This is a genomic window from Streptomyces griseus subsp. griseus (assembly GCF_003610995.1).
In the GTDB taxonomy this organism is placed as follows: Bacteria; Actinomycetota; Actinomycetes; order Streptomycetales; family Streptomycetaceae; genus Streptomyces.
This window is the reverse complement of sequence record NZ_CP032543.1, coordinates 2,466,669-2,579,044: the sequence shown is the minus strand read 5'-3', so window position 1 is coordinate 2,579,044 and position 112,376 is coordinate 2,466,669. Positions and strand designations below refer to the sequence as shown.

At 71.6% G+C, this 112,376-nt stretch carries 104 protein-coding genes, 4 tRNA genes, 4 pseudogenes and 2 riboswitches (2 of these 114 cut by a window edge); of the genes and pseudogenes, 62 read left to right on the top strand and 50 right to left on the bottom strand.

Going from position 1 to position 112,376, the window contains the following annotated elements:
* The 4 genes from D6270_RS11820 to D6270_RS11805 all read right to left on the bottom strand — a co-directional run.
* A protein-coding gene (locus tag D6270_RS11820; protein ID WP_109165437.1) for an ABC transporter permease crosses the window boundary here: on the bottom strand, positions 1-328 show its beginning. Its footprint begins 542 nt before the window's first position; 328 of the gene's 870 nt are visible here — the first part of the coding sequence; its start codon is at positions 326-328; its stop codon lies off the left edge, out of view.
* Positions 325-1,584 carry a betaine/proline/choline family ABC transporter ATP-binding protein gene (locus D6270_RS11815; RefSeq protein ID WP_109165438.1) on the bottom strand — a complete coding sequence of 420 codons (1,260 nt, stop codon included), beginning with the start codon at positions 1,582-1,584 and terminating at the stop codon, positions 325-327. The genes D6270_RS11820 and D6270_RS11815 overlap by 4 nt, the downstream gene beginning before the upstream one ends.
* The gene (locus tag D6270_RS11810) at positions 1,577-2,224 is read right to left on the bottom strand and encodes an ABC transporter permease (protein ID WP_109165439.1); all 648 of its coding nucleotides are present in this window, start codon (positions 2,222-2,224) and stop codon (positions 1,577-1,579) included. Before D6270_RS11810 ends, D6270_RS11815 begins: the two co-directional genes overlap by 8 nt.
* A gap of 66 nt (positions 2,225-2,290) precedes the next feature.
* A complete protein-coding gene (locus tag D6270_RS11805; protein WP_109165440.1) occupies positions 2,291-2,764 on the bottom strand; it encodes an Lrp/AsnC family transcriptional regulator in 474 nt (157 codons plus the stop codon).
* Between the two features lie 122 nt (positions 2,765-2,886).
* On the opposite strand from D6270_RS11805, the gene hppD reads away from it, so the two are divergent.
* Complete coding sequence (gene hppD / locus D6270_RS11800) at positions 2,887-4,032, top strand: 4-hydroxyphenylpyruvate dioxygenase (RefSeq protein WP_109165441.1); 1,146 nt, start codon at positions 2,887-2,889, stop codon at positions 4,030-4,032.
* A 92-nt stretch (positions 4,033-4,124) separates the two neighbouring features.
* On the opposite strand, the gene D6270_RS11795 is transcribed toward hppD, so the two are convergent.
* The gene (locus D6270_RS11795; RefSeq protein ID WP_109167486.1) at positions 4,125-5,804 is read right to left on the bottom strand and encodes a tetratricopeptide repeat protein; all 1,680 of its coding nucleotides are present in this window, start codon (positions 5,802-5,804) and stop codon (positions 4,125-4,127) included.
* A gap of 98 nt (positions 5,805-5,902) precedes the next feature.
* Between D6270_RS11795 and D6270_RS11790 the strand changes: the two genes are divergently transcribed.
* The gene (locus D6270_RS11790; protein ID WP_109165442.1) at positions 5,903-7,270 is read left to right on the top strand and encodes an FAD-binding oxidoreductase; all 1,368 of its coding nucleotides are present in this window, start codon (positions 5,903-5,905) and stop codon (positions 7,268-7,270) included.
* A gap of 22 nt (positions 7,271-7,292) precedes the next feature.
* On the opposite strand, the gene D6270_RS11785 is transcribed toward D6270_RS11790, so the two are convergent.
* The gene (locus D6270_RS11785) at positions 7,293-7,775 is read right to left on the bottom strand and encodes an SsgA family sporulation/cell division regulator (RefSeq protein ID WP_109165443.1); all 483 of its coding nucleotides are present in this window, start codon (positions 7,773-7,775) and stop codon (positions 7,293-7,295) included.
* A gap of 248 nt (positions 7,776-8,023) precedes the next feature.
* On the opposite strand from D6270_RS11785, the gene D6270_RS11780 reads away from it, so the two are divergent.
* Together D6270_RS11780 and D6270_RS11775 are read left to right on the top strand one after the other, a co-directional pair.
* A complete protein-coding gene (locus tag D6270_RS11780) occupies positions 8,024-9,514 on the top strand; it encodes an RDD family protein (protein WP_109165444.1) in 1,491 nt (496 codons plus the stop codon).
* 186 nt (positions 9,515-9,700) lie between these two features.
* Positions 9,701-10,369, top strand: coding sequence for an RDD family protein (locus tag D6270_RS11775; RefSeq protein ID WP_109165445.1), 669 nt, complete (start codon positions 9,701-9,703; stop codon positions 10,367-10,369).
* Positions 10,370-10,430: 61 nt separating this feature from the next.
* Here D6270_RS11775 and D6270_RS11770 read toward each other — a convergent pair whose 3' ends face one another.
* The gene (locus D6270_RS11770) at positions 10,431-10,757 is read right to left on the bottom strand and encodes a hypothetical protein (protein ID WP_109165446.1); all 327 of its coding nucleotides are present in this window, start codon (positions 10,755-10,757) and stop codon (positions 10,431-10,433) included.
* Between the two features lie 369 nt (positions 10,758-11,126).
* Between D6270_RS11770 and D6270_RS11765 the strand changes: the two genes are divergently transcribed.
* Positions 11,127-13,529: an immune inhibitor A domain-containing protein gene (locus D6270_RS11765; protein ID WP_109165447.1), complete on the top strand. Its 2,403-nt coding sequence runs from the start codon at positions 11,127-11,129 to the stop codon at positions 13,527-13,529.
* A gap of 124 nt (positions 13,530-13,653) precedes the next feature.
* On the top strand, positions 13,654-14,058 hold the full coding sequence (locus D6270_RS11760; RefSeq protein ID WP_109165448.1) for a hypothetical protein: 405 nt from the start codon (positions 13,654-13,656) through the stop codon (positions 14,056-14,058).
* A gap of 78 nt (positions 14,059-14,136) precedes the next feature.
* Here D6270_RS11760 and D6270_RS11755 read toward each other — a convergent pair whose 3' ends face one another.
* Both D6270_RS11755 and D6270_RS11750 read right to left on the bottom strand, forming a co-directional pair.
* The gene (locus D6270_RS11755; RefSeq protein ID WP_109165449.1) at positions 14,137-14,733 is read right to left on the bottom strand and encodes an isochorismatase family protein; all 597 of its coding nucleotides are present in this window, start codon (positions 14,731-14,733) and stop codon (positions 14,137-14,139) included.
* Positions 14,734-14,989: 256 nt separating this feature from the next.
* Positions 14,990-16,318 carry a nicotinate phosphoribosyltransferase gene (locus tag D6270_RS11750; RefSeq protein WP_109165450.1) on the bottom strand — a complete coding sequence of 443 codons (1,329 nt, stop codon included), beginning with the start codon at positions 16,316-16,318 and terminating at the stop codon, positions 14,990-14,992.
* A 79-nt stretch (positions 16,319-16,397) separates the two neighbouring features.
* Here D6270_RS11750 and clpS point away from each other — a divergent pair, with 79 nt between their 5' ends.
* From clpS to D6270_RS11700, 10 genes are all read left to right on the top strand, one after another.
* A complete protein-coding gene (gene clpS, locus D6270_RS11745; protein ID WP_026241551.1) occupies positions 16,398-16,715 on the top strand; it encodes an ATP-dependent Clp protease adapter ClpS in 318 nt (105 codons plus the stop codon).
* A 55-nt stretch (positions 16,716-16,770) separates the two neighbouring features.
* Entirely contained in the window at positions 16,771-17,385 is a 615-nt protein-coding gene (locus tag D6270_RS11740; protein ID WP_109165451.1) for a DUF2017 domain-containing protein, read from the top strand.
* Positions 17,386-17,713: 328 nt separating this feature from the next.
* Complete coding sequence (locus D6270_RS11735; RefSeq protein ID WP_109165452.1) at positions 17,714-19,159, top strand: amino acid permease; 1,446 nt, start codon at positions 17,714-17,716, stop codon at positions 19,157-19,159.
* Between the two features lie 169 nt (positions 19,160-19,328).
* Positions 19,329-19,751 carry a M67 family metallopeptidase gene (locus D6270_RS11730; RefSeq protein ID WP_109165453.1) on the top strand — a complete coding sequence of 141 codons (423 nt, stop codon included), beginning with the start codon at positions 19,329-19,331 and terminating at the stop codon, positions 19,749-19,751.
* A gap of 13 nt (positions 19,752-19,764) precedes the next feature.
* Positions 19,765-19,968, top strand: a riboswitch (cobalamin riboswitch).
* A 38-nt stretch (positions 19,969-20,006) separates the two neighbouring features.
* Complete coding sequence (locus D6270_RS11725) at positions 20,007-21,008, top strand: ABC transporter substrate-binding protein (RefSeq protein WP_109165454.1); 1,002 nt, start codon at positions 20,007-20,009, stop codon at positions 21,006-21,008.
* Positions 21,005-22,045, top strand: a complete 1,041-nt coding sequence (locus D6270_RS11720) for a FecCD family ABC transporter permease (RefSeq protein ID WP_109165455.1) — start codon at positions 21,005-21,007, stop codon at positions 22,043-22,045. The genes D6270_RS11725 and D6270_RS11720 overlap by 4 nt, the downstream gene beginning before the upstream one ends.
* Positions 22,046-22,076: 31 nt before the next feature.
* On the top strand, positions 22,077-22,874 hold the full coding sequence (locus tag D6270_RS11715; RefSeq protein ID WP_109165456.1) for an ABC transporter ATP-binding protein: 798 nt from the start codon (positions 22,077-22,079) through the stop codon (positions 22,872-22,874).
* Positions 22,875-22,943: 69 nt separating this feature from the next.
* On the top strand, positions 22,944-23,060 hold the full coding sequence (locus D6270_RS33795; RefSeq protein ID WP_318780017.1) for a putative leader peptide: 117 nt from the start codon (positions 22,944-22,946) through the stop codon (positions 23,058-23,060).
* A gap of 123 nt (positions 23,061-23,183) precedes the next feature.
* On the top strand, positions 23,184-23,462 hold the full coding sequence (locus D6270_RS11705) for a MoaD/ThiS family protein (protein ID WP_006124874.1): 279 nt from the start codon (positions 23,184-23,186) through the stop codon (positions 23,460-23,462).
* A complete protein-coding gene (locus D6270_RS11700; protein ID WP_109165458.1) occupies positions 23,462-24,412 on the top strand; it encodes a PLP-dependent cysteine synthase family protein in 951 nt (316 codons plus the stop codon). The genes D6270_RS11705 and D6270_RS11700 overlap by 1 nt, the downstream gene beginning before the upstream one ends.
* A 107-nt stretch (positions 24,413-24,519) precedes the next feature.
* Here D6270_RS11700 and D6270_RS11695 read toward each other — a convergent pair whose 3' ends face one another.
* Positions 24,520-25,023 (bottom strand): type II toxin-antitoxin system PemK/MazF family toxin, encoded by a 504-nt coding sequence (locus tag D6270_RS11695; RefSeq protein WP_109165459.1) that lies wholly within the window; start codon positions 25,021-25,023, stop codon positions 24,520-24,522.
* A 250-nt stretch (positions 25,024-25,273) separates the two neighbouring features.
* On the opposite strand from D6270_RS11695, the gene D6270_RS11690 reads away from it, so the two are divergent.
* Positions 25,274-26,026, top strand: a complete 753-nt coding sequence (locus D6270_RS11690; RefSeq protein ID WP_109165460.1) for an MBL fold metallo-hydrolase — start codon at positions 25,274-25,276, stop codon at positions 26,024-26,026.
* Positions 26,027-26,114: 88 nt separating this feature from the next.
* Here the strand turns inward: D6270_RS11690 and D6270_RS11685 are convergent, their stop codons facing one another.
* The gene (locus tag D6270_RS11685) at positions 26,115-27,380 is read right to left on the bottom strand and encodes a PTS transporter subunit EIIC (RefSeq protein ID WP_109165461.1); all 1,266 of its coding nucleotides are present in this window, start codon (positions 27,378-27,380) and stop codon (positions 26,115-26,117) included.
* Positions 27,381-27,641: 261 nt separating this feature from the next.
* Complete coding sequence (locus tag D6270_RS11680) at positions 27,642-28,901, bottom strand: PTS transporter subunit EIIC (protein WP_109165462.1); 1,260 nt, start codon at positions 28,899-28,901, stop codon at positions 27,642-27,644.
* Between the two features lie 221 nt (positions 28,902-29,122).
* Here D6270_RS11680 and D6270_RS11675 point away from each other — a divergent pair, with 221 nt between their 5' ends.
* The 4 genes from D6270_RS11675 to rdgB all read left to right on the top strand — a co-directional run bounded on the left by D6270_RS11675 (position 29,123) and on the right by rdgB (position 31,412).
* Entirely contained in the window at positions 29,123-29,356 is a 234-nt protein-coding gene (locus D6270_RS11675) for a PTS sugar transporter subunit IIB (RefSeq protein WP_109165463.1), read from the top strand.
* 169 nt (positions 29,357-29,525) lie between these two features.
* Positions 29,526-30,263 carry a ribonuclease PH gene (gene rph / locus D6270_RS11670; protein WP_109165464.1) on the top strand — a complete coding sequence of 246 codons (738 nt, stop codon included), beginning with the start codon at positions 29,526-29,528 and terminating at the stop codon, positions 30,261-30,263.
* Positions 30,264-30,386: 123 nt separating this feature from the next.
* Complete coding sequence (locus D6270_RS11665; RefSeq protein WP_109165465.1) at positions 30,387-30,776, top strand: hypothetical protein; 390 nt, start codon at positions 30,387-30,389, stop codon at positions 30,774-30,776.
* Positions 30,777-30,809: 33 nt separating this feature from the next.
* Complete coding sequence (gene rdgB, locus D6270_RS11660; protein WP_109165466.1) at positions 30,810-31,412, top strand: RdgB/HAM1 family non-canonical purine NTP pyrophosphatase; 603 nt, start codon at positions 30,810-30,812, stop codon at positions 31,410-31,412.
* A gap of 50 nt (positions 31,413-31,462) precedes the next feature.
* Here the strand turns inward: rdgB and D6270_RS11655 are convergent.
* The 3 genes from D6270_RS11655 to bcp all read right to left on the bottom strand — a co-directional run bounded on the left by D6270_RS11655 (position 31,463) and on the right by bcp (position 34,118).
* Positions 31,463-31,546, bottom strand: a tRNA-Leu gene (locus tag D6270_RS11655).
* Positions 31,547-31,930: 384 nt separating this feature from the next.
* Positions 31,931-33,427, bottom strand: a complete 1,497-nt coding sequence (gene proP, locus D6270_RS11645) for a glycine betaine/L-proline transporter ProP (protein WP_109165468.1) — start codon at positions 33,425-33,427, stop codon at positions 31,931-31,933.
* A gap of 223 nt (positions 33,428-33,650) precedes the next feature.
* Positions 33,651-34,118 (bottom strand): thioredoxin-dependent thiol peroxidase, encoded by a 468-nt coding sequence (gene bcp, locus D6270_RS11640; protein WP_109165469.1) that lies wholly within the window; start codon positions 34,116-34,118, stop codon positions 33,651-33,653.
* Positions 34,119-34,259: 141 nt separating this feature from the next.
* Here bcp and D6270_RS11635 point away from each other — a divergent pair, with 141 nt between their 5' ends.
* From D6270_RS11635 to D6270_RS11625, 3 genes are all read left to right on the top strand, one after another.
* The gene (locus D6270_RS11635; RefSeq protein WP_109165470.1) at positions 34,260-34,577 is read left to right on the top strand and encodes a DUF3618 domain-containing protein; all 318 of its coding nucleotides are present in this window, start codon (positions 34,260-34,262) and stop codon (positions 34,575-34,577) included.
* A gap of 130 nt (positions 34,578-34,707) precedes the next feature.
* Complete coding sequence (locus D6270_RS11630) at positions 34,708-35,010, top strand: GroES family chaperonin (protein ID WP_043974418.1); 303 nt, start codon at positions 34,708-34,710, stop codon at positions 35,008-35,010.
* Positions 35,011-35,070: 60 nt separating this feature from the next.
* Positions 35,071-35,129, top strand: a riboswitch (guanidine-III (ykkC-III) riboswitch).
* 42 nt (positions 35,130-35,171) lie between these two features.
* On the top strand, positions 35,172-35,492 hold the full coding sequence (locus D6270_RS11625; RefSeq protein ID WP_093688697.1) for a DMT family transporter: 321 nt from the start codon (positions 35,172-35,174) through the stop codon (positions 35,490-35,492).
* A 60-nt stretch (positions 35,493-35,552) separates the two neighbouring features.
* On the opposite strand, the gene D6270_RS11620 is transcribed toward D6270_RS11625, so the two are convergent.
* Entirely contained in the window at positions 35,553-37,946 is a 2,394-nt protein-coding gene (locus D6270_RS11620; RefSeq protein ID WP_109165472.1) for a transglycosylase domain-containing protein, read from the bottom strand.
* Positions 37,947-38,163: 217 nt separating this feature from the next.
* Here D6270_RS11620 and D6270_RS11615 point away from each other — a divergent pair, with 217 nt between their 5' ends.
* The 4 genes from D6270_RS11615 (at position 38,164) to D6270_RS11600 (ending at position 41,709) form a co-directional block, all read left to right on the top strand.
* Positions 38,164-38,964 carry an ABC transporter permease gene (locus tag D6270_RS11615; RefSeq protein WP_109165473.1) on the top strand — a complete coding sequence of 267 codons (801 nt, stop codon included), beginning with the start codon at positions 38,164-38,166 and terminating at the stop codon, positions 38,962-38,964.
* A complete protein-coding gene (locus D6270_RS11610) occupies positions 38,957-39,835 on the top strand; it encodes an ABC transporter permease (protein ID WP_109165474.1) in 879 nt (292 codons plus the stop codon). Before D6270_RS11615 ends, D6270_RS11610 begins: the two co-directional genes overlap by 8 nt.
* A gap of 11 nt (positions 39,836-39,846) precedes the next feature.
* The gene (locus tag D6270_RS11605) at positions 39,847-40,893 is read left to right on the top strand and encodes an ABC transporter ATP-binding protein (protein ID WP_109165475.1); all 1,047 of its coding nucleotides are present in this window, start codon (positions 39,847-39,849) and stop codon (positions 40,891-40,893) included.
* A gap of 105 nt (positions 40,894-40,998) precedes the next feature.
* Positions 40,999-41,709: a DUF1707 SHOCT-like domain-containing protein gene (locus D6270_RS11600; protein WP_109165476.1), complete on the top strand. Its 711-nt coding sequence runs from the start codon at positions 40,999-41,001 to the stop codon at positions 41,707-41,709.
* Positions 41,710-41,844: 135 nt separating this feature from the next.
* Here the strand turns inward: D6270_RS11600 and D6270_RS11595 are convergent, their stop codons facing one another.
* A complete protein-coding gene (locus tag D6270_RS11595; RefSeq protein ID WP_109165477.1) occupies positions 41,845-43,086 on the bottom strand; it encodes an SGNH/GDSL hydrolase family protein in 1,242 nt (413 codons plus the stop codon).
* A 66-nt stretch (positions 43,087-43,152) separates the two neighbouring features.
* On the opposite strand from D6270_RS11595, the gene D6270_RS11590 reads away from it, so the two are divergent.
* Complete coding sequence (locus D6270_RS11590; protein WP_413251917.1) at positions 43,153-44,712, top strand: DUF445 domain-containing protein; 1,560 nt, start codon at positions 43,153-43,155, stop codon at positions 44,710-44,712.
* Positions 44,713-44,866: 154 nt separating this feature from the next.
* Here the strand turns inward: D6270_RS11590 and D6270_RS11585 are convergent, their stop codons facing one another.
* The 6 genes and pseudogenes from D6270_RS11585 to D6270_RS11555 form a co-directional block, all read right to left on the bottom strand.
* Positions 44,867-45,172, bottom strand: a complete 306-nt coding sequence (locus tag D6270_RS11585; RefSeq protein WP_109167487.1) for a hypothetical protein — start codon at positions 45,170-45,172, stop codon at positions 44,867-44,869.
* 269 nt (positions 45,173-45,441) lie between these two features.
* Complete coding sequence (locus D6270_RS11580; RefSeq protein ID WP_109165479.1) at positions 45,442-46,614, bottom strand: alanine--tRNA ligase-related protein; 1,173 nt, start codon at positions 46,612-46,614, stop codon at positions 45,442-45,444.
* 238 nt (positions 46,615-46,852) lie between these two features.
* Complete coding sequence (locus D6270_RS11570) at positions 46,853-46,993, bottom strand: hypothetical protein (protein WP_225976827.1); 141 nt, start codon at positions 46,991-46,993, stop codon at positions 46,853-46,855.
* Positions 46,994-47,188: 195 nt separating this feature from the next.
* Positions 47,189-47,641 (bottom strand): carboxymuconolactone decarboxylase family protein, encoded by a 453-nt coding sequence (locus tag D6270_RS11565; RefSeq protein ID WP_225976826.1) that lies wholly within the window; start codon positions 47,639-47,641, stop codon positions 47,189-47,191.
* A gap of 110 nt (positions 47,642-47,751) precedes the next feature.
* A pseudogene (locus tag D6270_RS11560) lies at positions 47,752-48,361 on the bottom strand (MFS transporter).
* Between the two features lie 43 nt (positions 48,362-48,404).
* Positions 48,405-48,674, bottom strand: a pseudogene (locus D6270_RS11555) (transcriptional regulator); the annotation flags it as partial.
* A 181-nt stretch (positions 48,675-48,855) separates the two neighbouring features.
* On the opposite strand from D6270_RS11555, the gene D6270_RS11550 reads away from it, so the two are divergent.
* Both D6270_RS11550 and D6270_RS11545 read left to right on the top strand, forming a co-directional pair.
* Positions 48,856-51,081 carry a pectate lyase-like domain-containing protein gene (locus tag D6270_RS11550; protein ID WP_391039512.1) on the top strand — a complete coding sequence of 742 codons (2,226 nt, stop codon included), beginning with the start codon at positions 48,856-48,858 and terminating at the stop codon, positions 51,079-51,081.
* Positions 51,082-51,298: 217 nt separating this feature from the next.
* Positions 51,299-53,484 (top strand): annotated as a pseudogene (locus tag D6270_RS11545) (discoidin domain-containing protein).
* Positions 53,485-53,559: 75 nt separating this feature from the next.
* Here the strand turns inward: D6270_RS11545 and D6270_RS11540 are convergent.
* Positions 53,560-53,793: a hypothetical protein gene (locus D6270_RS11540; RefSeq protein WP_109165483.1), complete on the bottom strand. Its 234-nt coding sequence runs from the start codon at positions 53,791-53,793 to the stop codon at positions 53,560-53,562.
* A gap of 218 nt (positions 53,794-54,011) precedes the next feature.
* On the opposite strand from D6270_RS11540, the gene D6270_RS11535 reads away from it, so the two are divergent.
* Entirely contained in the window at positions 54,012-55,055 is a 1,044-nt protein-coding gene (locus D6270_RS11535) for a hypothetical protein (protein ID WP_109165484.1), read from the top strand.
* A 10-nt stretch (positions 55,056-55,065) separates the two neighbouring features.
* On the opposite strand, the gene D6270_RS11530 is transcribed toward D6270_RS11535, so the two are convergent.
* The gene (locus D6270_RS11530) at positions 55,066-55,977 is read right to left on the bottom strand and encodes an endonuclease/exonuclease/phosphatase family protein (protein ID WP_225976825.1); all 912 of its coding nucleotides are present in this window, start codon (positions 55,975-55,977) and stop codon (positions 55,066-55,068) included.
* Between the two features lie 305 nt (positions 55,978-56,282).
* Between D6270_RS11530 and D6270_RS11525 the strand changes: the two genes are divergently transcribed.
* Entirely contained in the window at positions 56,283-57,227 is a 945-nt protein-coding gene (locus D6270_RS11525; RefSeq protein WP_158650501.1) for a YDG/SRA domain-containing protein, read from the top strand.
* Between the two features lie 62 nt (positions 57,228-57,289).
* Here D6270_RS11525 and D6270_RS11520 read toward each other — a convergent pair whose 3' ends face one another.
* Positions 57,290-58,297, bottom strand: a complete 1,008-nt coding sequence (locus tag D6270_RS11520; RefSeq protein WP_109165487.1) for an SEC-C domain-containing protein — start codon at positions 58,295-58,297, stop codon at positions 57,290-57,292.
* 198 nt (positions 58,298-58,495) lie between these two features.
* Here D6270_RS11520 and D6270_RS11515 point away from each other — a divergent pair, with 198 nt between their 5' ends.
* The 4 genes from D6270_RS11515 (at position 58,496) to D6270_RS11500 (ending at position 61,568) form a co-directional block, all read left to right on the top strand.
* Positions 58,496-59,269 carry a class E sortase gene (locus tag D6270_RS11515; RefSeq protein WP_109165488.1) on the top strand — a complete coding sequence of 258 codons (774 nt, stop codon included), beginning with the start codon at positions 58,496-58,498 and terminating at the stop codon, positions 59,267-59,269.
* Between the two features lie 52 nt (positions 59,270-59,321).
* Positions 59,322-59,693 (top strand): DUF6412 domain-containing protein, encoded by a 372-nt coding sequence (locus D6270_RS11510; RefSeq protein ID WP_109165489.1) that lies wholly within the window; start codon positions 59,322-59,324, stop codon positions 59,691-59,693.
* Between the two features lie 107 nt (positions 59,694-59,800).
* Positions 59,801-60,571: a YidC/Oxa1 family membrane protein insertase gene (locus D6270_RS11505; RefSeq protein WP_109165490.1), complete on the top strand. Its 771-nt coding sequence runs from the start codon at positions 59,801-59,803 to the stop codon at positions 60,569-60,571.
* Positions 60,572-60,707: 136 nt separating this feature from the next.
* Positions 60,708-61,568, top strand: coding sequence for a fumarylacetoacetate hydrolase family protein (locus D6270_RS11500; protein WP_109165491.1), 861 nt, complete (start codon positions 60,708-60,710; stop codon positions 61,566-61,568).
* 140 nt (positions 61,569-61,708) lie between these two features.
* Here D6270_RS11500 and D6270_RS11495 read toward each other — a convergent pair whose 3' ends face one another.
* Both D6270_RS11495 and D6270_RS11490 read right to left on the bottom strand, forming a co-directional pair.
* Positions 61,709-62,212: a heme-degrading domain-containing protein gene (locus D6270_RS11495; RefSeq protein WP_151414667.1), complete on the bottom strand. Its 504-nt coding sequence runs from the start codon at positions 62,210-62,212 to the stop codon at positions 61,709-61,711.
* Positions 62,209-63,348: a Gfo/Idh/MocA family oxidoreductase gene (locus D6270_RS11490; protein ID WP_109165493.1), complete on the bottom strand. Its 1,140-nt coding sequence runs from the start codon at positions 63,346-63,348 to the stop codon at positions 62,209-62,211. The genes D6270_RS11495 and D6270_RS11490 overlap by 4 nt, the downstream gene beginning before the upstream one ends.
* Positions 63,349-63,422: 74 nt before the next feature.
* On the opposite strand from D6270_RS11490, the gene D6270_RS11485 reads away from it, so the two are divergent.
* The 4 genes from D6270_RS11485 to D6270_RS11470 all read left to right on the top strand — a co-directional run bounded on the left by D6270_RS11485 (position 63,423) and on the right by D6270_RS11470 (position 68,367).
* On the top strand, positions 63,423-64,538 hold the full coding sequence (locus D6270_RS11485; protein ID WP_109165494.1) for an ROK family transcriptional regulator: 1,116 nt from the start codon (positions 63,423-63,425) through the stop codon (positions 64,536-64,538).
* Between the two features lie 358 nt (positions 64,539-64,896).
* Complete coding sequence (locus tag D6270_RS11480) at positions 64,897-66,015, top strand: LAVTG motif-containing sortase-dependent surface protein (protein WP_109165495.1); 1,119 nt, start codon at positions 64,897-64,899, stop codon at positions 66,013-66,015.
* A gap of 118 nt (positions 66,016-66,133) precedes the next feature.
* Complete coding sequence (locus tag D6270_RS11475) at positions 66,134-66,913, top strand: GntR family transcriptional regulator (protein WP_109167488.1); 780 nt, start codon at positions 66,134-66,136, stop codon at positions 66,911-66,913.
* A gap of 725 nt (positions 66,914-67,638) precedes the next feature.
* Positions 67,639-68,367 (top strand): HAD family hydrolase, encoded by a 729-nt coding sequence (locus tag D6270_RS11470; protein ID WP_109165496.1) that lies wholly within the window; start codon positions 67,639-67,641, stop codon positions 68,365-68,367.
* A gap of 16 nt (positions 68,368-68,383) precedes the next feature.
* Here D6270_RS11470 and D6270_RS11465 read toward each other — a convergent pair whose 3' ends face one another.
* From D6270_RS11465 to D6270_RS11450, 4 genes are all read right to left on the bottom strand, one after another.
* Entirely contained in the window at positions 68,384-69,061 is a 678-nt protein-coding gene (locus D6270_RS11465) for a DAK2 domain-containing protein (protein ID WP_109165497.1), read from the bottom strand.
* 43 nt (positions 69,062-69,104) lie between these two features.
* Positions 69,105-70,097 (bottom strand): dihydroxyacetone kinase subunit DhaK, encoded by a 993-nt coding sequence (locus D6270_RS11460; RefSeq protein ID WP_109165498.1) that lies wholly within the window; start codon positions 70,095-70,097, stop codon positions 69,105-69,107.
* Between the two features lie 246 nt (positions 70,098-70,343).
* The gene (locus D6270_RS11455) at positions 70,344-71,417 is read right to left on the bottom strand and encodes an adenylate/guanylate cyclase domain-containing protein (RefSeq protein WP_109165499.1); all 1,074 of its coding nucleotides are present in this window, start codon (positions 71,415-71,417) and stop codon (positions 70,344-70,346) included.
* Positions 71,414-71,863 carry a universal stress protein gene (locus D6270_RS11450; RefSeq protein ID WP_109165500.1) on the bottom strand — a complete coding sequence of 150 codons (450 nt, stop codon included), beginning with the start codon at positions 71,861-71,863 and terminating at the stop codon, positions 71,414-71,416. Before D6270_RS11450 ends, D6270_RS11455 begins: the two co-directional genes overlap by 4 nt.
* Positions 71,864-72,132: 269 nt before the next feature.
* On the opposite strand from D6270_RS11450, the gene D6270_RS11445 reads away from it, so the two are divergent.
* The 11 genes and pseudogenes from D6270_RS11445 to D6270_RS11395 all read left to right on the top strand — a co-directional run bounded on the left by D6270_RS11445 (position 72,133) and on the right by D6270_RS11395 (position 83,207).
* Positions 72,133-73,257, top strand: coding sequence for a TIGR03364 family FAD-dependent oxidoreductase (locus D6270_RS11445; RefSeq protein WP_109165501.1), 1,125 nt, complete (start codon positions 72,133-72,135; stop codon positions 73,255-73,257).
* A 5-nt stretch (positions 73,258-73,262) separates the two neighbouring features.
* Positions 73,263-73,976 (top strand): phosphonatase-like hydrolase, encoded by a 714-nt coding sequence (locus D6270_RS11440; RefSeq protein WP_109165502.1) that lies wholly within the window; start codon positions 73,263-73,265, stop codon positions 73,974-73,976.
* Positions 73,973-75,085 (top strand): ABC transporter ATP-binding protein, encoded by a 1,113-nt coding sequence (locus D6270_RS11435; protein ID WP_109165503.1) that lies wholly within the window; start codon positions 73,973-73,975, stop codon positions 75,083-75,085. Before D6270_RS11440 ends, D6270_RS11435 begins: the two co-directional genes overlap by 4 nt.
* Positions 75,078-75,998, top strand: coding sequence for a 2-aminoethylphosphonate ABC transporter permease subunit (locus tag D6270_RS11430; RefSeq protein ID WP_109165504.1), 921 nt, complete (start codon positions 75,078-75,080; stop codon positions 75,996-75,998). The genes D6270_RS11435 and D6270_RS11430 overlap by 8 nt, the downstream gene beginning before the upstream one ends.
* The gene (locus D6270_RS11425; protein ID WP_109165505.1) at positions 75,985-76,782 is read left to right on the top strand and encodes an ABC transporter permease; all 798 of its coding nucleotides are present in this window, start codon (positions 75,985-75,987) and stop codon (positions 76,780-76,782) included. The genes D6270_RS11430 and D6270_RS11425 overlap by 14 nt, the downstream gene beginning before the upstream one ends.
* Before the next feature lie 44 nt (positions 76,783-76,826).
* Entirely contained in the window at positions 76,827-77,891 is a 1,065-nt protein-coding gene (locus tag D6270_RS11420) for a 2-aminoethylphosphonate ABC transporter substrate-binding protein (protein ID WP_109165506.1), read from the top strand.
* Between the two features lie 158 nt (positions 77,892-78,049).
* Entirely contained in the window at positions 78,050-79,594 is a 1,545-nt protein-coding gene (locus D6270_RS11415; protein ID WP_109165507.1) for an alkaline phosphatase family protein, read from the top strand.
* A gap of 74 nt (positions 79,595-79,668) precedes the next feature.
* Positions 79,669-80,475, top strand: a complete 807-nt coding sequence (locus D6270_RS11410; RefSeq protein WP_109165508.1) for an HAD-IIA family hydrolase — start codon at positions 79,669-79,671, stop codon at positions 80,473-80,475.
* A 108-nt stretch (positions 80,476-80,583) separates the two neighbouring features.
* Positions 80,584-81,149, top strand: a pseudogene (locus D6270_RS11405) (hypothetical protein).
* Between the two features lies 1 nt (position 81,150).
* Positions 81,151-81,810, top strand: a complete 660-nt coding sequence (locus tag D6270_RS11400) for a class F sortase (protein ID WP_109165510.1) — start codon at positions 81,151-81,153, stop codon at positions 81,808-81,810.
* A 338-nt stretch (positions 81,811-82,148) separates the two neighbouring features.
* Positions 82,149-83,207 carry a glycoside hydrolase family 6 protein gene (locus D6270_RS11395; protein WP_109165511.1) on the top strand — a complete coding sequence of 353 codons (1,059 nt, stop codon included), beginning with the start codon at positions 82,149-82,151 and terminating at the stop codon, positions 83,205-83,207.
* Between the two features lie 490 nt (positions 83,208-83,697).
* On the opposite strand, the gene D6270_RS11385 is transcribed toward D6270_RS11395, so the two are convergent.
* A tRNA-Lys gene (locus D6270_RS11385) sits at positions 83,698-83,771 on the bottom strand.
* Positions 83,772-83,963: 192 nt separating this feature from the next.
* Between D6270_RS11385 and D6270_RS11380 the strand changes: the two genes are divergently transcribed.
* From D6270_RS11380 to D6270_RS11365, 4 genes are all read left to right on the top strand, one after another.
* Positions 83,964-85,256 carry a peptidoglycan-binding protein gene (locus D6270_RS11380; RefSeq protein WP_109165512.1) on the top strand — a complete coding sequence of 431 codons (1,293 nt, stop codon included), beginning with the start codon at positions 83,964-83,966 and terminating at the stop codon, positions 85,254-85,256.
* A 97-nt stretch (positions 85,257-85,353) separates the two neighbouring features.
* Positions 85,354-87,189 (top strand): SPFH domain-containing protein, encoded by a 1,836-nt coding sequence (locus D6270_RS11375; RefSeq protein ID WP_204117132.1) that lies wholly within the window; start codon positions 85,354-85,356, stop codon positions 87,187-87,189.
* A gap of 209 nt (positions 87,190-87,398) precedes the next feature.
* A complete protein-coding gene (locus tag D6270_RS11370; RefSeq protein ID WP_109165513.1) occupies positions 87,399-87,989 on the top strand; it encodes a lytic polysaccharide monooxygenase auxiliary activity family 9 protein in 591 nt (196 codons plus the stop codon).
* A 45-nt stretch (positions 87,990-88,034) separates the two neighbouring features.
* The gene (locus D6270_RS11365) at positions 88,035-89,696 is read left to right on the top strand and encodes an AMP-binding protein (RefSeq protein ID WP_109165514.1); all 1,662 of its coding nucleotides are present in this window, start codon (positions 88,035-88,037) and stop codon (positions 89,694-89,696) included.
* 79 nt (positions 89,697-89,775) lie between these two features.
* On the opposite strand, the gene D6270_RS11360 is transcribed toward D6270_RS11365, so the two are convergent.
* From D6270_RS11360 to D6270_RS11330, 7 genes are all read right to left on the bottom strand, one after another.
* Positions 89,776-89,849, bottom strand: a tRNA-Lys gene (locus tag D6270_RS11360).
* Positions 89,850-89,921: 72 nt separating this feature from the next.
* Positions 89,922-90,680, bottom strand: coding sequence for an IclR family transcriptional regulator (locus D6270_RS11355; RefSeq protein WP_109165515.1), 759 nt, complete (start codon positions 90,678-90,680; stop codon positions 89,922-89,924).
* 167 nt (positions 90,681-90,847) lie between these two features.
* Positions 90,848-91,693 (bottom strand): ectoine/hydroxyectoine ABC transporter ATP-binding protein EhuA, encoded by an 846-nt coding sequence (gene ehuA / locus D6270_RS11350; RefSeq protein WP_109165516.1) that lies wholly within the window; start codon positions 91,691-91,693, stop codon positions 90,848-90,850.
* A complete protein-coding gene (gene ehuD, locus D6270_RS11345) occupies positions 91,683-92,327 on the bottom strand; it encodes an ectoine/hydroxyectoine ABC transporter permease subunit EhuD (protein ID WP_109165517.1) in 645 nt (214 codons plus the stop codon). The genes ehuA and ehuD overlap by 11 nt, the downstream gene beginning before the upstream one ends.
* Positions 92,324-93,055 (bottom strand): ectoine/hydroxyectoine ABC transporter permease subunit EhuC, encoded by a 732-nt coding sequence (gene ehuC, locus D6270_RS11340; protein ID WP_109165518.1) that lies wholly within the window; start codon positions 93,053-93,055, stop codon positions 92,324-92,326. The genes ehuD and ehuC overlap by 4 nt, the downstream gene beginning before the upstream one ends.
* A gap of 18 nt (positions 93,056-93,073) precedes the next feature.
* Complete coding sequence (ehuB, locus tag D6270_RS11335; RefSeq protein WP_109165519.1) at positions 93,074-93,976, bottom strand: ectoine/hydroxyectoine ABC transporter substrate-binding protein EhuB; 903 nt, start codon at positions 93,974-93,976, stop codon at positions 93,074-93,076.
* 184 nt (positions 93,977-94,160) lie between these two features.
* Entirely contained in the window at positions 94,161-95,135 is a 975-nt protein-coding gene (locus D6270_RS11330; RefSeq protein WP_109165520.1) for a D-2-hydroxyacid dehydrogenase, read from the bottom strand.
* A 226-nt stretch (positions 95,136-95,361) separates the two neighbouring features.
* Here D6270_RS11330 and D6270_RS11325 point away from each other — a divergent pair, with 226 nt between their 5' ends.
* Together D6270_RS11325 and D6270_RS11320 are read left to right on the top strand one after the other, a co-directional pair.
* The gene (locus D6270_RS11325; protein WP_109165521.1) at positions 95,362-96,126 is read left to right on the top strand and encodes a maleate cis-trans isomerase family protein; all 765 of its coding nucleotides are present in this window, start codon (positions 95,362-95,364) and stop codon (positions 96,124-96,126) included.
* A 147-nt stretch (positions 96,127-96,273) separates the two neighbouring features.
* Complete coding sequence (locus D6270_RS11320) at positions 96,274-97,413, top strand: LLM class flavin-dependent oxidoreductase (protein ID WP_109165522.1); 1,140 nt, start codon at positions 96,274-96,276, stop codon at positions 97,411-97,413.
* A gap of 53 nt (positions 97,414-97,466) precedes the next feature.
* Here D6270_RS11320 and D6270_RS11315 read toward each other — a convergent pair whose 3' ends face one another.
* Positions 97,467-99,416, bottom strand: coding sequence for a putative bifunctional diguanylate cyclase/phosphodiesterase (locus tag D6270_RS11315; protein WP_109165523.1), 1,950 nt, complete (start codon positions 99,414-99,416; stop codon positions 97,467-97,469).
* 341 nt (positions 99,417-99,757) lie between these two features.
* Between D6270_RS11315 and D6270_RS11310 the strand changes: the two genes are divergently transcribed.
* On the top strand, positions 99,758-101,053 hold the full coding sequence (locus D6270_RS11310) for a M6 family metalloprotease domain-containing protein (protein ID WP_225976823.1): 1,296 nt from the start codon (positions 99,758-99,760) through the stop codon (positions 101,051-101,053).
* Positions 101,054-101,108: 55 nt separating this feature from the next.
* Here the strand turns inward: D6270_RS11310 and D6270_RS11305 are convergent.
* The 7 genes from D6270_RS11305 to D6270_RS11275 all read right to left on the bottom strand — a co-directional run bounded on the left by D6270_RS11305 (position 101,109) and on the right by D6270_RS11275 (position 107,696).
* Positions 101,109-101,182, bottom strand: a tRNA-Lys gene (locus D6270_RS11305).
* The gene (locus D6270_RS11300; protein WP_109165524.1) at positions 101,173-101,856 is read right to left on the bottom strand and encodes a bifunctional DNA primase/polymerase; all 684 of its coding nucleotides are present in this window, start codon (positions 101,854-101,856) and stop codon (positions 101,173-101,175) included. Before D6270_RS11300 ends, D6270_RS11305 begins: the two co-directional genes overlap by 10 nt.
* Before the next feature lie 211 nt (positions 101,857-102,067).
* On the bottom strand, positions 102,068-102,412 hold the full coding sequence (locus tag D6270_RS11295) for a DUF8844 domain-containing protein (RefSeq protein WP_109165525.1): 345 nt from the start codon (positions 102,410-102,412) through the stop codon (positions 102,068-102,070).
* Positions 102,413-102,532: 120 nt separating this feature from the next.
* Positions 102,533-103,867 (bottom strand): AAA domain-containing protein, encoded by a 1,335-nt coding sequence (locus D6270_RS11290; RefSeq protein ID WP_109165526.1) that lies wholly within the window; start codon positions 103,865-103,867, stop codon positions 102,533-102,535.
* A 31-nt stretch (positions 103,868-103,898) separates the two neighbouring features.
* The gene (locus D6270_RS11285) at positions 103,899-105,515 is read right to left on the bottom strand and encodes a hypothetical protein (RefSeq protein ID WP_109165527.1); all 1,617 of its coding nucleotides are present in this window, start codon (positions 105,513-105,515) and stop codon (positions 103,899-103,901) included.
* Complete coding sequence (locus D6270_RS33965; protein WP_204117219.1) at positions 105,506-106,546, bottom strand: hypothetical protein; 1,041 nt, start codon at positions 106,544-106,546, stop codon at positions 105,506-105,508. Before D6270_RS33965 ends, D6270_RS11285 begins: the two co-directional genes overlap by 10 nt.
* Positions 106,547-106,664: 118 nt before the next feature.
* Positions 106,665-107,696 carry a phosphatase PAP2 family protein gene (locus tag D6270_RS11275; protein WP_109165528.1) on the bottom strand — a complete coding sequence of 344 codons (1,032 nt, stop codon included), beginning with the start codon at positions 107,694-107,696 and terminating at the stop codon, positions 106,665-106,667.
* 242 nt (positions 107,697-107,938) lie between these two features.
* Between D6270_RS11275 and D6270_RS11270 the strand changes: the two genes are divergently transcribed.
* Positions 107,939-108,538 carry a histidine phosphatase family protein gene (locus D6270_RS11270; RefSeq protein ID WP_109165529.1) on the top strand — a complete coding sequence of 200 codons (600 nt, stop codon included), beginning with the start codon at positions 107,939-107,941 and terminating at the stop codon, positions 108,536-108,538.
* A 249-nt stretch (positions 108,539-108,787) separates the two neighbouring features.
* Here D6270_RS11270 and D6270_RS11265 read toward each other — a convergent pair whose 3' ends face one another.
* Entirely contained in the window at positions 108,788-110,143 is a 1,356-nt protein-coding gene (locus tag D6270_RS11265; RefSeq protein WP_151414666.1) for an NsdA family TPR-like regulatory protein, read from the bottom strand.
* A gap of 252 nt (positions 110,144-110,395) precedes the next feature.
* Here D6270_RS11265 and D6270_RS11260 point away from each other — a divergent pair, with 252 nt between their 5' ends.
* Entirely contained in the window at positions 110,396-110,860 is a 465-nt protein-coding gene (locus tag D6270_RS11260; RefSeq protein ID WP_202418324.1) for a hypothetical protein, read from the top strand.
* 95 nt (positions 110,861-110,955) lie between these two features.
* Positions 110,956-111,852 (top strand): spermidine synthase, encoded by an 897-nt coding sequence (locus tag D6270_RS11255; protein ID WP_109165531.1) that lies wholly within the window; start codon positions 110,956-110,958, stop codon positions 111,850-111,852.
* An 8-nt stretch (positions 111,853-111,860) separates the two neighbouring features.
* Here the strand turns inward: D6270_RS11255 and D6270_RS11250 are convergent, their stop codons facing one another.
* On the bottom strand, positions 111,861-112,376 hold the 3' portion of the coding sequence (locus tag D6270_RS11250) for a hypothetical protein (RefSeq protein WP_109165532.1). Its footprint extends 57 nt past the window's final position; the window shows 516 of its 573 coding nt (coding positions 58-573); the start codon falls outside the window, past its right edge; it ends in the stop codon at positions 111,861-111,863.

Sequence of the window (112,376 nt, the reverse complement as noted above, 5' to 3'; positions counted from 1 at the left end):
TGATCAGCACCCAGAAGGTGGAGATCGCCGTCAGCCGCACGTGTTGCCACCAGCGCAGCTGCACGTTGCCGCCGGAGAGCGAGTTCTCCGCGATCGAGTCCAGGTGGATGTTGGTGATCCACACGTAGGTGATGGCCAGGACGACCAGCAGCACAGCCGGGAGGACCACCAGCTTGCGCCAGGTGATCCGGCGCGCCGGGGCCGCCGGGGCGGGGGAGGGGTCGCTCTCCTCGTCGTGGAAGGCGTGGCCCTTGACGTCGTGTTCGCCCGGTGGCCGGGTCGGGGTGGCCGGGCTCTTGCCGGAGCCGGACTGGTGGCTGGGGCTCATGCTCCGCCGCCACCTCCCTCCAGCTCCTGCTCGGTCTGGTGGCCGCGCTGCTCCTCCAGCTCGTGCTGGTGCTCCATCGCCGTCAGCCGGTCGGCCTCCAGCAGCTCCTGCACGTTGTCCATCAGCGTCTTCATGTCGACGACCCCGATGAACTCGCCGCGCCGCCCGGTCACCGCGACCCGGCCGCCGCTGTCGGTCAGCACCGCCTCCAGCGCGTCGTGCAGCGTGGCGTCGCGGGTCACCGTGTCGTGCACCAGCTGCCCGGCCCGCGCCAGCGAACCGCGCGCCCGCATCAGGTCGCCGCGCCGCAGCCACTTGTACGGGCGGTTGCGGCGGTCCAGCATCAGCAGCTCGTTGTGCGGGCCGTTGCGCAGCTTGTTGAAGATCGTCTGGAGCGGGTCCTCGACCGTCACCGTCGGGAACTCCGCGATGCCCACATCCCGCACCCGGGTGAGGTTGAGCCGCTTGAGGGCCGCGCCCGCCCCGACGAAGCCGGAGACGAAGTCGTCCGCCGGGTTGGTGAGGATCGCCTCGGGGGTGTCGAACTGGGCGATGTGCGAACGCTCCCGCAGGACCGCGATCCGGTCGCCGAGCTTGATCGCCTCGTCGAAGTCGTGGGTGACGAACACGATCGTCTTGTGCAGCTCGTGCTGGAGCCGGATCAGCTCGTCCTGGAGGTGGTCGCGGGTGATCGGGTCGACCGCCCCGAACGGCTCGTCCATCAGCAGGACGGGCGGGTCGGCGGCGAGCGCCCGCGCCACGCCCACCCGCTGCTGCTGGCCCCCGGAGAGCTGGCGCGGATAGCGGCCGTGGAACTCACGCGGGTCCAGCCCCACCAGGTCCAGCATCTCTTCCACCCGGTCCTTCACCCGGGACTTGGACCAGCCGACCATCTTCGGGACCAGCGCGATGTTGTCGGCGACCGTCATGTGCGGGAAGAGGCCGGACGACTGGATCGCGTACCCGATCTTCCGGCGCAGCTTCACCGGGTCGATGTCGGTGACGTCCTCGTCGCCGATCCTGATCCGGCCCGAGGTGGGCTCGATCAGCCGGTTGATCATCTTCAGCGTGGTGGACTTCCCGCAGCCGGACGGGCCGACGAAGATCACGGTCTCGCCGGCCTTGATCTCCATGGAGACGTTGTCGACGGCCGGGTTGGGGCTGCCCGGGTACTTCTTGGTGAGGTTCTCCAGCTGGATCGTGGCACCGGAGGCGGCGGCGCTCTCTCTCGCCGGAACGGTCTCGGTCTCAGGCACGGATCCCCCTCGGGATGGTCAGCCGTCCCAGCAGGACGTACGCGGCGTCGAAGAGCAGGGCGAGCACGACGATGCCGAGCGTGCCCGCCAGGACCTGGTTGATGGCGTTGGCGCTGCCGAGCGAGGCGATGCCCCGGAAGATCTCGTTGCCGAGACCGGGCCCGGAGGCGTACGCGGCGATGGCGGCGATCCCCATCAGCATCTGGGTGGAGACCCGGATCCCGGTCAGGATCGGGGGCCAGGCGAGCGGCAGCTCCACCCGGCAGAGCCGCGCCGTCCGGGACATCCCGATGCCCGTCGCCGCGTCCACCAGCGCGGGATCGACCCCCCGCAGCCCCACGATGGCGTTGCGGACGATGGGCAGCAGCCCGTACAGCGTCAGGGTGATCACCGTCGGCGCCACCCCGAGCCCCACCAGCGGGATCAGCAGACCGATCGCGGCCAGCGAGGGGATGGTGAGGATCGTCGCCGTGGAGCTGATGGCCAGTGAGCCGCCCCAGCCGCTGCGGTAGGCGACCACGGCGATGAGCACACCCAGCACGGTGGCGATGACCATGCACTGGAAGACGGCGCTGGCGTGCTGGAACGCGTCCGTGAGGAGCTGCTGGTGGCGGGTGTTCAGGTACTCCCAGAAGCTCACACGGCGCTCCTTCGGTTCGGTCGGCGATCAGGCTTCCGGATCATTCACTGCCCGGATTTCCCCGGCTCAGACGGTGTCCTCCGCCGCTTGTTCCACCAGCGGGATGATCCGCAGCGGAACCGGGTTCTCCATGACGATCGCCGTGGAGGCCCGGACGATGCCATCAAATCCGACAACCCGGTCGATCACCCGCTGGAGATCGGCGTTGGACCGGGCCACCAGCCGGCACAGCATGTCCCCGGTGCCGGTGGTGGTGTGCAGCTCCAGCACCTCCGGTACGCCGTCCAAATGGGCCCGTACGTCGGCGCCTTGGCCCTGCTTGATCTCCAGGGTCGCGAACGCGGTGACCGGATAGCCGAGCGCCGCCGGGTCCACGTCCGGGCCGAGCCCCCGGATGACGCCATTCGACTGAAGGCGGTCCAACCGTGCCTGCACGGTCCCGCGCGCCACGCCGAGCCGCCGGGATGCTTCGAGGACGCCGATGCGCGGCTCCCGTGCGAGCAGCACGATGAGCCGGCCGTCCAGATGATCGATCGCCATGAGCCCGCCTCCGGTGGTCACCCTGTACAGATAGCCCCGACATCATGGCTATCAGCTGCACATATTGACCAGTGAATACGCAAACTATTGCGCACCTTGCGGCGCGGGGAGAGCCTTCACCCATGACTGAGACTCTGCACACCAGCCCTGACACCGCCGCGCAGGCCGACCGCTTCCCGGTCAAGGGAATGGACGCGGTCGTCTTCGCCGTGGGCAACGCCAAGCAGGCCGCGCACTACTACTCGACCGCCTTCGGCATGAAGCTCGTGGCCTACTCCGGACCGGAGAACGGCAGCCGCGAGACCGCGAGCTACGTCCTCACCAACGGCGCCGCCCGCTTCGTCTTCACCTCCGTGATCAAGGCGTCCTCCGAGTGGGGCACCTTCCTCACCGACCATGTCGCCGAGCACGGTGACGGGGTCGTCGACCTCGCCATCGAGGTCCCCGACGCCCGCGCCGCCTACGCGTACGCCGTGGAGCACGGCGCCCGCGGCCTCACCGAGCCGCACGAGGTCAAGGACGAGCACGGCACCGTCGTCCTCGCCGCCATCGCCACGTACGGCAAGACCCGCCACACCCTGGTGGAGCGCTCCGGCTACGACGGCCCCTACCTCCCCGGTTTCGCCGCCGCCTCCCCGATCGTGGAGCCGCCGGCCAAGCGGACCTTCCAGGCCATCGACCACTGCGTCGGCAACGTGGAGCTCGGCCGGATGAACGAGTGGGTCGGCTTCTACAACGAGGTCATGGGCTTCACCAACATGAAGGAGTTCGTGGGCGACGACATCGCCACCGAATACTCCGCCCTGATGTCGAAGGTCGTCGCCGACGGCACGCTGAAGGTGAAGTTCCCGATCAACGAGCCGGCGATCGCGAAGAAGAAGTCGCAGATCGACGAGTACCTGGAGTTCTACGGCGGCGCCGGCGTCCAGCACATCGCGCTCGCCACCAACGACATCGTCTCCACGGTCCGGTCGATGCGCGCGGCCGGAGTGCAGTTCCTGGACACCCCCGACTCGTACTACGACACCCTCGGCGAGTGGGCCGGCGAGACCCGGGTGCCGGTCGAGACCCTGCGCGAGCTGAAGATCCTCGTCGACCGCGACGAGGACGGCTACCTGCTGCAGATCTTCACCAAGCCGGTCCAGGACCGTCCGACCGTCTTCTTCGAGATGATCGAGCGCCACGGCTCCATGGGCTTCGGCAAGGGCAACTTCAAGGCCCTCTTCGAGGCGATCGAGCGCGAGCAGGAGAAGCGCGGCAACCTCTGAGCCTCCCCGGCTCCTCAACCTCCCACATACGCCACCGCGGCCCGGGGCAGCACCCTGGACCGCGGTGGCGTATGCCGTTCTCCACAGCCGTGCTACGGAGACTTCGAGGCGTCGGCCTCCACCGCCGCCGGACTGCTCGGGGCCGCCTTGGACGGGGCCGGAGCCGTTTTCGAAGGAGCGGGCGCCGGGGCCTCTGGCTTGGGCGACTCCCGCTTCGGCTCCGGCTTCGGCTCAGGCTTCGGTTCCCGCTTCGGCTCCGGGGCCGGTGGCGGGGGAGGCGGCGGCTGCATGTCCTCCGGCCCGCCCGACGGCGGCTCACCGAGCGACTCCAGTGCCTCCCGGGCCTTCGGCGCGTCCAGCGGTGAGAACGCCGGGTTGGTGCGGAGCGCCTCCTCAAGGTGACGGCGGGCCGGACCGTACTGCGCGAGCCGCTCTTCGATCACACCCAGGTGGTACGCGTACGAGGCGTTCCGCACCCCCGTGTCCACCGCCTGCCGGGCGTACTTCAGCCCCTCCTCCGACTCGCCCGCCCGGTGCAGCGCCCAGCCCAGCGCGTCCGCCACCGCCGGGTTGCGGTGCTGCTTCCGCCACTGGCCGCGCAGCAGCTCCACCGCCACCGCCGGGTCCCCGTGGTCGCTCTCGTAGCGGGCCCGGATCAGCGACTCGTCGACCCCGGCCGCCTTCGCCTGCTCCAGCAGTTCGCCCAGCTTGTCGTACTGGCTCCGCGCGTCGCCGTCGAGGTCCAGGGAGGCGTACAGCTCGCCGAGTTCGAGGGCGTACGCCGGGCGCGGAAGCTTGGTGACCACGCTCTGGTACGCCGCCACCGCCTCGTCCGTGCGCTCCAGCGCCGCCAGGGCCCGGGCCTTGCCCGCCAGCGACGCGTGGTGGCCGGAGTCCGTGCGCAGCGCCGCGTCGAACTGTGCCACCGCCTCCTCCGGCTCGCCCCGCTCCCAGGCCAGCTCGCCCAGCCGGTGCAGCGCCTCGGCCTTCTCGGCGGGCGTCGTCGCCCGGTCCACGGCCTCCCGGGCGGTGGCCAGCGCGTCCTCACGCCAGCCCTGGCCCCGGTAGAGGTCGGCGGTGCGGGCCAGGGCGGGGACGCCCTTGCGCAGCTCGCCGAACTTCTCCGTCGCCTCGGTCGCCGCCTTGCGGTCCCCAAGACCGGTGTAGGCGTCGATGAGGACCGGGTACACGCGCCAGGCCTTCGGGTCCTGCTTCCGTACCGTCTCGCCCCACCGCTTCGCCGCCAGGAAATCCTGCCGCGCGTTGGCCAGCGCCGCCATCCCCACCCACGCCTCCCCGTTGCCGCGCTCGCCCGGCCGCTCCGCCAGCGACCGCTTCAGCGCCTCCTCCGCGCGCCCGAAGTACGCCGCGTCCGCCGAGCGCCGCCCCCACTCCACGTACGCCGAACCGAGCGTCGCCCACGACGGCGCGTCCTCCGGATGCGCCTCCACCCACTGCTGCCGGTCCCCGATCAGCGCGGTCAGGTCCGAGAGGGAGGCGGGGGAGCCCGCGGTCGCTGCCGCCTCGGCCCGCTCCACCGGGCCCGGCTCCTTCGCCCGGTCGTCCTTCCCGTCCGGTACGGCCACCAGCGCCCCTGCCAGCAGCACACCCGCCGCCACCGCCCCGAACGCGGCCCGGCGCAGGGTCGTCCGCAGGGTGGGCGGGGGAGGGGGCACGGCGGTGGCGCCTTCGGCGGGCATCGCGTAGGGGTCGTGCGGGGACGGCTCGGGCGGCCGGCGGGACTCGGGATCCTGCTGGGGCATGACATCCATGGCCATCACTGTGCGTCAGTCATACGAGCACACCGCGCCTTGGGATCGCCCCCGCCGACGGGTTCACACCATTGGCCCCCGGGTGCCAGGCTGGAACCATGAGCGATCTTCTCGAACGCCTGCGCACCGGGCTCCCCGCCGAGGCCCTGATCACCGATCCGGACGTCACCGCGTCCTACGCCCACGACATGGCGAGCTTCTGCGCGGCCGGCACCCCGGCCGTCGTCGTGCTCCCGCGCACGGTCGAGCAGGTCCAGCACGTCATGCGCACCGCCACCGAACTGCGGATCCCGGTCGTCCCGCAGGGCGCCCGTACCGGCCTGTCCGGCGCGGCCAACGCCTCGGACGGCTGCATCGTGCTCTCCCTGGTGCGGATGGACCGGATCCTGGAGATCAGCCCGGTCGACCGGATCGCCGTCGTGGAGCCCGGCGTCATCAACGCGGTGCTGTCACGCGCGGTGAACGAACACGGGCTCTACTACCCGCCGGACCCCTCCAGCTGGGAGACCTGCACCATCGGCGGCAACATCGGCACGGCCTCCGGCGGCCTGTGCTGTGTGAAGTACGGGGTCACCGCCGAGTACGTCCTCGGCCTCGACGTCGTCCTCGCCGACGGGCGGCTCCTGACCACCGGCCGCCGGACGGCGAAGGGGGTCGCGGGATACGACCTCACCCGGCTCTTCGTCGGCTCCGAGGGCAGCCTCGGGATCGTCGTCAAGGCCGTCCTCGCGCTCAAACCGCAGCCGCCGCAGCAGCTCGTCCTCGCCGCCGAGTTCCCCTCGGCAGCCGCCGCCTGTGACGCTGTGTGCCGGATCATGGAGCGCGGTCACACCCCGTCACTCCTCGAACTGATGGACCGGACGACCGTGCGTGCCGTCAACCGACTGGCCTCCATGGGGCTGCCCGAGACCACCGAGGCGCTCCTCCTCTGCGCCTTCGACACTCCCGACCCGGCGGCCGACCTCGCCGCCGTCGGAGCGCTCTGCACAGCGGCGGGGGCCACCGAAGTGGTCCCGGCGGATAACCCGGCCGAGTCCGAACTCCTCCTCCAGGCCCGCCGGATGTCGCTCACCGCACTGGAGGCCGTCACGTCCGCCACGATGATCGACGACGTCTGCGTACCGCGCTCCCGGCTCGGCGAGATGCTCGCGGGCACCGCGGCCATCGCCGAACGGTACGACCTCACCATCGGCGTCTGCTCGCACGCGGGCGACGGCAACACCCACCCCGTCGTCTGCTTCGACCACACCGACCCCGACGAGTCCCGCCGGGCCCGCGAGTCCTTCGACGCGATCATGGCGCTCGGTCTGGAGCTGGGCGGGACCATCACCGGCGAACACGGCGTCGGTGTCCTCAAGAAGGAGTGGCTCGCCCGCGAACTGGGCGAGACCGGCATCGAGTTGCAGCGCGGCATCAAGGCCGCCTTCGACCCGCTCGGCCTCCTCAACCCCGGCAAGCTCTTCTGATCCCCGCCTCTTTCGGGGGCCCTCACGCCTCACCGTCCTGGGACGGCGACTCGTCCGCCGACCACGGGTCGCTCAGCCACAGGTCGTCCGCCGGCAGCGGGGCCAGCAGCTCCGCCAGCGCCTCGTCGAGCCCGAGCCGCTCGCTCTCCGTGCCCGGCGGCACCACGAGCAGGGTCCGCTCCACCCAGGCGGCCACGGCGACCGACGGCACCTCCAGGAGGGCGTTGCCGTCCGGCGAGGTGAGGGCCACGCAGATCACGCTGCGGTTGTCGACCTTCGTCGGCCAGATCCGCACGTCCCCGTGCCCGCACGGCCGGAACACCCCTTCCACCAGCAGCTCCCGGGCGAACGTCCAGTGCACGGGCGACTCGGAGCCGATGTGGAAGGCGATGTGCACGGCGTACGGGTCGTCCGTGCGGTACGTCAGCCGGGCCGGGACCGGGATGGACCGCTCGGGGGAGAGGACGAGCTTCAGCTCCAGCTCACGTTCCACGATGTTCATCATGAGAATGCACAACCTTCCGGTGCTCCTGGGCCGGTCCCGCTGACCGCCCCGCACAAGGAGAGAGCGCCCTCCCCGCCACCTATTACGCGACTTCTCAAAAAAACTTCGATCCGTCGCGAAAGTGGTCCCAAACAGTCGGACCGGCCCGGGGATACGTGACGGTCTGATAGATGTGGACCCTTGTATTGAGGCCGTCAACCCGCACCCCGGGGACGGCCTGAGGCCTCGAAGAGATACGGGACCCGCTGATGAGCGCGCCAACTCCGGCACCCGGTGACGACAGCCCACGTGAGGGCTACTACCCCGACCCCTCCATCCCCGGTTACGTCCGGTACTGGAACGGCGTCTCCTGGGTCCCGGGTACGAGCCGGCCCGCGCCCCAGCAGGCCGCGCCGGTGGAGGAGACCGGGCCGATCTTCTTCGACGAGGAGGAAGGGATCGCGGACGGCCCGGGGGGCTCGAACACGCCGGGCCGGTCCGAGGCCGGGTCCGTCTGGCAGGCGGACTCCGCGCGCCAGAACGGCTTCGGCGGCGAGCGGGACCACCGGGTCTCCTGGGGCGGTGACCCGCCCCCGGAACCCGCCGCACCCGCGGCCGACCCGCGGGCACCCCTCGCGCATGACCCGACCCGCGGCGCGCTGCCGGGGATGCGGGACAGCGGGAACGACGGCGGGGCCTCGGCGGAGGCCGGGGCGCGTCCGCCGACGGAGGGCACGGTCACGAGCCGCGCGACGGGCCCGCAGGCCGGTGCCGTACAGCCGAACGCGGTACGGGGGAACGCCCCGCGACCCGACCCCGTACAGCCGCATGCGGTTCGGGGAAGTGCCCAGCAGCCCGGTGCCGTAGGCGGCAACGCCCCGCGACCCGACCCCGGACAGCCGAACGCCGGTACGCCGCAGGGGCCGCAGGCGCTGCCGGCCGTCACCGCGCAGCCTCTTCCGGTACCGGCCCCCGCCCCCGCACCTCAGGAGGTGCGGCAGGGGCCGGTCCAGGCCTCCGCGCCCGCGCCCGCCGTACCGACGCCGCTCACCCCGGGCCCCGGTGGCGGGTCGGCGTCCTGGGCGCAGCAGGTCCACCAACTGGCCCAGCCCGAACCGCAGCTCCAGCAGGCGCCTCAGCCGACACCCCAGCACCCGCCCCACCAGCAACAGCAGCCACCCTTCGCGCAGTCCGGGGCGGCGGCGGACCAGCCCGTCGTGCCCTGGAAGCCCCCGGCCGCCGACGACCCCTTCCAGCAGCTCGTCCGCTCCCAGGCGGCGGCCCGGCCCGCCGGGCTCGGCAAGCGGTTCGCCGCCCGGCTGGTCGACAACCTGGTGCTCGGCACGGTCGTCGGTGCGGTGGCCATCCCCCTGGGCACCCGGGCGATGGACCACATCGACCGGAAGATCAGCGCGGCCGAGCAGACCGGCGAGACCGTCACCGTCTGGCTGCTGGACTCCACCACCGGGACGCTGCTCGGGGCCCTGCTCACGGCCTTCCTCGTCCTCGGCTTCCTGCTGGAGGCGCTGCCCACCGCCAAGTGGGGCCGCACGCTGGGCAAGAAGGTGTTCGGCCTCGACGTACGGGACATCGAGTCCCACGACGCGCCCACCCTGGGTGCGGCCCTGCGCCGCTGGCTCGTCTACGGGGTGCTGGGACTCCTGGTCATCGGTGTGGTCAACGTGCTCTGGTGCCTGGTCGACCGGCCCTGGCGCCAGTGCTGGCACGACAAGGCCGCCCGCACGTTCGTGGCGGGCTGACCCGAAACCGGGCTGAGCGCGCCACGGGCTGACCGAAACCCGGCTGAGCGGGACCGGGCGGGCTCAAGGCTCCGGGCGCCTGGCGGGCACGGCCCGGGAGCCCGCCTTAGACTCGTATGCCGCCCCGCGTCCCCCGAACGCACCTGAGCCGTTGCGGGCCCCGGTGGCACGGGGTGCACTGCCCCCATGAGCAACGACCAGCCGACGCCCGGCCAGCCGCCCGAGGACGACGATCCGTTCGTCAAGAAGCCGCAGGAGCCCCCGCCGCCGTCAGACGGTCAGCCGCCGTACGGTCAGCCCCCGTACGGGAGCGCGCCGCCCCCGCCGCCGCCCCCGCCGAACGACCCGTACGGCGGTGGTGCCGGTTTCGGGGCGCCGGACCCGCTGGCCGGGATGCCTCCGCTGGCCGAGCCGGGCAAGCGGATCCTGGCCCGGCTGATCGACTTCCTCATCATCTCGATCCCGCTGTATCTGATCTCGCTGCCGTGGGGCGGGGCGATCGATGTCGACGGCAACGGGGACGGCGGGTTGGACGGCGCCTACAGCGGCCACCAGTTCCTGTGGTCACTGATCGGCCTGGTCGTCTACGTCGCGTACGACACGTACTTCACGCACAAGGACGGCCGGACCCTGGGCAAGCGGCTGCTGAAGCTGCGCGTGGCCATGCTCAACGACGGCCGGGTGCCCGACACCGGGGCGGCGCTGATGCGGGCCGTCGTCCTGTGGGCTCCGGCGCTGCTGTGCTGCCCGTGCCTGTGGTGGCTGATCAACATCGTGCTGATGTTCACGGACAAGCCCTACCGGCAGGCGCTCCAGGACAAGGCGGCCAAGACCGTGGTGGTCATGGCCAGGTAGGCACGCGGAAGCAGCCGGGCGGGGTGCGTCCTCCCGTCCGGCTGCCGAAGGCGCGGGTCTCTCAGCGGCGCAGCGAGTGCTGCCGGTCCGCCTGCTGCGACGAGCGGGCGGCCGGCACCCGCTCCCGGCCTGCCAGGGAGTCCAGGGCGTGGTGCGTACGGGCGGCGGAGGCGTGGGCGGTGTGGTGCGGGTGCGCCGTCCGGGCCTGGGCGCTCTGCCGGGGCTGTGGCAGGCGTACGGCCACCAGCAGGCCGAGCGCGAGCGCGGTGGCGGCGGCGAGTCCCACACCGAGGCCCGACTCCGTACCGGAGAGCAGCAGCAGGGCGAGGGTCGTACAGATGACGGTGGCCGAACCGTAGACGAGCTGTGCGGCAGTCGGACGCGGCATGACGGTTTCCGTCCTCGGGACGTCGGATGGGCGGGTGGTCGGCACATGCGCAAGTGCCTTCCGACCCTACGACGGTGGATGCCCGACGGGGACCGGTAGTAAGCGTGACCTAACCCACGGTACCGGTGCACAGGGGGCGCACGGAGTCACGCCTCTCGCCAACCGGACGGTGCGGCGCGCCCGTTGGTAAAGATCCTGTCCGTATATCGGGAAAGCGCTCCTGCATAGTGCACTTGGTCTGTTCAAGTCAAGGTCTGTCTTTTCTCTCGCAACTCCGATCGAATGTCGTCACTTGTGACGCGTTTACGCGCGCGGCCCTCTCCATACCCCCCTGGCCGCTGCGCGGACGCCCGAGGAGGACTGCATCAAGTGACCAATCAGAGACGGGCGCTTCGCGCCGCTGCCGTTGTCGTGGCCATGGCCGCGACTGCCGCGACGGCGTCGACCTTCGCCACCGCCCAGGCGCATGACACCACATCAGGTTCCGCCGCTTCCGCCGCCCACCGCCAGGACCCGGCGCCGGCCAAGGGGCATGTGGAGCACAACCTCGAAGGCCCCTTCAGCGAGCAGCAGGCAGCGCAGCGGGAGGCCGCGCTGGAGCAGGTGCTCGCCGGGGACAAGAAGGTGACGACCAAGAGCGGCTCCAAGGTCGTCAAGCTCGGCGACAAGAAGTACGTGGAGCTCGGCCGGGAGAAGACCGATAAGATCTTCACCATCCTGGTGGAGTTCGGCGACAAGGTCGACGACACCACGATGTTCGACCCGGACGGCGACGGCCCCAAGCCGCCGGTCAAGAAGTACGGCGGCACGCCCGGCCCGGCGCACAACAAGATCGCCAAGCCGGACCCGAAGAAGGACAACAGCACCGCCTGGAAGGCCGATTACAACCAGGCGCACTTCGAGAAGCTGTACTTCGGCGAGGGCAAGGACGTCCACTCGCTCAAGACCTACTACGAGAAGACCTCCTCGGGCCGCTACTCGGTCGACGGCGCGGTCTCCGACTGGGTGAAGGTCGACTACAACGAGGCCCGCTACGGCTCCAACTACTGCGGCCAGTCCAACTGCGCCAACGTGTGGGACATGGTCCGCGACGGCGTCAACGCCTGGGTCGCCGACCAGAAGGCCAAGGGCCGCACGTCCGCCCAGATCAAGGCGGACCTGGCCGAGTACGACCAGTGGGACCGCTACGACTACGACGGCGACGGCGACTTCAACGAGCCCGACGGCTACATCGACCACTTCCAGATCGTCCACGCCGGTGAGGACGAGTCGGCCGGCGGCGGCGCGCAGGGCGGGGACGCCATCTGGGCGCACCGCTGGTACGCGTACGGCACCAACGCGGGTGCGACCGGCCCGGCCGACAACAAGGCCGGCGGCGCGCAGGTCGGTGACACCGGCATCTGGGTCGGCGACTATACCGTCCAGCCCGAGAACGGCGGACTGGGCGTCTTCGCCCACGAGTACGCCCACGACCTCGGTCTGCCGGACCTGTACGACACCTCCGGCGGCGGCGAGAACTCGGTCGGCTTCTGGTCCCTGATGTCGGCGGGCTCCTGGCTCGGCACCGGCAAGGGCGAGATCGGCAACCTGCCGGGCGACATGACCTCGTGGGACAAGCTCCAGCTCGGCTGGCTCGACTACGACAAGGCCAAGGCGGGCAAGACCTCGCTGCACAAGCTGGGCGTCTCGGAGTACAACACCAAGGACCCGCAGGCGCTCGTCGTCGAACTGCCGCCCAAGTCGGTGACCACCACCGTGGTCAAGCCCGCGCAGGGCACCAAGCAGTGGTGGAGCGACCAGGGCGACAACCTGTCGAACACCCTGACCCGTTCGGTCGACCTGACCGGCAAGTCCTCGGCGAAGCTGGACCTTTCGGGCTGGTACGACATCGAGGCCGACTACGACTTCCTCTACACCGAGGTTTCGGACAACGGCGGCACGAGCTGGACCGCACTCGACGGCACCGCCGACGGCCAGGCCATCCCGCGCGACGCCAGCGACAAGCCGGCCCTGACCGATGTCTCGGGCGCGTACAAGAAGCTCTCCTTCCCGCTGGACGCCTACGCCGGCAAGAAGATCGACCTCCGCTTCCGCTACCAGACCGACGGCGGCGCGGGCGGCAAGGGCTTCGCGGCCGACGAGATCACCATCACGGCCGACGGCGCCACCCTCTTCTCGGACAACGCCGAGGGTGACGACAACGGCTGGTCGGCGAAGGGCTTCTCGCGGATCGGCGAGTCGTTCGCGAAGGACTACCCGCAGTACTACATCGCGGAGAACCGCCAGTACGTGTCGTACGACGAGACCCTCAAGGTCGGTCCGTACAACTTCGGCTTCGCCACGACCCGCCCCAGCTGGGTGGAGCACTACGCGTACCAGACCGGTCTGCTCGTCTGGCTCTGGGACACCTCCCAGAAGGACAACAACACCTCGGTCCACCCGGGCCAGGGTCTGATCCTGCCGGTCGACGCGCACGCCAAGCCGCTGAAGTGGAAGGACGGCACGGTCGTACGCAACAAGATCCAGCCGTTCGACGCCCCGTTCAGCTGGTACCCGAACAAGGGCTTCACGCTCCACAACGCGGACGTGCCGCTGAAGATCCAGCCCTCGCTGGGCAACCCGGTCTTCGACGACCGCAAGGGCACCTACTGGTACAAGGAGAACCCCACGGGCAGTGTCAAGGTTTCTGACACCAACACCCGCATCTCCATCGTCCTGGAGCCGCTCAACGGCTCCTCGATGACTGTGCTGGTCAGCCCCTCGGGCCGATAATTTCGTAAAACCCCAGGTCAGAGCATGATCGGCCGTCGCCCTCTAGCGGGCGGCGGCCGATCGTGTTTAGGTGCGTCTTGTTCACATCCTTATTGACACGACGTCTCACGGGGGAGTGCGATCCATGGCAGGCGGAGGTTTCTGCAGATTGCCGAACGGCACGGTGGTGGTGGCCCTCACCCTCACCAGACCGACGGAAGGCGCGGCCCACCGCGCCGGTACGGAGGCGGGCCCGGGTGCCCCGGTACGGGTGCTGGTCCACGCGGCGAACCGGGCGCGCGCCCTGACCAGGCTGCGCAATCTGGGGCTGCGGGCGGTGTACCTGCGCGGCAACGACCGGCCGCCCACACCGGACGAGGTCACGGCGGTGCTGCACCACCCGGACGGGCTGCTGTGGCGGGCGGCGCCCGAGGCGGGGCCGGCCACACAGCCGGCGCTCGCGCTCCAGTCCTGCCAGGAGCTGTGGCACCCGATCAGGGCCCTGCTGGGCCCGGCCGGGTACGCCGGACCGGCCCGCCCGGCGGCGTGAGGGCGGGCGGCTCCGAGGGGCCGTGGCAGGGCTCCAGTGCCTCGGCGGCTCCCCGGGGCTCCAGGGCCTCGGATCGTCTTAGAGGGCCTCGGCCACGACCGGCTTCCCGGAGAGCTTCACGCCCGCCGTCCGGAGCTCGTCCAGGGCCTTCTCGGTGGTCACCGGCGAGACCCCGGCGGTCAGGTCCAGCAGCACATGGGTGACGAAGCCCTCACGGGCCGCGTCCAGGGCCGTAGCCCGTACGCAGTGGTCGGTGGCGATACCGACCACGTCGACCTCGGTCACCGACCGGTCGCGCAGCCACTGGGCGAGCCCGATCCCGTTCTCGTCGGCTCCCTCGAACCCGCTGTACGCGGCCGAGTAGGCGCCCTTGTCGAAGACGGTGTCGATGGCCCCGGAGGCGACGGCGGGCGCGAAGTTCGGGTGGAACCCGACGCCCTCGGTCCCGGCGACGCAGTGCACCGGCCAGGAGTCCACGAAGTCCGGGGTGTCGGAGAAGTGGCTCCCGGGGTCGACATGGTGGTCCCGGGTGGCCACCACGTGCCGGTAGCCGGGCTGGGCCTCACCGATGAGATCGGTGATGGCGGCGGCGACATCGGCGCCACCCGCCACCGCGAGGCTGCCGCCCTCGCAGAAGTCGTTCTGAACGTCCACGACGATCAATGCGCGGTGCATGGCGGGTGTCCTTCGGTGGGGAGAGCGGCTGGGGAGGGGGAGAGCGGCGGTACTTCAACGTTCACGGGGATGCCACGAGCGTAGAGACTAGGGCCTGACAATCAACCCCTACCCACTGGCGCCGATCCGGCCCGCCCGGGCGCCACCCCAGCTCGTCCGGGCCGACGCGGCCCGTCCGGCGTCCGGGGGCGGAACCCTCGGGGCGGGGGCCCCGCACCTGCCGAGGGCCCGGGCCTCACACGCACAGGGCCCGGTCTCACACATACTCCGTCCCCAGCACCGGCTCCCCCCGGGACAACTGCATCGCCGACATCGGCAACCCGGCCCGAGCCGCGACATGCCGCTCCCGGGCCGCCTCCAGAGGCTCACGCGCGACCACGGCCCCACCCCGCACCAGCTCCACCAACAGCTCCCGCCCCAGCAGCCCCTCCGGCACCGCCCCGGTCCCGATCACCTCGGCCTCGGCCACGCCGCCCTCGTCGACCCGGCGCGCCGCCCACTTGCGACCCCCCACCGACGACTTCGCGCCCAGCGACTTCTTCGCCACCGGCACCAGCGGAGCGTCCGCGTCCGCCGTCCCGGCCCGGGCCACCAGCTTGTAGACCATCGAACACGTCGGGTGCCCGCTCCCGGTGACGAGCTGCGTGCCGACCCCGTACGCATCCACCGGCGCGGCCGCAAGCGAGGCGATCGCGTACTCGTCCAGGTCCGAGGTCACCACGATCTTCGTGCCCGTCGCCCCCAGCTCGTCCAGCTGCTGCCGCACCCGGTGCGCGACCAGCAGCAGGTCCCCGGAGTCGATCCGTACGGCACCCAGCTCGGGCCCCGCGATCTCCACCGCCGCCCGTACCGCCTCGGCCACGTCGTACGTGTCGACCAGCAGCGTCGTGCCCCGCCCCAGCGAGTCCACCTGCGCCCGGAACGCGTCCCGCTCGGTGTCGTGCAGCAGGGTGAAGGCGTGCGCGCTGGTCCCCACGGTCGGGATCCCGTACCGGAATCCGGCTGCCAGGTCAGAGGTCGCGTCGAACCCGCCGACGTACGCCGCACGGGCCGAGGCCACCGCCGACAGCTCGTGGGTGCGCCGCGCCCCCATCTCGATCAGCCGGCGCCCCCCGGCGGCGGCCGACATCCGCGAGGCGGCGGCCGCGATCGCGGAGTCGTGGTTGAGGATCGAGAGGATCACCGTCTCCAGCAGCACGCACTCGGCGAACGAGCCCTCCACCCGCAGGACGGGGGAGCCCGGGAAGTACACCTCGCCCTCCGGGTAGCCCCAGATGTCGCCGCTGAAGCGGTAGCCCGCCAGCCATTCGAGGGTCGGCTCGTCCACGATGTCCTGCTGGCGCAGGAAGCCGATCATCTCGTCGTCGAAGTGGAAGTTCTCCACCGCGTCCAGCACCCGCCCGGTGCCCGCGACGACCCCGTACCGCCGCCCCTCGGGCAGCCGGCGGGTGAACGCCTCGAAGACGGAGCGGCGGGAGGCGGTGCCCGCCTTGAGGGCCGCCTGCACCATGGTCAGCTCGTACTGGTCGGTGAAGAGCGCGGTCGACGGAACGCCGACCCGTCGCCCGAGGTCCGCTGAGTTCATGGCTGAGATGCTACCCCCTATTCGTCAGAGTGACGAGATGTGGGGTCCGTTTGTGCGCGGGGACCGCCCGGGTGGCAGCATGGGACAGGTGAGCGTTGCTACCCCCCTAGAGATCGAACGTCCTGATTCGGCCGAGGAGACCTTCGCGGTCCCCGAGCCGGACGTCCCGTGGGTGACGCTCGTCCACAACGACCCGGTCAATCTCATGAGCTATGTGACCTATGTCTTCCAGGCCTACTTCGGCTACTCCAAGGACAAGGCGCACAAGCTCATGCTGGACGTGCACCAGAAGGGCCGCGCCGTGGTCTCCAGCGGGAGCCGCGAGGAGATGGAGCGCGACGTCCAGGCCATGCACGGTTACGGGCTGTGGGCCACCCTCACCCAGGACCGCAACTAGCGGCCCGGCCGCCGTACGCACCCCCTGCCCCGTTCGACCCACCATCGGAGAATCCATGGCCGGCCATTTCGAGGCCACCCCGGGCGGCGGCGCGGCCGTCGCACTCGACGAGGTCGAGGTCTCGATCCTGCGCTCCCTCGCCGTGCAGCTGCTCGAACTGATCGGCCCGGGCGAGACCCCTGCCGACGGCGAGGACCCCCTCGCCGCGCTCTTCGCCGAGGGGCCCAGCAAGCCGCCGTCCGACCCGGCCCTGGCCCGGCTCTTCCCTGACGCGTACGGGGGGCCTGACGAGCTCACCGAGAGCGACGGGAAGTCGGAGGAGGAGCTGCGGGAGCTGTCCGCCGAGTTCCGCCGCTTCACCGAGACCGACCTGCGCTCCCGCAAGCGCGATGACGCCCTCGCCGTCGTACGGACGCTCGATGCCCTCACGCCCGTCGGCGACGGCGGAGCCGTACTCACCCTCACCGCCGACGAGTGCCGTTCCTGGCTCGGCTCGCTCAACGACCTGCGGCTCACCATCGGCACCCGGCTGGAGGTCTCCGACGAGGACGAGGGCGAGGACGGCTCGCTCTACCGGCTCCCCGACAGCGACCCGCGCAAGCCGATGGTGATGGCCTATCTCTGGCTCGGCGCGCTCCAGGAGACGCTCGTCGAGACACTGATGCCGTAATCGGCGGAAAAGATGCCGCCTCCGGGCCCGCTCCATTCGCTCAACGGACGCTCAGATCCGGGTAACGATCCCCCCAAGTCATAGGCGGCATTCGCTCCGGATGGAGTTCCTTGTCCCCTTTTGCCTGTGGGATGCGCCACAGAATGTCCCATGGTGTCCTGTGACGGCCGTGATAAATCTTCACGATCGCCCGGGGACGCCACCCCTGTTCCCGGGGTCGCCACAAGCCGGCCGAACGCCGGTGGCACTCCAATCCATATCCGGGGGGATCAGGACCTGATCCGCAGCCTTGACGGCGCGGATCGGCGTGGAGAAAGGCGCACCACACATGACATCGGCACAGGTCGACGAGGGACAGGCCGACCACGGAAGGCCCGGAGCGGAATCCGGGGAGGCCGAGACCGGTGGCGAGGGGTACCAGCGAGGTCTGGGAGCCCGTCAGATCCAGATGATCGCCATCGGCGGAGCCATCGGTACCGGGCTCTTCCTCGGCGCGGGCAAAGCGATCGACCGGGCCGGACCCAGCCTCATCCTGGCCTACGTCCTGGCGGGCCTGGTCATCTTCTTCATCATGCGGGCCCTGGGCGAACTGCTCATGTACCGCCCGGTCTCCGGCTCCTTCTCGGAGTACGCCCGCGAATTCATCGGGCCCTTCTTCGGATTCGTGACCGGCTGGACGTACTGGCTGTTCTGGGTCGTCACCGGAATCACCGAAGTCACCGCCGCCGCCACCTATATGACGTACTGGTGGGACATTCCGCAGTGGCTGTCCGCACTGGTCTTCACCGTCATTCTGTACGGCGCCAACCTGATCTCCGTGAAGCTCTTCGGCGAGCTGGAGTTCTGGTTCTCGATGGTCAAGGTCACCGCGATCGTCGGCATGATCCTCATCTGCGCCGGCGTGCTGACGCTCGGTTTCTCCGACGCCGGTGACACCGCGACCGTCTCCAATCTCTGGAACGACGGCGGCTTCTTCCCGAACGGCGTCGGCGGCATGCTGATGACGCTCCAGATCGTCATGTTCGCCTTCCTCGCCGTGGAACTCGTCGGCGTCACCGCCGGGGAGTCCAAGGACCCCAAGACCGTGCTGCCCAAGGCCATCAACACCGTGCCGTGGCGTATCGCCGTCTTCTACGTCGGTGCGCTGATCATGATCCTGTCGGTCGTGCCGTGGTCCACCTTCAAGCCGGGCGTCTCGCCGTTCGTGAAGGCCTTCGAGGAGATGGGGCTCGGCATCGGCGCCGCCATCGTCAACTTCGTCGTCCTGACCGCGGCGCTCTCCTCCTGCAACTCCGGCATGTACTCCACCGGCCGTATGCTCCGCGACCTGGCCATGAACGGACAGGGCCCGCGCGCCTTCACCAAGCTGACGAAGAACGGCCTGCCGCTCACCGGCACGACCTTCTCCGCCGCCCTGATGCTCGTCGGCGTCTGGATCAACTACCAGTGGCCGGGCGAGGCGTTCAACTACGTCGTCTCCTTCGCGACCATCTCCGGCATGTGGGCCTGGATCATGATCCTGTTCAGCCAGATCCGCTACCGCCGCCTGGCCGACCGGGGCGTGCTGCCGCAGTCCTCGTTCAAGGCCCCGGGAGCCCCGTACACCAGCTGGTTCGCGCTCGCCTTCATCGGCATGGTCATCGTGATGATGGCGATCGACAAGGACGCCAGGATCTCGCTGTACTGCGCCCCGCTCTGGGCGCTCCTCCTGGGCATCTCCTACCTGGTGCTCAAGTCGCGCGACCCGGAGAACACCGCCTTCGCCAAGCGCTGACCCAGGCGTCGTCCACCCCCGACCCCGAGGGTGGGCCCGGCCACCCCGAGCCCACGACCACCCTCCTCCCGGACCGCCCCGGCCACCCCCACGGGCCCCGGCGTCCACCATGCGGGCCTTCCCGTACCGCCCACCGGTACGGGAAGGCCCGCATGCCTATCCTGGCGCCATGCTGACCATCACCCAGGCGCTCCACGACCAGATCGTCGCCCACTCCCGCGCCGACCACCCCGACGAGGCGTGCGGTGTGGTGGCGGGCCCGGCCGGGACGGGGCGCGCGGAGCGCTTCATCCCGATGCTCAACGCCGCCCGCTCGCCCACGTTCTACGAGTTCGACTCCGGCGACCTCCTCAAGCTCTACCGCGAGATGGACGACCGCGACGAGGAGCCCGTGATCATCTACCACTCGCACACGGCGACCGAGGCCTACCCCTCCCGCACCGACGTGACGTACGCCAACGAGCCCGGCGCCCACTACGTCCTCGTCTCCACCGCCGACACCGACGGCGCGGGCCCCTTCCAGTTCCGCTCGTACCGCATCGTGGACGGCGAGATCACCGAGGAAGACGTGCAGGTCGTCGAAGCGTACTGAGCGCCTGGGCGGATCGCGGAGCCGCCGGACGGGTCTGGCACACTGCACCCCAGACCCGAACACAAGGCAGCAGGAACCAGGAAGCCGGTGCGAATCCGGCACGGTCCCGCCACTGTGACCGGGCGCGCCCTCCCGTACGGACGAATCCCCCGTGGACGACCCCGCACCGGAGGGCGCGCCCGGAAGCCAGGAACTGGCCCGCTGCCTTTCACGCATCGACCAGGGGACGCGGAAATCCCCCGGAGAGGCCCCGCCATGTCCCGGCGCACCCCCGCGCTCATAGCCGCCGCCGTGCTGCTCCCGCTCGTCCTCACCGCCTGCTCCACCTCGGAGACCTCCACCGACGCCAAGGGCGAGCCCGAGGCCTCGGCGAAGAGCGACGGCTTCCCGTACACCGTCACCAACTGCGGTGTCACCACCACGTACCAGGCCCCGCCCGAGCGCGTGGTCACCATGAACCAGCACGTCACCGAGATCATGCTGGAGCTCGGCCTCACCAAGTCCCTCGTCGGCACCGCCTACCTCGACGACAAGGTCCTGCCGAAGTACGCGAAGGACTACGCCTCCGTACCGGTGATCGCCAAGGAGTACCCCTCCTACGAGCAGGTCCTCGCCACCAACCCCGACTTCGTCTACGGCGGCTACAGCAGCGCCTTCACCGCAGGCGACGGCCGCGGCCGCGAGGCGTTCAAGAAGTCCGGCATCGAGACCCGGCTCAACACCGAGAGCTGCGCCAAGGCCGACACCCCGATGGAAACCCTGTACGAGGAGATCCGCGAGGTCGGCCGCACCTTCGGCGTCACCGACCGCGCCGAGGCCTGGATCAAGCAGGCCAAGGCCGACAACGCGGCCACCGCCGAGAAGCTCAAGGACCTCGATCCGCTCTCCGTCTTCGTCTACGACAGCGGCGACAAGACCGCGTTCACCGCCGGCGGCAAGGGCATCGGCAACGAGCTGATCAAGCGTGCCGGCGGCACCAACATCTTCGCCGACCTCGACAAGTCCTTCGGGGACGCCTCCTGGGAGAACGTCGTCGCCCGCAAGCCCGAGGCGATCGTGATCTACGACTACGGTTCCACCACCGTCGCCCAGAAGAAGAAGCGCCTCCTCGACGACCCGGCCCTCGCCGACGTCCCCGCCATCAAGAACAAGCGCTTCGCGGTCATGCCGCTCTCCGACGCGGTCCTCGGCGTCCGCGTCCCCGCCGCCGTCGACAAGCTCGCGGCCCAGCTCCACCCGGCGGCCACCACCTCGTGACCTGCCGCACCCCCGCACCGCGGCGGCTGCTGCGCTACACCCTGGTCGTCGGCGTCCTCGCCGCGCTCCTCGCCGCCGCCGTGGTCGCCGCACTCGCCCTCGGCTCCGTCCGCATCCCGCCCGCCCAGGTGATCGACATCCTGACCGGGCGGGCGGAGGCGAGCCCGTTCCGCACGATCGTCCTGGACGTCCGGCTGCCCCGGGTCATCCTCGGGACCGTCGTCGGCGCCGGACTGGCCGTCATCGGCACGGTCCTCCAGGCCCTCGTACGCAACCAGCTGGCCGACCCGTTCCTCCTCGGCGTCTCCTCCGGGGCCTCCACCGGCGCGGTCCTGGTGATCGTCCTCGGCATCGGCGCGACCCTCGCCACCACCGTGACCATCCCGGCCGCCGCCTTCGCCGGCGCGCTGCTCTCGCTGCTGCTCGTCTACGCCCTGGCGCGCGGCGGGGGCGGGCTCACCACCAACCGGCTCGTCCTCGCCGGGGTCGCCGTCTCCTACATCCTCTCCGCCCTCACCAGCCTGATCCTGGTCACCTCCGCCCGCGCCGACCACCTCCAGGAAGTCCTCTACTGGACCCTCGGCGGCCTCGGCGCGGCCCGCTGGGACATGCTCGCGCTCCCGACGATCACCCTGATCGCCGGTACGGCCGTCCTCCTCACCCTGGCCCGCCCCCTCGACCTGCTCCTGGTGGGGGAGGAGGGCGCGACCGTGCTCGGCCTGGACACCGCCCGCTTCCGGGCCGCCGTCTTCGTCCTCGCCTCGCTGATGACCGGGGCGCTGGTGGCGTACAGCGGGGCGATCGGCTTCGTCGGCCTGATGGTCCCGCACATGGCCCGGATGGCGGTCGGCGCCTCGCACCGGGCGCTGCTGCCGGTGGTCGCGCTCGGCGGGGCGGTGTTCCTGGTCCTCGCCGACCTGGCCGCCCGCACGCTCGCGGCCCCGCAGGACATCCCGGTGGGCGTGCTCACGGCGCTGACCGGCGGCCCGTTCTTCCTGTGGATGCTGCGCCGCAGGCCGGAAGGGGCCCCCGCATGAGAGCCGTACGCACAGCTGAGGGAGCCCGCCCATGACCACCCTGCGCACCGAGGCACTCTCGTACGGGATCGGCGAAGGCCGCCACCTGGTCGACGCGGTCGATCTCACCGCCGCCGACGGCGAGACGGTCGGCCTGGTCGGCCCCAACGGCAGCGGCAAGACCACCCTCCTGCGCTGCGTCTACGGCACCCTGCGACCCACCCACGGCCGTGTCCTCCTGGACGGCGACGATCTGGCCACCCTCCCCGTGAAGGCCCGCGCCCAGCGGATCGCCACGGTCCCCCAGGACGGGCACGCCGGGTTCGAGCTGACCGTCGGCCAGGTCGTCGCGATGGGCCGCGCCCCGCACAAACGGTTCTGGGAGGCGGACAACGCGGCCGACACCGCCCTCGTCACCGAGGCCCTGAAGCGGGTCGGGATCGCCGCACTCGAACCCCGTACCTTCGCCTCCCTCTCCGGCGGCGAACGCCAACGCGCCCTGGTCGCCCGCGCCCTGGTCCAGCAGCCCGCGCTCGTCGTCCTGGACGAGCCGACCAACCACCTGGACATCCGCTACCAGCTGGAGATCCTCTCCCTGGTCCGCGACCTGGGCACCACCAACCTGCTCGCCCTGCACGACCTCAACCTCGCCGCGTACTACTGCGACCGCCTCTACGTCCTCAAGGACGGCCGCGTCGTCGCCTCCGGCACCCCGGAGGAGGTGCTGACGGCGGAACTGCTCGGCGAGGTGTACGGCGTCGCCGCCGAGGTCAGCACGCACCCGAAGACGGGCGCGCCGACGGTGGTCTACCTGCCGGAGGGGCCGGGCCGTTCCCTGTTGTCCGCATAGTGGTCGCTCACCATCCACGATATGGGATCACACTCGGGTTTCCGGGCGGGGAATCGATACGATGCCCGCATGGTTCCCCATGACGTGAGCAACAGGACGCCGGGCACGCTGCTCGTCGCGCGGCTGCACGTCGACCTGTGCAGGCTCCAGAGCGCGATCTGTCCCCCGCCCGCAGCCTGCCCGTGAGCCGCCCGGCCTGAGGTCAGGCCCGCGCGAGCCCCACCCGTACACACCACGCACCACACCCCTGCGCGGGGGAAGAAACGCGCGCCCCACGCCACCTCCCCGCTTTCGACAGGAGCCCACGCCATGGCCATCGAGGTCCGCATCCCGACCATCCTCCGCACCTACACCGACGGCGCCAAGGCCGTCGAAGGCAACGGGGACACCCTCGCCGACCTCTTCGCCGACCTGGAGAGCCGCCACACCGGCATCCGTGAGCGCATCGTCGACGGCGAACAGCTGCGCCGCTTCGTGAACGTCTACCTCAACGACGAGGACGTCCGCTTCCTCGACGGCATCTCCACCAAGCTCAGCGACGGCGACAACGTCACCATCCTCCCGGCCGTCGCCGGCGGCATGCGCTGATGCGGTACGACTCCCCGCTGGCGGCCGTGGGGAACACCCCCCTCGTCCGCCTCCCGCGGCTGTCCCCGTCCGAGGACGTCCGCATCTGGGCCAAGCTGGAGGACCGCAACCCCACCGGCTCCATCAAGGACCGCCCCGCGCTCCACATGGTGGAACAGGCGGAGAAGGACGGCCGGCTCACCCCCGGCTGCACGATCCTGGAGCCCACCAGCGGCAACACCGGCATCTCGCTCGCCATGGCGGCCAAGCTCAAGGGCTACCGCATCGTCTGCGTCATGCCGGAGAACACCTCGCAGGAGCGGCGCGACCTGCTCGCCATGTGGGGCGCCGAGATCATCTCCTCCCCGGCCGCGGGCGGCTCCAACACCGCCGTACGGGTGGCGAAGGAGCTGAGCCAGGAGCACCCGGACTGGGTGATGCTCTACCAGTACGGCAACCCGGACAACGCGGGCGCCCACTACGCCACCACCGGCCCGGAGATCCTCACCGACCTCCCGTCCATCACGCACTTCGTGGCGGGCCTCGGCACGACCGGCACCCTGATGGGCGTCGGCCGCTACCTCCGCGAGAACCGCCCCGGCATCCGGATCGTCGCCGCCGAACCGCGCTACGACGACCTGGTCTACGGCCTCCGCAACCTCGACGAGGGCTTCGTCCCCGAGCTCTACGACGCCTCGGTCCTCACCACCCGCTTCTCGGTCGGCTCGGCCGACGCGGTCACCCGCACCCGCGAACTCCTCCAGCAGGAGGGCATCTTCGCGGGCGTCTCCACGGGCGCCGCCCTCCACGCGGCGATCGGTGTGGGCAACAAGGCGGTCAAGGCGGGGGAGAGCGCGGACATCGTCTTCGTGGTGGCGGACGGCGGCTGGAAGTACCTGTCGACGGGCGTCTACACGGCGGAGACGACGGAGGCCGCGATCGAGACCTTGCAGGGCCAGCTCTGGGCGTAGGCGCCCTTCGGCGTCCGGGCACCACTCAAGCCCGTCCGCACCATCTCAGCCCCTCCGGCGATCGAGGAGCGGGGGCCGGGGCAGCGCCCCGAGACCCGGCCCCGCCCTCACCCCGCCCCCAACCCCCGCACCCGCTCCCACAGCTCCGGGTCCACCACCCCCACCCTCCGCCGGAACCCGCCCAGCGACACCTCCCGCAGCTCATCCGTCTCCAGGAAGCTCTGCCGCCCCCGCTGATCCCCCACCGTCCCCGCGGGCAGCGCGATCACCCCGGGCCGCTCCTCGTGGTGCTTGCTGGTGATCTTGGCGACGAGCACCGTGCGCCCCCGGCCCCGCCCCCGTACCGAGAGCACCAGGCACGGCCGGTCCTTGGACCCGGGCCCGTCCTCGTACGGCACATCGGCCCACCACACCTCACCCGCCCGCGGCGTACGCCCGTCCCCGCGCCCCGCCGGACCAGAAGGCCGCGACGGCGGACGCGTCGACCCCGCCGGCTGCCGAGGCCGCCGCGACCGGGGCCCCCGGTCCGAGCGCCCCCGCCCGTCCACCACCGCGGCGACGAGGGCCAGCAGAACTACGGCGACCAGCGCCACCCACCAGAACATGTCCATCCCCCGACCGTACCGGCGGCCGGCGGGCACCCCTCCCGCGCCCGGGGCGCCGCGCCCGGGCCCCACCGTGGGCGCGCTTCCATCGAACCGGTGACAGAGCAGGTGAGTTCCCCCACAACGGCAGGCGGCGGAGGAGCGACGCGGAGTTTTGCGCCTTACGCTCGACAAACCGCAAAACGTTCCGGCAGGAATTGCACGACCCCTTCCGCACGAACCCTCCCCGTTCCCATGCTCCGGAGGTTCACGCTCCATGAAGCTCACCGTCGTCGGCTGCTCCGGCTCGTTCCCGTCCCCGGGTTCGGCATGCTCGAGCTACCTCGTAGAGGCCGACGGCTTCCGGCTGCTCCTCGACATGGGCAACGGCGCCCTCGGCGAGTTGCAGCGCCACGTCGGTCTCTACGACCTCGACGCGATCTTCCTCAGCCACCTCCACGCCGATCACTGCATCGACATGTGCGCGTACTTCGTCGTGCGCTACTACCGCCACGACGGCGCCCGCCCCGTGCCCCTCCCGGTCCACGGCCCCGAGGGCACCGAGCAGCGCCTGACCGCCGCCCATGGCGACACCCCATCCGACCGGGCGATGAGCGAGGTCTTCGACTTCCACACGCTCAAGGCGGACTCCTTCGAGATCGGCCCCTTCACCGTCCGTACGGAGAAGCTCCGCCACCCCGTCGACACCTTCGGCATCCGGATCGAGCACGGTGGCTCCACCCTCGCCTACTCCGGCGACACGGGGACCTGCGACGCCCTGGAGGAGCTGGCCCGGGACGCGGACCTGTTCCTCTGCGAGGCGTCGTTCGTCGACGGCAAGGAAGACATCCCCGACCTGCACCTCAACGGCCGCGAGGCCGGCGAGGCCGCCGCCCGCGCGGGCGCCCGCCGGCTGGTCCTCACCCACATCCCCCCGTGGACGGACGAGGCCCGCAACCTCGCCGACGCCCAGGCCGTCTACCCGGGCCCGGTGGAACTGGCCGCGCCGGGAGCGGTGTACGAGTTCTGAGTACGGGTCCCATGCCCGGGTACGACAGAACCCCCGCCCTCCGGGAAGGAGGGCGGGGGTTTCCGTGTGTACGGGGTGCGGCCGAGGGCTACTTCGCCTCGGCCTTCTGCAGCTCGGCGAGCTCCTCGTCCGACTCCCGGCCCGGGGTCGGGAGGTTGAACTTGACGATCGCGAAGCGGAAGACCACGTAGTAGACCACCGCGAAGCAGAGGCCGACCAGGACCAGCAGCCAGGGCTTCGACGCGATGCCGAGGTTCAGCAGGAAGTCGACCAGACCGGCGGAGAAGCCGAAGCCGTCCTTCATGCCGAGCGCCCAGGTCAGGGCCATCGACACACCGGTCAGCACCGCGTGGATCGCGTACAGCACCGGGGCGATGAACATGAACGTGAACTCGATCGGCTCGGTCACACCGGTGACGAACGAGGTCAGCGCCAGGGAGAACATCATGCCGCCGACGACCTTGCGGCGCTCGGGGCGGGCACAGTGGACGATCGCGAGGCAGGCCGCCGGGAGGGCGAACATCATGATCGGGAAGAAGCCGGTCATGAACTGTCCGGCGTTCGGGTCACCGGCCAGGAAGCGGGCGATGTCACCGTGGGCGCCGTTGTACTCGCCCGCCTGGAACCACGGGAAGGAGTTCAGCAGGTGGTGCATGCCGACCGGGATCAGCGCACGGTTGGCGACACCGAAGATGCCCGCGCCGACCGCGCCGGAGCCGACGAGCCACTCACCGAAGTTGTGCAGACCGGCGCCGAGCACCGGCCAGATCAGACCGAAGACGATACCGATGAGCAGACCCGCGAAGGCGGAGAGGATCGGGACCAGGCGGCGGCCGCTGAAGAAGCCGGCCCAGTCGGGAAGCTTCGTCCGGTAGAACTTCTGGTACAGCAGGGCCACGACTATGCCCATCACGACACCGCCGAGGACACCGGCGTTGACGGGGGCGTCGCTCATCACGATCTTGCCGTCGGCCACGCTGGCGACCTGGGGCAGGTTGCTGTCCGTGAAGGTGGCGAGCACCTTCTGGAAGACGAGGTAACCGGTGACGGCGGCCAGTGCGGTGGAGCCGTCCGACTTCTTCGCGAAGCCGATCGCGATACCGACGGCGAAGAGCAGCGGCATGTTGTCGAGGATCGCGCCACCGCCCGCGGCCATGTAGCCGGCGAGCTTCGTGATGAAGGTCGGGAACGACTCGCGCCCCAGCATGTCGCCGTTGCCGAGGCGGACCAGGAGCGCGGCGGCCGGCAGCACGGCGACCGGCAGCATGAGGCTGCGGCCGATGCGCTGCATGACGGCCATCGCGCCGGCGCCCTTCTTCTTCTCGGCCGCGGGTGCGGTCTCAGCCGTGGTCATCAACTTCCTCCATGGGACACGGTGCCGCCCAGGTCGTTGATGCGGGGAGGCGGCGACTCGACAGACCCTGCGGCAGAGCGCCGTGGTCTGGACCACTCAGTGGTGTAGACCAGTTTTAGCACGGTGAGGGTTAGATAAGGAACCTGCAATTCCCTGTTGATTCGCGGTAGCAGACCCGGCACGTTCGGTGACATGCGAAAGGCCCCCGGACCAGGTGGTCCGGGGGCCTTGTGCGGTCGGGGGTGGAACCCGGCCGACCTGCTACTTCGTGAGATCCTTCTCGATCTCCCGCTCGATCTCCTCCGGCTCGCGGCCCGGTGTCTTGAGGTCGAACTTGGTGATAGCGAAGCGGAAGATCACGTAGTAGATCACGGCGAAGCACGCACCGATCGGGATGATCAGCCACGGTTTCGTGTCCAGATGCCAGTTGACGACGTAGTCGATCAACCCGGCCGAGAAGCTGAACCCGGCATGCACCCCCAGCAGCCAGGTGATGCCCATGGAGGCCCCGGTGAGCACCGCGTGCACGCCGTACAGCAGCGGTGCGACGAACATGAACGAGAACTCCAGCGGCTCGGTCACGCCGGTCACGAACGACGTCAGCGCCACCGACACCATCAGACCGCCCACCTCCTTGCGGCGCTCGGGCCGCGCGCAGTGGGTGATGGCCAGGGCGGCGGCCGGCAGGCCGAACATCATGATCGGGAAGAAGCCCGAGGTGAACTGGCCGGCCGACGGGTCCTCGGCGAAGAACCGGGAGATGTCGCCCTGGACGGTCGCGCCGTCCGCCCCGGTGAACTCACCCGCCTGGAACCAGAAGAACGTGTTCAGGAACTGGTGCATGCCGATCGGGATCAGCAGCCGGTTCGCGAAGCCGAAGATCGCCGCGCCCCATGAGCCGAGGCCGATCAGCTGCTTGGAGAACCACGTCAGTCCGTCGCCCACCGGCTGCCACAGCAGCCCGAACGCCACGCCCAGGATCACGCAGAGGAACGCCATCAGGATCGGCACCAGCCGCCGGCCGTTGAAGAAGCCGAGCCAGTCCACCAGCTTGGTGCGGTGGTAGCGCTGCCAGACCACCGCGGTCAGCAGGCCGATCAGGATGCCGCCGAGGACGCCGGGGTTCTGCGGTTCGCCGTCGGGAAGATCGTCCGTGACCGTCCCGTCCATGGGGAAGGCCGTCAGGACGCCCCGGTAGACGAGGAAGCCGACCACCGCCGCGAGCGCCGTGGAGCCGTCCGCCTTCTTCGCGAAGCCGATGGCCACGCCGATGCAGAAGAGGAGTGGCAGGCCGACCTGGCCGTCGAGGATCGCGGTGCCGCCGTTGAGCAGGACCTTGGAGGTCTTGTCCCAGAAGGCGCCGTGCAGATAGGAGTCGAAGAGGTTTCCGAGGCTGACGAGCAGACCCGCCGCCGGGAGGACGGCCACCGGGAGCTGGAGGGAGCGGCCGACCTTCTGCAAACCCTGGACCGGCCCGTTCCACCATTTTGGCTGCGGTGCCGCAGCGGCGCTCGAACTCATCGGCGTCCTTCCCGGAACAAGCCTCGTTTGGCGGTCGTTGGAAACTGGTGTAGACCAGTTGCGTCACGGTCCGGGCCCGCCGTGAAGGCAGGGCACCGGTGATCGTTATCTTTGGTGATAGTCCGGTTACCCGCCCGCGAAGTTGGGCCAACCGTGCGTTACCGTGACGAAACGGACCCGCAGCGGGCGGCCCGTCTGCACGCGAAAACCAGGGAGAAGGCATGGCCACCAAGGCTGAGAAGATCGTCGCCGGGCTCGGCGGCATCGACAACATCGACGAGATCGAAGGCTGCATCACCCGCCTCCGCACCGAGGTCCACAACGCCGACCTGGTGGACGAGGCCGCGCTGAAGGCCGCCGGCGCCCACGGCGTCGTCAAGATGGGCACCGCGATCCAGGTCGTCATCGGCACCGACGCCGACCCCATCGCCGCCGACATCGAAGACATGATGTGACCGGCTGACCCCCCGCCGAACACCGCGGAAGCCCCTGGGCCCCGCACCCGCAGGCCCCGCACCCCCCACCGGTGGCGGGGCCTGTCCCGTACGCGAGACCCCACGCTCCGCCGTCCGGCCCCACCGCACCCGAACGGACCCACCCCCGCCACCCGATAAAGTCGGCCCCATGTCTCGCATCGACGGCCGCACCCCCGAACAGCTCCGCCCCGTCACCATCGAACGCGGCTGGAGCAAGCACGCCGAGGGCTCAGTCCTCATCTCCTTCGGCGACACCAAAGTCTTCTGCACCGCCTCCGTCACCGAAGGCGTCCCGCGCTGGCGCAAGGGCAGCGGCGAGGGCTGGGTCACCGCCGAGTACTCCATGCTGCCCCGCTCCACCAACACCCGCGGCGACCGCGAAGCCGTACGCGGCAAGATCGGCGGACGCACCCACGAGATCAGCCGCCTGATCGGCCGTTCGCTGCGCGCGGTCATCGACTACAAGGCCCTCGGCGAGAACACCATCGTCCTGGACTGCGACGTCCTCCAGGCCGACGGTGGCACCCGTACGGCCGCCATCACCGGCGCGTACGTCGCCCTCGCCGACGCCGTCACCTGGGCCCAGGGCAAGAAGATCGTCAAGGCCGGCCGCAAGCCGCTCACCGACACCGTCGCCGCGATCAGCGTCGGCATCGTCGACTCCACCCCGCTGCTCGACCTCTGCTACGAGGAGGACGTCCGCGCCGAGACCGACATGAACGTCGTCTGCACCGGCGACGGCCGCTTCGTCGAGGTCCAGGGCACCGCCGAGGGCGCCCCCTTCGACCGCAAGGAGCTCGGCGCGCTGCTGGACCTGGCCACCGCGGGCTGCGTGGACCTCGCCGCGCTCCAGCGCGACGCACTCGCGGCCACGCGGAGCGCGTAGCGACTCACCCTCCCCGGGTAAAGAAGCAACCAAATACGCACGACAGGGCGTCGTTACGAGCACGGGCGCACGGGTCGAACCGTGCGCCCGTCCGCGTAACCATCCCCGGGGAGGGACCGCACCATGGCTTCGCGCCGCCACCAACGCCTCGCACTCGCCACCGCCGCCACCTTGCTCACGCTGACCACCGCCGTGGGCTGCGCCGGCCTGGACAAGGCCCTCGACTGCGTCCGCACCGCCGACGCCGTCGCCACCAGCGTCGGCAACCTCCAGCGGGCCGTCTCCAGCGCCTCCGGCGACATCACCCAGGCGTCGGAAGCCCTGGACGACATCGACCGCGAGCTCAAGAACCTCGACGACACCACCGACAACGCGGACCTCTCCAAGGCGGTCGACGACCTCCAGGCGGGCGTCACGGAGGTCCGCCGGTCCATCGAGAGCGGCGACGCCACCCCCGACATCACCCCGGTGACGGACGCGGCGACGGAGATCGGCAAGGTCTGCTCGCCGTAGGATCCGCCCGCCGGGGGAGGGGACAATGGGCGCATGACGCGCCTGATCCTCGCCACCCGCAACGCCGGGAAAATCACCGAACTGCACGCCATCCTCGCCGACGCGGGCCTCGACCTCGACCTCGTCGGCGCGGACGCGTACCCCGACATCCCCGACGTCAAGGAGACCGGCGTCACCTTCGCCGAGAACGCGCTCCTCAAGGCCCACGCCCTGGCCCGGGCCACCGGCCACCCGGCGATCGCCGACGACTCCGGCCTCTGTGTCGACGTCCTCGGCGGCGCCCCCGGCATCTTCTCGGCCCGCTGGTCCGGCACCCACGGCGACGACCGGGCCAACCTTGACCTGCTCCTGGCCCAGCTCGGCGACATCGCCGACGCCCACCGTGGCGCGTACTTCACCTGCGCCGCCGCCCTGGCCCTCCCCGACGGCACCGAACGCGTCGTCGAGGGCCGCCTGAACGGCACCCTCCGCCACATCCCGTCCGGCACAGGAGGCTTCGGCTATGACCCGATCCTCCAGCCGGAGGGCGAGACCCGCACGTGCGCGGAGCTGACCCCGGCGGAGAAGAACGCGATCAGCCACCGCGGGAAGGCGTTCCGGGCGTTGGTGCCGGTGGTGCGGGAGTTGGTGGGGTGAAGCATGAGGGAAGGGGCCGTCCCGAGCGGGACGGCCCCTTCCCGTGGGCGTGCGGCCGGTGGGATTCGAACCCACACAGGATTTCTCCCAGATGCCCCTAAAACACCCGCCGATACCAGTTTGGCCACGGCCGCGCAGCAGATCTCAGCTTACTGCCCTCTGCGGAGTGAGCGCGGCGGTAATCCGGGAGAGATCTTCAGGGCTGCGTGATCCTGCCGCCCCTGCACCAGGTGCGGGTCACCGCGTGGCAGCAGCTCCCCCGGACGCCGACGCCCTACGTCGCCGGTCCTCGGCGGCGCCGAGAAGTGCGACGTATCGATCCCCGGGGCCTTCACGCGGCGGCTGATGGCGTTCGAAGTGTTCCGTGGCTGTGCCCGTCTTCCGCATGCGGTCACGGCCATACCGCCCTGCCCCTCCGATTCCGGCCGCACGTGCGCAGCCTCGTACGGAGTAACGAACCGTTTATCGGATGGTTATGTCCGAAATCCGGAGGGAGGGGGCGCCCGGGAGGACAGGGCTCAGAACTTCGGCTCCGGCGTCTGTGCCTGCACCAGTTCCGCCGCCTCCTCGTCCGTCTCCACCGACGGTGGGGAGCCGATCAGGGGCTGCTGGGCGGTCTCCTTCATGCAGGCGACCGCGATCACGCCGACCAGGGCCGCCGCCATCGCGTAGTACGCGGGCATCAGGTTGGAGCCCGTCCAGCTGATCAGGGCCGTGATCACCAGCGGGGTCGTGCCGCCGAAGATCGACGCGGAGAGGTTGTAGCCGACGGAGAGGGAGCCGTAGCGGACGTTCGTCGGGAACAGGGCGGGCAGGGCCGCCGACATCGTGCCGAGCATGCAGACCAGGGAGAGGCCCAGCATCAGCATGCCGACCGTGATCGGGAGGATGCCGTCGATCCGGATGAGGAGGAACGCGGGGAGGGAGAGGAAGAGGAAGCCCAGCATGCCGGTCATCAGCAGCGGCTTGCGGCCGAAGCGGTCGGAGAGCTTGCCGACCTGGCTGATGATCGCCATCAGGAACAGCATCACCGCCAGCAGGATCAGCAGCCCGTGCGTCTCGCTGTAGCCGAGCTCGTCGGAGAGGTACGTCGGCATGTACGACAGCAGCATGTAGTCGGTGATGTTGTATGCGCCCACCAGGCAGATGCAGAGGATCAGCGTCGGCCAGTACTGGCGGAAGATCTTCGCCAGGTCGCCCTTGGCGGTGGTCTCCACGCCGTCCGCCGCCTCGCTCGCGTGCGCCGTGCCGCCCTCCAGCTTCTGGAAGGCCGGGGTCTCGTCCAGGCGCAGTCGCAGATAGAGGCCGACCAGGCCCAGCGGGCCCGCGACGAGGAACGGGATGCGCCAGCCCCAGGACTCCATCTGGGCCGTGTCCAGGAGGGCGTACAGGGCCGTCACCAGGCCCGCCGCGCACACGTAGCCCGCCAGCGTCCCGAACTCCAGGAAGCTGCCGAAGAAGCCGCGTCGCTTGTCGGGGGCGTACTCCGCGATGAACGTGGACGCACCCCCGTACTCACCGCCCGTCGAGAAGCCCTGGAGCATCCGGAAGAAGATCAGCAGGACGGCGGCCCATACGCCGATCGTCTGGTGCGAGGGGATCAGTCCGATGGCGAACGTGCCGACCGCCATCAGGATCATCGTCAGCGCGAGGACCTTCTTACGGCCGATCTTGTCGCCCATGGGGCCGAAGAACATCCCGCCGAGCGGCCGTACGAGGAAGGCCACCGCGAAGGTCGCGAAGGAGGAGAGGAGCTGCGTCGTCTCGTTCCCGGACGGGAAGAACACATGTCCGATGGTGACGGCCAGATAGGAGTAGATACCGAAGTCGAACCACTCCATGGCGTTGCCCAGCGAGGCGGCCTTCACCGCGCGCTTCACCGCCGCGTCGTCGGTGACGGTGATGTCCGTACGGCGCAGCTTGGGGTTCTTGCGTTTGCGGACGGCCCGGAAGAGCGTGGGGTGGCGCTTGACCGCTTCGGGGTCGGCCGCCTGGTGGGGGTCGGGGGCCGCCATGGCCGGGTCCTTTCCTCGGAGGGTGTTCCAGGAAAGGCTTCTGCGCGGTCGAGGCGGTCGCAAACCGACTTCATGGTCCGATGCGATGTCCCTCACATGATCTCGACATCGCTCCGGGGCGGGAGCGAGGGCCGCACAGGGCCCGCCGCCGAACGGGAGGGCGTCCGTGCCGCCTCGCCCCGGATGGCCCATCCGGGGCGAGGCGGGTCAGGGACCGGCCGGGTCAGATGCCCAGATCCCTGATGATCTTGGCCACGTGGCCCGTCGCCTTGACGTTGTAGAAGGCGTGCTCCACCTTGCCGTCCTCGTCGACGACGACGGTGGAGCGGATGACGCCCGTCACCACTTTGCCGTACAGCTTCTTCTCGCCGAAGGCGCCGTACGCCTCCAGAGTCTCCTTGGACGGGTCGCCGACCAGCGTGACCTTGAGGTTCTCCTGCTCGCGGAACTTGGCGAGCTTCTCCGGCTTGTCGGGGGAGACGCCGATGACGTCGTAGCCGGCGCCCGCGAGCAGGTCGAGGTTGTCGGTGAAGTCGCAGGCCTGCTTGGTGCAACCGGGGGTAAGAGCAGCCGGGTAGAAGTAGACGATGACCTTGCGGCCCTTGTGGTCCGCGAGCGAGACCTCGTTGCCGTCGGCGTCGGGAAGGGCGAAGGCGGGAGCGGGGTCGCCGGGCTTGAGTCGCTCGCTCATGTGGTTCTCCTCGGGTGGTGCACGGGTCGGACGGGACCGAGCGTAATAGGGGTGCCGCCGGGTGCGCGGGGGTTCGAGCTGACAGACTGTCGACGAAGGTTCAGATGAAGGTTTACCGGACACGACCACGGAGGCGGCGCAGTGTCGGATGCCAGGACCCCTGCGCAGATCGAGGCGGACATCATCAGCAGGCGTGAGCAGCTCGCTGTGGTGCTGGACGAGATCGGGGTGCGGGTACACCCGAAGACGATCATCGGAGACGCGAAGGCGAAGGCGGCCCAGTCCGTGGACCGGACGGCCGGCCGCGCGTTCGTGGCGGTGAATCGCTCGGTGTCACAGGTGAAGGCGCAGTTCGTCGCGGAGGACGGTTCGCCGCGGCTGGAGCGGGTGGTTCCCGCCGCACTGCTGGTGGTGGGTGTGGTGGGGCTGCTCACCGTCTCCAAGCGCCGCCGGAAGTGATGGGTCCGCCCGTCCCCCGGTGGGGCGTGCGGGCCCCTCGGCGTGCTCGCGGGTGCGGTGACGGTAGGTTGCGGGCGTGAGCGACAAGACCCGGGGCGACACCCATGACGACGACAAGCTGCCCATCCGCATGCTGCACGACCGTGTCCTGGTGCGGAACGACACCGCCGAGGGCGAGCGGCGCTCCGGCGGCGGCATCCTGATCCCGGCGACGGCCGCGGTGGGCCGTCGGCTCGCCTGGGCCGTGGTGGTCGCGGTCGGCCAGAACGTGCGGACGGTGGAGCCCGGCGACCGGGTGCTGTACGACCCGGAGGACCGTGCCGAGGTCGAGGTGCGGGGGGTGGCGTACGTGCTGATGCGCGAGCGCGACCTGCACGCGGTGGCGGCGGACCGGTTCGAGGGTTCGGTGGACTCGACCGGGCTGTATCTGTAGGCCTCCCCGAGCGTACGAGGGCCTGGTGACCATGGTCACCAGGCCCTTCTGCCATTCCTTGCTACGGTGGAACCACCCCGACGAGACGCGCCGTACCGGGCAGGCAAAGACGACGCATCCCTGTCCGTACGCGTGTTCGCGTGTTGTCGTCGGAGGTTCTCATGGCCTGGGTTCTGCTGATCGTCGCCGGTCTGCTCGAAGTCGGCTGGTCGATCGGGATGAAGTTCACCGAGGGGTTCACCCGGCTCTGGCCGAGCGTGTTCACCGGTCTCGGGATCGTGGCGAGCATGGTGCTGCTGTCGCATGCCGCGAAGACGCTGCCGATCGGTACGGCGTACGGCGTGTGGGTCGGCATCGGCGCCGCCGGTGCGGCGGTCCTCGGCATGGTCGTGCTGAACGAGCCGGTGACCGCCGCCCGGATCTTCTTCGTCTGTCTGCTGCTGGTCGCCGTGGTGGGTCTCAAGGCGACCTCCGGGCACTGACGGCGGGTCCGGCGGACCCGGTTGCGATCCGCCGGATACCTTCTCGGGGCGCCTTGCGGGTCAGCCCGGATAGCGGGCCCCGCGGACCCCTTCGATGAAGTTCCCGCCGAGCGTCCCCGTACCGCTGTCGTCGGTGCCGCCGTCTGTACCGCCCTCCGTGCCGCTCCCCGTACCGCCGTCGCCGCCGGTCGCCCCGCCCCCGTCCGCGCCTCCTGTCGCGCCGCCGGTGGTTCCGGTGCTGCTGGTGTCGTCGGCCGGCGGGGCGGAGGAGGTGGGGGCGGAGGGGGTGGTGGTGTCGGCCGGGGGGCTGGGGGCGGTGCTGGAGGGGGTGTCGTCCGGGGTGGCCGGGCCGGTGGAGCTGTCGGTCCCGTCCTCGCCCGGCTCCTGCGGTTCGTCGGAGCCGGGGGCCGTTTCGAGGTCGAACTCCTTGGCCGGGGAGGAGCGCAGGGCCGCCTCCGTGTAGGCGGCCCAGGTCTCGGCGGGGGCACCGCCGCCGTTGACGCGGTCCAGGCCGAGGGCTCCGTACAGCGGGGTCTGGACGCCGGATTCGGGGTTCTGGCCCATCACGGCGACGACGGTCGCGAGGTCCGGGGTGTACCCGGCGAACCAGGCGGCCTTGTCCTCCTCGGCGGTGCCCGTCTTGCCGACGGCGGGGCGGCCGACGGCCTGCGCGGCGGAGCCGGTGCCGCCCTCGACGACGGAGCGCAGGAGGGCGGTGGTGGTGTCGGCGGCCTCGCGGGTGACGGTCTGCTCGGTCTTGCGGTCGGGCAGTTCGATCTCGGTGCCGTCCTTGGTGACCTTGTCGACGAGGGTGTACGGGCCGTGCCGGCCGTGGTTGGCGAGGGTCGCGTACGCCTCGGTGAGGTCCAGGACGCTGGCGGTGGCGGGGCCGAGCGCGATGGAGGGGGAGGCGGTGAGGTCGGGGGTGGCCTTGGGGATACCGAGGGCGACCGCGGTCTCGCGCACCTTCTCCGGGCCGACGTCCTGCGCCATCTGCGCGTAGACGGCGTTGACGGACTTGTCGGTGGCGGTGCGGACGGTGATCTGCCCGTAGTCGACGTCGTCCTCGTTGGCGGGGTCGTAGCCGGTGGAGCCCTGGGGGCCCTGGACGGTCCGCTTGTTGGTGCCGTCGTAGTACGTCTCCGGGGTGATGGGCCGGCCGTCCTGGGTGGTGGAGTCGTTGGCGACGGCGGCGGTGAAGACGAACGGCTTGAAGGTGGAGCCGACCTGGTAGTCGCGGCGGGTGGCGTTGTTGACGTACTGCTGGGTGTAGTCGACGCCGCCGTACATCGCGACGACCTCGCCGGTCTCCGGGACGATGGAGGCGCCGCCGACGCGCACGTTCTTGTCGGCCTCGCGGTCGCCGCTCCGCTTCTTCATCACGTTGTCCCTGACCGCCGCGACGAAGGCGTCCTGCTTCTTCTTGTCGAGGGTGGTGGTGATGCGGTGGCCGCCGGTGGCGAGGGTCTTCTCGTCGATGATCCCGTTGCCGGTGAGGTAGTCCTCGACGGCCTGCACCAGGTAGCCGCGCTGGCCGGAGAGGCCGGTGGAGGGCTTGGCCTCGCCGGGGACGGGGAACTCGGTCGTGGACCGCTCGCCCGGGTCCAGCCACTTCTCCTTGACCATGCCGTCCAGGACGTAGTTCCAGCGGTCCAGGGCGGCGGCCTTGTTGCCGGGGTGGGCGACGACGTCGTACTGGCTGGGGGCGTTGAGCAGGGAGGCGAGGTACGCGCCTTCGGCGGTGGTGAGGTCCTCGACGTTCTTGCCGTAGTACGCCTGGGCGGCGGCCTGGATGCCGTAGGCGTTGCGGCCGAAGTAGCTGGTGTTGAGGTAGCCCTCGAAGATCTGGTCCTTGCTCTGCTCGCGGTTGAGCTTGATCGCGATGAAGAACTCCTTGGCCTTGCGGACGACGGTCCGTTCCTGGCCGAGGTAGTAGTTCTTGACGTACTGCTGGGTGATGGTGGAGCCGCCCTGCTTGCCCTTGCCGGTCACGGTGTTCCAGCCGGCCCGGAACATGGCCCGCACATCGACGGCGGGCTGGTGGTAGAAGTCGCGGTCCTCGGCGGCGAGTACGGCGTGCTGGACCTCGGAGGGCACCTGGGAGAGCTTGATCTTCTCCCGGTTCACCTCTCCGTCGCGGGCCAGGACGGTGCCGTCCTTGTAGAGGTAGACGTTGGACTGCGCGTCGGCTCCGGCGTTGGCGGCCGGGATGTCGACGAGCTGGTACCCGGCGAAGAACCCGCCGACGAGCAGGAGGCCGGCCACCAGGACGGCCCCGAGGACCATCCGCCAGGTCGGGAAGAGGCGGCGCCACCCGGTCCGCTTGGGGCGTTTCGTGCGCCCCTTCTTCTTCCCGTTCCCGGATGCGCTCCCCTGCGCGCCCTCGCCGTCCCCGGGGCTCGCGGAGGCGGCTGAGGGGTCCCGAGGGGCCCAGGTCTGGTGCTCGTCGCTCATGTCGGTGGGGGCTCCTCGGCTGCGGTCGGTGCTCCCATAGTGCCCGTTTCGCCGGGAAACCCTCGTATCATCCTCCGATCTCCCCCGTTCTCCGCCACCCGGCGCCCCGGAAAAGCGGTCGCGGCCGCCCTTCTCCGTGGCCTAAGGTCGTGCGCTTTGGTGTCCGGAGCCGGGAGCGGGGCGTCCGGGCCGGTGGCGGCGGGGGAGAGGAGACGGCGTGCGGCTGTACGCAGTGGTGGCGGCGGGCGGGTTCCGGCGCTACGCCACGTACCGGACGGCGACGGCGGCGGGGGTGTTCACCAACACCGTCTTCGGCTTCATCCTGGCGTACACCTACATCGCCCTCTGGGACGCGAGACCGCAGCTCGGCGGGTACGACATGTCCCAGGCGCTGGCGTACGTCTGGATCGGGCAGGGGCTCCTGGCCGCCTGCGCCATGATGGGCGGCGGCTTCGAGGACGAGCTGATGGAGCGGATCCGCACCGGGGACATCGCCGTGGACCTGTACCGCCCGGCCGACCTCCAGCTGTGGTGGCTGGCGGGGGACCTGGGCCGGGCCGCGTTCCAGCTGATGGGGCGCGGGGTGGTGCCGATGCTCGTGGGGGCGCTCGCCTTCGACGTCGCGCTCCCCGGCTCGGCGTGGCTCTGGCCCGCGTTCCTGCTCTCCGTCCTGCTGGGGATCGTCGTGAGCTTCGCCGTGCGCTTCCTGGTCGCGCTGACGGCGTTCTGGCTGCTGGACGGGGCGGGCGCGACCCAGATGGCCTGGCTGCTGGGGCTGTTCTTCTCCGGGATGCTGCTGCCGCTCCCGCTCTTCCCCGGGCTCCTGGGCGAAGTGGCCCGCATCCTGCCGTGGTCCTCGCTGCTCCAGATCCCGGCCGATGTGTACCTCGGCACGTACACGGGGTGGGGGCTGGTGGAGGCGTACGCGTTCCAGGGCGCCTGGGCGGTGGGTCTGCTGCTGGCGGGGCGGCTGCTCCAAGGCGTGGCGACGAGGAGGGTGGTGGTGCAGGGTGGCTGAGACGGTGGCGGTGCGGCCCGACGGGAGCCGGGACGAGGCCGGCTTCGCGTACGAGGAGCGGCCCCGGCTGGTCGAGGGGCTGCGCGCCTACGGGCTGATCGTGGCGATGTGGGTGCGCTCCACGATGGCGTACCGGGCCTCGTTCGTCATGACGACGTTCGGGAACCTCGCGGTGACGGCGTTCGACTTCCTCACGATCGTGCTGATGTTCGGCCACGTCGACGCGCTGGGCGGCTACACGCTCCCGGAGATCGCCCTGCTGTACGGGGTGTCGGCGACGGCCTTCGGCCTCTGCGACCTGCTGCTGGGGTCGATGGAGCGGCTGGGGCGGCGGGTACGGGACGGGACGCTGGACACCCTGCTCGTACGCCCGGTCCCGGTGCTGGCGCAGGTGGCGGCGGACCGGTTCGCGCTGCGCCGGGTCGGGCGGATCGTGCAGGGGCTCGCCGTGCTGGTCTACGCGCTGGTGACCCTGGACATCGCGTGGACGCCGCTGAAGGTGGCGATGCTGCCGGTGATGGTGGTCAGCGGTGCGGCGGTCTTCGGCGCGGTCTTCGTGTTCGGGGCGGCGTTCCAGTTCGTCGCGCAGGACGCCTCGCAGGTGCAGAGCGCCTTCACGTACGGCGGGGCGACCCTGCTCCAGTACCCGCCGACGATCTTCGCGAAGGACCTGGTGCGGGGGGTGACGTTCGTGGTCCCGCTGGCCTTCGTCAGCTGGCTGCCGACGCTCTATGTGCTGGACCGGGACTATCCGCTGGACCTCCCGCAGTGGGTGGCGTTCCTGTCGCCGGTGGTGGCGGTGGTGTTCGGGGCGCTGGCCGGGCTGGCGTGGCGGGCGGGGCTGCGGACCTACCGGAGTACGGGCAGTTGAGGAAGAGGGAGTTGGGCACGGTGGACGGGTTCGCACAAGAAGCCACGGGTACGGTCGGCGACGGGCAGGCCACGCGTACGGTCGGTGACGGCTTCATCGTCCTCGACGGCGTCGAGAAGGTCTTCCAGGTCCGCCGGAAGGCCGGCCTGCTGCGCCGGGAGCGGCACGAGGTCCGGGCCGTGGACGGCATCAGCTTCCAGGTCGCGCGCGGCGAGATGGTCGGCTACATCGGCCCGAACGGGGCGGGGAAGTCGACCACCATCAAGATGCTGACGGGCATCCTCACCCCGAGCGGCGGCCGGCTGCGCGTGGCGGGCATCGACCCCTCCCGGGAACGTACGCGGCTCGCCCACCGCATCGGCGTGGTCTTCGGCCAGCGCACCACCCTCTGGTGGGACCTGCCGCTGCGTGACTCGTACCGGCTGATGCACCGCATGTACCGCATCCCTGACCGCCGTTACCGGGAGAACCTGGACCGCTGCGTCGAACTCCTCGACCTGGGCGAGCTGTTGGACGTACCCGTACGTCAACTCTCCCTGGGGCAGCGGATGCGCGGCGACATCGCGGCGGCCCTGCTGCACGATCCCGAGGTGCTCTACCTGGATGAGCCGACGATCGGGCTGGACGTGATCTCGAAGGCCAGGGTGCGCCAGTTCCTCAAGGAGTTGAACGCGGAGCGCGGGACCACGGTCCTGCTGACGACGCACGACCTGACCGACATCGAACAGCTCTGCCGACGGGTGATGGTGATCGACCACGGCCGCCTGATGTACGACGGTCCGGTCGCCGGTCTCCATGAGGTGGGGGAGAGCGAGCGGATGCTGGTGGTGGACCTGGAGCGCGAACTCCCGCCGATCGAGCTGGAGTCGGATGGGGCGGGGCCGGGGCTGCGGGCGGTCAGGGTGGAGGGGGTACGCCAGTGGCTGGCCTTCCCCGCCTCGGCGTCGGCTGCCCCGCTGGTGGCGCGGATCGCGGCGGAGTACCCGCTGATGGACCTGTCGGTGCGGGAGCCGGACATCGAGGCCGTGATCGCCAGGATGTACGAGGCCGCGCCGTAGGCCGGAGCCGGGCGGGCCGACGCGTACAAGCCCTGGACCTGCACGTCTGTGCCGGGAACGGGTGCGTTCAATAGGGTGCGCGGTATGACAAGTGAACGTCCGGAGTTGCGTGCTTCCGATGCTGAACGTGAGCGGATCGCCGAGTTGCTGAGGGAGGCCGTGGCCGAGGGCCGGCTGGAGATGGACGAGTTCGAGCAGCGCCTCGAAACGGCCTACAAGGCCCGTACGCACGGCGAGTTGGAGCCGCTCGTCCAGGACCTTCCGGCGCCCGGCACCGCCGTCGCCCCGGTGGGCTCCTCCGCCCCCGCCCCGCCGCGGGGCTCCGCCGCGAGCTGGCCCGCGCGGATCGGCGGCACCGCGACCTCCAAGGGCGGGTTCGCGTTCTGGGGCGGTTTCAACCGGAAGGGCCGCTGGACGGTCGGCCGGAAGTTCACCGCGTTCGCGATGTGGGGCGGCGGCGAGATCGACCTGCGCGAGGCGAACTTCGAGGACCGCGAGGTCGTCATCCGCTGCTTCGCGATCATGGGCGGCCTCCATGTGACGGCCCCGCCGGAGCTGAACGTCGACGTCCGGGGCATCGGCATCATGGGCGGTTTCGGCGAGGGCCCGAGCGAGGAGGGCGAGACGGTGCCACAGGCGCCGCGCGTCACGATCACGGGGCTGGCCCTGATGGGCGGCGTGGGGGTGGAGCGCAAGCGGACGAAGGCGGAGCGCCGCCGTCTGGAGGAGGCCGAGGAGGCGGAGCGGGCGGTCCGCGAGCGCCGGGGGCTGGACGGCGGGGAGGGCGAGGGGCGCGGGCGCAAGGAGCTGGGCTGAGGGACCGATCCGAGGGGCCGGGCTGCTGAGGGCCGGGCTGAGGGGCCGGACCCAGGCCGCTGAGTGCGGCCGGGCCGCCGGGCCAGGCTGCTGAAGGCCCGGCGGGGGGCCTCGCCGCCCTACGCGTACGTCACCTCACAGCTCGTCGGAGGCCGGTGTGCGGGCCCGCTCCAGGGACGTCGGGTCCACCCGCTCGCCGAGCGCCCGGTATCCGGCGTCGTTGAAGTGCAGGTGGTCGCCGGAGTCGTACGCGGCGAGCACCCGGTTCGGCGCGGCGGGGTCACGTACGGCCTCGTCGAAGTCGACGTACGCGTCGAAGATGGAGCCCGACCGGATCCGCTCGTTGACCGCGAGCCGCACGGCATTGCGCTCGGGCGTCCAGGTGGGGAAGCCCTCGAACGGGGTCAGGGTCGCGCCGACGACCGTCAGCCCCCGCGCCCGCGCCTGGTCGGCGAGGGTCCGCAGCCCGGCCACGATGCGCCCGGCGTCGGGCTCCTGCGGTGCCTGCTGTACGTCGTTGATGCCGAGGGCCACGATCACGGTGCGCGCCCCGGCGACCGAGAGAACGTCCCGCTCGAACCGGACGAGCCCGGCCTGGCCCGCGGAGCCGTCGGTGAGGAGCCGGTTGCCCGCGATGCCCGCGTTGGCGACCCCGTACCGGCCGCCGAGGCGGTCCGCGAGGACGTCCGTCCAGCGGGAGTTGGCGTCGTTGGTGGAGCCACTGCCCGCCGTCAGGGAGTCCCCGATGACGACGACGGTGCCGGGTGCGGCCTCGTTGCGGACGTCCACGGCGGTGAGGTAGCGCCACTTGGTGGTGGACCAGGTGGTGCGGCCGTCGGTCAGGGAGGACGTCTGGTGGGTGTTCGGGTGGTAGGTGGCCGGGCCGCTCGGGCGCGGGGTGCGGAAGTCGACCCGGAGGTCGGAGTCGGGCGCGACCGGCACGGTGACCGGGTCGCTGACGACCCGTCCGCCCGCCGCGATGGTGACGGTGGCGGCGCCGTCGAAGGTCACCGGGCGGCCGTTGACGGTGGCCTGGTCGACGAGGAGCGGGACGGTCCCGAAGAGGTTGGAGAGCGTGATCCGGGCGGCGTTCCCGCCGACGCTGGTGTGCACGACGTTACGGATGGTGCTGCCGGGAAACCCGTTCGCGGCGCCCGGCTCCGCGCCGACGGGTGCGGTGGTCCAGGTGGCGACCCAGTTCCCGCCCGCGTTGGCGGGGGCGACGGGGTTGCGGGCCGCCGCATGCGTCTCGGCGGGCGGGAGCGGGGCGGCCCGGGGGCCGGTGAACAGCGTCGTGCCGAGTACGGCGGCGACGGCGAGTACGGCGGTGCCCGCCAGTAGGGCTATGAGCAGGGCGTACCCCTGGCGCCTGGGCATGTGCGGTGTTTCTCCTTGTGATGATCGTGCTGGTTCCATGATGCGGCAGGCCGCGGGGAACTCGACATGCGCCCCGGGAGTAGGGGAAGTAGGGACAATGCGTACGTCGCGGGGGCGAGGCGTAGGCGGACGGTTGGAACGGGTGGGACGGGTGGAGCGCATGGGACCGACCGGTTCCGGAGAGCAGGACGCGGTGCAGCAGCCAGGACAGGACCCGGACTCCGGGCGACCGGCGTCCGGAACGGAGGGCGAACGGACCGAACCCCGCGGGGAGCTGGGCCCGGGACCACGAGCGGCGGCTCCGGCGAGGGGGCGGGCCCCGGCACCGGCAGGGGCGCCCCGCCCGGCCGCGGCCCGCTGGCCTCGTTCGCGTACACCGCCGCCGACGAGGAGAAACAGCGCGGCGTACGGCGCATGAAGCTCACGGCGACCGGCCTCCTTCTGCTCGTCGCACTGGTCTATGTCCTGGCCACCTGGGCTGAGCACTCAGGTGTGAAGGGCTGGCCGGGCTACGTTGCGGCGGCTGCCGAGGCGGGGATGGTGGGCGCTCTGGCGGACTGGTTCGCCGTCACGGCGCTCTTCCGGCGCCCGCTCGGCCTGCCCATCCCCCACACCGCCATCATCCCCACCAAGAAGGATCAGCTAGGACAGTCCCTCGGTTCCTTCGTTGGGGAAAACTTTCTCTCCGGAGACGTCATTCGTGACCGAATTCATGCTCTGGGGGTGGGCCGGAAGGTCGGTGCCTGGCTTTCGGAGCCGGCCAACGCCGACCGGGTCACCGCGGAGCTGGCGACGGCGCTGCGCGGCGCGCTGACGGTGCTGCGGGACTCCGACGTCCAGGCGGTCGTCGGCGAGGCCATCACCCGGCGGGCCAACGCGGCGGAGGTCGGCCCCGGTCTCGGCAAGATGCTGGAGCGGGTCGTGGAGGACGGCGGCCACCGCAAGGTCGTCGACCTCATCTGCGTACGGGCGCACGACTGGCTGGTGGAGCACGGCGACTCGGTGATGGACGCGGTGCAGGGCGGGGCGCCGGGGTGGACGCCCCGGTTCGTAGACAAGCGGGTGGGGGAGCGGGTCTACAAGGAGCTGCTGCGGTTCGTCACGGAGATGCGGGACATGCCGGGCCACCCGGCGCGCGCGTCCATCGACACCTTCCTCACCGACTTCGCGGCCGACCTCCAGAGCGACTCCGACACGCGGGCCCGGGTGGAGCGGCTGAAGTCGGAGATCCTGGGCCGGAGCGAGGTGCAGGACGTCATCGCGTCGGCGTGGTCCTCCGTCCGTACGATGCTCCTCGCGGCGGCTGAGGACGAGCGCAGCGAACTCCGCCTGCGGGCCCGCGCGTCGCTGATGTCGCTGGGCGCCAGGCTGGCGGCCGACGAACGCCTCCAGGGCAAGGTCGACGGCTGGCTGGAGGACGCGGCGGTCTACGTGGTCACCCGCTACCGGACGGAGATCACCTCGCTGATCAGCGAGACGGTGGCGAGCTGGGACGCGGAGCAGACATCGAAGAAGATCGAGGCGCACATCGGCCGCGACCTCCAGTTCATCCGCATCAACGGCACGGTGGTCGGCGCGCTGGCGGGCCTGGCGATCCACACGGTGTCGCGGGCGCTGGGCGGCTGATGCCCGCGCACGGCTGAGGGTTCCGGGTGCGTACCCGTCCTGTCGTACGGGTACGCACCCGGCTTACACGGGGGAGTTGCCCGGTAGTACGGGCGCGCCGCGGCTGCTGTTCAACGCGACGCGAATTCCTCGGAAGCTTCCTGCCCGGTAGTGCTCAGCCCTCGCCGCGCCGGGTCACGGCCCAGGAGGCGGCGGCCACACCACCCGCGACGGCGAAGACGGCCGGCCAGGCGCCGATCTTCTTGGCGAGCGGGTGCGACCCGGCGAAGGCGGCGACATACGCGACGGTCAGTGCGGTGGCCGCACGCGGTCCGGCCTGACGGTTCCACTCGTACGCGGCGAGGGACCCGGCGGCGGCGAGCGCGACCCCGCCGAGCGGACGCTTCCGGGTCCACCGGGTGACGCCGTACCCTCCGAGCAGCCCGCCCGCCGCCACCGCCGCTGCCGGAACCTTCGCCATCGCCACCACCATCGTTTCCGTGTCCGTGTCCGTGTCCGACGCCCGCGTACGCCATCCATCGACGTCGTCCGCGTACGTCTCCCTGTCCTGCCGAGGCTAACCTCTGCTCCGGCCGCACCGACGGGCGACCGCCGACGGGGTAAGGGGGCATCACATGGCCACGAGCACGACGATGATCTAGGTCGCAGGGGTCGCAGGGGTCGCAGGGGTCGCAGGGGTCGCAGGGGTCGCAGGGGTCGCAGGGGGGCGCCTCGCCTCCCTCGCCTCCCTCACCCCTCCCTCTCCCGCAGGCTCGTGATCAGCTCGCGCGGCAGCCCGTGGGTGTCGTGGAGGTAGTGGAAGTCGCCCTCGGTCAGCGGCCCTCGGAAGCGGGCGCGGGTGAGCACCTGCCGCCCGCGCTCCAGGAGCCTGCCGAACCGGTCCTCCTCCTCGCGCAGCACCTGGAGCACATCGCCCGGGGTAGCGTCCTGCCGGAAGTGGTCCAGCGTGTGCCGGACCAGCTCCTCCGGCAGGTCACCCACACCGCGTGAGGGGTCGTCCCGCCGGAGCACGGTGAGCACCCGCCGTACCAGCCGGCGCAGCACGTAGCCCCGCCCCGTGTTGGCCGGCCGCACGCCGTCGCCCACGATCACGACGGCCGAGCGCAGGTGGTCGCAGACCAGGCGCAGCGAGGGTTCGTCCAGCTCCCAGAGGGCGGGCACGAGGCGGCGCCAGGGGTCGAAGATGTCGCAGGCGAAGACGGACGGCTTGCCCTGGAGCAGCGAGGCCAGCCGCTCCAGGCCGAGCCCGGTGTCGACATTGCGCTGGGGCAGGGGAACGAGGGAGCCGTCGCCGAGCCGGCGGTGGGTCATCGTCACGTGGTTCCACACCTCGACCCAGCGGTCGTCCCGGGTGGGCGTCGACCGCGGCGGGCCGTCGCCGCTCCACAGGAAGATCTCGGAGTCGGGTCCGCACGGCCCGACCGGCCCGTTCGACCACCAGTTGTCCTCCACGGTGGGTTCGACGGGCACACCCAGCCCCTGCCACAGCTCCAGGGAGGCGCTGTCCGGCCCGGTCCTGCCGTCACCGGCGAAGACGGTGGCGTACAGCAGACCGGGATCGACGCCCAGCCCCTCGGTGAGCAGCCCGTACCCCCACTCCAGACTGCGCGGCCCCTCGTAGTCGCCCAGCGACCAGGTGCCGAGCATCTCGAAGACGGTCAGGTGCGTGGCGTCCCCGACCTCGTCCAGGTCCGTGGTCCGCAGACAGCGCTGTACGTTGACGAGCCGCCGGCCCAGCGGATGGGGGCGGCCCTCCAGGTACGGCGTGAGCGGGTGCATGCCGGAGGTGGTGAAGAGCACGGGGTCGCCGGGCGGGGGCAGGAGCGTCGATCCGGTGATCCGGCGGTGGCCGCGTTCCTCGTAGAACTCGACGAATGTGCGGGCCAGTTGTTCCGTACGCATGGGGGTGGCTCCTTCGCGTGGCAGCGGGGGGAGGCACCGGAGAACGGGACCGTCCGGTCACCCGGCCGGGCCAAGGGCCACGACACCACCGGCGGACCGTTTCCGGTCGCCGGGGGAGGGGAAGGTCAGGCGGCGGCAACCGGCGAGCTGGTCGCTCGCGCGGTCGCGGTGGTGCTGAGGCCGGTGACGTTCATACGGTCGACGATAACGCGGCCGGGGGTACGGCGGCACGCGCATTTCACGCGCATCTACGGCCGGACCCCCGGCCCGGCGCGGCGAAGACCTTGGGCAGGGCGGAGAACGTGAGGGAGTGCCCGGCCGGGATGCTCTGCATGAGGAAGAGCACGCAGGTCGAGGAGATCAGCCCGAGGACACCCACGGCCGCGAACGCCGTACGCCAGGTCGACGCACCCGGTGGTCACGGCGGCCACGGGCGCGGAGACGGCGGCGACCAGGCCGGGCACCGTCACCATCGGCCCCGCCGCGCCCTCCCTCCATCAGGCGGAGGTCGGTCCACGGACAGGGGGCGGGCGGCGGCCGGCAGCACGGCCACCGCCCCCGGAAGGCCGGCCGGCTACTCGGTGCCGGGCCTCTTGCGCGTGGTGACGTTCATCCGGTTCCACACGTTGGTGGTGAAGATGAGGGCGATCAGCTGGGCGAGCTCCTTCTCCTCGAAGTGCCGCGCGGACTCCTCGTACACCTCGTCCGACACCCCCTCCGGCAGGAGGGTGACGGCCTCGGTCAGCGCGAGGGCGGCCCGCTCCTTCTCGGTGAAGAGACTCGACTCCTCCCACGCGGCGAGCTGGTGGATCCGTTCCTCCGGCTCCCCGGCCCTGCGGGCGTCGGAGGTGTGGTAGTCGATGCAGTACGCACAGCGGTTGACCTGCGAGGCGCGGATCTGCACCAGCTCCAGCAGTACGGGGTCGAGCCCCTCGCGGGCGACGGCGTCGAGGGCGAGGACGGCCTTGAAGACCTTGGGGGAGACGGCGGAGAAGTTCATGCGCTGAGGCACCTGGAACGTGGTCATGCGACGACCGTAGGTACGGAAGCGACCGGGGGCGGGGTGCATTTGTACGGCAGGATCACGGGTCAATTCCCTGGGCCCGGCGCGCCGGGGCATCGCCCGGCGGGAGATCGTCAAGCCTTCGACGGGCGCGGGCGCGGGCGTGATCGCGGCAGCTCAGCCCTCCGCACCGCCCCGCAGCCCAGCGCGACGGCCACCCCGAGGCTCCCGAACGCCCCGCACCCGACGAAGACCGGCGCGGACCCCCACCTGCCGATGGCCGCCCCGATCAACGGGTAGCTCAGCGGTGCCAGGCCCACGGAGGTGAGCGTCACGACCGAGGTGACCCGCCCCAGATAGGCGGGGTCGGCGGCGGTCTGTACGAGGGCGTTGGCCAGGGTGCCGCAGATGCCCATGGCCAGACCCACGGCGAGGGCCACGGCCACGGCGAGCGGCAGCGTGGGGACCAGGGCGATGCACGATCCGGCGTACCCCGAACCGGTCGGCCGTCACGCCACCGCCGAGCATGAGCAGCGCCCGGGGAACCGCCCCGGCGGCCATGACCAGGCCGACCTCGGCGGGCCCGGCGACCTTCTGGGCCGACCGGGCGAGGGCGATGAAGTAGACGCTGTCGCCGATGAGCGAGGCGGTGTACGCGGCGAGCCAGCGCAGCACGTTGGCGTCGCGGTGAGCGGGCCGGAGCGCGGCGGGGCTCGCGGGTGTGGCGATCTCTGCGGCGGACACGGAGTCTCCTCGGGGGCGGGCCAGGCTCGGGGGCGGACCAGGCTCAGGGACGGAACGGGAACCCGTACAGATGGACGGACACGTGCTCGCGCCCCTCGGTGTCGCCCGCCTCCCTGGCGGCCTTGCCGCGCTGCCGCCACCGCCGCGTAACGGCGGACAACTCATCGCTCATCTCGGCCAGTTCGGCGAGCGTCAGGCTCATGAGCCACTCGGAGCTGAAGGCGGCGTCGGTCCATTCCTCGCCCCAGGCGGCGCTCTGGTCGAGGTAGGCGCGGTACTGCGCGGAGCGGTTGTCGAGGAGGCCGCGCAGCACCGAGCCCATACCCGGGGTCGACCCGAACGCCACCTGACCGAACGTCAGCACGCATGCGACGGGATCGACTTAATACACACCGAAAGAAAAGTCGTGTCAGGATTCTTGACCGTGACCGATGCGGCGGGCAAGGTTCCGGGAGAGCGCTCTCCCACTCAGTTTCATCCCGAGGAGCCCCCGCATGCCCGCAGTCGGCATATCCCCCCTGGCCCCCGCGGCCCCGGTGCCCCACGGCCCCGGCCGCCGCCGTACCCCAAGACCCGTGATGCGCGGCGTTGTTGCCGCGATGGTCACCGCTCTGGCCGCCACCCTTCTCGCCTTCGTCCCCGCCGCGAAGGCCGAGGCCGCACCCGTACTGCTCTCCCAGGGCAAGCCGGTCACCGCCTCCAGCGAGGAGCACTACGGCACCCCGGCCACCGCGGCCGTCGACGGCAATGCCAGCACCCGCTGGTCCAGCACCGCTTCGGACCCGCAGTGGATCCGCGTCGACCTCGGCGCGACCACTCAGGTCAGCCAGGTCGTCCTGGACTGGGAGGCGGCGTACGGCAAGGGTTACCGCATCGAGTTGTCGACCAACGGCTCCACCTGGTCCACCGCGTACCAGACCACCACCGGCACCGGCGGTACGAACACCCTGAACATCAGCGGTGAGGCCCGCTACGTCCGGATGTACGGCACCGCCCGCGGCACCGGATACGGCTTCTCGCTCTGGGAGTTCAAGGTCTACGGCGAGTCCGGCGGCACCGGCGGCCCGCAGCTGCCCGGCGGCGGCGACCTCGGTCCGAACGTGCATGTCTTCGACCCGTCCACGCCCAACATCCAGGGCAAGCTGGACGAGGTGTTCCGCCAGCAGGAGGCGTCGCACTTCGGCAACGGCCGGCACCAGTTCCTCTTCAAGCCCGGCACCTACAACAACCTCAACGCCCAGATCGGCTTCTACACCTCGATCTCCGGTCTCGGCCTCAAGCCCGACGACACCACCATCAACGGTGATGTGACCGTCGACGCCGGCTGGTTCAACGGCAACGCGACGCAGAACTTCTGGCGTTCGGCGGAGAACCTGGCGCTGAACCCGGTCAGCGGCACCAACCGCTGGGCCGTCTCGCAGGCCGCCTCCTTCCGCCGGATGCACGTCAAGGGCGGACTCAACCTGGCGCCCGACGGCTACGGCTGGGCCAGCGGCGGCTACATCGCCGACTCCAAGATCGACGGCCAGGTCGGCAACTACTCGCAGCAGCAGTGGTACACCCGCGAGAGCTCGATCGGCGGCTGGTCCAACTCCGTCTGGAACCAGACCTTCTCGGGCGTCGAAGGCGCACCCGCCACCTCGTTCCCCGAGCCCCGCTACACCACGCTCCAGAACACCCCGATCTCGCGTGAGAAGCCGTTCCTCCACCTGGACGGCAACACCTACAAGGTCTTCGTCCCGGCCAAGCGCACCAACGCGCGCGGCGTCTCCTGGAACGGCACCCCGCAGGGCACGTCGATCGGCCTGGACCAGTTCTACGTGGTCAAGCCCGGCGCCACGGCCGCCACGATCAACCAGGCACTGGCCCAGGGCCTCAACCTGCTCTTCACGCCCGGCATTTACCACGTCGACCAGACCATCAACGTCAACCGCGCGAACACGGTCGTCCTCGGCCTCGGCCTCGCGACGATCATCCCGGACAACGGGGTGACCGCGATGAAGGTCGCCGACGTCGACGGCGTCAAGCTCGCCGGCTTCCTGATCGACGCCGGCCGGGTCAACTCCCCGACCCTGCTGGAGGTCGGCCCGCAGAACTCCTCCGCGGACCACTCCGCCAACCCCACCACCGTCCAGGACGTCTACGTCCGCATCGGCGGCGCGGGCGCGGGCAAGGCCACCACCTCCATCGCCGTCCACAGCGACGACGTGATCATCGACCACACCTGGGTGTGGCGCGCCGACCACGGTGAGGGCGTCGGCTGGGAGACCAACCGCGCCGACTACGGGGTCCGGGTGTACGGCGACGACGTACTCGCCACCGGCCTCTTCGTGGAGCACTTCAACAAGTACGACGTGGAGTGGTACGGCGAGCGCGGCCGCACGATCTTCTACCAGAACGAGAAGGCGTACGACGCGCCCAACCAGGCCGCCATCCAGAACGGCACCACGAAGGGCTTCGCCGCCTACCGGGTCGACGACTCGGTGAACCAGCACGAGGGCTGGGGGATGGGCAGTTACTGCAACTACAACGTCGATCCCACCATCCGCCAGGACCACGGCTTCAAGGCCCCGGTGAAGCCGGGCGTGAAGTTCCACAGCCTGCTGGTGGTGTCGCTCGGCGGCAACGGTCACTACAACCACGTCATCAACAACACGGGAGCGTCCACGGTCCCGGCGGGCACGTCGACCGTGCCGTCGACGGTGGTCTCCTTCCCCTGATCCGCCCCCTCCCGCGGTGAACGACTGACCTGCGGGGGAGGAGCCCCGGGCCGGGCCTGACCCCGGCCCGGGGGCACCCCTCCCCACACGGTCGCGGGCCCGCTCGCAGCGCCGCACGGTCACCGCTCACTGCCTGGCTCTCTCCCCACGGACGGCCGCCGTCCTCCCCGACGGCGGCCGCCTCTGTCCCCTCACCTCACCCCCTTCAGGAGCCGCAATGCCTTCCTCGCCCCACCTCCGGAGACCGTCCCTGCCCTCCCTCCGCAGACCAGCGCTCACCCTCACCCTCGCCGCCCTGCTCGCCTCCTCCCTCACCGTCCTCACCTCACCCACCGAGGCCCGGGCCGCCGACCCCCTGATCTCCCAGGGCAAGCCGGCCACCGCCTCCACGCAGGAGGGCGAGGCCTACTCCGCCGCGAAGGCCGTCGACGGCGACCTCACCACGACCCGCTGGGCCAGCCAGTGGGCCGACCCGCAGTGGATCCGGATCGACCTGGGCAAGAAGTCCAACCTGAGCCGGGCCGTGCTGACCTGGGAGGGCGCCTACGGCAAGGCGTACGAGATCCAGGTCAGCGACAACGGCAATGACTGGACCACCATCCGGAAGGTCACCGACGGCGACGGCGGCACCGACGACCTCGCCCTCACCGGTTCCGGCCGCTACGTCCGGATGCTCGGCACCGCCCGCCCCGGTGGATACGGCTACTCCCTCTGGGAGTTCCAGGTCTACGGCACCCAGGGCGACACCCCGCCCCCGACCGGCGGGGGTGCCGTCAAGGTCACCGGAACGCAGGGCGCGTGGCAGCTCACCGTCGGCGGGCAGCCGTACACCGTCAAAGGCCTGACCTGGGGCCCGGCCATGTCGGACGCCCAGCGCTATATGCCCGACCTGAAGTCGATGGGCGTCAACACCGTCCGCACCTGGGGCACGGACGCCAGCACGAAGCCGCTTCTCGACGCGGCGGCCGCGAACGGCGTGCGCGTGATGAACGGCTTCTGGCTCCAGCCCGGCGGCGGTCCCGGCAGCGGCGGCTGCGTCAACTACGTCACCGACGCGTCGTACAAGTCGACGATGCTCACCGAGATCGCCAAGTGGGTCGAGACCTACAAGAGCCACCCGGCGACCCTCATGTGGAACGTCGGCAACGAGTCCGTCCTCGGCCTCCAGAACTGTTACAGCGGGACCGAGTTGGAGGCCCAGCGCAACGCGTACACGACCTTCGTCAATGACGCGGCCAAGCGGATCCACGCCATCGACGCCGACCACCCGGTGACCTCCACCGACGCGTGGACGGGCGCCTGGCCGTACTACAAGCGCAACGCTCCCGACCTGGACCTGTACTCGATGAACGCGTACGGCGACCTGTGCAACGTCCAGCGGGACTGGGTCCAGGGCGGCTACACCAAGCCCTACATCATCACTGAGGGCGGCCCTGCCGGTGAGTGGGAGGTGCCCAACGACGCCAACGGCGTCCCCACCGAGCCGACCGATGTGCAGAAGCGCGACGGCTACACCAAGGCCTGGGAGTGCGTCACCGGCCACCGGGGTGTGGCGCTGGGTGCGACCCTCTTCCACTACGGGCTGGAGCACGACTTCGGCGGTGTGTGGTTCAACCTCATCCCGGACGGCCTGAAGCGGCTGTCGTACTACTCGGTGAAGAAGGCGTTCACGGGCTCCAACACCGGTGACAACCTGCCCCGGTCATCAGCAACATGACGGTGACGCCGTCCGGATCGGCCCCGGCGGGCGGGGAGTTCACGGTCCGCGCCGACATCCGGGACCCAGAGAACGACCCGGTGACGAACAAGATCTTCCTCAGCGGCAACTACGCCAACGGCGACAAGGCGCTCGTCCCGGCGCGGTTCAGGTCCACGGGCAACGGCACGTTCGCGGTCACCGCGCCGGAGAAGCTCGGGGTCTGGAAGGTCTACATCCAGTCCGAGGACGGCAAGGGCAACGCGGGCATCGAGACGAAGTCGGTCAAGGTCGTCGCCCCGCCGATGAGCGGCACCAACCTGGCGCTCGGCAAGCCCACGACGGCCTCCAGCTCCCAGGCCTCGTACGGCGACTGCCCCTGCCCGCCGGAGCGCGCCACGGACGGCCGCCTCGACACCCGCTGGGCCAGCGACTGGAGCGACCCGCAGTGGATCGCGGTGGACCTGGGCTCCCGGCAGTCCATCCGCAATCTGCAACTGGTCTGGGACCCGGCGTACGCCAAGTCCTACCAGGTCCAGGTCTCGGACAACGGCTCCACCTGGCGCACGGTGTTCACCACGACGACCGGCAACGGTGACGTGGACACCATCGCCCTGACCGAGACGGCCCGCCACGTACGGCTGATGCTTACGGCCCGGGGCACGGGCTGGGGCTACTCACTGCACGAGTTCGGCATCTACAGCTGATCAGGCCCAGTGGTGCCCGGGGGCCGTTCCGGCACGGAGCGGCCCCCGCGGCACGTCCGTACCCGCCCGGCGGCGTCACATCGGCAGAGCCCGTACCCGCCCGCCGTCATCCCCGGAGCGGCCGAACGCGGAGAACGCCCGCTCCTCCCGCTGGGCAGCGGCGATCCGCACACTGCTCCAGTCCAGCGCCTGCCGCGCCTCGTCCTGGGTCTGCTGGGCAGCGGTGCGCGCCTCGGCCGGTGCGTCCCCGCGCTCCTGGACGAGAAGGTCGTAGATCGGCGTGGTCGTTGATATCGCAGAAGTGCTCACGAGAGATCCTCCTGCCCGCTCTTCACCGTTTCACCGCAACTGAGGCGAGGGCTTGGCGTACATGCCGAACGCATGTACGCGTAGTGGTGGAGGGTTAGGCCGCGATAGCGTGACGACGCCATCACCCTGAGTGCGCTCCCGCGTGCACAGGGCGGCCCCCGGAGGTGCGACAACACCCACCGAGGGCCTTACACCCCTAGTGGAAAGCCCCACCAGAAATGCTGCGTCATGCTATCGCGCCCTCTTCGGGCTGGACCAAGGCTCCGCACACCGTCGTCCGCTCGCGCCGGATGAACAGCGACGCCAAGATCCTCCTCCTGTACGTCCAGGGCCTCCCGGACTCCGCCACGGGCCGCCCGCTGGGCGAACTGGCCCAGAAGCTGGAAATGAAGGGCCGCTCGTACCAGCAGGCCAAGAGACAACTGGTGGAGCACGGCTACTTCCACGAGTGGCGGTCCCAGGGCGACGGCGGCCGTTGGGCAACGGAACAGCTCCTCAGCAATACGCCGCTGACGCGGGACGAGGCGAGGGCGGTGCGCGCCAAGCTGGCACCGGAAGCCGGGCGGTTGACGCAATCCGAACGTGAGCCCTGCCCACCACCGAGTGCGCAGTTTCCGACGGTCGGTGAGCCGACTCGTCGGCCGGTCGGTGGCTATGAACCGGAGGAAGAACACGATGAGGAGAACACTCCCCACCCACCCTCCGAACCTGCGGGCCGGCCGGCTCCGACCCAGGCGGCAGAAGCGCCGCCCCCCTCGCACCCCTCCCCGCAACTGACACGGGCGGAAAGGGTGTTGCTCTCCCTGCGCCACTCACGCCGTGAGCTGCTCCTGGGGGTGGGCGAGGCGCGCACCCTGGCGGTGGAGGCGGCCAAGTGGCTGGAGCGGGGCCTGACGGAGTCGGAGCTACGCCACGCCCTCCTGGCCGAACCTCCCGAGGGCGGCGTGCGCTCGGCGTTCGGGTTCCTGGGCCACCGGCTGACCCACAAGTGCCCGGTACCACCCGCTCCCGCGGCCCCGCCGGAGCCACCGCCCCCACCGGTACGCGCCCTGATCGTCTGCGCGGGTACCGAGGAGGCGGAAGCGGAACATCTCTTCCGCCCGCTGGGCGACGAGACGGAGTGCGCGGACTGCCGCCGGGCGACGGCGTACGCGAGCTGGATGGTCGACACGGACACGTACGACTTCCCGCCCGACATGACCTGGCGCCAACGCTTCGTGGCGGTGGCGAAGGCGGACGCGCTACGGGGCGAGCCGGCCTGAGTCCGAACCTTCAGCGCAGGGTGACACGGGCAGCGACGGGAAGGTGGTCGCTGCCGGTGGCGGGCAGCACACGAATATGGCGGACATCGGCGGAACGGGCCAGGACCTGATCGATCCGGGCCACCGGAAAGGCGGCGGGAAAACTGAAGGCGAACCCGCGCTCGGCAACGTTCAACTGCGAGGTGAGCGGCGCCAGCCCACGATCCTCGACGGTGCTGTTGAGATCCCCCATGAGGATCACGGCCTCCACCTCCTCGTCCCGAACGAGATCCCCCAGCATCCGAGCGCTCTCATCCCGAGGCGAGGACGCGAGCCCGCGGACCCCGACCCGTACGGAGGGCAGGTGGGCAACATACGCGGCGACGTCTCCATAAGGAGTCCGGACGACGGCACGCAACCCCCGGCTCCACCCCTCTTCGAACTCCCGAGGCCGAATATCCACCAACTGCTGCTCTCGGATCGGGTACTTGGACCAGAGCCCGACGGTGCCATGGACGACGTGATGCGGATAGCCGGCGCCGAGGACGTCCTCGTAGACGCCCAGCGCAGGCACCACCAACTCCTCCAACACGACGAGATCACCCCCACCCGCAACGAGCGCACGGGCGGTCCCGGCCGGATCGGGGTTCTCGTCACTGACGTTGTGCTGCACGACGACCAGCTCCCGCACACCGGATTCGGGACCAGGCCCGGACAGGAGCAACCCTCCAAAGCCCTGCACCCAGACACCGACGGGCAGCAGCAGAGCCACGAGGGCGACCCCGGAACGCCGAACGAGGGCGACGACCAGAAGCAGGGCAACGACCACTCCCGCCCACGGCAGGAAGGACTCGACCAGACTCCCGAGGCGCCCGGGGGAGTTGGGGACCACGCGATGAAAGGCCAGCACACCGGCCATCGCTACCGCGAGTCCGGCGGCCACGATCCCTCGCCTGCTAGCGTCGGGAACGCGCTGTGTCACTGTCGACGTCACACCACCGTCCACCTATTTCCCCTGTCTTCCCGTTTGCTCGCTCTCACCCCACAGGACGATCGGCCACGTCAATCAGTTCTGACGTCGAGGGTTGCACCCGCTTGAGCGCTAAGCTGCGCCGGCCGCATGATGCGCTTTGGCCAGAAATGCGGGTTTCGGTGAGACGGGCCACGCGCCGAGGGGGCGGCTGTGATCCACAAATGGCGGCTTGGCAGCATGTCTCTATGCCTGCGTACAGAGCGACCTTCGGTCATGTGAACGATGTGCCCCCCGGCACGACCTTTGAGAACAGGCGCGCCGTCAAGGACGCCAAGCTCCACAAGGAGAGTGAAGCTGGTATCTCGTGGGGGCGCGATGACAATGGCGAGCGCGCTGCGGACGCCATTGTGCTCAACAACGGGTACGAGGATGACGTCGACAAGTGGCACGAGATCACGTACACAGGAGCCGGAGGTCAGACGCGGAACTCAAACAGTCAAACCTCCGACCAGAGCTGGGATAATAAGGGAAACGCAAGCCTGAGGCGGAGCCATCTGATGGGTAATCCCGTCAGGGTTATTCGTGGCAGTCAGGGGGAGGTCGAATATTCTCCAGCGTCCGGATATAGGTATGACGGTCTATATGAGATCGTCAGCGAATGGGATGAAGTAGGCAGATCCGGATTTCGCATCTGCCGCTTCAAGATGCTTCGCCTTCCTGATGATCGACAAGACCTCACCCCGCTTGAGCAGCAGGTCAAGGATATTGTTGACCGTGGAGAGGTGGCTGCTGATGGTGACGCCGACGCCCAGGTTCGCAGGCAAAAGGCGACGATTGATCGCATCGTCCGCGACACGGCTGTGGCTCGTCGGGTGAAGGACCTGCACCGATTTACCTGCCAAGTCTGCAGCATCTCCCTGCAGATCAGTGCCGACGGTAAAAGTTACGCGGAAGGTGCCCACATTCAAGCTTTGGGTGGCCCCGACGGTGGTCCGGATGTGGACGGGAACGTTCTTTGTCTCTGCCCCAACTGCCACATAAAGCTTGACCGTGGGGCGCTCTATTTGACCGATGACTTGCAGGTCGTCGATCGCTTTGCCGGTCCGGATGCTCCGCGCCGCGTTCCTCTTCGGACTGTGGAGAAGCATCGGGTGCAGCAACGATTCGCCCGCGCGCATCGACGGTTCTGGAACATCATGGACGAACACGGTTCAAACTAGTAGATGAGGGGTGTCATCCGGTTCTCTGCGGATAACACCCCTCATGGTCCGCGTTGGGCCTCTTACTCCCGCCCGTGGCACCCCCCATAAGCCTCCCCCGACCCGCACCAGCAAGCCGCCGTGCGTGACGGGGGCCAAGGGGTGGCGCGGCCTCGGGCGGCCAAGGTGGTGGCGTATTGGGGGAGGAGGCCCGGGTCGGACGGGGAGGCGGCTTCCGAGGCGGCGAAGGCTTCGTACGAGGGGACCGTGCCCTTGACGATGCCCAGGTTCGGGGTGCCCGTCGCCTGGAGGTCGCGCAGCGATGCCTCCAGGCGGGACAGGTGCGTCTCCCGGTCCACGTACTCCTCGGTCAACTCCGGGTACGTCGTCAGGAGTTCGCGGAGTTCCTGCTCGGACCAGTGCAGCACCGCCACCGGGAACGGGCGGGACAGCGCCGTGCGGTACGTGCCCAGCTCCGCCCGCAGGCGGGTGATCTCCGCCTTCAGCTCCACCGGGTCCGAGGAGCCCAGCGACCACACGCGCTTCGGGTCGTGGAGCTCGTCCAGCGGGACCGGGGCCGTGTGCAGTGCGCCGGCCAGCTCGTCCCACGCGTCGTGGTCCAGGCCCATCAGCCTCCGTACCCGGTGGCGACCGGTCAGCAGGGACTGCGTCGCGTACGGGACCTCCTCGCCGGGCGCCAGCAGCAGCGTCAGCGCCGTCGAGAAGAAGTCGTGCGCCGACTCCAGCTCGTCGTGCGCCTCCAGGGTCTCCGCGGCGACCTGCCAGGGCGCCGCGTCCAGCGGGCCCGCGGCGCGGATGCCCTCGATGATCGCGCGGGCCTCGGCCTCGTGCCCGTACTCCCAGAGGTTCGACGCCTTCAGGGCCTTGATCAGGTGCGGGTTCTCGACGGTGGACTCGGGGGCGGCCAGCAGGTCGTCGTAGAGCGTGCTCGCGCGGGAACGGTCACCGGCGAGTTCCAGATGGGCCGCGGCCTGGAGAACCAGCGGCTCCTGGTCCTCGGGGTACTGCACCGCGGTGCGCAGCAGGCGCTCGGCTTCGGTGGTGTGGTCGGCAGGCGTGTCGGGGCGCATGGATCACACGGTACTGCCGGACCGCGGCCGTCGGGAGGAGAGGTCGGAAGCCGGACCCGGAGTGGGGGCGGCAGCGGGATCCGACGAGGGGGCGTCTGCGGGGGGAGGGGAATCCGGTGGTGGGTATGGAGAGTTCCGTACGTTGGTTCTATCGTGCCCGCCGTGCGGAAACGGGGACGGACAGCCTTACGTGGTGCGGTGCCCAGCAGGCCTGGCTCGCGGGCCGGTCGCCGACGGCGGAACCTCCTCGCCCGTGGGCTCTGGGGCTCCGCCGAGATCGTCGTCACCTTTGGTGTGGTCGTCCTTCTCCTTGTCGTTCATCAGCTGTGGTGGACCAACCGCGAGGCCCGTCAGGATGCCGGGCGTACCGTCCAGGCCCTTCAGCGGGAGTGGGGGCCGCCCCCGTCACCCGTCGTCCCCAGCGGCGAGCCGACCGGCGAATCCGTGGTGCCCGAGCCCCCGCCCTCCTCCGGCGCCACCCGCCGGCTCGAACCGTCCGGCGCCCCCGCCACCCCCCGCTGGGACCACGCCTACGCCGTCCTGCGCATCCCCCGTATCGGGCTCACCGTCCCCGTCGCCGAGGGCACCAGCAAGGGCGGCGTCCTCGATCGTGGGTACGTCGGGCACTACACCCGTACCGCGCAGGCCGGGCAGGCCGGGAACTTCGCGCTCGCCGGGCATCGCAACACCCACGGTGAGCCCTTCCGGCGTCTCGACCGGCTGCGGCGCGGGGACCGGGTCACCGTCGAGACCCGGGACGCCGTGTACACGTACACCGTCGACAAGAGCCTCGCCCGGACCGCGCCCTCCGACAGCGGGGTGATCGCGCCCGTGCCCCGCTCCAACATCACCACGTCCGTCGGGTACAGCGAGCCCGGCTACTACCTGACCCTCACCACCTGCACCCCCGAGTTCAGCTCCCGCTACCGGCTCGTCGTGTGGGGGAAGCTCACCGCCATGCGTTCCCGGTGAGCGAGCGCCCCGCCGGAGGCGGCCGGGCCCGGCCGATCATCGTGTATAACGAATGGAGTGCCAGGAGAGCCCAGGAGAGGAGACGCCCGTGCGTGACGCCAACCGGCTGCGCGGCGCCTTCGCCCGGCTGCTCCGGCCCGTCGGCCTGCTGGTCCTGTTCCTCACCGAGGTCCTCCTCGCCGAGGGCGGCAGCCTCTCCGCCGCCGTCGCGCTCGCCGCCACCGCCGCGGCCGGCTCCGCGCTGCTCGCCTGCTCCGTCATCAGCGCCCGCTGCGCGCCCCCGGTGCCCCGCACCCAGGTCCGTACGGCGATCCGGGACCGGGAGAAGCGCACCGCCTTCCTGCCCCAGCGCGACCCCGACGCCCGTGGCCGCACCAGGCCCCGAGCGCCCGGGCACGCCCTCCTGACGGCCGCCGCCGCGTAGGGCACTTCCGCACGTCGAACCCGTAGCGCCCCGCACCGGCCGTCCTGCCGCGTACCGCATACGTACGTCTTTCTCCCGGCACGACGAGACCCCCGGAGGGCTCACCCATGTCCGCCTTCATGTCCGCTTTCGCGAGCCTGGTCGGCTCTTTCGCCGATCTGCTCCAGCCGCTGTTCCACGGCGCGTCCACCGCCGCCGCGATCATCCTGTTCACCGCACTCGTCCGGCTCGCCGTCCACCCTCTCTCGCGGGCCGCCGCGCGGGGACAGAAGGCCCGGACCCGGCTCCAGCCGCAGATCGCGGAGCTGCGCAAGAAGCACGGGAAGAACCCCGAGCGGATGCAGAAGGCGATCATGGAGCTGCACGCCGCCGAGAAGGTGTCACCGCTCTCCGGCTGCCTGCCGAGCCTGCTCCAGATGCCCGCGTTCTTCCTGCTCTACCACCTGTTCTCCAGCGGCTCCATCGGCGGCGAGCCCAACGCGCTCCTCAGCCACGACCTCCTCGGCGCCCCGCTCGGCGGACGCTGGCACGACGCCCTCGCCAGCGGTGGGATGCTCGGCGGACAGGGATGGGTCTACCTGGGACTCTTCGCGATCGTCACCGCGGTGGCCACCTTCAACTACGGACGCACCAAGCGGCAGCTGGCCGCCAGCCCGGTGGTCCCCGCCGGCGGCCCCGACGGGCAGGCCGTGCCCGGCGTGGGGGCGATGGCGAAGATGATGCCGCTGCTCTCGTTCGCCACCCTGATCACCGTCGCCGTCGTGCCCCTGGCCGCCGCCCTCTACGTCATCACCACGACCACCTGGACCGCCCTGGAGCGGGCCTGGCTCTACCGGGACGTGCCCGTCACCGGCGGTGCCCTGGCCAAGGCGGCGTAGTCGGGCCGGAGAGTGCGCCGGTCCAGTGTGTGAACGAGGTCTTGCGGAGTGATCGCAACTCTTGGAGGATCAGCCAAGCCCTTCGTCGGCCGCAACCCGCCGAGGGGCCCCACCTCGAACAAGAGGAGTTGGACCGTTGAAGCTGCTTCGAGTCGGTACGGCGGGCGCCGAGCGTCCCGCGCTTCTCGACCGCGACGGGACTCTGCGTGATCTGTCGGGGATCGTTCCCGACATCGACGGCGAACTGCTCGCCGACGCCTCCGCCCTCGCCCGGGTACGGGCGGCCGCCGACACCCCCGGGGTGCTGCCCGCCCTCGACCCGGCGGGGCTGCGCATCGGGCCGCCGCTGGGCCGCATCGGCAAGATCGTGTGCATCGGGCTGAACTACCACGACCACGCCGCCGAGACCGGGGCGGACATCCCGGCCGAGCCGATCCTGTTCTTCAAGGCCCCCGACACCGTCGTCGGGCCCGAGGACACCGTGCTCGTGCCGCGCGGCAGCCGTAAGACGGACTGGGAGGTGGAGCTCGCCGTCGTCATCGGCCGCACCGCCCGCTATCTGGGCTCCGCCGAGGAGGGGCTCGCCCATGTCGCCGGGTACGCCACCGCGCACGACGTCTCGGAGCGCGAGTTCCAGACGGAGCGCGGCGGCACCTGGGACAAGGGCAAGAACTGCGAGACGTTCAACCCGCTGGGCCCCTGGCTCGTCACCGCCGACGAGGTGGTCGACCCGCAGGCGCTGCCGCTACGGCTCTGGGTCAACGGCGAGCTGAAGCAGGACGGCACCACCGCCGAGCAGATCTTCCCGGTGGGTGAAGTCGTGCGCTATCTCAGCCACTTCATGACGCTGTATCCGGGCGATGTGATCAACACCGGTACGCCCGCCGGGGTCGCGATGGGGCAGCCCGAGCCGAAGCCGTACCTGAAGGCCGGGGACGTGGTGGAGCTGGAGGTGGAGGGGCTCGGCCGGCAGCGGCAGGAGCTGAAGGGGGCGTAGGCCCCGCTGGTACGGGCCCGGGGTCCCGGGGTTGCCAGGTCCCGGGGGCCCGAGGTTCCGGCCGCGCCCTCGGGGCCGTACGGAAGTCTCGGGGCCCCAGCCCGTATGCAAAAGCTCAGACCCCCGGCCCGTACGCAGCCTCAGGCCCCCGGCCCGTACGCAGCCTCAGCTCCCAGCGTCGCCGCGAACTGCTCCAGCGCCTCGACCACCATCGCGTGGTCCTCCGCCTGCGGCAGCCCCGAGACCGTCACCGTGCCGATCACGCCCGCGCCCTCCACCGCGACCGGGAACGAACCGCCGTGCGCCGCGTACGTGTCCGGGTCCAGGCGGGACGACTCCTCGAACGTGGTCCCCTTCGCCCGGAACCGGGTGCCGACCAGGTACGAGCTCTCGCCGTACCGCTCCACCACCTTGCGCTTGCGGTCGATCCACGCGTCGTTGTCCGCGCTGGAGCCGGGCAGCGCCGCGTGGAACAGCTGCTGTGCCCCGCGCCGGATGTCGATCGCCACCGGGGCGTGCCGCTCCCGGGCCAGTGCGACCAGCAGGCTGCCGAGCGCGAACGCGTCGTCGTAGGAGAAGTGCGGGAGGGTGAGCCGGCGCTCCTGGGCGATCAGCTCGGAGATCGTGGGGGAGGTGGTGGTCATGCGCGGTGCTCCTTGTCCGAAGCGTGCGGGGCCTCGTCGGGGTGGGGGAGGAGGGTTACGGAGACGCCCTCACGGGCCGAGCGGCGTGCCGCCTCCAGCACGTCCAGGGCCGCTGCCGCCTGGAGCGCGGTGACCGGGTTCTCGCCCGTGCCGCGCAGGGCGGCGGTGACGGCGGCGTAGTAGGCGGGGTAGTCGCCGGGGAGGGTGCGGACCGGGGTGCCGCCGCCGGTGAGCGGGGACTCGCCGGAACCGATCCGGCCCCACACCTCCTCGGCCTCCTCGCCCCACGGCTCGCTGCCCGCGCCCGGGCGCCTGCCCTCGCGCAGGGCCGCCTCCTGGGGGTCCAGGCCGTACTTCACATAGCCCGCCGTGGAGCCGAGCACACGGAAGCGGGGGCCGAGCTGGGCCGTGGTGGCGCTGACGTACAGGTGCGAGCGGACGCCGTTCGCGTGCGTGATCGCGATGAACGTGTCGTCGTCCGCCGCCGCGCCCGGCCGCCGTACGTCGGACTCGGCGTACACCTGCACCGCCGGCCCGAAGAGCACCAGCGCCTGGTCGACGACGTGGCTGCCCAGGTCGTACAGCAGACCGCCGATCTCCTCCGGGGCGCCCGACTCGCGCCAGCCGCCCTTCGGCTGCGGGCGCCAGCGCTCGAACCGGGACTCGAAGCGCTGCACCTCGCCCAGCTCACCCTCCGCGATCAGCGCGGCGAGCGTGCGGAAGTCGTTGTCCCAGCGGCGGTTCTGGAAGACCGAGAGCAGCAGCCCGCGCTCCCCGGCCAGCGCCGCCAGTTCGCGCGCCTCGGCGGCGGTCCCGGCGATCGGCTTGTCCACGACCACCGGCAGACCGGCCTTGAGAGCGGCCGTCGCGAGGGGGACGTGCGTCTTGTTCGGGGCGGCGATCACGACCAGGTCCAGCTCGTCCGCGCGCTCCCACAGCTCGTCCGGCGAGGCGGCGAACCGGAGGCCCGGGTGGGCTGCGCGGGCCTCGGCCCGGCGCTCCTCGTTCGACGTGACGACCGTGTCGAGGACCAGGCCCTCGGTCGCGGCGATCAGCGGGGCGTGGAAGACGGAGCCGGCCAGGCCGTAGCCGACGAGGGCGACGCGGAGAGGGGCGTCGGAGGCTTTGGGGGTCATGCATTCCACTTAAGCAACGCTGTTGCCAAAGTGCAAGCGACCGGCACAATGGGGTGGGTGAAGGGGAGTGGACCGTGAACGGGAGTCGGACGAAGGCTCAGGCCGGGGCGAATCTGCCGGCCCTGCGCCACCACAACGCGGCGCTGGTCCTGGACCTGCTGCGGGCGGCCGGGGCGGAGGGCATCAGCCGGCTGGAGCTCGCCGAGCGCACCGGCCTGACCCCGCAGGCGGTCAGCAAGATCACCGCTCGGCTGCGGGAGGAGGGGCTGGTCGTCGGCGCGGGCCTGCGCCCCTCCACCGGTGGCAAGCCGCGTACGGTGCTCCGGCTGGTCCCCGGCGCCCAGTTCGCCGTCGGCCTCCACCTGGACCGCGACGGTCTCACCGCCGTGCTGGTCGATCTCGCCGGGCGCCCGGTGGCCATGGCCGCCGCCCCTCTCGACTTCGGCGGCCCGGCGGAGCAGGTGCTCGCCGATGCGGCCGATGTGGTACGTGACCTGAGCGCGGCCGAGCCGCACAAGCCGCTGCTGGGGGTGGGCGTCGCCGTGCCCGGCCCCCTCGACCACCGGGACGGCGTACTCCACCGGGTCACCGGCTTCCCGAAGTGGGACGGCTTCCCACTGCGTGACGCGCTCGCCGAGCGCACCGGCCTCCCGGTCACCGTCGACAAGGACACCAACGCCGCCGCCCTCGCCCTTTCCCTGAGCGGGCTGCCTGGCGACTTCGCCTACCTCCACCTCGGTACGGGGCTCGGCGCCGGGCTCGTCCTGGGCGGCGAGGTGCACCGGGGGGCGCGGACGGGGGCGGGCGAGTTCGGCCACCAGACCCTCCAGCTGGACGGGCCTCTGTGCGGGTGCGGTGGGCGCGGCTGCATCGAGGCGCTGTGCCTGGCGGCCGAGGCGCGGGGCGACCGGGCGGAGGCGGCCCGGGTCCTGGGCGCGGGCGCGGCGAACCTGGTCGGGCTCCTCGACATCGACCGGGTCGTGCTGGGCGGGCGGACGGTGGCGGCCGATGAGGACGCGTACGTACGAGGCGTCCGGGCCGTGATCGAGGAGCGGGCCGCCCGGGGCGGCCGCGGCGGCGGTGGCTCGGTGGCCGTCACGGTGGCGGAGGGCGGCGACCGGCCCGTCGCGGAGGGCGCCGCCCAGCTGGTGCTCGCGCCGGTGTTCGGGCGGGTGGGGGAGCGGCGGTAAGGGGCGTGGTGGCTTGTGGTCCGCGTGGGGGCGCTCGTGGTGCTGGCGCTGGTGGGTGCGGGCACCTGTGGTGCGGGGTTCCGTCCTCGAACGCCGGGCGGGCTGGATGGGGTGCCGGGTGGGCTGGGCAGGGGCGTTGGGTGGGTTGGACGGGGCGCCGGGCGGATTTGATGGGGGCGCCGGACGGGCTGGATGGGGCACCGGACGGGCCGAGGCCGGAGAAGGGCGGCGTCAGTCGGGTGATCGTATGAGCTGTATCGGCATGTCGACTCTCTGAGTCCGCGCGCGCGTGCTTGCGTCGGAGGCCACAACCGGCGGCCCCCGCCCCGGTCGTCCGCGAGCGGCGAAGGGTGTCCCCATGTCCCCCACCTCCTGCGCGCGGCTGCGTGACGCCCGTGCGGCCGCCACCCTCGGGCTGGCCGCCGGGATCGCGGTGCCCGCCGCGCTCCTGGCGGGCCCGCAGGCCGCCGCCCGCCCGGCTCCGGCCGCCCCCGCCTCCTTAGCGGTCGACGCGGCCTACGCGGCCGACGCCGATGAGCAGCCCGTCTGCGGTGATCCGGGCGCCGAGGAGTTCCCCATCGAGGCCCGGATCCAGGACGCCCCGAAGACGTACGCGTCCGGCGGCGGCTACGGCACCTGGTTCCTCGACCTCACCAACACCACCGATGCGGCCTGCGGGGCCCTGCACCCGGTGCTCGTGCTCAACGACGAGGACCGGGAGCTGACCACCGAGCAGATCCAGCTCAAGTTCTCCGAGCCCGGCCGCCCCGGCACCGAACACCGCGTGACCTGGGAGACCACCGACCGCCACGAGCAGATCGGGGTCTTCGACGGCGACCCCGGGTCCGCCGCCGACAGCGCCGACGAGGGCTTCCCGGGCTTCACGGTCCCCGCCGGCGGCACCGTCAGCGTCCGGGTCCGGATGGCCTTCACCTCCGACACCGCGCCCGGCCGGGTCACCGCCCACGCCGCCGTCGTCCAGCGCCACCACCAGGACAAGGCCAAGGGCGGCGGCCGTGAGGACGGCGACTGGGTCGGGGAGTCGGGGGCGTACCGGTTCGTGATCGTCGACGGCGCCACGGGCGAGTACCCCCGGCCGGAGCGCACCGAGGAGGACAGCGGGGGCCGTACGGACGTTCCGGCCGAGCCCCGTCCCCGTACGGACACGTCCTCCGCCGCGCCCACCTCCCCTCCCTCGCCCAGCCGCACCCAGGCGCCCACCCCCGCCCCCACCGGTCCCGGCAAGGAGCCCGCCCCGGATCCCCATTCCCTTCCCCGCCCGGACGGTCCGGCGGCTCCCCGGGAGGAGGAGCGGCCCGCGCGTCCGCCGCACTACGTGACCGGGCGCCCGCTCCCCGAACTCGCCCGCACCGGGCCGGGCCTCCTGCCCTGGGCCGGAGCGACCGCCGCGGCGCTCGTCCTCTGCGGCGGCGTTCTCGTGATGAGGGGCCGCCGGATGCGCCGGCCGACGGGCTGACGCGCGGCCACCACCTCGCCACCCACCCGCGCACGCCACCACCGGACCGCCCGCCCACGCGATGACCTCGCCGCCCACCCCCACCGGCCCGTTCATCCGCGCATGCCACCATCGGGCGGTGGACTACCCGAACGACCAGGCACCTGGCGCACCCATCCGCTCCGGCATCCCGGAGCACGGCCGCATCCCCAAGTACTACGCGGTCAAGGCCCAAATCTCGCTGCTCCTCGACGAGTTGGGTGAGGGCGGGCTCCTGCCCACCGAGCGGGATCTCGCCCTGCGCCACGAGGTGTCGCGCGAGACCGTGCGGCAGGCGCTGCGCGAACTCCTGCTGGAGGGGCGGCTGCGGAGGCAGGGACGCGGGACCGTCGTCGCCGGGCCCAAGCTGGAGCAGCCGCTCTCGCTCGCCAGCTACACCGAAGGGGTCCGCCGCCAGGGCAGACGGCCCGGCCGGCATCTGATCGGGCTGGAGCGCTTCCCCTGCCCCGACGCCCTCGCCGCCGAGATCGGGGTCAGGCGGGGCGAACCCGTCTGGCACCTGGAGCGTGTGCTGCTCGCCGACGACGAGCGGGTCGGGCTGGAGAGCACCTACGTCAGTGTCGCCCGACTCCCGCGCCTGGACGTGGAGTTCGACCCCGACTCCTCCTTCTACGCCTACCTCCGCGACCGGCTCGGCATCGCCTTCGGGGACGCCGACGAGCGCATCGAGACGGTGCTCGCCACCCCTCGCGAGGCCCTGCTCATCGGCACCCCGCCCGCCCTGCCGATGCTTCTGCTCCACCGTCTCTCCCGGGACGCCGAGGGGCGGCCGCTGGAGCGGGTGCGGACCCTCTTCCGGGGGGACCGGTTCTCCTTCACCACGCACCTGGGGGAGTCCGCTCGACGTGAAGCGCCCTAGCCGAGCGCGCCTCCGCCGGACGGTCCCGGCACCGTCGCCGCGCCTCCGGCGGTCTTCCCGGTCCGCTCGGCCGCACCCGGGGTGGCAGATTTCTTGACGGCCGGTCCGGACGGCTTTTCATACATCCGACGCCGCCCGCCCAAGAGTTCGCCGAGCAGCTGATTTCTCGGCCGCCCCCTTCCCGGGATGCACTTCTCCGTGCCTGCGGGGAGCCCCGGCGCGCGCTGGGATAATAATGTGCGCTCCGCGTACGCTGGTAAAAGAAGGGGTGGGCATGGTAAATCCCCTTACTTTCTTTCGAGCATGCACACCTGAGAGTGCATCAAGGGGCGTTAATCGCCCGTTTCCGGCCACCTGGCTGAATGAGCGAATGTGTCCACCGAGATAATTCGAGCGGGTTGTGCTTCCTCAACGCGGCCTCTGGTGAATGCAGTTGGCAAGTGAAACCATCGCGTGGCCGATCGTTCTCCTGCTTTCCCCTAGCGGATTTATCGCGTGAATGTCGAGGGGCCAAGCCGGTGATTGCGTGGCTTGCGCAAGAGTGAATAGCTTCTCGGTGACGCCACTTCTGCGTGACGGCCTATGAGCCGATTTTTGTTCCGCGCCCGACTGCAGGCCGCAGAGGGCAGTGTGAGGAGCTTCGCAAACGCATGCGAAGTGGCGACCCCCACGGTCCGCGGTCCCGCGTCATGCCGGATCGCATTTCCCTCAGGAGTGGTCCACTGATGACCATCACAGAGCAGCCTTTTCACGGCTGGTCCCCCGAAGCCGTCGTCTTCGACTGCGACGGCACTCTCATGGACACCGAACAGCATTGGCAGGATGCCCGAGGCCTGGCCTTCCGGGACTTCGGTCTGCGGCCGGCGCCGGGGTTCGCCGAACGTGCCAAAGGAGTCCACTACCTCGACTGCGGCCGGATGATGGCCGAGGAGGCCGACAAGCCCGACCTGGCACCGGAGCTCACCGAGTCGCTGCTCGCCCACTTCATGGAGCGCGTCGCCGATGACCCGGTGACCATGCCCGGAGCGGCCGAGTTCGTCCGGAACCTGTCCGGCCGCCTTCCCCTCGCGGTCGCGAGCAACTGTCCCCTCGCGGTGGTCGAGAGGAGTCTGGAGCAGGCCGGCCTGCTGTCGCACTTCGGTCACATCGTCGTCCCCGGCGACCCGGAATCGACCGGTGCGGCCACCGGGAGCCCGGACACCGGGGAACTCATCAGGCCCAAGCCGTGGCCGGACGTCTATGCCGCCGCCGCACGGCTGTGCGGGGCCCGGAGCGAACGGACGCTGGCCGTGGAGGACTCGTTCACGGGCATCGAGTCGGCCCGCCGGGCGGGGCTACGCGTGGTGGGGGTCGGCAAGCCGCCCGGCGACGGCCGGGAGAGCACGGTCGATCTCTGGGTGCCCACCCTCCACGCTCCCGAGCTGCTGGACCTGGACTGGGTGCGGGCCGGGTAGCGGCGGGGGCGTCGCCTCAGCCGGTGGCGCGTACGGCGTCCAGGCGTGCGCCCAGGTCAGGAGTCCCTGCCTGAGCGCAGGACAGCAGGAGGGCGACGCCGACGGCCCCCGGGTCGGGAATCCCTTCTGTGCGTCCACCGAGGTAACTGGAGCGCCCCATACGAGCCCGGAGCCTCGCGGTCGCGGCCACCCCGTCCCACGCGGACTCGGCCGCGATCGCGAGCGCGTCGGCCGCGGGGGTGTTCGGGGCGGTCGAGCGCAGCGCGTCGGTGGCGGGGGCCAGGGCGTCGACGAGGGTCTTGTCCCCTGGCCGGGCGTCTCCGACGCGTTGGATCGCGGCGAGGCCGCCGGCGAAGCCGTCGGCCAGCGCGGGGGTGGTGAGCCCGCCCTCGGCGATCGCTGCGGCCAACGACTGCAACAGGAGGCCGAAGAGGGGGCCGCTCGTACCGCCGACCTCGTCGAGAAAGGCCTCGGCCGTGGCCAGCAGCGGTGCGGAGGGATCGGAACCCGGGTCCGGGAGCCGGTCCCAGCGGGCTCGGGCAGCGTCCACGCCGGCGGTGAGGTTGGCTCCGAAGTCTCCGTCGCCGACCTGCTGGTCAAGAGCGGTGAGCAGGGGCTCGTCACGGTGGGCCGCTTCCGCGAAACGCCGCATCCAGCCGTCGGTGAAGTGGGCGCTGCTGGCAGGCTCGGTCATGGGGATCCTCCCGGTGTCGGCTGCGGTGGAATGGGGCCGCTCTTCACCAGCGCAGGGCCGGGGTGTGGACCGGTGCGTCGAACAGGCTGAGGGTCTGGGGGTCGACGGCCATCAGGGTGATGGAGAACCCGTGCATGTCCAGGGAGGTGATGTAGTTGCCGACCAGGCTTCGGGCGAGTGGCACCCCGGCGCCCCGCAGCTGGTGGACGAGCTGCCCGTGGGCCGCGTACAGCTCCAGCAGGGTGGTGGCGCCGAGGCCGTTGACCAGCGATATCACCGGGGTGTCGGCGGGCAGCGCACCGAGCAGTTCCGTCGTCATCCGTTCGACCAGGTCGGGCAGCGGCCGGCGGGGCGTGGTCGAACTGGCGCGTTCACCGTGGATGCCCACCCCGTACTCCAGCTGGCCCGCGTCCAGGGTGAAGGCGGGTTCACCGGTGGCGGGGGACGTGTGTGCGGAGGTGGCGATGGCGAGGGAACGGCAGCGCGCCACGAGCCGTTCGCCCAGATCCCGGAGTTCGGCGAGTCCCATGCCGGTGTCCGCCGCGGCACCGAGGATCTTCTCCACCAGGACGGTGCCACCCGTTCCACGCCGTCCGGCGGCGATGTCCGCCGCGTCGGAGGCGAGGTCGTCGTCGACGAGGACGCGGGCGCACGGTATGCCCTGGTGGGCCAGGCGCTCGGCGGCGATGCCGAAATTGATGCGGTCGCCGGTGTAGTTCTTCACCAGATGGAGAACCCCTTCCGGGCGGGCGACCGCGAGAGACGCCTCGTACACCTGCCGATTGTGCGGGGAAGCGAACACCCGTCCGGGAACAGCGGCGTCGAGCATGCCCCGTCCGACATATCCGCAGTGCAGAGGCTCGTGACCCGATCCCCCGCCGGAGAGCAGGCCGACGACCCGCGTCGCAGAGGTGTCGCGCGCCGTGAGGAAGCCGAGCCCGGGGTGGGCCGAAACCAGTTCCTTGTGGACGTCGGCGAAGGAGCGCAGCGCTTCGGAGGCGAGGTCACCGGTGGCGGTCTCGAAGTACGCGGACATCTCACTCCTCGGATATCCAGGCGCACCAGCGGACCGACGGGCCGCGGGGGCGGACACGGTTTCACCAGGTTGCGGTGGCGGCAGGTGCCGCGCAAGTCCGTAGAGATATCGCATGTGAGTTCGCATACCGATGTGCCCTCGACCAGACCCCGCGGTCGGGCGTCGTCGGTACGTCTCCTCCTGTCGCCGGCGCGGAGCGCTGATGGTCCTCGGAGCGGGGGAGGGGGAGCGAGGCGGGGCCCGGGATCAGCCCCTCCTTTCGACGGCCGGCCGCAACAGGACGGGACGCAGCCGCTTGTAGCCGCGTACGGACACGGGGCGCAGGGCTTTCAGGGTGTAGTCGGCCAGATGTGCCAGCTCCGCGGCCAACTCGGTGTCCACCAGCGTCGTACCGGGACGGGCCAGAGCCGTGAGGCGAGCCGCTGTGTTGACCGTACTTCCGTACACGTCACCGAATCGGTTGAGTACGGCACCATGCGCCAGACCGGTACGCAGGCGGGGCAGTGCGGGGTCCGCCTCGGTGCGGGAGGCGATCTCCAGGGCGATGCCGGCGGCGTCGTCGGCCGTGTCGGCGACGAAGAGGACCTCGTCACCGATGGTCTTGACGACCCGCCCCCGCCCCTCGGCGATCACGCTCGTCGTCAGCTCCTCGAACCGGTCGATCATCCGGGCCAGCTCCGGGCCGTCCAGTCCCCGGGTCATGCGTGTGTAACCCACCATGTCGGTGAATCCCACCGCCCGACGCAGGACGGGAAACGCGCCGGCGCCCTTCGCCTGGGACGACCTGGTGTCCTCCCCGCCCCCGTCGGGCTTGTCCTCCCGCGGGAGTGTCCGCGCGGCGTGCGCGGCCAGATGGCGCCGCCACACGTGTCGCTGCAGCAGTTCCAGTTCCGGCAGCAGGGTCAGGACCGATTCCTCGGCCCGATCGCCGCCCTCGGCGGTGATCTGTGATGCCAGGGTGTGCACCTGCCACTCGGCCAGCCGGGACAGGTGGTGGGCCAGGGCTCGTGCCATCATCGTCTCGCTCTCGGCGGTGATGACCCCGGCGTGGATGAGCCGCTCCCCGGCGCGCAACGCCTCCACATCGGCATCGGTGAACGCCGGGTCCTCGTCGGCGACGGCCGGGAATCCCAGAGCGCGCCATATCCGCGCCGCGTGTTCGGTCCCGACGCCGGCCAGGTGGGCGACCTCGGACCGGGTCCACGTACGCGGCCCCAGCAGCAGCGATTCGACGGACTCGTATCCCGCTCGTCCGTCGCCCCCCGGCTCTTCGGACGGGGCCGGCTCCGTGGCCGGCTGGTCCCCCGACGGCGTGCTCATGTGGTGTGCACGATGAGTACGTCCACGCCCGCCTTGCGCGCGACATCCGCGGGCACCGACCCCAGGAGGCGGCCGGCCAGGGACCGCAGGCCGCGGTTGCCCACCACCAGGAGGTCGGCCGAGCACTCCCGGGCCACCTGCATGAGCACCGCGACGGGTTCCCCATCCACCGCCCGCAACCGCACGCCCGCCGCTCCCTGGGCTTCGGCGCGCACGCGGGCGACCCGCAGGCTCTCCTCCGCGGGGGCGGACCCCACCACCTGGTAGGCCTCCTCGCCCAGCTCGTGCCGCGCCTTGGCCAACTCCGGCCCGGACAAGGGCTGATAGGCGCAGACGACCACCAGGTCCGCCTGGGCGCCCGCGGCCAGGCGCGCCGCACCCTCCACCGCTGTGAACGAGGACGGCGAGCCGTCCGTGCCGACGAGAACTGTCCGATAGAGGTGCACGCCCAACTCCCTACCTGTGAAAGTTACTTACTCCAGAGTAAGTAACAGTGTGCGGTCTGTCGAGACGGCATCGCGCCTGTCGGCGGCAGCGGTCGCCGCCCGCCTGCTCGGCCTCCTCCCCTGCCGGGGCGCCGGACCAGGGGGCGTGCCGGGGGGATGCGGTTAGGTGACGAATGCATAACGGGTCTAGTCCAAGCTTGGGGGGTCGTTCACCATCCCGTTGTCGACCGGATGTGTCCGGGACACCCGACCCGAGGAGCGTGGCCGCCGTGAGAGTCATCGTCGTAGGAGCCGGCGTGGTGGGAACCATGCACGCCTGGCACGCAGTCAGCCGCGGCCACGAGGTCGTACAGATCGAGCGCGAGAGCGAGGCGCGCGGGGCATCGCTCCGGAATTTCGGACAGATCTGGGTCAGCGGCAGAGCCGGTGGCGAGGAGCTGGAGACCGCCCTGCGGGCCCGGGAGCTGTGGGAGGGGATCGGGCGGCGGGTGCCGGGGCTCGGCTTCCGGGCCTGCGGTTCGCTCACCCCGCTGCGGACCCCCGCCGAAACCGCCGTCGCCGAGGCGGCCCTCGCCCGGGCCGACGCCGCCGCGCGCGGCTACAAGCTGCTCACCGCCCAGGAGGCCCGCGCCCTCAACCCCGCGCTGCGCGGCACGTTCACCGCCGCCCTGTGGTGCGAGCGCGACGCGGCGGTCGAACCGCGCACCGCCCAACTCGCCCTGAAGGAAGAGCTGCTGCTCTCCGGGCGGTACGCCTTCCTCGGTGGCCGCGAGGTCCGCGAGGTCGTGGGGACCGCCTCCGTGCGCGACGACCACGGTGACGTCCACACCGGTGACGCCGTGATCCTGGCGACCGGCGCCTGGCTCGGGGGGCTCGTCCGCGAACTGGCCGGTCCCGAGCTGCCCGTGCGCCGCGTCCGCCTCCAGATGATGCAGACCGACCCCCTCGGCGAGCCCCTCACCACCTCGGTGGCCGACGCCGACAGCTTCCGCTACTACCCCGCATACCGCAGCGAGGCCCTGGACGCCCTCAACGCCCACCAGCCCCAGGACCCGGTCGCCGCCGAGCACCGCATGCAGCTCCTCATGGTGCAGCGCGGCGACGGCGGGCTGACCATCGGGGACACGCACGAGTACGAGCACCCCTTCGCCTTCGACACCGTCGAGGAGCCGTACGAGCACCTCACCCGGGTCGTCGAGACCTTCCTCGGCCGGCCGCTGCCGCGCATCAGGCACCGCTGGGCGGGCGTCTACGCCCAGTGCACCGACACCTCACGCGTCGTCCACCGCCAGCAGGTGCGCGACGGGGTCTGGCTCATCACCGGGCCCGGCGGGCGGGGCATGACCTGCTCGCCCGCCATCGCCGAAACGACCGCAGACCAACTGGGCTGGTGACCGACATGACTTCAGCGACACCCACGACCGACAACCCCTTCAACCTCGTCGTCCTCGACATGGCCGGGACCACCGTCGCCGACGGCGGACTCGTCGAACAGGCCTTCTCCGCCGCCGCCGAACGCCTCGGTGTGCAACCGGGATCGGGCGAGCACGAGCGCCAACTCGGCTATGTGCGCGCCACCATGGGTGAGTCCAAGATCTCCGTCTTCCGGCACCTCTTCGGCGACGAGGAGAAGGCCCGGTCCGCCAACGCCGCCTTCGAGGAGGCGTACGGGGAGCTCGTCGACGGCGGCCTTGCCGCCCCGATCCCCGGAGCGCGGGAGGCCGTGGAGCGGCTCATCGGCGAGGGGCGGACCGTCGTCCTGACCACCGGGTTCGCCCGCACCACCCAGGACGCCATCCTCGCCGCACTCGGCTGGCAGGACCTCGTCCCCCTCACCCTCTGCCCCGCCGACGCGGGCGGCCGGGGGCGCCCCTACCCGGACATGGTGCTGGCCGCCTTCCTGCGCACGGGTGCGGTGGACGACGTGCGGCGGATCGTGGTGGCCGGGGACACCTCGTACGACATGCTCAGCGGTGTGCGTTCCGGCGCCGGGCTCGTCGCCGGTGTCCTCACCGGTGCCCACGACGGCGGGCAGCTGGAGCGGCACGGCGCGACTCATGTCCTCGGGTCGGTCGCGGAGCTGCCGGACCTCATCGCACGGGCCGAGGCATGAGCCCCGGAAACCCCGCCGCCCCCAGCGGCGTCCGGTTCGACGGGGTCAGCGTCGCGTACGGGCACAACACCGTCCTGGACCGCCTGGACCTCACCGTCGAACCCGGCGAGGTCATGGCCCTCCTCGGGCCCTCCGGCTCCGGCAAGACCACCGCTCTGCGCGCCGTCGCCGGGTTCGTCCGGCCCGCCTCCGGGCGGGTGTTCATCGGCGGGCGGGAGGTGACCCAACTGCCCCCGCACCGGCGGGGCATCGGCATGGTGGTGCAGCAGTACGCGCTCTTCCCGCACCTCAAGGTCAAGGACAACGTCGCCTTCGGCCTGAAGGCCCACCGCACCCCCAAGGCCGAGATCGCCGGGCGGGTGGCCGAGGCCCTCGAACTCGTCGGGATGGCCGGGTACGCCGCCCGCCACCCCCGCGAGCTATCCGGCGGCCAGCAGCAGCGCGTCGCCATCGCCCGCGCCCTGGCCATCCGGCCCGGCGTCCTCCTCCTCGACGAACCGCTCTCCGCACTCGACGCCCGGCTCCGCTCCGGCATGCTCGCCGAACTCGCGCGGCTGCACCGCGAGTTGCCCCACGTATCCATCCTGTACGTCACCCACGACCAGGTCGAGGCGCTCACCCTGGCCGACCGGATCGCCGTCATGGACCGTGCCCGGCTCCAGGACTGCGGCACCCCCGAGGAGCTGTACCGGCGGCCCCGTACGCAGTTCACCGCGTCGTTCGTCGGCAACGCCAACCTCCTCCCGGTCACCGTCACAGCCCCGGGGCGCGTGGACCTGGCGGGCACCTCCCTCGACGTCCCCACCGAGGCCGCCGCCCAAGGGGCCACCGCCACCCTCTGCGTCCGCCCGCACCTCGTCGGCCTCGGCGCCGGGCCCAACGCGCTCAGCGGCACGGTCACCGAGGTCCAGTGGCGCGGCTCCACCCACCGCGTCCACGCCGACATCGACGGCCACCGCCTGATGGCCGACCTCCGCGAACTCCGTGAGCCCCCGGCCCTCGGCGCTCCGGTCACCCTGCACTTCGCGGCGGAGGACGCGGTGCTCCTCCCGGCCGGGACGGCACCGGAGGCCGCCCCGCCGAAGGCCGAGGCGGTGGCCAGTGGCTAGCACCGCTGCCTCCAGCACCAACGCCGCGAGCGGCGGGAGAGCCGCGGGCCCGCCCGGCCCCGGCACGGCACCCACCCGCCTCAGGCGGACGCCCACCTGGGCCTGGGCCCTCCCGCCCGTCCTCGTCCTCGCGCTCGGCTTCCTCTACCCGCTGGCCCTCGTCGTCCGGCAGTCCTTCACCCCCGAATCCCTGGACGAGGGCGGCGCCTCCCTCGCCCCCTACACCGAGGTCCTCGCCTCCACCGCCTTCCGCGAGGCGCTCACCACCACCGTCCGGCTCGCGGTCGGCGCCACCGTCGGCTGTCTGGTCCTCGGCTTCGCCCTCGCCCTGGTCATCGCCTTCGTGCCGTTCCCCGGCGGCAAGGCCGTCGCCCGGTTCATCGACGTCTTCCTCTCCTTCCCGTCCTTCCTCATCACGCTGGCCCTGCTCTTCCTCTACGGGTCGGTCGGGATGGCCAACGGCGCCTGGACGGGCGTCACCGGAGCGGCCGAGGGGCCCTTCCACTTCCTGACCACCCCGTGGGGCGTCCTGCTCGCGGAGATCACGTACTTCACCCCCTTCGTGATGCGCCCGCTGCTCGCCGCCTTCTCCCAGCTCGACACGGCCCAGCTGGAAGTGGCCTCCTCGCTCGGCGCCGGGCCGCTGCGGACCGTGCGGCAGGTGATCCTGCCCGAGGCGCTCCCCGCGCTCGCGTCCGGCGGCAGCCTCGTGCTGGTGCTCTGCCTCAACGAGTTCGGGATCGTCCTGTTCACCGGGGCGAAAGGGGTCACGACGCTGCCGATGCTCGTCTACAGCAAGGCGATCCTGGAGTCGGACTACCCGGCCGCCTGTGTCGTCGCCGTCGTCAACATCGTTCTCTCCGTGGGCCTTTACGGCCTGTACCGGGTGGTGAGCCGTCGTGCTGGTGCATAGCCGTACGGGAAAGTGGGCCACCTGGTCCGCCTTCGCACTCCTCTTCGTCCCCCTCTTCGCCCTGCCCCTCCTCGTCATCCTCGCCGCCTCGTTCTCCACCAACTGGTCCGGCGCCCTCCCCTCCGGCCCCACCACCACCCGCTACGCCGCCGCGACCAGCGGCGACTCCCTCCAGGCGCTGACCACCAGCCTGGTGACCGCGCTCTGCGCCGGCGTGCTCGCCCTGGTCCTCGGCGGCTGGGCGGCGCTCGCCGCCGGCTCCCTCGGGCGGCGCGGGAAGCGGTTCCTGGACGCGCTGTTCATGCTGCCGGTCGCCGTGCCGTCCGTGGTCGTCGGCCTCGCGGTGCTCGTCGCCTTCAGCCGGCCGCCGGTGCTCCTCAACGGCACCCGCTGGATCGTGATCATCGCCCACACGGTCCTGGTCACCGCCTTCGCCTACCAGTCCGTCTCGGCCGCCGCCCGGCGCCTGGACCCGATGTACGAGCAGGCCGCTGCCAGCCTCGGCGCGAGCCCCGCCCGCGTCCTGTGGCGGGTCAGACTGCCGCTCCTGCTGCCCTCGCTCACCGCGGCCGCCGGGCTCTGCTTCGCCCTGTCCATGGGGGAGTTGAGCGCCACGATGATGCTCTACCCGCCGGACTGGACCCCGCTGCCGGTGCAGATCTTCGCCGCCACCGACCGTGGCTCGCTCTTCACCGGCGCCGCGCTCGCCGTGGTCCTGATGGGGACGACGCTCCTCGTCCTGACGGCCGTCTCCCGCATCCGGACCCGCGCCTCCTACCGCTGAGAACCCGAACCCCGTCACGCAACCGCTCCAGGAGAAGACATCCCATGCGCACCCATGCCCTCACGCAGCCCGTCGCCGTCCTCGGCGCCCTCTCCCTCGCCGCTCTCACCCTCACCGCCTGCGGTGGCACCTCCGCCGCCTCCGACGAGAAGGTCGTCACCGTCTACAGCGCCGACGGCCTCAAGGGCGAGAACGGCGAGGGCTGGTACGACAAGGTCTTCGAGGAGTTCGAGAAGGAGACCGGCATCAAGGTGAAGTACGTCGAGGGCGGCTCCGGCGAGATGGTGCAGCGCACCGTCCGCGAGAAGTCCAACACCCAGGCGGATGTGCTCGTCACCCTCCCGCCCTTCATCCAGCAGGCCGACTCCAAGGGGCTTCTCGCGGCGTACGAGCCCGCGGGCGCCGACCAGGTCGACGCGGCGGACAAGGCGCCCGATGCCAAGTGGACCTCCGTCGTCAACAACTACTTCGGCTTCATCTACAACAAGCAGCGGCTGAAGACCCCGCCCCGCACCTGGGAGGAGCTGCTGGACGCCTCGTACAAGGAGAAGGTCCAATACTCCACCCCCGGCGTCGCCGGTGACGGGACCGCCGTCCTCATCAAGGCGATGCACGACTTCGGCGGCAAGGAGCCGGCCATGGAGTACCTGAAGCGGCTCCAGACCAACAACGTCGGCCCGTCCGCCTCCACCGGCAAGCTCGCCCCCAAGGTCGACAAGGGGGAACTCCTCGTCGCCAACGGGGACGTCCAGATGAACTACGCCCAGTCCAAGGACATGCCCAACCTCGGCATCTGGTTCCCGGCCAAGGGCGACGGGAAGCCCACCAGCTTCGCCCTCCCGTACGCGGCCGGGCTGCTGGCGAAGGCCCCGCACAGCGAGAACGGCAAGAAGCTGCTGGACTTCCTCCTCTCCGAGAAGGCCCAGCGCGATGTCAGCGCGGTCGGCGGCGGGTTCGCCGCCCGCAAGGACATCAAGGCCACCGACGCCAACGCCACGGAACTCAAAGGGCTGTTGGAGGGCGTGGAGGTCTTCGAGCCGGACTGGGCGGACATCGGCGCCGACCTGGACAGGTACATCGACGCCTGGAAGTCGGCCACCGGAAGCTGACCGGCCATCTTTCGGCCACGGTCGCCTGCGAAGGTCCATCCCGCACCGCGAAGCTCTGGACTGTGCCCACTTGTCTCGCAAAGGTAACGGGTCTGGTCCAGAAGGTAGTTCACGCCCCGCCATCCACTCCGTGTCACCGTCCCCCTCTGGAGGATCACGTGTCCCGATCCGTCTCCCGGCGCTCCGTGCTCGCCACCACGGCCGCCGCCGCGTCCGCCGCGGCCGTCGGCTCCCTCGCCTCCGCCGCCACCGCGTACGCCGCCCCGCCCACGCTTCCCGACGGCACCAGCCAGGACAAGGTGCTCGTCGTCGGCATCGACGGGCTGCGCCACGACGTCATCGCCGCCGCCGGCGCCCCGCACCTCAAGGGGATGATGGCGAACGGCACGTACGGCACCTCCCTGCTCTACACCAACCCGATGGCCGCCACCTCCTCCGGCCCCGGCTGGTCGACCATCTCCACCGGTGTCTGGCCCGACAAGCACGGCGTGAAGGAGAACTCCTTCGCCGGCAAGAACTACGGGCAGTACCCCGGCTTCCTCGCCCGCCTCGCCCAGGTGAGGCCCCAGCTCTCCACGTACGCCGCCGTCGACTGGAAGCCCCTGGACGCCCAGGGCACGGTCACCCCGGGCGCCGACGCCAAGCTCGTCCTGGACGGCGACCGCGACGGCTACACCGGCCACGACGCCACCATCGCCGCCGGCACCGAGTCGATCCTGCGCAACCAGAACCCGGACGTCCTCTTCGTCTACTTCGGGCAGGTCGACATCGTCGGCCACAACCTCGGCGCGGCCAGCGCCCAGTACCGCCAGGCGCTCGACGTCATCGACGGCTACCTCGGCCGTCTCCTCGCCGCGATCAAGGCCCGTCCGTCGTACGCCACCGAGCGGTGGACGATCATCGTCGCCACCGACCACGGCCACACGGACGCGGGCGGCCACGGCGGCAGCAGCATCGAGGAGCGCCGCACCTTCGTCCTCGCCCAGGGCCCCGGCATCGCCGCGGGTGCCACCCCCGGCGACACCCGCCTCGTCGATGTCGCCGCCACCGTCTTCAAGCAGCTCGGCATCGCACCGGACCCCGCCTGGGGCCTGGACGGCAAGCCGATCCAGGAGCGCTCCACCGACCCCTTCGAGGCCCTCTACCCGGCGCTCGCGGGCCGGGTCGACGAGACCGGCATCCCGGCCGGGGTCCTCGGCTGGACCCACACCGCCCCCAGCGGCTGGTCGGTCATCAACTCGGCGATGGGCACCGGGGGAGTGGCCGAGTGGCGCGGCTGGTCCTTCGCCACCGACGAGTTCTGGAGCCGCACCCAGCGCGATCAGTGGCGTGAGCTGAACGTCCGCTCGCGCGGGATCTTCGCGGTGGCCGACTCCGACGAGTGGGACGACAAGGCCTCCTCCGGCCCCTTCGACTCCACGCTCGTCACCCCGGCGTACGCGGTCGGCGGCAGGTCCACGGTGACGCTGGACTTCACCACCCTCTACCGGCAGGAGGGCAGCCAGAGCGCCCGCGTCCTCGCCTCCTGGAACGGCTCCACCCCGACCGCCGTCAAGAGCTACACCTCCGACGTGATCTCCCAGCCGCAGTCGCTGAAGCTGAGCGTCCCGGCCGGAGCGACCAGTGTGAGCTTCCGGTTCCACTACACCGGCGCCAACAACTGGTACTGGGTGGTCGACGGGGTCAAGATCACCACCGGCTAATTATGCTGGGGGTGCCGGGACGGCGTGGTCCGGGCACCCCCAGCGTGCAGTACGTACGGCAGGAGTCCCCGCACATGGCAGACCGCAAGCCGATCACTTCCTGGCTCACCGACATGGACGGCGTCCTCATCCACGAGGGCATCCCGATCCCCGGCGCCGACGCCTTCATCAAGCGGCTGCGGGATTCCGGGCTCCCTTTCCTCGTCCTCACCAACAACTCCATCTACACCGCGCGCGACCTGCACGCCCGCCTCAGCCGCATGGGCCTGGACGTGCCCGTGGAGAACATCTGGACCTCCGCCCTGGCCACCGCCCAGTTCCTGGACGACCAGCGCCCCGGCGGCACGGCGTACGTCATCGGCGAGGCGGGGCTCACCACCGCGCTGCACGACATCGGGTACGTGCTGACCGACCACGCCCCGGACTACGTGGTGCTCGGCGAGACCCGGACGTACAGCTTCGAGGCGCTCACCAAGGCGATCCGGCTGATCAACGCGGGCGCCCGCTTCATCTGCACCAACCCGGACGAGACCGGTCCGTCCGCCGAGGGCCCGCTGCCCGCCACCGGCTCGGTCGCCGCCCTGATCACCAAGGCCACCGGCAAGGAGCCGTACTTCGCGGGCAAGCCCAACCCGCTGATGATGCGGACCGGGCTGAACGCCATCGGCGCCCACTCCGAGACCAGCGCCATGATCGGCGACCGGATGGACACCGACGTCCTGGCGGGTCTGGAGGCGGGGATGCAGACGTTCCTGGTCCTCACCGGTCTGACGGGCACCGCGGACATCGACCGCTACCCGTTCCGGCCGTCCCACGTCGTCGACTCCATCGCGGATCTGGTCGACCTCATCGACCTGCCGGACCAGGTGGACCGCCCCTGACCCGGCACCGCATCTGACCTGCGCTGACCGCATCCGCAGTCGCTCGAATGGAGGACTGCGGATGCGGGGCGCGGGCCCAGAGCCGAACCTTCCCCTAGGAGGTTCACGATGCGTTCCACGCCCATCACGTTCTGTGCCGCAGCGGCGGCCGCGCTCATAGCCCTGCCCGTGTCCGCCGCCCAGGCATCCCCGGCCGCCCGGGCCGGTGACGACGACCGCAGGACCGGCACCGTCTCGGTCACCCCGTCCACGATCGCCCCGGGCGGGCAGGTGGAACTCTGGGTCGACATCTGCGGCAAGGGCCGTCAGGCCAAGGGCAACTCCGACGCCTTCGTCTCGGAAGCCCACTTCACCCCCGCCGACGAAAGGGGCCTCTTCGCCGAGGCCACCATCCGCTCCGATGCCGAACCCCGCTCCTACGACGTCTGGGTGACGTGCAAGGACGGCCAGGGCAAGGCGACCGGCACCCTCACCGTCATCCACCACACCCGCCCCTCGCCCGTGGCCCCGTCAAGGCGGGCGGCGGAGGCACCGCCACCCTCGCCGAAGAGGCCGCCGAATCCCAGGGCCCAGGCACCCGGCACGCGGTGATCGGCCTCGTCCTCGCCGCCGTCGCCTCCGTGGCCGTGGCCCTGCGCACCTCGCGCCGCCGCCGCGACCCGGCCGCGGACTGACATGCCCGCCCCGGACCGCCCGGCAGGCACCGGGCGACTGCTGACCGGAGTGGCCTGGGCCGTGCTGCTGCTCGGCCTCTGGCTCTGGGGGCGCGACGCGTCCGGCGGGATGTCGGCCCCGACCACCGGGGACGTCGCCGCGGTCGGCCGCCCGCTCGGGGCCCCGCTGCCCCCGGCGCACGAGCCGGTCGAGGGCGCCGCCCCGCGCAGTGTGGAGGTGCCGTCCGTCGGGATCGACGCCCCGGTCGTCCGGCGCGGCCTCGACAAGGACGGGGCCATCGACCCGCCGCCGTACGACCTGCCGCAGACGGCCGGCTGGTACGGCAAGGGCACCGAGCCCGGCGCCGAGGGCCCGGCCCTGCTCGTCGGCCATGTCGACACCGAGACCAGGCCCGCCGTCTTCTACGGGCTCAGCGCGGTGCGGCCGGGCGAGAAGGTGAAGGTGGTCGGGGAGGACGGCAGCGTCGCCGAGTTCACGGTGGACGACGTGCAGGTCGTCACCCGGGAACGCTTCGACGCCAAGAAGGCCTACGGGCCCCGCGTGGACGGCCGGGCGGAGCTGCGGCTGATCACCTGCGGCGGCACGTACGACAAGAAGTCCCGCTCGTACACGGCGAACGTGGTCGTCTCCGCCTACCTCACGGGCGCGCGCGGCGGGTAGGCGAGCGCGGGACATCCGGCCCGGCCGGCGCATCCCGCGAGGGGCGCGCCGACCGGGCCGGCCTCGACCGTGTGCACCGGGCCGCGGGAGTTGCCCGGCGCGGTACGGGAGGACCGTGCGGTACGGGGTCGGTCTCTGCCGCCACTGTAGGGGGACGGGTACCCCGCAGGAGCCGGTTTCGAACAGGATGTCCGGAACCCGGTGCCCCTGTGCGACCGTGGGGAGCGCCGGGCACCGCCGCCGGACGGCCCGGGCCGCTGTGCCAGGATGGCCGGGACCGGCGGCACCGTGGTGCGACCCGTGAGAACGGTGCGGGCAGTGCACCCGAGGGAGAGTGGATGTACGGCAGTTACCGCGGCCGGTCCCGGCCGCGCGGACGTACGGCGGCGGGCCTGAGCGGGAGCGGCGCCCGGGCGGCCGGTACCGCCGCGGCCCTCTGCGCCGCGCTCCTCCTGTCCGGCTGCTCCGGCGACGACGGCGGCGCGGACGGTTCCCCGGTCGTCGGCCAGCGGCCCAAGGCGAAGGACCCGTACTGGGTGAACCCGGACGGCACCGCGGCCCGCCAGGTCGCCGCGTACGAGAAGGTCGGCGACCAGGAGAAGGCCGACCTGATCCGGAAGATCGCCGAGCAGCCGGCCGGGGAGTGGATCGGCCCGGACGACCCGGAGGGCGAGGCCCGGCGGGTCACCGAGGCCGCCGCGAAGGCCGACCGGTACGCGCTGCTGGTCCTCTACAACATCCCGCACCGCGACTGCGGCCAGTTCTCCAAGGGCGGCGCCGCCGACGCGGGCGCCTACCGGGCCTGGGTGGACGGGGTCGCCAAGGGCATCGGGGAACGCCGGGCCACCGTGGTCCTGGAGCCGGACGCCCTGCTCCACCTGGTCGACGGCTGCACGCCCCAGGAGCACCACGACGAGCGGTACGACCTGCTCAAGGGCGCCATCGAACGGCTGAAGAAGCAGCCCGCCACCCAGGTCTACGTCGATGCGGGCAACGCGGGCTGGCAGTCGCCCGAGACCCTGCACGAACCGCTGTGGCGCGCGGGCGTCGAGAAGGCGGACGGCTTCTCGCTCAACGTCTCCAACTTCCGCACGACGGACGTCAGTACGGAGTTCGGCAGGAAGCTGTCCGTGAAGGTGGGCGACAAGCCCTTCGTCATCGACACCAGCCGCAACGGCAACGGCCCCTACGAGGGCGGCGACCCGGCCGAGACCTGGTGCAACCCGCCCGGCCGCGCGCTGGGCGAGCCCCCGACCACGGAGACCGGCGACGAGAAGGTCGACGCCTACCTGTGGATCAAGCGCCCCGGCGAGTCCGACGGCGACTGCAAGGGCGGCCCGAAGGCGGGCGCCTGGTGGCCGGAGTACGCACTCGGCCTGGCCCGCGCCACCACGTAGCGAGCGGTCCAGCGCGATGGACCGCTGGTCGGTCTCGGTGACATGGATGGCCGCCGAGGGCCGCATCAGCTTCGCCGAGGTGATCTTCGAGGCGTGCCGGGTGGTGAGCATGCCGGTCCCGCCGCGCTTGATGCTCTTGGGCCCGGCCGTCAGCTCCGGCCGGGAGTCCCGGCAGAGGCAGGGCGGGGTGTGGAGCTGCGTGGTCCGTGCCGCCGGGAAGGCGCATTCCGTTCGCACGATGCCCCTCGACCGCGCGGGCCTTCACCGGGGCGAAACAACCCCTTTGTCAGCTATGCATGCGATTGGGGAAGCCCGTGTGGCGGGGGCGTGACGAAGTGGTGCCGGGCGCCCCGGAGCCGCCCTGCCGTCGATATGTGACTCTCCGCACTCCGACTGTCGCTGTGCGTCGGCGGCGCGGCGGTGTCATCGACCACGAAGCAGGGAATGATCAAGGCCCCCTCACGCTCGGTGAGGGGGCCTTGATGGTGCGTGCGCCGTCAGGGACTCGAACCCCGGACCCGCTGATTAAGAGTCAGCTGCTCTAACCAACTGAGCTAACGGCGCCTGCTGACCTGGAGAACTCTACCCGACTCCGGCGAGTGCTCCGGACCATTTACCCGCCGCCACGCCCTGTCAGATGGTCGTTTTTTCTCATTGGTCCGTCAAAATGCCTTATGTCGGGAGAGTTGAGACACTGACGCCCGTCGCAGCTGCGCCCAAAGATCTTGACGAGTGACGAGTGCGGAGGGGAATCGCATGACTGTGCCGGTCTTCGAGGAGTACGAGCCCGCCATCGACTGCACCTGTGCGGGGTGCGCCCTGCAGCGGCGGACCGCCGCGCGGGCGGTCCCGGTCCGGTACGGCGGCCACCCCGCCGCGCACGGTGCCCGCCGGGCCCTGGTCCTGGCCACCGCCGCCGGGGTGGTGCTCTCCTGCGGGGCGGCCGGAGCGGCGGCCGCCGCCGGCCACAGCGCCGGGGTCCCCCGCGCCGACCAGGACCCCGAACCCCTGCCGGACACCCCGCAGGGCGAGAAGGGCCCGCTGAAGGGGTCCGGTGCCTCCGGGCCGCCCTCCGACAGCGCGGTGCTGCGCAAGACCACCCGGGCCGAGATCATCAACCGGGCCAAGAAGTGGGTCGACGCGAAGATCCCGTACAGCATGGAGAAATACTGGTCGGACGGGTACCGCCAGGACTGCTCCGGCTATGTGTCGATGGCCTGGAACCTCGGCACCAACGAATGGACCGGCAGCCTGGCGAGCTACGGGACGCGGATCGCCCGCGCCGACCTCCAGCCCGGCGACATGCTCCTCTTCCACAACCCCGCCGACCCCTCCAAGGGCTCCCACGTCACCATCTTCGGCGGCTGGACCGACTACACCCGCACCCACTACATCGCCTACGAGCAGGCGCGCCCGCAGACGCGGAGGCAGTCGACGCCCATGGCGTACTGGAGCAACTCCGACCGCTATGTCGCCTACCGCTACAAGGGCGTCGGCGGCGGCTCGCCCGGCTCGGGCTCCGACACGGCCTTCCCCGGCGCCGGCAAGTTCGGCCCCGGCGCGAACAACGCCCATGTCACCCGGCTCGGCGAGATGCTGATCGCACGCGGCGGCAAGCGGTTCTACGCGGTCGGGCCCGGCCCCGTCTGGGGCGAGGCGGACCGGCGGGCCACACAGGCGTTCCAGCAGGCCCAGGGATGGAAGGGCAAGGAGGCGGACGGCATCCCCGGCCCGGACACCTGGCGCCTGCTGGCCACGGGTAAGGGCCGTGACATCCCGGCCACGGTCACGGGCGGCAGCCCGAACACCTCGGTGGTCTTCCCCGGGCGCGGCTATTTCCAGCCGGGTCAGGCCAACAGCCATGTCGACCGGCTCGGCAAACAGTTGGTGAAGAAGGGATACGGCAAGCACTACGCGTCGGGCCCCGACCCGCGCTGGACCGAGGCGGACCGCCGCAACGTCGAGGCGTTCCAGCGCGCCCAGGGCTGGCGCGGCGGCGCGGCCGACGGATACCCGGGGCCGGAGACCTGGCGCCGGCTCTTCGCCTGAGGGCGTGAAGACCTGACGGACCCGATGGACGCGATGGATCCGACGGACTCGATGAACCCGACGGACTCGACGGATGACGGAAAGGAAACGGGAACCGGTGACCCCAGACCAGAACCCCCACCCCCTGACTGACCACGGCGGCCGCACCCCCGGCGGCGAGACCCCGATGCCCCTGGTGGACGGTGTGGCCCTGCACCAGCCGACCCTTCCGACCCCGCCGCCTCTGTTCCGGCCGAAGGAGGAGGCCTCGCCGGTTTGGGAGGCGCCGGTCGTGGCGGACCTGGGGGCCTCCGAGACCTCCGGGGCCCCCGAGATCCCCGAGGCTTTCGGTGACCCGGGTGCGGCGGCGGACCGGACCCCGGCGGCGGACCCGGACCCGGTGGATTCCGAGGCCTCCGGGGCGCTCGGCGATCCGTGCCCGGCGGCGGACCCGGACCCCGTGGCCGGCGAGACCGCTGCCCCGGCCCCCGCCGCCAAGCCCCTGGTCAAGCCGATCCGGCTGGATCACCCGGGCCGGAGCCTCCATCTGGGCCAGTTCACGACGGATGCGGCGCCCCTCCAGCCCGTCCGGCGTTCGAGGACGGAACCCTCGGCGGAGTGGACCCCGCTCCCGTCGTACGGCGAAGAGGCGGGGCCCCGCCCTACCCCGGCCGCCGACGCGCGGACGGACAGGGCCAAGGACGCCCCGGCCCCCGAGACCGGCCCCGACACCCAACTCGACCTCGTCCTCGACCTGGCCCCCGGCGTCCGCGCCACCTCCGCCACCTTCTCCGTACCCGCCCCGCAACCTCCGCCCCACCCCCGCCGCCACTCCGTCATCGCCAACGAGTCCACCGCCTCCATCCCCGTACACCTGCTCTTCCGTGACGACCCGGAGCAGCCGGAACCCGCCGCCCTCCCCACGACCGTGGCCCGCCCGGCCCCCGGCACCGGCACCGGCCACACCGCCACCCCCGCCGACCGCACCCCCCGCCCCCGCTCATCCCACCCCCGCGTCGCCCCTCCCACCCGCCCCGCCCCCCTCGCCGACCCCCGCCTCGCCGAGCGCCCCGGCCCCGCCCTCCCCGGGTACGCCGCTCTGCTCGCCGGAGCCGCCGGGCTCCTCGGCGTACTGGCTCTCCTCTGGTGGCGCGGCGCCCTGCCCGCCGCCGCACAGAGCGCCGTGGGCCTGGCCCCCCGCCCGTACGAGGGCATCGGCGCCGGGGCCTGGGCCGGGATCGTCCTCCTGGTCACCGTGGTCGTCCTGGCCCTCGGCGGCCTGGGCCGCGGCCGCGTCGGGTACGCCTGGGTGCTGACGCTCTTCGGCGACTACCGGGGGAGCGTCCGCCGCACCGGCCTGGTCTGGGTCTCGCCCCTGCTGCTGCGCCGCCGCGTCGACGTACGCCTGCGGCACTGGCGCAGCGAACCGCTCCCCGCCGTCGACGCCAACGGCACCGCCCTGCGCGTCGTCGTCCTGGTGGTCTGGCGGATCCAGGACACCGTGCGCGCGGCCCTCGGCATCGAGGACCACGAGGCGTATCTGAGCGCGCAGGTCGAGTCGGCCATGGCCCGGGTCCTCTCGCAGCTCCCCGCCGACGCGTTCCACGAGGACGCTCCCACCCTGCGCAACGCGGAGGCGGTCGGCGACGCCCTGACCCGGATGCTGAAGGCGGACTGCGAGCCGGTCGGGGTCGAGGTCTACTCGGCGCAGCCGACCGGGATCGAGTACGCCCCCGAGGTCGCGGCGGCCATGCAGCGGCGGCGGATTGCCGCCATCGACGCCAAGCACCGGGACAGCGTGCTGACTTCGGTGGTGGACGCGGTCGACGACACCGTCAACCGGCTTACCTCGCGCGGCATCGTCGACCTCGACGACTACGAACGTAAAGCGCTGGTCAAGGACTTGACGGTGGCCTTCTACACCGGCCGCGGCGGTGGAGGCGACGGCGCCTGAGCGCAGGACCGGTGGCGGAAGGGCCCGGAGGCATCACTCCGGGCCCTTTTCGCGGCTCCGGAATCCGATGCTCATTGGTCTGGACATGTTCATGTGGCGTCAATAATCTAAGACTTGGTCTAGACCGCAGATCCCCACCACGCACCAAGCGCGCAGCATGTCGAGCAGTGCTCATGGAACCTCCCCCACGTTCTAGAGGAGCGACAGCAATGCGGAAAAAGGCAAGCGCAGCCGTCATCGGCCTGGCGATAGCGGGTGTTTCGGTACTCGCGACCACCAGTGCCAGCAGCCACGGCTACACGGACACCCCCATCAGCCGCCAGAAACTCTGTGCCAACGGCACGGTCACGGGCTGCGGCAACATCCAGTGGGAGCCGCAGAGCGTCGAGGGCCCGAAGGGCTTCCCGAGCTCGGGTCCCGCCGACGGCAAGATCTGTGCCGGCGGCAACGGGCAGTTCGCCCAGCTCGACGACCCGCGCGGCGGCAACTGGCCCGCCACCCAGGTCACCGGCGGACAGGGCTACAACTTCCGCTGGCAGTTCACCGCCCGCCACTCCACCAGCGACTTCCGCTACTACATCACCAAGAACGGCTGGGACTCCACCAAGCCGCTCACCCGGGCCGCACTCGAATCGCAGCCCTTCATGACCGTGCCCTACGGGAACCAGCAGCCCCCGGCCACGCTGACCCACCAGGGCACGATCCCCACCCAGAAGACCGGCAAGCACATCATCCTCGCCGTCTGGAACGTCGCGGACACCACCAACGCGTTCTACGCCTGCTCGGACGTCCGGTTCTGACACGAGCGTTAAAATCTGACGCTCCGTCAGTTACCGTGCGGTGCCATGGAGAGTACCGGCACCGTCGCGGAGCTCGTACGACGTCAATGGGGCGACCACCGAACCGCCCTGAAGCACGGTCCCACCGTGCTCACGCATCACCAGGTGGTCGAGGGCGCCGCCCGTCGGGCGGCGCTCCTGGCGGATCTGCTGCCGGCGGGCAGCGAACCGCACCTCGGGGTGCTGCTGGACAACACCCCTGAATTTCCGCTGTGGCTCAGCGCGGCGGCCCTGGCCGGGGCCGCCGTTGCGGGCATCAACCCCACCCGGCGCGGGCCCGAGCTGGCCCGCGACATCCTGCACACCGACGCCCGCCTCCTGATCACCGAGCGCGCCCATCTGCCGCTGCTCGCGGGCCTGGAGCTGCCGGGCGTACGGGTGCTGGTCACGGACACGGTGGCGTACGCCGGTCTCCTCGCCCCCTATGAGGGAGCCAGGCCCGGGGACGCCGTCGTCGCCCCGGTGGGCCGGGACAGCCGCATGCTCCTCTACTTCACCTCCGGATCGACCGGCGCCCCCAAGGCCGCGATCTGCACCCAGGGCCGGCTCGCCGCCGCCGGGCAGTCGCTGGCCGGGCACTTCGGGGTGCGCCCGGCGGACGTCCACTACATCTGCATGCCGATGTTCCACGGCAACGCGGTCCTCGCCGACTGGGCCCCCGCCCTCGCCGCCGGGGCGGCCGTCGCTCTGCGCCCCCGCTTCTCCGCCTCCGGCTTCCTCGACGACGTACGCGCCTACGGGGCGACGTACTTCACCTATGTGGGCCGGGCCGTGCAGTACCTGCTGGCCACCCCCGAGCGCCCCGACGACCGGGACCACACCCTGCGGCTCGGCTTCGGGACCGAGGCGGGGGCGGTGGACGCGGCCCGGTTCCGGGAGCGGTTCGGGGTGGAGCTGGTCGAGGGGTACGGGTCGTCCGAGGGCGGCGCCGCCCTCCAGCGCACCCCCGGCACCCCGCCCGCCGCGATCGGCCGGGCCGCCCCCGCCGACGACCTCGCCGTCGTCGACCCGGAGACCGGTGAGGAGCGCCCCCGCGCCCGGTTCGACGCGGACGGGCGGCTGCTGAACGGGGACGAGGCGATCGGGGAGCTGGTCAACCGGGGCCGGACGCCCTTCGAGGGGTACTGGCGCAACCCGGAGGCGGACGCGGAGCGGGCCCGGCGCGGCTGGTACTGGACCGGCGACCTCTTCTACCGGGACACCGGCGGCTACCTCTACTTCGCGGGCCGCACCGACGACCGGCTCCGCGTCGACGGGGAGAACCTGGCCGCCGCGATGATCGAGAACATCCTGGCCCGCTGGGACGCGGCGGCGGCCGTCGCCGTCCACGCCGTGCCCGACCCGGTGACCGGCGACCAGGTGATGGCCGCCCTGGCGCTGCGGGAGGGCCGCGCCTTCGACCCGGCCGCCTTCGCCGCGTTCCTGCGGGCCCAGCGGGACCTGGGGACGAAGATGGCCCCGAGGTTCGTGCGGATCGTCGCCCACATGCCGGTCACCGCGACGAACAAGGTCCACCGGGTGGCGCTGCGCCGGGAGGGTTTCCGCTGCCCGGACCCGGTCTGGTGGGACCCGGCGGGGGAGGGGGGATACGTACCGCTGGACGGGGAGGGGCTGACCGGCCTGCTCGCCCGGTACGCGGAGCACGGGAGGCGCCCGCCGGGCGGCTGAGAAGGCGGGGAGCGGGGAAAGGGCCGGAAACAGCGCTGTGGGCGGCCTCCGCGAAGGAGACCGCCCACAGGCTCTGTCGTGCGCCGTCAGGGACTCGAACCCCGGACCCGCTGATTAAGAGTCAGCTGCTCTAACCAACTGAGCTAACGGCGCCTGCTGACTCGAAAATAATACCTGGTCCCGAGGGATGCTGATGACACCCTCGGCCGGCACCCCCGGCAGCTCTCAGAGCGCCAGCGACAGCAGCACCGGAGCCGCGCGCCGGTTCAGGGTCTCCGCCGCCTCGCGGAGCCGGTGGGCGTCCTCGACCGGCAGCGACAGGGCCAGGCATCCGGCGGTGGCCCCGGCCGTCAGCGGCACCGCCGCGCAGACGGTGCCCACCGCGTACTCCTGGAGGTCCAGCACCGGGACCGTCGCGGGCTGGGCGTCCAGCTTGGAGAGGAGGACCTTCTCGCTGGTGATCGTCCGCGAGGTGAGCCGGGCGATCCTGTGCCGGGAGAGGTGGTCGCGCCGCGCCTCGTGGTCCAGCTGGCCGAGCAGGCACTTGCCGACCGCCGTGGCGTGCGCGGAGGAGCGGAAGTCCACCCACTCGTTGACCGCCGGGGTGAGCGGCCCGTCGGCGACCTGGACGACGCTGACCTCGCCGTCCACGTACCGGCTGAGGTAGACGGCGGCGCCGACCGTGTCGCGCAGCTGGTCCAGGGCGTGCTGGAGGCGGCCCTCCAGGGCCTCGCGGCGGGCCGCGCCGGAGCCGAGGAGCAGCAGGGAGGCGCCTATGACGTACGCGCCGTCGCCGACCTGCTCCACATATCCCTCGCGGCGCAGCGTCAGGAGCAGGGAGGCGAGATGTGCGGCGGGCAGCCCCGTCTCCCGGGAGATCTGGGCATCGGTCACACCGTCACCGTGCTGGGAGACCGATTCGAGCACGCGCAGGGCGTACTGCACCGAGTGGAACGGTGCGGTCGGCTCGGGCTTCAACGCCACGGTGTCCCCCTACAAGGTTGTGACCGCAAGCTTGGGGCCCACGATAGCCCCAGGATCCGGCTTTCGGGGTGGCAGTTGACAAGCGAGTGGGTGCGCCCCGGCCCTGTCAGCTGGGGCGCACCCGTGCGGCATATGCCAGAGTCATGGTCGATGGTCCAACTGTGAGGTCACAGCACCGCGTTGAGGAACTCGCGCGTACGTTCGTGCGACGGATCGGAGAAGATTTTCTCCGGGGTCCCGGCCTCCACGACCCGGCCCGCGTCGAACATCAGCACCTTCTCCGAGACGTCCCGGGCGAAGTTCATCTCATGGGTCACGCAGACCATGGTGATGTCGGTGTTCCGGGCGATGTCGCCGAGCAGCTCCAGCACCCCCGCCACCAGCTCCGGGTCGAGGGCGGAGGTCACCTCGTCCAGCAGCAGGATCTCCGGCTCCATCGCCAGCGCCCGGGCGATCGCCACGCGCTGCTGCTGGCCGCCGGAGAGCTGGGAGGGGTGCGCGTCGACCTTGCCGGAGAGCCCCACCAGGTCCAGCAGCTCCCGGGCCCGGGTCTCCGCCTCCTCGCGCTCCTTGCCCAGGACGCTGATCGGCGCCTCCGTGATGTTCTGGAGCACCTTCATGTTGGGGAAGAGGTTGAACTGCTGGAAGACCATGCCGATCTTCTTCCGGGACTCCCGCAGCTGCTTCTCGCCAGCGGGCTTCAGCTCCCCGCCCGGGGTGCGGACGTGGGACAGCGGGGAGCCGTCGACCCAGATCACGCCGTCGCTGACCTTCTCCAGCGTCATCAGCAGCCGCAGGATCGTGGTCTTGCCCGAGCCGCTGGGCCCGATCAGGGTGACGTGCTCACCGCGGTCGACCGTGAAGTCCAGCTCGTCCAGGACCACATGGTCGCCGTAGCGCTTGACCACCTTGTCGAAGCGGACCAGCGGCTCGCCCGTGCTCCCGGCCGCCGGGACGGCGTCCTCGGGGGCCGGGGACTCCGTCTTCCGCAGGGGGAGGGGTTCAGTGGCCAAGGCGCTTCTCCAGCTTTCTCATCAACAGCGACGTGGGGTAGCTCGCGACCAGGAAGATCAGGCCGGCGAGGGTGAAGACCTCGGTGTACGCGAAGTGGTCCGCCCCGTACTTCCGGGCCTCGAAGACCATCTCCTGCACCGTGATCACGGCGAGGAACGGGGTCTCCTTGAACATCGAGATCGCGTAGTTGCCGAGGGCGGGCAGCACATTGCGCACCGCCTGCGGCAGGATCACGGCCTGCCAGGTCCGCCGGGGCGACAGCGACAGCGCGCGACAGGCCTCCCACTGGCCCTTCGGTACGCCGTCGATCCCGGCCCGGTAGACCTCGGAGGTGTACGCGGCGTAGTGGATGCCCAGCACCGCGATGCCGATGTAGAGCGGCTCCACCGTGTTGAACAGGGCTGCCGCGCCGACCAGTTGGACCAGCAGCGGGGTGGAGCGGACGAACTCCGTGACGGCCCGCACCGGGATCGTCACGAGCCTGCTGGGCGCGCGTTGGGCCACCGCGACGGCCAGTCCCAGCACCGCCGCCACCAGGGTGCCGAGCACGGTGGCCAGCAGGGTGACCTTGAACCCCTGGAGGAGGAGGGGCAGGGACTCGCGGACGGCGTCCCAGTCGAAGCCGTCGTTCATCGGGTACCTCCCACGGCGGTCGTGGACGCGCTGCGGCTCCTGAACAGGCTCTTCGCGCCGGTGTCCAGGCCGAGCCGCCGCTTGGCGCTCCGCTCCAGCAGGTTCATCAGCATCGTCAGCGCGTAGGCCAGCACGAAGTAGGCGGCCAGCAGGGTCAGATAGGCGGTGAGGGTCTCACCGGTGCGGTCGCGCAGGGTCTGCACCACGGTCATCAGGTCGGCCGCCGAGATCAGCCACAGCAGCGGGGTGCACTTCAGCAGCTGGATCAGCAGATTGGTGAAGGAGGGGATCATCTGCACCCAGGCCTGGGGCAGGATCACCTTCCAAAGCCGCCTGGCGGGGCTCAGGTTGAGGGCGATCGCCGCCTCGTACTGTGCGCGCGGTACGGAGTTGATCGCGCCGCGCACCACTTCGGCGCCGTAGGCACCGTAGTTGAGGCCGAAGGCGACCACCCCGCAGACGACCGGGTCCAGTTCGTAGCCGGTCAGCAGCGGCATCGCGTAATAGAGCCAGAACAGCTGGATGTAGAGGGAGGTCCCCCGGAAGAACTCCACGACCACCCGGGAGACCCCGCGGGCCAGGAGCAGCCGGCTGCCCGCCATCAGGCCGAGCGCGAAGGCCAGCACCCCGGCGAGCAGCGCGCCCAGGACCGTGGCCTGGAGCGTCACCCACAGACCCGAGCGGACCTGGGGGAACTCCTCGGCGAGGAGGGAGAAGAAGTCACTCATGCGTGTGCGTCCGCCCCGTCAGCCCTTGCACAGGTCGGCGGTCCTCAGGTCCTCCGGCGGGATCTCCGACTTCCCGAACCCGTACGGCTCCAGCAGCTGCACATAGCGCGAGCGGTCCGACACGATCTTCTTCAGCTCGCGGTTGAAGGCGTCCCGCAGGTCCTCGTTGCCCTTGCGGAACACCGCACCGCCGGGCGAGAACTGCGCGTTGCCGTCGATCTGCGGCACGAACGACTCGGTCACCTCGGTGTCCGGGTTGGTCTTCGCCAGCCAGCGCAGCGAGATGCCGGTGAGCAGGAACGCGTCGATCCGGCCGCCCTTGACGGCGTCCGCCCCGTCCTGCGGCTTCTGCAGCGTCTTGATCTTTCCCTCGGGGATGCCCGCCCCCTTGGCGTAACCGCCCTCCACCGCACCCGACATGACGCCGATGGTGATCCCGGCCTCCTTGGCGGAGTCCAGGTCGGTGACCTTCTTCGGGTTGCCCTTCCTCACCATCAGCGCGGTCGGCGAGATGAACTCCGGCTCGGAGAAGATCGCGTTGCCGCAGCGCTCCGGGGTGATCGCCATGCCCGCGCTGACCACGTCGTACTTCCCGGCCTGGAGCCCGGGGATCAGCCCGTCCCACTCGGAAAGCGTCGGCTTCAGCTCGTCCACGCCCAGCGCCTTGAAGATCTCCCGGTGCAGGGTGGGGGCCTCGCCCTTGAGCTCCTTGCCCTCCATGTACCCGTACGGCGCCTCGTTGGCGTACGCCACCCGCACGAAGCCCTGCTTGCGGAGCTTGTCGAGGGCGCCCTCGCCGGTGGCGGCACCCGAATCGGCCTTGCTGCAGGCGGTCAGGAGGCCGGGAACGACCAGGAGGCCGCCCACGGCCGCCGATCGATTGAGAAAGCCCCGGCGGGAAAGGTGAGGAAAGTCAGCCATGGTTCGCGGTCTCCTGGAGGTCGAACAGTCCGGACAGGGTGAGTGCCTGCCCGATCCCGTACGTCTATGCAGGAAGCCGGTCCATGTAATCGAACGGTGGCCGGAGGGTGACCTTCCCGTGGCCTGATGTGGGCGGAGGGTGACGGGTTCGCTGCGGTGGGCTGCGCCCGGCGGCTTCTGTCCCCTATGTGCCTTCGTCGTCCTCGGAGTTGTCGGTGGACGGGACATAACCGCGTTCCTTGTCCACCACGTTGGGCAACGGACTGCCTTCTGCCCATAGTTCGTACATCGCCACGAACTGCTCACCCAGCCGGTCGCGCCAGCCCACCGTGTCCCCGCTCAGGTGTGGCGAGACCAGCAGCCCCGGCACGCCCCACAACGGGCTCTCCTCGTCCAGCGGTTCCTCCGCGAACACATCGAGCGCCGCCCCCGCCAGCCAGCGCCGCTCCAGCGCGTCGACCAGGTCCGCCTCCACCACGCTCGCCCCGCGCCCCACGTTGATGAACCGCGCCGATGGCTGGAGCAGCCCGAAGAACCGGCTGTCGAACATCCCGTACGTCGACGGGGTCAGCGGCACCGCCGAGATCACCCAGTCCGCCCGCGCCGCCAGCGGGCCCAGGTCCTCGACCCCGTGGATGGTGCGCCGGGCGCAGCGCCCCACCAGCGCCACCTGGACGCCCAGGCCGTGCAGCAGCCGGGTGATCTCCCGTCCGATCGGGCCCGCGCCGACGACCACCGCCCGCGAACCGGCCACCTGCTGCCCCTCCCGGTGGCGCCAGCGCCGCTCCCGCTGGAGGGCGAGGGTGGCGGGCAGATCCTTGGCGAAGGCCAGCACCAGAGCGGCCACGTACTCGGCGATCGGCCGCTCGAAGACGCCCCGCGCGTTGGTCAGCACGGTGTCGGATGCGGCCAGCTCCGGGCAGAGCAGCCGGTCCACCCCCGCGCTCGCCGCATGGACCCAGCGCGGCCGAGGACCCTCACCCGGCCAGGCCGCACGCACCGCGTCCGAGGTGAAGTCCCACACCAGCAGCACATCGGCGTCCGGCAGCCGGGCGGCGAGTCCCGCCGCCCCGGTGCGCAGGATGCGGGCCCGGCCGGTCAGCCGGCCCAGGCGCGGGGACGGATCGGCGTCGAGGACGAGAACGACGGGTTCCGGCATCGGTGGCTCATCACTCCGCAAGGTCGCTGGTCGCTGGGTGTGCACGCTCAACCATGATCTCCGCACGGGCCACGCTCGCAGCCGCTCCGACCCCCGTCAACACGGCCCCGCACCGCGCCCCGCCCACCCTCCGCCGAAGCCCCGCCGGGGGAATACTTGACAGGGGCAGGGGCACCCGTGGCTTCCGCGCCCGATGCGCGCCCGACGCGAAGGAAGAAGGGTGAACATGACGACCGTAGGACTTCTCTACCCGGGCCACGCCGCCGAGGACGACTTCCCGCGGATCGAGATCACGCTCGACACCGACATCAGGCTGCCGCTCTTCTCCACCGAGGCCGCCGAGGACACCTACCGGCGCGGCGCCCTGCTGGAGTCCGGTGCGCCGGACCGGCTCGCCGAGGGTGTCGAGGAGCTGCGGCTCGCGGGCGCGGAAGCACTCGTCTGGGCGAGCCCCGCCGGAAGTTTCGTGTACGGCTGGGCGGGCGCCCACAACCAGATCGCCACCCTCGCCCGGAGCGCCGGCCTGCCCGCCTCCAGCACCGCCTTCGGCTTCGTCCACGCGGTACGGGAGCTGGGCGCCTCCCGGGTCGCGGTGGCCGCCGGATGGCCCGAGGACATCACCGTGCTCTTCGCCGAGTTCCTGGTGGCGGGCGGCGTGGAGGCGGTGGCCTCCGGGAGCGCCGGTGCCGCATCGGCCGGCGAGATCGCCGCGTGGGAGGTGGACCGGGTCAAGGAGCACGCGCTCGCCGCGGACCACCCGGACGCGGAGGTGCTGCTGCTCCCGGACGCGGCCCTGCACACGGCCGCGTACATCCCGGAACTGGAGGAGGCGCTCGGCAAGCCGGTCCTCACGGCGAACCAGGTGACCGTCTGGGAGGGCCTGCGGCTGACCGACCGCCGGATCTGGGCCCCGGCGCTCGGCACCCTCTTCGCCGCCCGCCGGCCGGTGCCGGGTGCGGTGGAGCCGAAGGGGATTGAGGTACGGGAGTAGCGCGCACGGCCCGGGACGCCCCCAGCCCCCGGACCCCCGGAACGGCTTCCGGGCCGGCTCCGGAATAAGCGGAGCCATCCTCCTGTTGTACCCCTCCGATACGCGTACGCACACGCAGGACGAGCAGCACCGGGAGAGGGCCGACACGTGGACGAGATCCGAGGCGGGAACACGGGCGACGGGACGGGCGGCGACACGATCCGCGACGAGATCCGGGGTACGGCCGAGGGCACCGCTCCCGTACCGCTCTCCGTCCTCGACCTGGTGACCGTGGGCCAGGGACGCACCGCGACCCAGGCCCTGCGCACCGGCGTCGAGATCGCCCAGCTCACCGAGGCCCGCGGCTTCCACCGCTACTGGGTCGCCGAGCACCACTCCATGCCCGGGGTCGCCTCGTCCTCCCCGGCCGTGATCCTCGCGCACATCGCCGCCCACACCGACCGCATCCGGCTCGGCTCCGGCGGCGTCATGCTGCCCAACCACGCCCCGCTGGTGATCGCCGAACAGTTCGGCACCCTGGAGGCGATGGCGCCCGGCCGCGTCGACCTGGGCCTCGGCCGGGCCCCCGGCACCGACGGCGCCACGGCCGCCGCCCTGCGCCGCAGCGACCGGCTCAACGAGGGCGCCGACGACTTTCCGCAGCAGCTCATGGAGCTGATCCGGTTCCTGGACGACGACTTCCCCGACGGGCACCCGTACGCCCGCATCCACGCCGTACCCGGCCCGGTCCAGGCGACCGCGCCCGGCGGGGTGCAGTCCGCGCACCGGCCGCCCGTCTGGCTGCTCGGCTCCTCCGGCTTCAGCGCCCGGCTGGCGGGCACGCTCGGCCTGCCGTTCGCCTTCGCGCACCACTTCTCGGCGCAGAACACCATCCCGGCCCTCGACCTGTACCGGGAGTCCTTCCGGCCCTCCGCCGTGCTGGACGCCCCGTACGCCTTGATCGGCGTCTCCGCGCTGGCCGCCGACGACGAGCGCGAGGCGCGTCGCCAGGTGCTGACCGGGGCGCTGTCGATGGTCCGGCTGCGCACCGGGCGGCCGGGGCTGATCCCGTCCCCGGAGGAAGCGGCGGCGTACGACTTCTCCCCGATGGAGCGGGAGTTCGTCGACGGCTGGCTCGCCAACGTCATCCACGGCACCGCCGACGAGGTCCGCGCCGGTCTGGACGACCTGGCCAAGCGCACCGGCGCCGACGAGCTGATGATCACCGCCAACGCGCACGGCGGCGACGCCCGGCTGCGCAGCTACGAGCTGATCGCGGACGCGTACGGGCTGCCGCGCCGGGCGTGAGCCGGTAGGCCGCAGCCGCACGGTTGGGCCCGCTCGGGCGTGAGCCGTGGGCCCTACGGCTGGGCCCGCTCGGGCGCCTGAGCCGGTTCGGCCGTCGGCCGGGCCGTGATCAGCGCCGCGATCAGCTCCGGCGCCACGGCCCGCGAGTACAGCCACCCCTGCCCCGTGTCGCAGCCGATCCGGCGCAGCCGCTCCGCCTGCCCGGCCGTCTCCACACACTCCGCGGTGACGGTCAGGCCCAGGCGGTGCGCCAGCTGCACCATCGCCTCGACGATCGTCTCGTCGGCGGGGCTGGGGTGCGTACCGTCCTCGTACCGGAAGCCCTTCACGAACGCCCCGTCCAGCTTCAGTACGGAGACGGGCAGCCGGCTGAGGTAGGCGAGGTTCGAATACCCCGTCCCGAAGTCGTCGATGGCGATCCGTACGCCCATGTCGCTCAGCGCCTGGAGCGCCCGCAGCGGGCGGCCGCCGGACCCCATCACCGCCGACTCGGTCAGCTCCAGCTGGAGCAGCCCGGGGGCCAGCTCCGTCTCGCCCAGGATCTGCGCCACGTCCGCCACCAGGTCGGAGTCCCAGACCTGGCGTACGGCGACATTCACGCTGATGAAGAGCGCGGGCTCGTCCGGATGGTCCAGCTGCCAGCGCCGCGCCTGGCGGCACGCGGTGCGCAGGACCCACCGGCCGAGCTGGACGATGGAGCCGTCCTCCTCGGCGATCCCGACGAACCGATTCGGCGAGAGCACGCCGAACTGCGGGTGGTTCCAGCGCACCAGCGCCTCCACCCCGCGCACGACGCCGTCCGCCATGCCGACCAGTGGCTGGTATTCGAGGGTGAACTCGCCGCGCTCCACGGCGGGCCGGAGCGTGGAGGAGAGCGCCTGGCGGGTCATGCGGTGGGCGTTGCGCTCGGGGTCGAAGAGGGTCCAGCGGGCCCGGCCGTCGGCCTTCGCCCAGTACAGCGTGGTGTCGGCGGCCTGCATCAGGCCGGTGGGCGAGGTGCCCGCGACCGGACGTTCCACCACTCCGATCGAGGCGGAGACCGAGAGCCGGTGCCCGGCCAGGTCGAAGGGGTGCTGGAGGGCGGCCAGGACCGAGCGGGCCAGCTCGGTCAGCGCCTCCGTACCGCCGGAGTCCTCCACCAGGATCGCGAACTCGTCGCCGCCCAGGCGCGCCACCAGGCGGCTGCCGCCGGGGCTGCGGCTCGCGTCGTTCTCCGCGCAGTCGGTGAGCCGGCCGGCGACGGCGGCCAGCAGCCGGTCGCCGATCCGGTGGCCGAGCGTGTCGTTGATGGCCTTGAAGCCGTCCAGGTCCAGATAGCAGAGCCCGATCCGGCCGTGCCGGGGGAGCATCGAGTCGTCCTGGTAGGGCGGGATCTCCAGGGCCACCGAGAGCCGCTCGAAGAACAGGGTCCGGTTGGGCAGCCGGGTCACCGGGTCGTGCATCTGGAGGTGGCGCAGCCGGTCCTGGAGCTCGCGCCGGTCGCTGATGTCCGCCACCGTCAGCAGGACCCGCGCGGGCTCGGCCGCCGAGGTGCCGGTCATCGGTACGACGGTGACCTCGGCCCACAGGGTGCGCCCGTCGGGGTGTTTGAGGCGGCGGGTGCAGCGGAACCGGGAGCGGCGGCCCTGGAGCACCTCGCGGTAGGCGTGCCAGGTGCGGTCGTCGGAGGCCAGATCGACCAGCTCGCACGCCTGCCGTCCGTCCAGCGCCCGGGGTGCCGCACCCAGGAGTCCGCCGAGGGCGTCGTTGGCCCGGACGACGTGTCCCCGGCCGTCCACGACGGCCATGGGGAGGGTCGCGGCGTTGAAGGCGGCCCGGTGGTCGCGCAGCTCGGTGGCGGCGTCGTCCGCCGCTCTCCGGAGCGCCTCCTCCCCGTCCGGTGCCGTCCGGCGTGCCGTACGTTCTCCGGCGGGGCCTGCCGTATGACGCTCCGTGACCGGCGTGCCCACGGCGTCCGGGGATGTGCCTGCCGGGACCCTGGGCCCTTCGGAGGTTCCGCTCACCGCTCGCTCCCGCTGTGAAGGTTGTCGTGAACAGGTGGGGTCGGACAGGGCACCGGGTGGTGAACCCGTGAAGGGGCCCGATCCACGCGGGAAAGCGTGGTGAAGCATAGAGGGTGGCGCAGCGGGCGTTCCAGCTCGCATCCGGCCATGGGTCGACCGAACGGCCGGTCTACGACGTTCCGCTTTGCCCTGCCCTGATGGTTTCTGAGCGGTTCTGTTGCATCGGACCGCCGATCCGGCCGGTGGTGACTTTCCGTGAAGGTCAGGGCTGTGGTGGCGTCGGCCCACAACCCATGTGGCCTCTGTGACCCGTGTGGGGCAGCACAACAGGGCGCATCGTCATGAACCGGCACAGGGTGGACGAGACCGTAGTGCGTTCCCACCCGGAGGTCGATGTGCAGCGTGAGCCCGGACTCGGGGGAGTGGAGCGACTGACGCTGCGCAGTCTTGCGGCCGCCCTGACCTCCCTCCTCGCGCTCGCCGCCACCTCGCTCGCCGCCGGCCCCGCCGCGGCCGCCGTGCGCGACGCGACCCCGTGCGCGCTCCCCAGGACGTCGGCCCACCACTCGCTGGGCCTGGACAGCTGGAACGGGGCCTACCCGCAGCCCGACCGGAGCCTCGACGCGGTCATGATCTTCCTGTCGTTCCCGGACTCCGAGCCCGAGGTCAGCCCCGAAGTGCTGACCGCCGACCACTTCCCCTCGACCACCCGCTTCTTCGAGCGCGCCAGCTACGGCCGGTTCACCCTGCGCCCGCACCCGCAGCGGGGCTGGATCCAGATGCCGCGCGCCTCCACCTGGTACGGCATAGAGCGCGACTGGGACGCCAAGAGGCGGACCGCCTACCTGCGCGACGCGATCGCCGCCGCCGACCGGGACGTCGACTTCTCGGCGTACGACATCGTCTATCTGGTCGCCGACCCGGACGCCCCGGGCGTCGACTCCGACGCCACGAAGGTCGTGAACTTCGACCGGCCGCTGCGCGCGGACGGTACGGACATCCGGCGCGTGGTCACCGTCTTCGAGCAGCACCCGCCCGACCGCAATGTCCTCGCTCACGAGACCGGGCACGTCTTCGACCTGGCCGATCTCTACCACCGGCCCACCGACGGCAAGGGCGACTGGGACACCTACGTCGGCGACTGGGACGTCATGGGCAGCCAGTTCGGCCTGGCGCCCGACCTCTTCGGCTGGCACAAGTGGAAGCTCGGCTGGCTGGACGGGCCCCAGGTCGTCTGCGTCCAGGGCACGGCCGACCTCACCCTGGAACCGGTGGCCGCCGCCCCCGTGCCCGGCGGGTCGATCGGGACCCGGCTCGCCGTCGTACGGACCGGGGAGGACAGCGTCCTGGCGATCGAGGCGCGCGGCGCCACCGGCAACGACCGGGGGACCTGCACCGAGGGCATCCTGATCTACCGGATCCGCAGCGGAACGGCCTCCGGCGGCGGGCCGGTCGAGGTGGTGGACACCCACCCGGAGACCGGTGCGTGCTGGGACCGCTCGGTCTACCCGCCGCTCGCGGACGCCCCGCTCACGGAGGGCGAGACCTACACCGTGCCGGGCGAGCGCACCCGGGTGGAGGTCGCCGACCGTACGCCGTCCGGCTCCTGGACGGTCAGGATCACCACCGGAGTCTGACCGGCGGGAGAACACGAAGAAGCCCCCCGCTTGCGCGAGGGGCTTCTTCCGTCGGTGCGCCGTCAGGGACTCGAACCCCGGACCCGCTGATTAAGAGTCAGCTGCTCTAACCAACTGAGCTAACGGCGCCTGCTGACGTCGTAGACATTAGCACCCTGATCCGCCCGAGGAAAAATCGAATGTCCGGCCCCGTGGGACACCGCCGACCGGCTCACCCGGACACAGGCCCAGAGCAGCACATCGGGCCCCGGCAGCCATGGATTACGGGTGTCGGGCGCCACCAGCCAGCGCGGCCCGGAACCACCGGAGGGGCAGGTCAGCGGCGGTACGGTGACCGCGTCGCCGGTGCCGTGACAGAGCAGCGGGGGCACCTCGCCGCGCTGTGTGCGGGAGGTCCCGCCGCCGGATCCCCACTCCTCCCAGGCCAGCAGCGAGGGGAGCCGCTGGGCCGTTCCGGGGGAGGCGAAGAGCAGCATCCGGCCCCGGTGCACGGCGACCGGGCCGGTGCCCGGGCCCTCGGCCCACAGCTGCTCCACCATCCGCCGTCCGAACAGCGCGGGCACATTGACGACGTCGAACTGCGAGCCGCAGGGCAGCACCCCGGGCGAGGCCGGGCGCTCCTCCCACTGCGCGAGCGTGGAGCGCGGGTAGGCGGAGGCCCCCGCCAGCCAGGCGGCACCGGCGGCGGTCACCTGGGCGGCCTGCGTTCCGGTCTGGTCCCGCAGCAGGGCGAAGATGTCGACGGCGTGGGGCGCGGCTCCGCCGGCCTGCAGGGTCGTTTCGTCTTTCAGCCAAGCGCTCATGGAGAAGAGGTCTACCGGGAGTGACGGGACTGATTCCGAGAGTTGCCGAAAACCCGGACAGGGTGGGCGGGGAAGGAGTATCTTGCCCGCCCGGAATATGCCACGGGACCTGACCTCCGGCCTGAGAACCCCGCGACGCGCCTGCGGCCGGGGGCCAGGTCATGGTGGCCGGACCGTCAGGTGACGGCGGCTGGGGGCAGGCGGTCAGGTGTCAGGCGGTGGCGGACCCGTTCAGCAGGGACCGGCCGAACTCGATCATCTTCTTCGCGTAGTCCTCGGTCCACTCCGCGCGCTCCGCCACATCCGCCGCCGTCAGCCGGTCGAACCGGCTCGGATCGGCGAGCTGCGCCGCCGCCATCGCCTGGAACTCCACCGACCGGTCCGTCGCCGCGCGGAAGGCCTGCGTCAGCTCGGTCGCGCGGGCCAGCAGCTCGCGCGGGTCGTCCATCGACTCCAGGTCGAAGAAGTGCTCCGGGTCGGCGGCCGCCTGAGACGGCTCGAAGAGCAGGGGCGCGGGGCGCAGCCGCTGCCGTTCGTTCCGCTCGGACTGTGTCATGTGCTGTTCCTTCCTCTGGCGGCCCCGGACGGCCACCCTCCATTGTCCAACCCCGCGCAAGAGGGCCACAGGCCTTGCGGCACCCGGGCTTCGCTACGGCTTCCACCGCACCGGGCTTAGCTACGGCTTCCACCGCACCCGGTGCTCGGCGAGGTGGGCCAGCACCGCGTGGTTCGCCTCCCAGCCGTCGGGGAACTTCACCGTGACGCCGAGCTGGACCGGCTCCGTGGACGGGTGCTCGTCCAGCAGGTCCGCCACCCCTTCCCGGCACACCACGATGCAGGCGTGGCGGTGGCGCGAGGCCAGCACGCACAGGCGGCCCGTCTCCAGGTGGAAGGCGGTGGCGTCCGGGCGGCCGGACAGCGGGTGCAGGACCACCGTGACGTCGAACTCGCGGCCCTGGAGGCGGTTGGCCGTGTCCACCGCGACCCCCGTGACGCCCAGCTCGGCGAGGGCCGCCCGCACCGCCGCCGCCTGGTCGCGGTGGGCCGTGCCGACCGCCACCCGGTCCGCCGTCACCGGAACGGGCTCGTCCGCCCGCTCGCTGGTGGCGACGCCGCCCCGGTCCAGCAACCGCCGGACCACCAGTGCCACCGCCCGCACCGCCTCGGGGTCCGTACGCGGGGTGTGCCGGGCCGGCAGCTCCAGCAGCCCCCACCCGGCCTCGGCCGCCTCGTCCAGCACCCGGTCCGGCCCCGAGCCGTCCGAGGCCACCCCGAACGAGAGCTTCCGGTCCCCGTGGTCCGTGCCGCTGCGGAACGGCGTGTACGGGTAGAACGCGGCCGACACCAGCGGCGCCGCCGACGCCGGAAGCCGCCAGGAGACCGGTAGCCGGTGCTGCGGCAGCTCCGGATTGTGCGCGAGCAGCGTGGAGACGGCGCTCGCGGACGGGTCGTAGCTCAGCCCCGCCCACTGGTCCGCGCCCACGATCGAGAACGGGTCCAGCTGCCCCGGGTCCCCGACGAAGAGCGCCCGCTCGAACAGCCCGGCCACGGCCAGCAGCGCGTCCGAGCGCATCTGGTACGCCTCGTCGACGATCGCGTGCCCCCACGGCTCCACGTTCTTCACGTGCGCCCACTTGGCGGCCGTCGAGATCACCACGTCCAGCCCGGCCAGATCCGCCGCCTTGGCCGATTTCGTGACGCTGTCGAGGCTGTCCAGCACCTTGTCGTACGGGTCGGAGTCGCTGCTGTGCAGCCGCCCCACCGGCAGCTCCGGATCCTTCTCCGCCAGCCGCACCACCAGGTCGTCGACCTGGGCGTTGGTCTGCGCGACCACCATCAGCGGATGCCCGGCGGCGGCCAGCTCCAGGGCCGCCCTGACCACCAGGGTCGACTTCCCGGCGCCGGGCGGGGAGTCCACGACGATGCCCCGGGCGGAGCCGCGCAGGGTGTCGTCGAGGATGGCCCCGGTCGCCCGCGCCGCCTCCGCACCCGGGTCGAAGACGGTCCTCACAGCAGGCCCTCCGGGGTGACGGGGGTCGAGGTCACAGCAGGTCCTCCGGGGTCACGGGGTCGGGGTGCTCGGCGCGCGCGGCGGCGTCCGCGCCCGGCGGGCCACCGTGGGTCCACGGGGTGTCCTCCGGGTCGGGCAGCTTCGGCCCGCCGCGCTGGTCGTGCTCGAACAGGGTCCAGGCGATCCGCTCACCCGGCTCCGGCAGCGAGCCGGGCGCCGGCTCCTTGCCCCGGCCCATCCGGTCCATGATCCGCACCACCAGCAGGATCTCCCCGTCGCCGGAGTCATCGGAGGCGTACCGCACGAACTCCGCCGTCTGCGGCTTGCCGTCCAGCGAGCGGTACACCTTGGTCCGCTCGCCCAGGTGCGGCCGCTCCTGGGTGCGGAGGGTGACCAGCGGGCGCGGGGAGGGCCGCTTGGACTCCGTGTACGCCATCTCGACCTCGACCACCTCCGCCACGAACGCCTCGCCCGCCAGCCGCCGCCCGGCCAGCACCAGCGGGTCGTCCAGCGCCTCCTGCGCCTCCAGCTGGGCCTGCGCGGTCTCACGGGAGGCCAGCTTCTGGGCGGCCGTCACCGCGTCGTCGCGGCGCGGCTGCGGCGGCTCACCGGAGCCCACCCGGTCCCGGTGGGCGGTGAACGACCAGCGGTCCCTGGTCCAGCGGTCCTCGGCCCGTGACCCCTCCGGCAGCTCCCGCAGCAGGTCGATCCCCTGCCACACCGTGTCCCAGGTCGGCAGCATCACCGTGGCGAGGAGGGAGCGGATGCCGCGCTCGGCGCCGCTCAGCTCGCCGAGCCGCTCATCGGCCGTGAGCCCGTCCTCGGCCGCCGCGAGCGCCTGCCGGGCCCGGTCGTACGTCTCGATCGCCGGGGCGAGGAGCCGGTTGTCGAAGGCCGGGTCGGTGGCGGGCCCGGCGGGCGGGCAGAGGAGCTGCCCGCCCTGGTCACGGCCCGCCTCGGCGCGGAGGGCCGCCTCCGCGCCGGTCATGCCCTGCGGCGGGTCGATCCAGGCGAGCAGCGCGCCCAGGTGCTGGTCCTCCAGGCTGCTCTGGCCGGTGGCCCAGTGCCGGTTCAGCAGGTCCGTGGCGGCGAGGAGGAGCGAGGAGCCGGGGACCCGGGCCCGCTCGCCGTAGTGCGTGAGCCAGCGGCCGAGCAGCGGGACGCGGGCCGGGGCCGGATACGGCGTCTCCGGGTCGTCCTCGGCGGTCCGGCGGAACCGCATGGACCGGCCGAGCAGCCGGACGAACTCGATGCCCGCCCGGCTCGGCACGATCAGCTGGGGTGCGTCCGTGCACAACTCGACCTCGACCTTGGTCTTCTTGCCGGTCGCCGGATCGGTCTCGTTGCGCTCGGCGGGCTCCACCACGTCCGCGTACGCCTCGATGTGCGGAAGGACCGCCTCCGCCAGCTCGGCCAGGAACGCGAACCGCAGGTCACGGTCGCGTGGCTGGGCGACGGCGAGGAGCCGGGGCGCCTCGCGGTCGGTGCCGACGAGAGCGCCGAGCGGCGCCCCGGCCTCCCCGGCGGTGGTGAGCGGCACGATCACCAGCGGCCGGTCGGTGAGGTGGCGGTGGCGGACGGTCGCCAGGGGCTGGGCGCGGCCGGAGTCGACGGCCTCCAGCCGGGCGAGGGTGCTGATCAGCGACATGCGGCCGCACCCTCCCGGGCCTGTCCGCGCAAGGCTGCCGCGCCTTCCGGCGCCTCGGCGCGTCCCTGGGCCTCGGCGCGCAGCGCGGCGGCACTCTCCAAGGCGTCGGCGCGCAGCGCGGCGGCCCGGCGCAGGGCGGCCACGGTCGGGTCGGCGGGGTCGCCCTCCTTCCCCGCGGCGGCGGCCAGCACCCCGGCCACCGTGGTCAGCCCGCCCAGCTCTCCGCGCACACTCCGCCCGAGCGTCTCCACCGCCCCCTCCGCCCGGGACCTCGCCCGGCAGTGGAAGGCCAGCTCACAGGCGGCCAGGCACTCGGGGGCGTAGGCGGCGGTGACGGAGGAGACGGCGGACTCCAGCTCCTGCGGCGAGCACGCCGGGTCGAAGGTCGTGCCCTCGGGCAGGGCGTCCGCGATGTCCTCGATGCGGGTGAGGCGGGTCAGCTGGCGGCGGGTCACGGCACGCTGCTTGCGCACGTCGACGACGGAGGCGGTCGGCAGGTTGGAGAAGTCCTTCGGGCAGACCAGCAGCACCTGATGGCCCACCTCGGCCCCCTCGGTCACCGCCGCGACCCGCTCCAGCGCCAGCACGTACACCGCGGCCTGGCGGGCGGCGGCCCCGACCTTCGCGGCGTCGGCGGAGGCGTCGATCATCGGGAACGACTTGATCTCGACCACCGTCCAGCGGCCGTCGGGGTGCACCACCACCGCGTCCGGCTCCAGATAGGCCGGGGAGCCCGCCACCTCCAGGGCCAGCATCGGGTGGTCCAGCAGCGCCCAGCCGCCCGCCGCCGTCGCCTCGCGCAGGGCGAGCGCGGTCCGGGCGGCCCGGCCCTCGGGACCGGCGGCGCTCAGGTCGGGCGTGGCGGCGTCCGGGCCCGGGGCGGGGGCTCCGCCGCCGAGCCGTTCGTACAGCAGGCGCAGCAGCTCCGCCCCGCCGTCGGCCTTGACCTTGGCCTCGAACGCGTTGCCCCGCATGAAGGCGAACTGGGACTGGCCGAAGGGGGCGGGGGAGCCGAGCGCCTCGGCCAGCACGCCCTTGTCGACCCCGGCGCCGTCCAGGAGGGCGCGGCGCTTGCACCCCGGGTTCGCGGCGAGCGCGGCGAGCGCGCGGGCGTCCAGCGGATGCGGGGCGACGGAGGGGCCGCGCAGCTCAGCGAGCCGCTGCCGGAGCGTCGTCGCCGGCCGCGCCGCCCGAGGCGCTTCCGCGGCTCGGGACGCCTGCGGGGCCCGGGATGGCTGAGGTGCCTGCGCGCTGTACGGCGCCGACGGGGTCTGCCGCGCCGTCGGCTGCCGCGTCGGGGGAATCTGCGGAGGAGGTCCGCTGGCCGGGGATTCGCTCACCCGCGGAAGTCTTGCATCCGGCACTGACAATCGGGGACTTCACGGGCTCGGAGGCGGTACGCACGGTGGTGAAGGCGGCCCCCAGACGCCCCTTCACCCGGTCGGCCAGCCGCATCCCAGGCCTGGTCAGCAGGGCTCCGAGCCCCATCACGGCCGCGCCCGCGACCGCGTCCAGGAAATAGTGGTTCGCGGTGCCCATGACGACGATGGTGGTGAGCAGGGGGTAGGCGACACCGGCGGCCCGGAGCAGGGGGTGGCGGGCGTGACGCCACAGGAGGATGCCGCACCACAGGGACCAGCCGACGTGCAGGCTCGGCATGGCCGCGTACTGGTTGGTCATCCCGCTCAGCCCGCGCGGGGCGCTCGCGCCGGCGCCCCACCAGCCGTACGCGCTGTACTGCGCCATCGTGTCGACGAAGCCGTGGCTCGCGTCCAGCAGCCGGGGCGGGCAGGTCGGCATCAGCGTGAAGCCGACGAGACCGAGCAGGGTCGAGTTCATCAGCCAGACCCGGGCCGCCCGGTACGCCGCCGACCTGCGCCGGAACATCCAGACCAGGACCGCCGGGGTGACGAGGTAGTGCAGGGAGGCGTAGGCGAAGTCGGCGGGTATCCCCAGGGAAGGGGTGCTGGTGAAGAGACGGTTCAGCGGGTGCTCGGCGTTGAGATGGAACGCCTGCTCGAACCGGAGGATCGCCAGGCCGTTGTCGACCGCCGTCGAGACGTCGCCGCGCACCAGGAGGCGGCCCATCGAGTACAGCCCGTACACCACCGCGATCAGTGGGAGCTCCGTCCACCAGCGGGGTCGATGACCGGTCGCGGGCAGGGCGGTGGCGTGCGGCATCCGGTGGCTCTCCCCGTGTTCATGCGGCCGACGGTGGGCGTTCAACCGTAAGGCGGAGGTGGCCCGCCGAGTTTTCCGGGGGTCCCCTTGTGGACTTCCCCCCAGCAGCCTGCCCCGTGATGGCTCCGGTACCGGTGTGGACGGCTGCTCACAGAGGGACGCCGCCACCGCCCCGGAGGTTGCCTTCCGAGGCGGTACGGGATGATGGAAGGCCCAGCACCACCGTTCCAGGGAGAGCCTTCATGGCACCGCGCATCCTCCTCGCCCGGCATGGCCAGACCCAGTGGTCGGTCCAGGGCAATCACACCGGCAGGACGGACATCCCGCTCCTGGACACCGGCCGCGAGGGCGCGAAGCTGCTCGGCGAACGGCTCCACCGGGCGCCGTGGCGCGGGCTGCCCGGCGTCGAGATCCGCACCAGCCCGCTGGTCCGGGCCGCCGAGACCTGCGAGATCGCCGGGTTCGGGGAGCGGGCGGAGCCGTGGGACGCGCTGATGGAGTGGGACTACGGGGCGTACGAGGGGCTGACGCCGACGCAGATCAAGGCGGACCGGCCGGACTGGCTGATCTGGCGCGACGGGGTCCCGGAGGGGGAGAGCCTCGCGGAGGTCACCGCCCGCGCCGACGAGGTCGTCGGCTGGGCGCGCTCGGCCGACCGCGACGTGCTGGTCTTCGCCCACGGCCATATCCTGCGCGCCCTCGCCGCGCGCTGGCTGGGCGAGGACCTGTCCTTCGGCGCCCGCATCCGCCTGGAACCTACGTCACTGTCGGTGCTGGGCTGGGCGTACGGCGAGCCGGCCATAGAGCGCTGGAACGACACGGGCCACCTGGAGACCGCGTAAGCCCGTGGGGTGCCAGGGGCACCCGCCCCAGCCCGTCCGGCGCTTGAGGACGGAACCGTCGAGCACGGTCCAGGTGCGTTTCAGGGTCTCCCGCCCCAGGGGATCCAAGGGTGCCCGCCCACCCAGGCAAGAGTTTTCGTCCTCAAACGCCGGACGGGCTGGAAAGGCCCCCCGGGCACGGGCTGAAGGCGACCACGGGGGAAGGCGACCACTGGCTGGAGCCCGCCACGGGCCGGACGCGGCCGTTCCTCAGGCCGAGAGGGACTCCCGGTGGCGGGTCAAGAAAGACGTCGCCCCCACCCCACCCCGCCCCGCCTCCAGCACCCGTGCCGCCCCCGCCACCATCCCCCGGATCCGTGAGGACTGGACCCGGTCCAGCAGGTCCAGCACCTGGTGGCCCGTCGCCGCCGCCTCCTCCACCCGGCCCGCGCGCGCCAGATCCCCCGTCAGCTGCGCCCGGTACAGCGCGAGGTTCCGGGTGAAGTGCGCGTCCTGCAACGTCACCGCCCGCCGCCCGTGCCGCGCCGCCCGCGACCAGTCGCCCAGCGCCGACCAGCACTGCGCCTCCAGCAGCTCCAGCTCCGCCTCCCGGAAGAAGCTCATCCACTCCGGGTCACCCCCCGCCGCCCCCCGCTCGAACGCCGCCCGCGCCCGCCCGATCGCCCGGTCGCACCCCGTACGGTCCCCGAGCCCCGCCCGGCCCCCCGCCTCCCGCAGCGCGAGCAGCGCCAGCAGCCGGGGCGAGCCCAGCGTGCGGGCCGCCCGCTGCCCGGCCTCGGCAGCCCGTACCGCCTCGCGCGGCCGCCCCGCGTCCCGCGCCAGGAACGACGTGTTGCAGAACGCGTGCGCCTCAAGCCCCGCGTCCCCCGCCAGCCGCGCCGTCGCCAGCGCCTCCGCGTAGTGCGAGCGCGCGTCGTCGAAGCGACCCGAGTCATGGGCCAGCCACCCCACCGAGATGGCCAGCTCACCCGCGCCCGCGTGCAGCCGGTCCGCGGTGGCCCGCCGCGTCGTGGTCCCCGCGTCCAGCAGCTCGTACGCCGCCCTCAACGGCCGCGCCGCCTGCCGGTAGAGCCCGTCCCCGCCGTGCCGGTCGTCCAGCACCCGGATCCGCCGTACCGCCTGCTCCACGGCGTCCACCTCGCTCTCACCGACCCGGCGCTGTGCGGGCAGGGAGATCCGGGCGGCGGAGGCGGGCGCCCCGCCCAGACCCAGGGAAGCGGCGGCCACGGTGACCGTGCCGCCCATCATGAACACGCGACGCAGCACGTCGCTCTCCTCGTCGGTGTGGTGGGACTCGTCGGGTGCGGGCGGCGGGGCCGGCTCACAGACGACCCGCGCCCCCCGCCCCCGTACGCTCTCGCGGGCCGAGAACCCCAGGTCGGCCAGGGAGGCGCCGGGGAACATGTGCAGGAAGACCCGTTCGTACGCGTAGTTGGGACAGCGGATCTCCCCGGACTCCACGCGTCCGATGTACCGGGCGTCGCACGCGACCTGTTCACCGATCTCCCGCGCCGCCCGGCGGACGGCGGCCGCGAACTCCCCTGCGGAGCGCTGTCCGCGCAGCTGGCGGAAGACGAGGTTGGGAACTGCCCCTGTCGACACCATGGCCGGCCCCTCTCTGGTGCAAGCGGTGCAAGCCGGGTCCTGTTCTCCGGTGTCCCGGCGGAGCAAGAACGTACCTGCTGTGACAGGGAGCACACGCGGAGATTCGTTACTTATCGGGTCATTCCTCCTGTGATCCGCCATGAACTGCCACCCTTTGCGGCGGTGTGGTCCCGTAGCCCTTGACGCTCCGCGGCCGTTGGTCCATGTGGAGACGGAGTGTGGCTCCGTTCGGCGATGAGAGGAGGGGTTCCCTTGCTGCACATCGGCATGGAGACCGGCTCACGGACGACCGCGACGAACCCGACGACGACCACGACCCCCACCAAGCCCCCGGCATCCGCACCCGCGCCCGCACCGGCCCCCGCGGAACAGCCCTGCGACCTCGTCACCGTCCCCGCCCGCCAGGGGCTGGAGGCCGTCGACATCCTCCGCCGGGGCCGGGACCAGGAGGCCGTCGGCCCGGTCCTGCACGACGGCGCCTGCGACACCCTCGGCTTCCTCGTCCCGCCCGGCACCGCCGACGCCTGGGACGTACCGGGCAGTGCCTGTACGCGGACCGACGGCCGAGGGCTGCGCATCCCCACCACTCCGCCCGCCGCCGGTTCCGGCTGGCTGCTCCCGCCCGCCGAGGACGCCCCGGTCACCGACCCCGCCGTACTCCGCGCCGCCCTCGACCAGGCGGCCCGCCTGCTGGAGGCGGCCGACGGCTGCAACTGAGCCGGCGGCCCCCGCCGGAGCCCATAATGGCCGGACGGGCGGACACCTCCGCCGCTGCCGGTATCCCGGGCCCCCACCAGCAAGGACCAGCGCACGTGGCACGACGAGGAGCGCCGACCGGGGGCAGGAAGGACCGCCGGGGCGCGGACCGGAGCGAGCGCGAGCCCTTCTCCGGGCCGGTCGACAGCGGTCGCGCCGAGCTCATACCCGACCGGGAGCGCCCGGACGGCTGGACGCTGCTGCTGGACGGCGCCCCGCAGTCCCATGTGGACCTCGGCGACCCCGCCCACCTCTCCTTCGCCTACCAGCGCCGGCTCGGCCACATCATCGACCTGGCCGCGCCCCCGCTCCGGCCCCTGCACGTCCTGCACCTCGGCGGCGGCGCCCTCACCCTCGCCCGGTACGTCGCGGCGACCCGTCCCCGCTCCACCCAGCAGGTCGTGGAGGTCGACGCGGCGCTCGTCCAGCTCGTCCGCGAGCGGCTCCCGCTGGACCCGCAGGCCCGGGTGCGGGTCCGGGCGCTGGACGCCCGGGAAGGGCTCGGCAAGCTCCCGGACGGCTGGGCGGACCTGGTCATCGCGGACGTCTTCAGCGGCGCCCGCACCCCCGCCCACCTGACCTCCGCCGAATTCCTCACCGACGTACGCCGGGTGCTGAAGCCGTCGGGCCAGTACGCCGCGAACCTCGCCGACGGGCCCCCGCTCGCCCATCTGCGCGGCCAGGTGGCCACCGCCGCCACCGTCTTCCCCGAACTGGCCCTCGCCGCCGACCCCGTGGTCTGGCGCGGCCGCCGCTTCGGCAACGCGGTCCTGCTCGCCTCCGCCCTGCCGCTCGCGGTGGCCGAGTTCACCCGCCGGGTGGCCGGCGACCCGCACCCCGGCCGGGTCGAACACGGGCGGGCGCTCACGGACTTCACGGGCGGCGCGGCGGTCGTCACGGACGCGGCGGCCAAGCCGTCACCGGCGCCGCCGCCGTCCGTCTTCGACACGTAGTGAACGGCTTACGGTTCGACGACCTGCACCGTCGGCGGGGTCCCGTTCCAGGTGCAGAACACGGAGTACGTCTTCCCGTCCACGCCGCCCCCGTCGCTGAAGTCGACCCGGATCCAGGCGTCGTTCGTCCACACCTGCATCGACCACCCGGGCTCCGGCGTCGCCGAGACCAGCTTCGCCGAGCTCTTCCCCAGCTCGAACACGACCCGGCCGCCGGCGGTCCGGTACCCCTTCACCTCACCGGAGTTCGCGCCCGGTTCGGGCGAGGCCGGGGGAGGCGCCGGGGCACTCGACGGCGTACGGGAGGGGCGTGCGGCCGGCGGTGAGGGGCTCGCGCTGCCGCTGTCCGCCGAGGGGGAGCGGGAAGGCGTCGGCGATGAGCGGTACGTCGACGAGACGAGCGGCTCCTCGGTGGACTGCCCGATCCGCTGCGGGGCGCCCGCGCCCACGGAGATCGGCACCGCCCGGGGCGGGTCGTACGCCGTCCCGGTCATGACCGTGCGCACACCCCACCACGACAGCGT

Excerpts from the sequence above, each read along its gene's own strand:
- D6270_RS11805 (WP_109165440.1), bottom strand. The coding sequence starts at position 2,764 with ATGGCGATCGATCATCTGGACGGCCGGCTCATCGTGCTGCTCGCACGG.
- hppD (WP_109165441.1), top strand. The coding sequence starts at position 2,887 with ATGACTGAGACTCTGCACACCAGCCCTGACACCGCCGCGCAGGCCGAC.
- D6270_RS11795 (WP_109167486.1), bottom strand. The coding sequence starts at position 5,804 with ATGGATGTCATGCCCCAGCAGGATCCCGAGTCCCGCCGGCCGCCCGAG.
- D6270_RS11790 (WP_109165442.1), top strand. The coding sequence starts at position 5,903 with ATGAGCGATCTTCTCGAACGCCTGCGCACCGGGCTCCCCGCCGAGGCC.
- D6270_RS11785 (WP_109165443.1), bottom strand. The coding sequence starts at position 7,775 with ATGATGAACATCGTGGAACGTGAGCTGGAGCTGAAGCTCGTCCTCTCC.
- D6270_RS11780 (WP_109165444.1), top strand. The coding sequence starts at position 8,024 with ATGAGCGCGCCAACTCCGGCACCCGGTGACGACAGCCCACGTGAGGGC.
- D6270_RS11775 (WP_109165445.1), top strand. The coding sequence starts at position 9,701 with ATGAGCAACGACCAGCCGACGCCCGGCCAGCCGCCCGAGGACGACGAT.
- D6270_RS11770 (WP_109165446.1), bottom strand. The coding sequence starts at position 10,757 with ATGCCGCGTCCGACTGCCGCACAGCTCGTCTACGGTTCGGCCACCGTC.
- D6270_RS11760 (WP_109165448.1), top strand. The coding sequence starts at position 13,654 with ATGGCAGGCGGAGGTTTCTGCAGATTGCCGAACGGCACGGTGGTGGTG.
- D6270_RS11755 (WP_109165449.1), bottom strand. The coding sequence starts at position 14,733 with ATGCACCGCGCATTGATCGTCGTGGACGTTCAGAACGACTTCTGCGAG.
- D6270_RS11750 (WP_109165450.1), bottom strand. The coding sequence starts at position 16,318 with ATGAACTCAGCGGACCTCGGGCGACGGGTCGGCGTTCCGTCGACCGCG.
- clpS (WP_026241551.1), top strand. The coding sequence starts at position 16,398 with ATGGGACAGGTGAGCGTTGCTACCCCCCTAGAGATCGAACGTCCTGAT.
- D6270_RS11740 (WP_109165451.1), top strand. The coding sequence starts at position 16,771 with ATGGCCGGCCATTTCGAGGCCACCCCGGGCGGCGGCGCGGCCGTCGCA.
- D6270_RS11735 (WP_109165452.1), top strand. The coding sequence starts at position 17,714 with ATGACATCGGCACAGGTCGACGAGGGACAGGCCGACCACGGAAGGCCC.
- D6270_RS11730 (WP_109165453.1), top strand. The coding sequence starts at position 19,329 with ATGCTGACCATCACCCAGGCGCTCCACGACCAGATCGTCGCCCACTCC.
- D6270_RS11725 (WP_109165454.1), top strand. The coding sequence starts at position 20,007 with ATGTCCCGGCGCACCCCCGCGCTCATAGCCGCCGCCGTGCTGCTCCCG.
- D6270_RS11715 (WP_109165456.1), top strand. The coding sequence starts at position 22,077 with ATGACCACCCTGCGCACCGAGGCACTCTCGTACGGGATCGGCGAAGGC.
- D6270_RS33795 (WP_318780017.1), top strand. The coding sequence starts at position 22,944 with ATGGTTCCCCATGACGTGAGCAACAGGACGCCGGGCACGCTGCTCGTC.
- D6270_RS11705 (WP_006124874.1), top strand. The coding sequence starts at position 23,184 with ATGGCCATCGAGGTCCGCATCCCGACCATCCTCCGCACCTACACCGAC.
- D6270_RS11700 (WP_109165458.1), top strand. The coding sequence starts at position 23,462 with ATGCGGTACGACTCCCCGCTGGCGGCCGTGGGGAACACCCCCCTCGTC.
- D6270_RS11695 (WP_109165459.1), bottom strand. The coding sequence starts at position 25,023 with ATGGACATGTTCTGGTGGGTGGCGCTGGTCGCCGTAGTTCTGCTGGCC.
- D6270_RS11690 (WP_109165460.1), top strand. The coding sequence starts at position 25,274 with ATGAAGCTCACCGTCGTCGGCTGCTCCGGCTCGTTCCCGTCCCCGGGT.
- D6270_RS11685 (WP_109165461.1), bottom strand. The coding sequence starts at position 27,380 with ATGACCACGGCTGAGACCGCACCCGCGGCCGAGAAGAAGAAGGGCGCC.
- D6270_RS11680 (WP_109165462.1), bottom strand. The coding sequence starts at position 28,901 with ATGAGTTCGAGCGCCGCTGCGGCACCGCAGCCAAAATGGTGGAACGGG.
- D6270_RS11675 (WP_109165463.1), top strand. The coding sequence starts at position 29,123 with ATGGCCACCAAGGCTGAGAAGATCGTCGCCGGGCTCGGCGGCATCGAC.
- rph (WP_109165464.1), top strand. The coding sequence starts at position 29,526 with ATGTCTCGCATCGACGGCCGCACCCCCGAACAGCTCCGCCCCGTCACC.
- D6270_RS11665 (WP_109165465.1), top strand. The coding sequence starts at position 30,387 with ATGGCTTCGCGCCGCCACCAACGCCTCGCACTCGCCACCGCCGCCACC.
- rdgB (WP_109165466.1), top strand. The coding sequence starts at position 30,810 with ATGACGCGCCTGATCCTCGCCACCCGCAACGCCGGGAAAATCACCGAA.
- proP (WP_109165468.1), bottom strand. The coding sequence starts at position 33,427 with ATGGCGGCCCCCGACCCCCACCAGGCGGCCGACCCCGAAGCGGTCAAG.
- bcp (WP_109165469.1), bottom strand. The coding sequence starts at position 34,118 with ATGAGCGAGCGACTCAAGCCCGGCGACCCCGCTCCCGCCTTCGCCCTT.
- D6270_RS11630 (WP_043974418.1), top strand. The coding sequence starts at position 34,708 with ATGCTGCACGACCGTGTCCTGGTGCGGAACGACACCGCCGAGGGCGAG.
- D6270_RS11625 (WP_093688697.1), top strand. The coding sequence starts at position 35,172 with ATGGCCTGGGTTCTGCTGATCGTCGCCGGTCTGCTCGAAGTCGGCTGG.
- D6270_RS11620 (WP_109165472.1), bottom strand. The coding sequence starts at position 37,946 with ATGAGCGACGAGCACCAGACCTGGGCCCCTCGGGACCCCTCAGCCGCC.
- D6270_RS11595 (WP_109165477.1), bottom strand. The coding sequence starts at position 43,086 with ATGCCCAGGCGCCAGGGGTACGCCCTGCTCATAGCCCTACTGGCGGGC.
- D6270_RS11590 (WP_413251917.1), top strand. The coding sequence starts at position 43,153 with ATGCGCCCCGGGAGTAGGGGAAGTAGGGACAATGCGTACGTCGCGGGG.
- D6270_RS11585 (WP_109167487.1), bottom strand. The coding sequence starts at position 45,172 with ATGGCGAAGGTTCCGGCAGCGGCGGTGGCGGCGGGCGGGCTGCTCGGA.
- D6270_RS11580 (WP_109165479.1), bottom strand. The coding sequence starts at position 46,614 with ATGCGTACGGAACAACTGGCCCGCACATTCGTCGAGTTCTACGAGGAA.
- D6270_RS11565 (WP_225976826.1), bottom strand. The coding sequence starts at position 47,641 with ATGACCACGTTCCAGGTGCCTCAGCGCATGAACTTCTCCGCCGTCTCC.
- D6270_RS11550 (WP_391039512.1), top strand. The coding sequence starts at position 48,856 with ATGCCCGCAGTCGGCATATCCCCCCTGGCCCCCGCGGCCCCGGTGCCC.
- D6270_RS11535 (WP_109165484.1), top strand. The coding sequence starts at position 54,012 with ATGCTGCGTCATGCTATCGCGCCCTCTTCGGGCTGGACCAAGGCTCCG.
- D6270_RS11520 (WP_109165487.1), bottom strand. The coding sequence starts at position 58,297 with ATGCGCCCCGACACGCCTGCCGACCACACCACCGAAGCCGAGCGCCTG.
- D6270_RS11510 (WP_109165489.1), top strand. The coding sequence starts at position 59,322 with ATGGAGTGCCAGGAGAGCCCAGGAGAGGAGACGCCCGTGCGTGACGCC.
- D6270_RS11505 (WP_109165490.1), top strand. The coding sequence starts at position 59,801 with ATGTCCGCCTTCATGTCCGCTTTCGCGAGCCTGGTCGGCTCTTTCGCC.
- D6270_RS11495 (WP_151414667.1), bottom strand. The coding sequence starts at position 62,212 with ATGACCACCACCTCCCCCACGATCTCCGAGCTGATCGCCCAGGAGCGC.
- D6270_RS11490 (WP_109165493.1), bottom strand. The coding sequence starts at position 63,348 with ATGACCCCCAAAGCCTCCGACGCCCCTCTCCGCGTCGCCCTCGTCGGC.
- D6270_RS11480 (WP_109165495.1), top strand. The coding sequence starts at position 64,897 with ATGTCCCCCACCTCCTGCGCGCGGCTGCGTGACGCCCGTGCGGCCGCC.
- D6270_RS11470 (WP_109165496.1), top strand. The coding sequence starts at position 67,639 with ATGACCATCACAGAGCAGCCTTTTCACGGCTGGTCCCCCGAAGCCGTC.
- D6270_RS11465 (WP_109165497.1), bottom strand. The coding sequence starts at position 69,061 with ATGACCGAGCCTGCCAGCAGCGCCCACTTCACCGACGGCTGGATGCGG.
- D6270_RS11460 (WP_109165498.1), bottom strand. The coding sequence starts at position 70,097 with ATGTCCGCGTACTTCGAGACCGCCACCGGTGACCTCGCCTCCGAAGCG.
- D6270_RS11455 (WP_109165499.1), bottom strand. The coding sequence starts at position 71,417 with ATGAGCACGCCGTCGGGGGACCAGCCGGCCACGGAGCCGGCCCCGTCC.
- D6270_RS11440 (WP_109165502.1), top strand. The coding sequence starts at position 73,263 with ATGACTTCAGCGACACCCACGACCGACAACCCCTTCAACCTCGTCGTC.
- D6270_RS11435 (WP_109165503.1), top strand. The coding sequence starts at position 73,973 with ATGAGCCCCGGAAACCCCGCCGCCCCCAGCGGCGTCCGGTTCGACGGG.
- D6270_RS11420 (WP_109165506.1), top strand. The coding sequence starts at position 76,827 with ATGCGCACCCATGCCCTCACGCAGCCCGTCGCCGTCCTCGGCGCCCTC.
- D6270_RS11410 (WP_109165508.1), top strand. The coding sequence starts at position 79,669 with ATGGCAGACCGCAAGCCGATCACTTCCTGGCTCACCGACATGGACGGC.
- D6270_RS11400 (WP_109165510.1), top strand. The coding sequence starts at position 81,151 with ATGCCCGCCCCGGACCGCCCGGCAGGCACCGGGCGACTGCTGACCGGA.
- D6270_RS11395 (WP_109165511.1), top strand. The coding sequence starts at position 82,149 with ATGTACGGCAGTTACCGCGGCCGGTCCCGGCCGCGCGGACGTACGGCG.
- D6270_RS11380 (WP_109165512.1), top strand. The coding sequence starts at position 83,964 with ATGACTGTGCCGGTCTTCGAGGAGTACGAGCCCGCCATCGACTGCACC.
- D6270_RS11370 (WP_109165513.1), top strand. The coding sequence starts at position 87,399 with ATGCGGAAAAAGGCAAGCGCAGCCGTCATCGGCCTGGCGATAGCGGGT.
- D6270_RS11365 (WP_109165514.1), top strand. The coding sequence starts at position 88,035 with ATGGAGAGTACCGGCACCGTCGCGGAGCTCGTACGACGTCAATGGGGC.
- ehuD (WP_109165517.1), bottom strand. The coding sequence starts at position 92,327 with ATGAACGACGGCTTCGACTGGGACGCCGTCCGCGAGTCCCTGCCCCTC.
- ehuC (WP_109165518.1), bottom strand. The coding sequence starts at position 93,055 with ATGAGTGACTTCTTCTCCCTCCTCGCCGAGGAGTTCCCCCAGGTCCGC.
- ehuB (WP_109165519.1), bottom strand. The coding sequence starts at position 93,976 with ATGGCTGACTTTCCTCACCTTTCCCGCCGGGGCTTTCTCAATCGATCG.
- D6270_RS11330 (WP_109165520.1), bottom strand. The coding sequence starts at position 95,135 with ATGCCGGAACCCGTCGTTCTCGTCCTCGACGCCGATCCGTCCCCGCGC.
- D6270_RS11325 (WP_109165521.1), top strand. The coding sequence starts at position 95,362 with ATGACGACCGTAGGACTTCTCTACCCGGGCCACGCCGCCGAGGACGAC.
- D6270_RS11310 (WP_225976823.1), top strand. The coding sequence starts at position 99,758 with ATGAACCGGCACAGGGTGGACGAGACCGTAGTGCGTTCCCACCCGGAG.
- D6270_RS11300 (WP_109165524.1), bottom strand. The coding sequence starts at position 101,856 with ATGAGCGCTTGGCTGAAAGACGAAACGACCCTGCAGGCCGGCGGAGCC.
- D6270_RS11295 (WP_109165525.1), bottom strand. The coding sequence starts at position 102,412 with ATGACACAGTCCGAGCGGAACGAACGGCAGCGGCTGCGCCCCGCGCCC.
- D6270_RS11285 (WP_109165527.1), bottom strand. The coding sequence starts at position 105,515 with ATGTCGCTGATCAGCACCCTCGCCCGGCTGGAGGCCGTCGACTCCGGC.
- D6270_RS11275 (WP_109165528.1), bottom strand. The coding sequence starts at position 107,696 with ATGCCGCACGCCACCGCCCTGCCCGCGACCGGTCATCGACCCCGCTGG.
- D6270_RS11270 (WP_109165529.1), top strand. The coding sequence starts at position 107,939 with ATGGCACCGCGCATCCTCCTCGCCCGGCATGGCCAGACCCAGTGGTCG.
- D6270_RS11265 (WP_151414666.1), bottom strand. The coding sequence starts at position 110,143 with ATGGTGTCGACAGGGGCAGTTCCCAACCTCGTCTTCCGCCAGCTGCGC.